This window comes from Streptomyces sp. NPDC048277, assembly GCF_040652235.1.
In the GTDB taxonomy this organism is placed as follows: Bacteria; Actinomycetota; Actinomycetes; order Streptomycetales; family Streptomycetaceae; genus Streptomyces.
This window is the reverse complement of record NZ_JBEZLQ010000001.1, coordinates 685,829-799,451: the sequence shown is the minus strand read 5'-3', so window position 1 is coordinate 799,451 and position 113,623 is coordinate 685,829. Positions and strand designations below refer to the sequence as shown.

The 113,623-nt window shown below is 70.9% G+C and carries 102 protein-coding genes and 2 pseudogenes (2 of these 104 cut by a window edge); 42 read left to right on the top strand and 62 right to left on the bottom strand.

The features are described 5' to 3' along the window. The 3 genes from AB0D85_RS03780 to sigE all read right to left on the bottom strand — a co-directional run. Positions 1–635, bottom strand: partial view of a trypsin-like peptidase domain-containing protein gene (locus tag AB0D85_RS03780; RefSeq protein ID WP_362313008.1) — the start only. 898 nt of this gene lie to the left of the window's left edge; the window shows 635 of its 1,533 coding nt (coding positions 1–635); it begins with the start codon at positions 633–635; its stop codon lies beyond the left edge, outside the window. A 147-nt stretch (positions 636–782) separates the two neighbouring features. Beyond that, positions 783–1,751 (bottom strand): anti-sigma factor, encoded by a 969-nt coding sequence (locus tag AB0D85_RS03775; protein WP_362313006.1) that lies wholly within the window; start codon positions 1,749–1,751, stop codon positions 783–785. Next, positions 1,748–2,464, bottom strand: coding sequence for an RNA polymerase sigma factor SigE (gene sigE, locus AB0D85_RS03770; RefSeq protein ID WP_362313004.1), 717 nt, complete (start codon positions 2,462–2,464; stop codon positions 1,748–1,750). The genes AB0D85_RS03775 and sigE overlap by 4 nt, the downstream gene beginning before the upstream one ends. Positions 2,465–2,714: 250 nt before the next feature. On the opposite strand from sigE, the gene AB0D85_RS03765 reads away from it, so the two are divergent. Next, complete coding sequence (locus AB0D85_RS03765; RefSeq protein WP_362313002.1) at positions 2,715–3,398, top strand: O-methyltransferase; 684 nt, start codon at positions 2,715–2,717, stop codon at positions 3,396–3,398. A 101-nt stretch (positions 3,399–3,499) separates the two neighbouring features. Here the strand turns inward: AB0D85_RS03765 and AB0D85_RS03760 are convergent, their stop codons facing one another. Then, entirely contained in the window at positions 3,500–3,667 is a 168-nt protein-coding gene (locus tag AB0D85_RS03760) for a DUF3117 domain-containing protein (RefSeq protein WP_004950282.1), read from the bottom strand. A gap of 378 nt (positions 3,668–4,045) precedes the next feature. On the opposite strand from AB0D85_RS03760, the gene AB0D85_RS03755 reads away from it, so the two are divergent. Then, positions 4,046–4,849, top strand: coding sequence for an enoyl-CoA hydratase-related protein (locus AB0D85_RS03755; protein WP_362313001.1), 804 nt, complete (start codon positions 4,046–4,048; stop codon positions 4,847–4,849). A gap of 80 nt (positions 4,850–4,929) precedes the next feature. Here the strand turns inward: AB0D85_RS03755 and AB0D85_RS03750 are convergent, their stop codons facing one another. Together AB0D85_RS03750 and AB0D85_RS03745 are read right to left on the bottom strand one after the other, a co-directional pair. Next, positions 4,930–5,517, bottom strand: a complete 588-nt coding sequence (locus AB0D85_RS03750; RefSeq protein WP_362312999.1) for a DNA-3-methyladenine glycosylase I — start codon at positions 5,515–5,517, stop codon at positions 4,930–4,932. Continuing rightward, complete coding sequence (locus tag AB0D85_RS03745; protein ID WP_362312997.1) at positions 5,514–5,873, bottom strand: DivIVA domain-containing protein; 360 nt, start codon at positions 5,871–5,873, stop codon at positions 5,514–5,516. Before AB0D85_RS03745 ends, AB0D85_RS03750 begins: the two co-directional genes overlap by 4 nt. A gap of 166 nt (positions 5,874–6,039) precedes the next feature. Here AB0D85_RS03745 and folP point away from each other — a divergent pair, with 166 nt between their 5' ends. Beyond that, a complete protein-coding gene (gene folP, locus AB0D85_RS03740; protein WP_362312995.1) occupies positions 6,040–6,900 on the top strand; it encodes a dihydropteroate synthase in 861 nt (286 codons plus the stop codon). A 99-nt stretch (positions 6,901–6,999) separates the two neighbouring features. Here folP and AB0D85_RS03735 read toward each other — a convergent pair whose 3' ends face one another. Next, positions 7,000–7,758 carry a TIGR00730 family Rossman fold protein gene (locus AB0D85_RS03735; RefSeq protein ID WP_362312993.1) on the bottom strand — a complete coding sequence of 253 codons (759 nt, stop codon included), beginning with the start codon at positions 7,756–7,758 and terminating at the stop codon, positions 7,000–7,002. A gap of 104 nt (positions 7,759–7,862) precedes the next feature. Beyond that, positions 7,863–8,942 carry a succinyl-diaminopimelate desuccinylase gene (gene dapE / locus AB0D85_RS03730; protein ID WP_362312992.1) on the bottom strand — a complete coding sequence of 360 codons (1,080 nt, stop codon included), beginning with the start codon at positions 8,940–8,942 and terminating at the stop codon, positions 7,863–7,865. 333 nt (positions 8,943–9,275) lie between these two features. Here dapE and AB0D85_RS03725 point away from each other — a divergent pair, with 333 nt between their 5' ends. Further along, positions 9,276–10,274: a heavy metal transporter gene (locus AB0D85_RS03725; RefSeq protein WP_362312991.1), complete on the top strand. Its 999-nt coding sequence runs from the start codon at positions 9,276–9,278 to the stop codon at positions 10,272–10,274. Positions 10,275–10,545: 271 nt separating this feature from the next. Further along, the gene (locus tag AB0D85_RS03720) at positions 10,546–10,980 is read left to right on the top strand and encodes an ATP-binding protein (protein ID WP_362312990.1); all 435 of its coding nucleotides are present in this window, start codon (positions 10,546–10,548) and stop codon (positions 10,978–10,980) included. Between the two features lie 110 nt (positions 10,981–11,090). Here AB0D85_RS03720 and AB0D85_RS03715 read toward each other — a convergent pair whose 3' ends face one another. Continuing rightward, positions 11,091–12,185 (bottom strand): bifunctional succinyldiaminopimelate transaminase/glutamate-prephenate aminotransferase, encoded by a 1,095-nt coding sequence (locus AB0D85_RS03715; protein WP_362312989.1) that lies wholly within the window; start codon positions 12,183–12,185, stop codon positions 11,091–11,093. A gap of 128 nt (positions 12,186–12,313) precedes the next feature. Beyond that, positions 12,314–12,634 (bottom strand): ferredoxin, encoded by a 321-nt coding sequence (fdxA, locus tag AB0D85_RS03710; RefSeq protein ID WP_089098949.1) that lies wholly within the window; start codon positions 12,632–12,634, stop codon positions 12,314–12,316. A gap of 140 nt (positions 12,635–12,774) precedes the next feature. Here fdxA and AB0D85_RS03705 point away from each other — a divergent pair, with 140 nt between their 5' ends. Together AB0D85_RS03705 and AB0D85_RS03700 are read left to right on the top strand one after the other, a co-directional pair. Beyond that, complete coding sequence (locus AB0D85_RS03705) at positions 12,775–13,803, top strand: GNAT family N-acetyltransferase (RefSeq protein ID WP_362312987.1); 1,029 nt, start codon at positions 12,775–12,777, stop codon at positions 13,801–13,803. A 44-nt stretch (positions 13,804–13,847) separates the two neighbouring features. Next, positions 13,848–14,714, top strand: coding sequence for a transglutaminase-like domain-containing protein (locus AB0D85_RS03700; RefSeq protein ID WP_362312986.1), 867 nt, complete (start codon positions 13,848–13,850; stop codon positions 14,712–14,714). A 220-nt stretch (positions 14,715–14,934) separates the two neighbouring features. On the opposite strand, the gene AB0D85_RS03695 is transcribed toward AB0D85_RS03700, so the two are convergent. The 8 genes from AB0D85_RS03695 to AB0D85_RS03660 form a co-directional block, all read right to left on the bottom strand. Then, entirely contained in the window at positions 14,935–15,549 is a 615-nt protein-coding gene (locus AB0D85_RS03695; protein WP_361292164.1) for a response regulator transcription factor, read from the bottom strand. Continuing rightward, the gene (locus AB0D85_RS03690; RefSeq protein ID WP_362313500.1) at positions 15,546–16,745 is read right to left on the bottom strand and encodes a histidine kinase; all 1,200 of its coding nucleotides are present in this window, start codon (positions 16,743–16,745) and stop codon (positions 15,546–15,548) included. The genes AB0D85_RS03695 and AB0D85_RS03690 overlap by 4 nt, the downstream gene beginning before the upstream one ends. A 5-nt stretch (positions 16,746–16,750) precedes the next feature. After that, positions 16,751–17,491 carry an ABC transporter permease gene (locus AB0D85_RS03685; protein WP_362312984.1) on the bottom strand — a complete coding sequence of 247 codons (741 nt, stop codon included), beginning with the start codon at positions 17,489–17,491 and terminating at the stop codon, positions 16,751–16,753. Beyond that, the gene (locus AB0D85_RS03680; RefSeq protein ID WP_362312982.1) at positions 17,488–18,420 is read right to left on the bottom strand and encodes an ABC transporter ATP-binding protein; all 933 of its coding nucleotides are present in this window, start codon (positions 18,418–18,420) and stop codon (positions 17,488–17,490) included. Before AB0D85_RS03680 ends, AB0D85_RS03685 begins: the two co-directional genes overlap by 4 nt. Before the next feature lie 141 nt (positions 18,421–18,561). After that, a complete protein-coding gene (locus tag AB0D85_RS03675) occupies positions 18,562–20,835 on the bottom strand; it encodes a hypothetical protein (RefSeq protein ID WP_362312980.1) in 2,274 nt (757 codons plus the stop codon). A gap of 156 nt (positions 20,836–20,991) precedes the next feature. Then, positions 20,992–21,408 (bottom strand): DUF6113 family protein, encoded by a 417-nt coding sequence (locus tag AB0D85_RS03670; protein WP_362312978.1) that lies wholly within the window; start codon positions 21,406–21,408, stop codon positions 20,992–20,994. Continuing rightward, the gene (gene mshB, locus AB0D85_RS03665) at positions 21,405–22,271 is read right to left on the bottom strand and encodes an N-acetyl-1-D-myo-inositol-2-amino-2-deoxy-alpha-D-glucopyranoside deacetylase (protein WP_362312976.1); all 867 of its coding nucleotides are present in this window, start codon (positions 22,269–22,271) and stop codon (positions 21,405–21,407) included. The genes AB0D85_RS03670 and mshB overlap by 4 nt, the downstream gene beginning before the upstream one ends. Positions 22,272–22,333: 62 nt before the next feature. Then, positions 22,334–22,528 (bottom strand): hypothetical protein, encoded by a 195-nt coding sequence (locus AB0D85_RS03660; protein WP_089098958.1) that lies wholly within the window; start codon positions 22,526–22,528, stop codon positions 22,334–22,336. 191 nt (positions 22,529–22,719) lie between these two features. Here AB0D85_RS03660 and AB0D85_RS03655 point away from each other — a divergent pair, with 191 nt between their 5' ends. Further along, positions 22,720–24,843, top strand: coding sequence for a prolyl oligopeptidase family serine peptidase (locus tag AB0D85_RS03655; protein WP_362312974.1), 2,124 nt, complete (start codon positions 22,720–22,722; stop codon positions 24,841–24,843). Between the two features lie 152 nt (positions 24,844–24,995). Here the strand turns inward: AB0D85_RS03655 and AB0D85_RS03650 are convergent, their stop codons facing one another. From AB0D85_RS03650 to AB0D85_RS03630, 5 genes are read right to left on the bottom strand one after another with little or no spacing between them, the layout of a single operon-like run. Further along, a complete protein-coding gene (locus tag AB0D85_RS03650) occupies positions 24,996–26,069 on the bottom strand; it encodes a dipeptide ABC transporter ATP-binding protein (protein WP_362312973.1) in 1,074 nt (357 codons plus the stop codon). Next, positions 26,062–27,036, bottom strand: coding sequence for an ABC transporter ATP-binding protein (locus tag AB0D85_RS03645; RefSeq protein WP_362313497.1), 975 nt, complete (start codon positions 27,034–27,036; stop codon positions 26,062–26,064). The genes AB0D85_RS03650 and AB0D85_RS03645 overlap by 8 nt, the downstream gene beginning before the upstream one ends. Before the next feature lie 8 nt (positions 27,037–27,044). Continuing rightward, positions 27,045–28,025 carry an ABC transporter permease gene (locus tag AB0D85_RS03640; RefSeq protein ID WP_362312971.1) on the bottom strand — a complete coding sequence of 327 codons (981 nt, stop codon included), beginning with the start codon at positions 28,023–28,025 and terminating at the stop codon, positions 27,045–27,047. Next, positions 28,018–28,941 (bottom strand): ABC transporter permease, encoded by a 924-nt coding sequence (locus tag AB0D85_RS03635; protein ID WP_362312970.1) that lies wholly within the window; start codon positions 28,939–28,941, stop codon positions 28,018–28,020. Before AB0D85_RS03635 ends, AB0D85_RS03640 begins: the two co-directional genes overlap by 8 nt. Before the next feature lie 6 nt (positions 28,942–28,947). After that, on the bottom strand, positions 28,948–30,579 hold the full coding sequence (locus AB0D85_RS03630; protein ID WP_362312968.1) for an ABC transporter substrate-binding protein: 1,632 nt from the start codon (positions 30,577–30,579) through the stop codon (positions 28,948–28,950). A gap of 559 nt (positions 30,580–31,138) precedes the next feature. Between AB0D85_RS03630 and AB0D85_RS03625 the strand changes: the two genes are divergently transcribed. From AB0D85_RS03625 to AB0D85_RS03605, 5 genes are all read left to right on the top strand, one after another. Further along, a complete protein-coding gene (locus AB0D85_RS03625) occupies positions 31,139–32,128 on the top strand; it encodes an ABC transporter permease (RefSeq protein ID WP_362312966.1) in 990 nt (329 codons plus the stop codon). Positions 32,129–32,209: 81 nt separating this feature from the next. Next, positions 32,210–33,967: an ABC transporter substrate-binding protein gene (locus AB0D85_RS03620; RefSeq protein ID WP_362312964.1), complete on the top strand. Its 1,758-nt coding sequence runs from the start codon at positions 32,210–32,212 to the stop codon at positions 33,965–33,967. Between the two features lie 101 nt (positions 33,968–34,068). Further along, complete coding sequence (locus tag AB0D85_RS03615; RefSeq protein ID WP_362312962.1) at positions 34,069–35,049, top strand: ABC transporter permease; 981 nt, start codon at positions 34,069–34,071, stop codon at positions 35,047–35,049. 47 nt (positions 35,050–35,096) lie between these two features. Beyond that, the gene (locus tag AB0D85_RS03610; RefSeq protein ID WP_362312960.1) at positions 35,097–36,134 is read left to right on the top strand and encodes an ABC transporter ATP-binding protein; all 1,038 of its coding nucleotides are present in this window, start codon (positions 35,097–35,099) and stop codon (positions 36,132–36,134) included. A gap of 24 nt (positions 36,135–36,158) precedes the next feature. Beyond that, positions 36,159–37,202: a dipeptide ABC transporter ATP-binding protein gene (locus AB0D85_RS03605; RefSeq protein WP_362312958.1), complete on the top strand. Its 1,044-nt coding sequence runs from the start codon at positions 36,159–36,161 to the stop codon at positions 37,200–37,202. A gap of 118 nt (positions 37,203–37,320) precedes the next feature. Here the strand turns inward: AB0D85_RS03605 and AB0D85_RS03600 are convergent, their stop codons facing one another. The 3 genes from AB0D85_RS03600 to AB0D85_RS03590 all read right to left on the bottom strand — a co-directional run bounded on the left by AB0D85_RS03600 (position 37,321) and on the right by AB0D85_RS03590 (position 39,131). Continuing rightward, entirely contained in the window at positions 37,321–37,614 is a 294-nt protein-coding gene (locus AB0D85_RS03600) for a hypothetical protein (RefSeq protein ID WP_362312957.1), read from the bottom strand. Between the two features lie 240 nt (positions 37,615–37,854). Beyond that, on the bottom strand, positions 37,855–38,727 hold the full coding sequence (locus tag AB0D85_RS03595; RefSeq protein ID WP_362312955.1) for a hypothetical protein: 873 nt from the start codon (positions 38,725–38,727) through the stop codon (positions 37,855–37,857). Then, on the bottom strand, positions 38,727–39,131 hold the full coding sequence (locus AB0D85_RS03590) for an ATP-binding protein (RefSeq protein WP_362312953.1): 405 nt from the start codon (positions 39,129–39,131) through the stop codon (positions 38,727–38,729). Before AB0D85_RS03590 ends, AB0D85_RS03595 begins: the two co-directional genes overlap by 1 nt. Before the next feature lie 195 nt (positions 39,132–39,326). Here AB0D85_RS03590 and AB0D85_RS03585 point away from each other — a divergent pair, with 195 nt between their 5' ends. Beyond that, positions 39,327–40,178, top strand: coding sequence for a helix-turn-helix transcriptional regulator (locus AB0D85_RS03585; protein ID WP_362312951.1), 852 nt, complete (start codon positions 39,327–39,329; stop codon positions 40,176–40,178). Further along, entirely contained in the window at positions 40,175–40,378 is a 204-nt protein-coding gene (locus AB0D85_RS03580; protein ID WP_362312949.1) for a DUF397 domain-containing protein, read from the top strand. Before AB0D85_RS03585 ends, AB0D85_RS03580 begins: the two co-directional genes overlap by 4 nt. Here AB0D85_RS03580 and AB0D85_RS03575 read toward each other — a convergent pair. Then, the gene (locus AB0D85_RS03575) at positions 40,366–40,755 is read right to left on the bottom strand and encodes a VOC family protein (RefSeq protein ID WP_362312947.1); all 390 of its coding nucleotides are present in this window, start codon (positions 40,753–40,755) and stop codon (positions 40,366–40,368) included. The two genes, AB0D85_RS03580 and AB0D85_RS03575, sit on opposite strands and share 13 nt — an antisense overlap. 84 nt (positions 40,756–40,839) lie before the next feature. Here AB0D85_RS03575 and AB0D85_RS03570 point away from each other — a divergent pair, with 84 nt between their 5' ends. Next, positions 40,840–41,625 carry a methyltransferase domain-containing protein gene (locus AB0D85_RS03570; RefSeq protein WP_362312945.1) on the top strand — a complete coding sequence of 262 codons (786 nt, stop codon included), beginning with the start codon at positions 40,840–40,842 and terminating at the stop codon, positions 41,623–41,625. Here AB0D85_RS03570 and AB0D85_RS03565 read toward each other — a convergent pair. After that, positions 41,597–42,553 (bottom strand): WYL domain-containing protein, encoded by a 957-nt coding sequence (locus AB0D85_RS03565; protein WP_362312944.1) that lies wholly within the window; start codon positions 42,551–42,553, stop codon positions 41,597–41,599. The genes AB0D85_RS03570 and AB0D85_RS03565 overlap by 29 nt on opposite strands. A gap of 120 nt (positions 42,554–42,673) precedes the next feature. Between AB0D85_RS03565 and AB0D85_RS03560 the strand changes: the two genes are divergently transcribed. Continuing rightward, positions 42,674–43,360, top strand: a complete 687-nt coding sequence (locus AB0D85_RS03560; protein ID WP_362313495.1) for an alpha/beta hydrolase — start codon at positions 42,674–42,676, stop codon at positions 43,358–43,360. Here AB0D85_RS03560 and AB0D85_RS03555 read toward each other — a convergent pair. From AB0D85_RS03555 to AB0D85_RS03520, 8 genes are all read right to left on the bottom strand, one after another. Continuing rightward, the gene (locus AB0D85_RS03555) at positions 43,305–43,691 is read right to left on the bottom strand and encodes a hypothetical protein (protein ID WP_362312942.1); all 387 of its coding nucleotides are present in this window, start codon (positions 43,689–43,691) and stop codon (positions 43,305–43,307) included. The genes AB0D85_RS03560 and AB0D85_RS03555 overlap by 56 nt on opposite strands. A 199-nt stretch (positions 43,692–43,890) precedes the next feature. Then, positions 43,891–45,015, bottom strand: a complete 1,125-nt coding sequence (locus tag AB0D85_RS03550) for a dipeptide ABC transporter ATP-binding protein (RefSeq protein ID WP_362312940.1) — start codon at positions 45,013–45,015, stop codon at positions 43,891–43,893. Between the two features lie 17 nt (positions 45,016–45,032). Beyond that, positions 45,033–46,097, bottom strand: coding sequence for an ABC transporter ATP-binding protein (locus AB0D85_RS03545; protein ID WP_362312938.1), 1,065 nt, complete (start codon positions 46,095–46,097; stop codon positions 45,033–45,035). A gap of 20 nt (positions 46,098–46,117) precedes the next feature. Further along, positions 46,118–47,095 (bottom strand): ABC transporter permease, encoded by a 978-nt coding sequence (locus AB0D85_RS03540; RefSeq protein WP_362312936.1) that lies wholly within the window; start codon positions 47,093–47,095, stop codon positions 46,118–46,120. Positions 47,096–47,201: 106 nt separating this feature from the next. Beyond that, complete coding sequence (locus tag AB0D85_RS03535) at positions 47,202–49,004, bottom strand: ABC transporter substrate-binding protein (protein ID WP_362312934.1); 1,803 nt, start codon at positions 49,002–49,004, stop codon at positions 47,202–47,204. A 101-nt stretch (positions 49,005–49,105) separates the two neighbouring features. Further along, positions 49,106–50,146, bottom strand: a complete 1,041-nt coding sequence (locus AB0D85_RS03530; RefSeq protein ID WP_362312932.1) for an ABC transporter permease — start codon at positions 50,144–50,146, stop codon at positions 49,106–49,108. Between the two features lie 632 nt (positions 50,147–50,778). Beyond that, the gene (typA, locus tag AB0D85_RS03525) at positions 50,779–52,686 is read right to left on the bottom strand and encodes a translational GTPase TypA (RefSeq protein ID WP_362312930.1); all 1,908 of its coding nucleotides are present in this window, start codon (positions 52,684–52,686) and stop codon (positions 50,779–50,781) included. 226 nt (positions 52,687–52,912) lie between these two features. After that, positions 52,913–55,144: an ABC transporter family substrate-binding protein gene (locus AB0D85_RS03520; protein ID WP_362312929.1), complete on the bottom strand. Its 2,232-nt coding sequence runs from the start codon at positions 55,142–55,144 to the stop codon at positions 52,913–52,915. A gap of 344 nt (positions 55,145–55,488) precedes the next feature. Between AB0D85_RS03520 and AB0D85_RS03515 the strand changes: the two genes are divergently transcribed. The 4 genes from AB0D85_RS03515 to AB0D85_RS03500 are packed head-to-tail and all read left to right on the top strand — an operon-like array spanning position 55,489 to position 59,371. Next, positions 55,489–55,779: a hypothetical protein gene (locus AB0D85_RS03515; protein WP_362312927.1), complete on the top strand. Its 291-nt coding sequence runs from the start codon at positions 55,489–55,491 to the stop codon at positions 55,777–55,779. Positions 55,780–55,828: 49 nt separating this feature from the next. Then, positions 55,829–56,650: a hypothetical protein gene (locus AB0D85_RS03510; protein WP_362312926.1), complete on the top strand. Its 822-nt coding sequence runs from the start codon at positions 55,829–55,831 to the stop codon at positions 56,648–56,650. Between the two features lie 16 nt (positions 56,651–56,666). Then, positions 56,667–58,598 carry a fumarate reductase/succinate dehydrogenase flavoprotein subunit gene (locus AB0D85_RS03505; RefSeq protein ID WP_362312924.1) on the top strand — a complete coding sequence of 644 codons (1,932 nt, stop codon included), beginning with the start codon at positions 56,667–56,669 and terminating at the stop codon, positions 58,596–58,598. After that, the gene (locus tag AB0D85_RS03500; RefSeq protein ID WP_362312922.1) at positions 58,595–59,371 is read left to right on the top strand and encodes a succinate dehydrogenase/fumarate reductase iron-sulfur subunit; all 777 of its coding nucleotides are present in this window, start codon (positions 58,595–58,597) and stop codon (positions 59,369–59,371) included. Before AB0D85_RS03505 ends, AB0D85_RS03500 begins: the two co-directional genes overlap by 4 nt. Here AB0D85_RS03500 and AB0D85_RS03495 read toward each other — a convergent pair. Continuing rightward, a complete protein-coding gene (locus AB0D85_RS03495; RefSeq protein ID WP_362312920.1) occupies positions 59,346–60,335 on the bottom strand; it encodes an aminoglycoside phosphotransferase family protein in 990 nt (329 codons plus the stop codon). The two genes, AB0D85_RS03500 and AB0D85_RS03495, sit on opposite strands and share 26 nt — an antisense overlap. Continuing rightward, a pseudogene (locus AB0D85_RS03490) lies at positions 60,332–61,336 on the bottom strand (glycoside hydrolase family 18 protein); the annotation flags it as partial. The gene AB0D85_RS03495 and the pseudogene AB0D85_RS03490, both read right to left, overlap by 4 nt. A 664-nt stretch (positions 61,337–62,000) precedes the next feature. Between AB0D85_RS03490 and AB0D85_RS03485 the strand changes: the two are divergent. Further along, complete coding sequence (locus AB0D85_RS03485) at positions 62,001–63,428, top strand: hypothetical protein (RefSeq protein WP_362312918.1); 1,428 nt, start codon at positions 62,001–62,003, stop codon at positions 63,426–63,428. Positions 63,429–63,508: 80 nt separating this feature from the next. Here AB0D85_RS03485 and AB0D85_RS03480 read toward each other — a convergent pair whose 3' ends face one another. The 6 genes from AB0D85_RS03480 to AB0D85_RS03455 all read right to left on the bottom strand — a co-directional run bounded on the left by AB0D85_RS03480 (position 63,509) and on the right by AB0D85_RS03455 (position 70,041). Beyond that, positions 63,509–66,097 (bottom strand): SpoIIE family protein phosphatase, encoded by a 2,589-nt coding sequence (locus AB0D85_RS03480; RefSeq protein ID WP_362312916.1) that lies wholly within the window; start codon positions 66,095–66,097, stop codon positions 63,509–63,511. 259 nt (positions 66,098–66,356) lie between these two features. Further along, positions 66,357–66,800 carry an ATP-binding protein gene (locus AB0D85_RS03475; RefSeq protein ID WP_362312914.1) on the bottom strand — a complete coding sequence of 148 codons (444 nt, stop codon included), beginning with the start codon at positions 66,798–66,800 and terminating at the stop codon, positions 66,357–66,359. A 167-nt stretch (positions 66,801–66,967) separates the two neighbouring features. Next, on the bottom strand, positions 66,968–67,372 hold the full coding sequence (locus AB0D85_RS03470) for a (deoxy)nucleoside triphosphate pyrophosphohydrolase (RefSeq protein WP_362312912.1): 405 nt from the start codon (positions 67,370–67,372) through the stop codon (positions 66,968–66,970). Positions 67,373–67,402: 30 nt separating this feature from the next. Then, the gene (locus tag AB0D85_RS03465; RefSeq protein WP_089098990.1) at positions 67,403–67,600 is read right to left on the bottom strand and encodes an SPOR domain-containing protein; all 198 of its coding nucleotides are present in this window, start codon (positions 67,598–67,600) and stop codon (positions 67,403–67,405) included. A 302-nt stretch (positions 67,601–67,902) separates the two neighbouring features. Next, positions 67,903–68,655: a GntR family transcriptional regulator gene (locus AB0D85_RS03460; RefSeq protein ID WP_362312910.1), complete on the bottom strand. Its 753-nt coding sequence runs from the start codon at positions 68,653–68,655 to the stop codon at positions 67,903–67,905. 147 nt (positions 68,656–68,802) lie between these two features. Then, entirely contained in the window at positions 68,803–70,041 is a 1,239-nt protein-coding gene (locus tag AB0D85_RS03455) for a DUF4190 domain-containing protein (protein WP_362312908.1), read from the bottom strand. Between the two features lie 100 nt (positions 70,042–70,141). Here AB0D85_RS03455 and AB0D85_RS03450 point away from each other — a divergent pair, with 100 nt between their 5' ends. Together AB0D85_RS03450 and AB0D85_RS03445 are read left to right on the top strand one after the other, a co-directional pair. After that, complete coding sequence (locus AB0D85_RS03450) at positions 70,142–71,344, top strand: serpin family protein (protein WP_362312906.1); 1,203 nt, start codon at positions 70,142–70,144, stop codon at positions 71,342–71,344. Continuing rightward, positions 71,341–72,513, top strand: coding sequence for a serpin family protein (locus AB0D85_RS03445; RefSeq protein WP_362312904.1), 1,173 nt, complete (start codon positions 71,341–71,343; stop codon positions 72,511–72,513). The genes AB0D85_RS03450 and AB0D85_RS03445 overlap by 4 nt, the downstream gene beginning before the upstream one ends. A 115-nt stretch (positions 72,514–72,628) precedes the next feature. Here the strand turns inward: AB0D85_RS03445 and AB0D85_RS03440 are convergent, their stop codons facing one another. The 3 genes from AB0D85_RS03440 to AB0D85_RS03430 form a co-directional block, all read right to left on the bottom strand. After that, a complete protein-coding gene (locus tag AB0D85_RS03440) occupies positions 72,629–74,176 on the bottom strand; it encodes an ATP-binding protein (protein WP_362312903.1) in 1,548 nt (515 codons plus the stop codon). Positions 74,177–74,181: 5 nt separating this feature from the next. Then, positions 74,182–74,889, bottom strand: coding sequence for a response regulator transcription factor (locus AB0D85_RS03435; protein WP_362312901.1), 708 nt, complete (start codon positions 74,887–74,889; stop codon positions 74,182–74,184). A 74-nt stretch (positions 74,890–74,963) separates the two neighbouring features. After that, the gene (locus AB0D85_RS03430) at positions 74,964–77,942 is read right to left on the bottom strand and encodes a glycoside hydrolase family 2 TIM barrel-domain containing protein (protein ID WP_362313492.1); all 2,979 of its coding nucleotides are present in this window, start codon (positions 77,940–77,942) and stop codon (positions 74,964–74,966) included. Positions 77,943–78,126: 184 nt separating this feature from the next. On the opposite strand from AB0D85_RS03430, the gene AB0D85_RS03425 reads away from it, so the two are divergent. Continuing rightward, positions 78,127–79,128, top strand: coding sequence for a LacI family DNA-binding transcriptional regulator (locus tag AB0D85_RS03425; RefSeq protein ID WP_362312900.1), 1,002 nt, complete (start codon positions 78,127–78,129; stop codon positions 79,126–79,128). A gap of 85 nt (positions 79,129–79,213) precedes the next feature. Here AB0D85_RS03425 and AB0D85_RS03420 read toward each other — a convergent pair whose 3' ends face one another. Continuing rightward, on the bottom strand, positions 79,214–79,903 hold the full coding sequence (locus tag AB0D85_RS03420; protein WP_362312898.1) for an IMP cyclohydrolase: 690 nt from the start codon (positions 79,901–79,903) through the stop codon (positions 79,214–79,216). A 169-nt stretch (positions 79,904–80,072) separates the two neighbouring features. Between AB0D85_RS03420 and AB0D85_RS03415 the strand changes: the two genes are divergently transcribed. Then, positions 80,073–81,548 (top strand): glycosyltransferase family 39 protein, encoded by a 1,476-nt coding sequence (locus tag AB0D85_RS03415; RefSeq protein WP_362312897.1) that lies wholly within the window; start codon positions 80,073–80,075, stop codon positions 81,546–81,548. Positions 81,549–81,567: 19 nt separating this feature from the next. On the opposite strand, the gene AB0D85_RS03410 is transcribed toward AB0D85_RS03415, so the two are convergent. From AB0D85_RS03410 to AB0D85_RS03400, 3 genes are all read right to left on the bottom strand, one after another. After that, positions 81,568–82,062, bottom strand: a complete 495-nt coding sequence (locus tag AB0D85_RS03410; RefSeq protein ID WP_362312895.1) for a PH domain-containing protein — start codon at positions 82,060–82,062, stop codon at positions 81,568–81,570. A 98-nt stretch (positions 82,063–82,160) separates the two neighbouring features. Further along, positions 82,161–83,393 carry a hypothetical protein gene (locus AB0D85_RS03405; RefSeq protein ID WP_362312893.1) on the bottom strand — a complete coding sequence of 411 codons (1,233 nt, stop codon included), beginning with the start codon at positions 83,391–83,393 and terminating at the stop codon, positions 82,161–82,163. Beyond that, a complete protein-coding gene (locus AB0D85_RS03400) occupies positions 83,393–84,640 on the bottom strand; it encodes a ThiF family adenylyltransferase (RefSeq protein WP_362312891.1) in 1,248 nt (415 codons plus the stop codon). The genes AB0D85_RS03405 and AB0D85_RS03400 overlap by 1 nt, the downstream gene beginning before the upstream one ends. Positions 84,641–84,862: 222 nt before the next feature. On the opposite strand from AB0D85_RS03400, the gene AB0D85_RS03395 reads away from it, so the two are divergent. After that, positions 84,863–86,218 carry a M14 family zinc carboxypeptidase gene (locus AB0D85_RS03395; protein ID WP_362312889.1) on the top strand — a complete coding sequence of 452 codons (1,356 nt, stop codon included), beginning with the start codon at positions 84,863–84,865 and terminating at the stop codon, positions 86,216–86,218. A gap of 356 nt (positions 86,219–86,574) precedes the next feature. Continuing rightward, on the top strand, positions 86,575–89,892 hold the full coding sequence (locus AB0D85_RS03390; protein WP_362312887.1) for a choice-of-anchor D domain-containing protein: 3,318 nt from the start codon (positions 86,575–86,577) through the stop codon (positions 89,890–89,892). A gap of 94 nt (positions 89,893–89,986) precedes the next feature. Here AB0D85_RS03390 and ychF read toward each other — a convergent pair whose 3' ends face one another. After that, entirely contained in the window at positions 89,987–91,075 is a 1,089-nt protein-coding gene (gene ychF / locus AB0D85_RS03385; RefSeq protein ID WP_362312885.1) for a redox-regulated ATPase YchF, read from the bottom strand. Between the two features lie 196 nt (positions 91,076–91,271). Here ychF and AB0D85_RS03380 point away from each other — a divergent pair, with 196 nt between their 5' ends. Continuing rightward, on the top strand, positions 91,272–91,805 hold the full coding sequence (locus tag AB0D85_RS03380; protein WP_362312883.1) for a DUF6542 domain-containing protein: 534 nt from the start codon (positions 91,272–91,274) through the stop codon (positions 91,803–91,805). Positions 91,806–91,966: 161 nt separating this feature from the next. Here AB0D85_RS03380 and ppgK read toward each other — a convergent pair whose 3' ends face one another. Both ppgK and AB0D85_RS03370 read right to left on the bottom strand, forming a co-directional pair. After that, positions 91,967–92,716, bottom strand: coding sequence for a polyphosphate--glucose phosphotransferase (ppgK, locus tag AB0D85_RS03375; protein ID WP_362312882.1), 750 nt, complete (start codon positions 92,714–92,716; stop codon positions 91,967–91,969). A 75-nt stretch (positions 92,717–92,791) separates the two neighbouring features. After that, positions 92,792–93,805, bottom strand: a complete 1,014-nt coding sequence (locus AB0D85_RS03370) for a 4-hydroxy-3-methylbut-2-enyl diphosphate reductase (RefSeq protein WP_362312880.1) — start codon at positions 93,803–93,805, stop codon at positions 92,792–92,794. Between the two features lie 118 nt (positions 93,806–93,923). Between AB0D85_RS03370 and xseA the strand changes: the two genes are divergently transcribed. From xseA to AB0D85_RS03355, 3 genes are all read left to right on the top strand, one after another. After that, positions 93,924–95,132, top strand: a complete 1,209-nt coding sequence (xseA, locus tag AB0D85_RS03365; protein WP_362312879.1) for an exodeoxyribonuclease VII large subunit — start codon at positions 93,924–93,926, stop codon at positions 95,130–95,132. A 36-nt stretch (positions 95,133–95,168) separates the two neighbouring features. Beyond that, positions 95,169–95,408, top strand: coding sequence for an exodeoxyribonuclease VII small subunit (locus tag AB0D85_RS03360; RefSeq protein WP_362312878.1), 240 nt, complete (start codon positions 95,169–95,171; stop codon positions 95,406–95,408). Positions 95,409–95,561: 153 nt separating this feature from the next. Further along, complete coding sequence (locus AB0D85_RS03355) at positions 95,562–96,152, top strand: malonic semialdehyde reductase (RefSeq protein WP_362312876.1); 591 nt, start codon at positions 95,562–95,564, stop codon at positions 96,150–96,152. Positions 96,153–96,242: 90 nt separating this feature from the next. Here the strand turns inward: AB0D85_RS03355 and AB0D85_RS03350 are convergent, their stop codons facing one another. After that, positions 96,243–96,767 carry a DUF4245 domain-containing protein gene (locus AB0D85_RS03350; protein ID WP_362312874.1) on the bottom strand — a complete coding sequence of 175 codons (525 nt, stop codon included), beginning with the start codon at positions 96,765–96,767 and terminating at the stop codon, positions 96,243–96,245. Between the two features lie 126 nt (positions 96,768–96,893). Between AB0D85_RS03350 and glpX the strand changes: the two genes are divergently transcribed. Continuing rightward, entirely contained in the window at positions 96,894–97,931 is a 1,038-nt protein-coding gene (glpX, locus tag AB0D85_RS03345) for a class II fructose-bisphosphatase (RefSeq protein ID WP_362312872.1), read from the top strand. Between the two features lie 173 nt (positions 97,932–98,104). On the opposite strand, the gene AB0D85_RS03340 is transcribed toward glpX, so the two are convergent. Both AB0D85_RS03340 and AB0D85_RS03335 read right to left on the bottom strand, forming a co-directional pair. Next, the gene (locus AB0D85_RS03340; RefSeq protein ID WP_362312870.1) at positions 98,105–98,482 is read right to left on the bottom strand and encodes a WhiB family transcriptional regulator; all 378 of its coding nucleotides are present in this window, start codon (positions 98,480–98,482) and stop codon (positions 98,105–98,107) included. 153 nt (positions 98,483–98,635) lie between these two features. Then, positions 98,636–99,337: a DUF1707 domain-containing protein gene (locus tag AB0D85_RS03335; protein WP_362312868.1), complete on the bottom strand. Its 702-nt coding sequence runs from the start codon at positions 99,335–99,337 to the stop codon at positions 98,636–98,638. Positions 99,338–99,518: 181 nt separating this feature from the next. Between AB0D85_RS03335 and AB0D85_RS03330 the strand changes: the two genes are divergently transcribed. Beyond that, positions 99,519–101,192, top strand: a complete 1,674-nt coding sequence (locus AB0D85_RS03330) for a fumarate hydratase (protein ID WP_362312866.1) — start codon at positions 99,519–99,521, stop codon at positions 101,190–101,192. A 78-nt stretch (positions 101,193–101,270) separates the two neighbouring features. On the opposite strand, the gene AB0D85_RS03325 is transcribed toward AB0D85_RS03330, so the two are convergent. Next, positions 101,271–101,783, bottom strand: coding sequence for a hypothetical protein (locus AB0D85_RS03325; RefSeq protein ID WP_362312865.1), 513 nt, complete (start codon positions 101,781–101,783; stop codon positions 101,271–101,273). Then, positions 101,780–102,304 (bottom strand): SigE family RNA polymerase sigma factor, encoded by a 525-nt coding sequence (locus AB0D85_RS03320; protein ID WP_362312863.1) that lies wholly within the window; start codon positions 102,302–102,304, stop codon positions 101,780–101,782. Before AB0D85_RS03320 ends, AB0D85_RS03325 begins: the two co-directional genes overlap by 4 nt. Before the next feature lie 137 nt (positions 102,305–102,441). On the opposite strand from AB0D85_RS03320, the gene AB0D85_RS03315 reads away from it, so the two are divergent. From AB0D85_RS03315 to AB0D85_RS03305, 3 genes are all read left to right on the top strand, one after another. Next, positions 102,442–103,827, top strand: coding sequence for a class II fumarate hydratase (locus AB0D85_RS03315; RefSeq protein WP_362312861.1), 1,386 nt, complete (start codon positions 102,442–102,444; stop codon positions 103,825–103,827). Between the two features lie 84 nt (positions 103,828–103,911). Next, on the top strand, positions 103,912–104,625 hold the full coding sequence (locus AB0D85_RS03310) for a DUF402 domain-containing protein (RefSeq protein ID WP_362312859.1): 714 nt from the start codon (positions 103,912–103,914) through the stop codon (positions 104,623–104,625). A 307-nt stretch (positions 104,626–104,932) separates the two neighbouring features. Then, a complete protein-coding gene (locus AB0D85_RS03305) occupies positions 104,933–107,038 on the top strand; it encodes a SpoIIE family protein phosphatase (protein WP_362312857.1) in 2,106 nt (701 codons plus the stop codon). Between the two features lie 51 nt (positions 107,039–107,089). On the opposite strand, the gene AB0D85_RS03300 is transcribed toward AB0D85_RS03305, so the two are convergent. After that, on the bottom strand, positions 107,090–109,525 hold the full coding sequence (locus tag AB0D85_RS03300) for a transglycosylase domain-containing protein (RefSeq protein WP_362312855.1): 2,436 nt from the start codon (positions 109,523–109,525) through the stop codon (positions 107,090–107,092). A gap of 258 nt (positions 109,526–109,783) precedes the next feature. On the opposite strand from AB0D85_RS03300, the gene AB0D85_RS03295 reads away from it, so the two are divergent. Beyond that, a complete protein-coding gene (locus AB0D85_RS03295) occupies positions 109,784–110,704 on the top strand; it encodes an SPFH domain-containing protein (protein ID WP_362312853.1) in 921 nt (306 codons plus the stop codon). Then, positions 110,701–110,949, top strand: a complete 249-nt coding sequence (locus AB0D85_RS03290; protein WP_362312851.1) for a hypothetical protein — start codon at positions 110,701–110,703, stop codon at positions 110,947–110,949. Before AB0D85_RS03295 ends, AB0D85_RS03290 begins: the two co-directional genes overlap by 4 nt. Positions 110,950–111,089: 140 nt before the next feature. Here AB0D85_RS03290 and AB0D85_RS03285 read toward each other — a convergent pair. Together AB0D85_RS03285 and AB0D85_RS03280 are read right to left on the bottom strand one after the other, a co-directional pair. Beyond that, positions 111,090–111,227, bottom strand: a pseudogene (locus AB0D85_RS03285) (sigma factor); the annotation flags it as partial. Continuing rightward, complete coding sequence (locus AB0D85_RS03280) at positions 111,224–112,162, bottom strand: NAD(P)-dependent oxidoreductase (RefSeq protein WP_362312849.1); 939 nt, start codon at positions 112,160–112,162, stop codon at positions 111,224–111,226. The pseudogene AB0D85_RS03285 and the gene AB0D85_RS03280, both read right to left, overlap by 4 nt. Before the next feature lie 181 nt (positions 112,163–112,343). On the opposite strand from AB0D85_RS03280, the gene AB0D85_RS03275 reads away from it, so the two are divergent. The 3 genes from AB0D85_RS03275 to AB0D85_RS03265 all read left to right on the top strand — a co-directional run. After that, entirely contained in the window at positions 112,344–112,868 is a 525-nt protein-coding gene (locus tag AB0D85_RS03275) for a PadR family transcriptional regulator (RefSeq protein WP_362312847.1), read from the top strand. Further along, the gene (locus AB0D85_RS03270; RefSeq protein ID WP_362312845.1) at positions 112,865–113,554 is read left to right on the top strand and encodes an ABC transporter ATP-binding protein; all 690 of its coding nucleotides are present in this window, start codon (positions 112,865–112,867) and stop codon (positions 113,552–113,554) included. The genes AB0D85_RS03275 and AB0D85_RS03270 overlap by 4 nt, the downstream gene beginning before the upstream one ends. A 65-nt stretch (positions 113,555–113,619) precedes the next feature. Next, a protein-coding gene (locus AB0D85_RS03265; RefSeq protein ID WP_362312843.1) for an FtsX-like permease family protein crosses the window boundary here: on the top strand, positions 113,620–113,623 show its 5' end (the start). 2,315 nt of this gene lie beyond the right edge of the window; only the first 4 of its 2,319 coding nucleotides appear in the window; the start codon lies at positions 113,620–113,622; the stop codon falls past the right edge of the window.

Sequence of the window (113,623 nt, the reverse complement as noted above, 5' to 3'; positions counted from 1 at the left end):
GTGGCCTGCTCGTCGGTGCCGGAGACATGCAGGGTGACGACGCTGGGCAGGGCCCGCGCGGCGATCGCGGCGACGCTGCCCGGCGGCCTCCCGGGAGGCGGAGGACCCGGCTGGGGCAGCTGTACGGCCTCCAGGCCGCCGGTGCGCTCCAGATAGGCGCCGATCATCCCGCCGACGGCACCGGAGACCACCGCGAGCAGCAGCGCGCCCGCGGCGAACGTCCGCCGGCTCCGGGTACGCCGGCGCTCCGCCGACGGCAGGGCCGCACCGGTCTGCGGGAGGGGCGCCTGCGCGGCCCACGCGTCGTCGGACGGCGGGGCCTGCCGGGCGGTGAGCGTGGCCGGGTGCTGTACGGGCGGTGCGGGGGCCCAGGGGCCGGGACTGCCGTGGGGCGGGGTGCTGCAGGGGTCGGGGGCGTGGCGGGGCCGCTGAGGGCGGTCAGCGGCCGCGGCGGCCTCGGAGGTCTCCTGGACGTTCCCGGCGGGGGCCGCCGCCGGTCCTGTGGGGTCGAAGTCGCCGTCGGTGTCCGCGGCCGCACCGCTCGGCGCGGCCGTTGTCACCTCCTTGGCCCGCTCCCCCGCAGCAGGCACCGCATCCCCGGGTGTCTCCGGTGACGTCGGTATCGCCTCGTCCATGGTCTCCTCGCGGGCTGACCGCGGCCCCGGGTACGGGCGGGCTCGCGGAAGGTCGAATCCGTGCCCGGAGCAGCGTCACGGACATGGCTGGCTCACAGGATTCAACCAGGTTCGCGGGTCGTCGCGCAGGAACCGTTCAGCAGGTGGTCAGCGGGCCGCGCGGGAGGAGTGCGAGGGGGACGGGGAGGGAGCGGAGGTCGTGTCGGGGACGGGTGCGGCGAGCAGGCTGGTGCCGGTCGCCTCGGGGGCGCTGGTCCACGAGGTGAGGGCGAAGGGCACGTCGGCGGTCAGCGGCCGTATCAGCGGGGAGACCGCGGCCGCGCCGGCCATCACCGGTGCGGTCAGCTCCCGCAGCGCGTCCTGTCCGGCGGCCGGGGAGGGCACCCCGGGCAGCAGCGGCGCGGACACCGAGGTGGGCACCGCGGTCGTGCCGCCGAGAAGCGCGCCGGATGCCAGCAACGGGGAGAGCGAGCGGCGGCGCTGCGAGTCGGCCGTACCGGAGGTGCCCGCGCCCGCCGTGCCTGCCGGGGCGACACTGCCTCCGCCGGCGCCGCTGCGGGCGTCGGCGGCCGGAGTGCCGGGCATGCCGGCGGTGACCCCGCCCAGGGCGACGGCGGCCAGCGAGACCGCTCCCGCGGCGACGAACGCGAACCGCATGCTGCGCGAGGCCGAGCGGTCGGTGTCCGGGCGGCCGACGGGGTGGATCCGGAAGCCCCGGCCGGCGGCCGCGGTGACGTCGTGCGGGTGGGCGGGGACGTAGCCGAACTCGAAGCGGTCCTCCCGGCTCATGCCGAAGACCCCGCCGTCGGATCCGCGTCCCGAGGGGCCCGGCCCGCCGAACGGCGAGCCGCCGTCCGTGTCGCCTCCCCCGGGCAGCCCCTGGAGGCGGGCCAGGAAGCTCTCGGAGGGCGGGGGCGGGGCGGCCTCCGCGAAGACGTTCTTCAGTGCGCGCTGGGCGTCCGCCTCCGCCTTGCACCGGGCGCAGGTCGCCAGGTGGGCCAGGACGCGCTCACGCGACTCATGTCCGAGCTCTCCGTCCACCAGGGCGGAGAGTCGGTCTCCCAGGTGCTGCTCGGTGAGCTGTCGCTCTACGGGTTTCGGTCGTGATCCACTCACGCGGTCGCGCCCCCTCCTCCCAGTGCGGGAACGCGGGGCACGAAGGAGCGGCGCTCGGCCTTGCGGGCCTCCGGGGAGCGGTGCGCGAGGGCCTTGCGCAGCTGGGAGCGGCCACGGTGGATCCGCGAGCGGACCGTGCCGAGCTTGACGCCGAGGGTCGCGGCGATCTCCTCGTACGACAGCCCCTCGATGTCGCACAGGACGACGGCGGCGCGGAACTCGGGCGCGAGGGTGTCCAGGGCCTGCTGGACGTCCGCGTCGAAGTGCGCGTCGTTGAAGGCCTGCGAGGGGGTGGGCTCGCGGCTGGGCAGGCGCTCGGCCGCGTCCTCGCCCAGGGCGTCGAAGCGGATGCGCTGCTTGCGGCGGACCATGTCGAGGAACAGGTTGGTCGTGATGCGGTGCAGCCAGCCCTCGAAGGTGCCCGGCGAGTAGGTCGACAGAGAGCGGAACACGCGGACGAAGACCTCCTGGGTGAGGTCCTCGGCGTCGTGCTGGTTACCGGTGAGGCGGTAGGCCAGGCGGTAGACGCGGCCGCTGTGCGTGCTGACGATCTCCTCCCACGTGGGCGGAGTCCATGCCTGCCCGTCCACGTCGGTGGAGAAGGTCGCGGTCTGGGCTTCGCCCATGGCGAGAGCGTCGGCGTGGCGTGGGTCAGCAGCGGTGTCGTTCACGGATTTCGGCCTGCCTGCCGATCCGAGGAAGCGCCGCAGCACTCCTCCGCGATCCGCGGGCGCAGCCGCACCTCCCCTGTCGGCTCTGGTGGTGTCCAGTGGAGCCCCTACCATAGCCACCTCGCCCGTTAGCTCCGGATAAGCGGTTTTACGAGAATTTGATCTGTGCTGATACGGCTCATCCAGCTGCATCAGCAGCTGACCGACCGCTTCCTCGCCGTCGTGATCCATTCGTGTCCCCCCGCGTCGTCTTCCACCCCTCTAAACGCCTGGTCCCATCTGCGGGTTCCCGGTGCCAACGGATACAGTCACGCCCAGGCAACCACGGGGACAGGAGAGGGTCATTACCGGCAACCGGCAGACGAGCTGGGCGTTCGCCGACGCCTACGTCGCCGAGGACGAAGCACTGCGGTGGGCCCGTGACCGGGCGCGCGAGGCGGGGCTGCGCTCGGTGTCGCCCGGCACGGGTGCCGCGCTGCGCATGCTCGCCGCCTCCGTGGACGCCAAGGCGGTCGCCGAGATCGGCACGGGGTGCGGGGTGTCCGGCATGTATCTGCTGCACGGCATGCGCCCGGACGGTGTGCTGACCACCGTGGACCCCGAGCCGGAGCACCAGCAGTTCGCCCGGCAGGCCTTCCGCGCGTGCGGCTTCGCCAGCAACCGGGCCCGCTTCATCCCGGGCCGCGCCCTCGACGTGCTCCCCCGCCTCGCGGACGCCGGCTACGACCTGGTCTTCTGCGACGGCGACCGCCAGGAGTACTCCGACTACCTCGCTGAATCGTTGCGCCTGCTACGCCCGGGCGGACTGGTGGTCTTCGAGGGCGTCTTCGCCAACGGACGTACGGTCGACTCCGGACCGCAGCCGACCGAGGTGCTGCGGCTGCGCGAACTTCTGCGCACGGTCCGCGAGACGCAGGAGCTGGTGCCGTCGCTGCTGCCGGTCGGCGACGGGCTGCTCTGCGCCGTCAAGCGATGACCCCCGCGGGACGCGACCGCGGGTAACGACCCCGGGCACGGCAACGCCCCGGCACCGCATACGGTTGCCGGGGCGGCCGAAAGGGTGTGGTCGCTGACGCCTCAGACGACGACGTTCTTGAGGGCGTCGGCAAGCGCCGCGGCCTCGTCAGGGGTCAGCTCGACGACGAGCCGACCGCCGCCTTCGAGCGGAACGCGCATGACGATGCCCCGCCCCTCCTTGGTCACCTCGAGCGGGCCATCACCCGTCCGCGGCTTCATGGCCGCCATGCTCGTTCCCCTTCCTGACAACAGCTCATCGTCTGCCGACGGCCCTGGAGGGCACGCGCGATCCTGGCGGGACGCGCGACACCGGCATCGAACACATTGCTTCCAAGCCATTATCCCGCATCTCAGGACCCGATGACCAACATCAGTCGGCATCGCTTGGGCAACGCGCGCGAGCAAAACCACCCAATTCGGCGATGTGACTGCGATACTGCGCCACCCCACGTCCTTACGCCGACCGAGTCGGCTCCGGATTTCTTTGACGCAGGTCACACGTCGGGTCCGGTCCCCGGGCGGCGATCTCCGCCATGCTGTCCTTCGGACATCGACGTACTGAGCGGTACGTCAGCCGTGACGGCAAGGACGACGGAGGGGACGACCATGACCGACACCGTGCTCTACGAAGTGAGCGACGGGCTCGCGACGATCACGCTGAACCGCCCCGAGGCGATGAACGCGCTCAACATCGCGACGAAGGCAGCCCTTCGGGAGGCCGCGCAGGAGGCGGCGGCCGACGCGGCCGTCCGGGCGATCCTGCTGACCGCGGCCGGGGACCGGGCGTTCTGTGTGGGCCAGGACCTCAAGGAGCACATCACGCTGCTGGCGTCCGACCGGGAGACCGGGGCGGGGCAGACGATGACGACGGTCCGGGAGCACTACAACCCCATCGTGCGGGCGCTGGTGGGGGCGCCGAAGCCGGTCGTCGCCGCGGTGAACGGCGTCGCCGCCGGTGCCGGGTTCGGGTTCGCGCTGGCCGCGGACTACCGGGTGGTCGCCGATACGGCCGCGTTCAACACGTCGTTCGCGGGGGTCGCGCTGACCGCGGACTCCGGGGTGTCCTGGACGCTGCCTCGGATTGTGGGGCCGGGGCGCGCCGCCGACCTGCTGCTCTTTCCTCGGAGCATCAGCGCGCAGGACGCGTACGAGCTGGGCATCGCGAACAAGGTCGTGCCGTCCGCCGACCTGCGGGCGGAGGCCGAGAAGGTCGCGCGGAAGCTGGCCGAGGGGCCGACCGTGGCATACGCGGCGTTGAAGGAAGCGGTGGCCTACGGGCTCACGCACTCCATGGACGAGACGCTGGACAAGGAGGACGAGCTGCAGACGCGGGCCGGGGCCTCCGAGGACCACGGGATCGCCGTGCAGGCGTTCGTGAACAAGGAGAAGCCGAAGTATTTGGGGCGGTGACCGTCGCGGGGAACTGCGGGTGCGCGGTGGCTGGACGCGCCCACGCGGCGGTAGCCGCAAGTCGATACAGCCCCGCGCCCCTACGGGGCGCTCCTCGCCACGCACGTTTCCAGGTGGTCGTTCACCAGGCCACACGCCTGCATCAAGGCGTACGCCGTCGTCGGGCCGATGAAGCGCAGGCCCCGCTTCTTCAGGGCCTTGGACAGGGCCGTCGACTCCGGAGTGACCGCCTGGACGTCGGACAGCGTCTTCGGCACGGGATACGTCCCCGGCTTCGGAGCGTGCGACCAGATCAGGGCGTCCAGCTCGCCCTGCTCCCACTCCGCCAGGACCCTCGCGTTGGCCAGGGTCGCGTCGATCTTCAGTCTGTTGCGGATGATGCCGGGGTCGGCCAGGAGCCGCTCCCGGTCCTCGTCCGTGTACGTGGCGACCTTCTCGATGCGGAAGTCGGCGAAGGCGGTGCGGAAGGTCGGGCGGCGGCGGAGGATCGTGATCCAGGAGAGGCCCGACTGGAAGGCCTCCAGGCTGAGGCGTTCGTAGAGGGCGTCGTCGCCGTGGACCGGGCGGCCCCACTCCTCGTCGTGGTACGCCACGTAGTCCTCGGTGGACAGGGCCCAGGGGCAGCGCAGCCTGCCGTCCGGTCCGGCCACGGCCGCGCCGTCGGTCACGGCCGGTCCTCCGGCTCGGGCTTGTCCAGCGAGGTGTGCGGGGTGTGCGGCCCGGCCTGCACGCCGGCCAGCGCGGACTCCAGGTCGGCGATCCGGGCGTCGCGTTCCGCGAGCTCGGCGCCGAGGCGGCTGAGCGCGTCGTCGACGTCCGCCATGCGGTAGCCGCGCGGGGCGAGCGGGAAGCGGAGGCTGTCCACGTCCGCGCGGTTCACCGGGCGGTCCGGGGGCAGCGGGTCCTGGAACCGCTCCGGCGCCACCTCCGGCAGCGGGCCGCTCTCGCCGCCGCTCACCACGGAGAGCGTGACCGCGGCGACCACGACCGCGAGCGCGACGACCAGGAACAGGAACATAACCATCGCGGTGGCCCCCAGGCTCGATGAAGCTCGGTACAGCACTCATTGTGCACAGCGCACTCAGTGTGCTCGGTGTCGAATGTGTCTGGGTCCGATCGTGCCATGCGAGTCTGACAGTTAGGGTCGCAGGCGGCCGTACCGAGGGACTTACTACGAGAGGTCACAGGGGATGCTCAGGCTGGGCAGGTGGGAATTCGCGCCGCAGGAACCGGTGATCATGGCCATCGTGAACCGGACGCCGGACTCCTTCTACGACCAGGGCGCGACGTTCCGTGACGAGCCGGCCCTCGCGCGCGTGGAGCAGGCGGTCGCCGAAGGGGCCGCGATCGTCGACATCGGTGGGGTGAAGGCCGGGCCCGGCGAGGAGGTCACCGCCGAGGAGGAGGCGCGGCGGACCGTCGGCTTCGTCGCGGAGGTGCGCCGGCGGTTCCCCGATGTCGTGATCAGCGTGGACACCTGGCGGGCGTCGGTCGCGGAGGCCGTCTGCGAGGCCGGGGCGGATCTGCTGAACGACGCGTGGGGCGGGGTCGATCCGGGCCTCGCGGAGGTCGCGGCGCGGTACCGGGTGGGACTGGTGTGCACCCACGCGGGCGGGGCCGAGCCCCGGACGCGGCCGCACCGGGTGACGTACGACGACGTCATGGCCGACATTCTGCGGGTGACCCTGGGGCTGGCCGAGCGGGCCGTCGCGCTGGGGGTGCCCCGGGAGTCGGTGATGATCGATCCCGGGCACGACTTCGGCAAGAACACGCGGCACAGCCTGGAGGCGACGCGGCGGCTGGGCGAGATGGTGGAGACGGGGTGGCCGGTGCTGGTCTCGCTGTCCAACAAGGACTTCGTGGGCGAGACCCTGGACCGGCCGGTGAAGGAACGGGTGATCGGCACGCTGGCGACCACGGCCGTGTCGGCGTGGCTGGGGGCGCAGGTGTACCGGGTGCACGAGGTGGCGGAGACGCGGCAGGTGCTGGACATGGTGGCGTCGATCGCGGGCCACCGGCCTCCGGCGGTGGCCCGGCGGGGGCTGGCGTAGGCCGACGGCCCGGGGGCCCCGGCCCCCAGGCCCCCCGGGCCTTCGCCCGCCCACCACCCGACTCGGCTTCTCGAGGAGCGGGCCTCGAACGGCATTCCTCTAGCGGGCCGCTTCCTTCGAGACCAGGGCCACCGCCTCCGCCACGTCGTCCGTGACGTGGAACAGGAGGAGGTCCTTCTCGGACGCCTTGCCCTGGGCGATCAGCGTGTTGGTCAGCCAGTCGACCAGGCCGCCCCAGTACGCGCTGCCGAACAGGACGATCGGGAAGCGGGTGACCTTCTGGGTCTGGACGAGGGTGAGGGCCTCGAAGAGTTCGTCGAGGGTGCCGAGGCCGCCCGGGAGGACGACGAAGCCCTGCGCGTACTTCACGAACATCATCTTCCGTACGAAGAAGTAGCGGAAGTTGAGGCCGATGTCGACGTAGGGGTTGAGCCCCTGCTCGAAGGGGAGCTCGATGCCGAGGCCGACCGAGACGCCGCCCGCTTCGAGGGCGCCCTTGTTGGCCGCCTCCATCGCGCCCGGGCCGCCGCCCGTGATCACGGCCCAGCCCGCCTCGACCAGGCCCCGGCCCAGCTTCACGCCCGCGTCGTACTCCGACGAGTCCACCGGCGTACGCGCGGATCCGAACACGCTGATCGCGGGCGGGAGTTCGGCGAGCGTGCCGAAGCCCTCGATGAACTCCGACTGGATGCGCAGCACCCGCCAGGGGTCCGTGTGGACCCAGTCGGAGGGGCCGCCCGCGTCCAGGAGACGTTGGTCCGTCGTGCTCGCGGTCACCTGGCCGCGCCGTCGGAGGACCGGTCCCAGGCGCTGCTCGTCCGGCGGCACCTTCTTCCCCTCGGGGTTCCCGGTAGGCATATATGCGCTCCCTCCGCTTGCAGGTATATCTGCCTCAGCGTAGATCCGTGCGGGTTACGTGCGCGGGACGTCGGCATGTCGGGTGTGAAGCGCCGCTGTGCCCGTCAGCTCGTCAGCCAGGTGCGGAGGCGTTCCTCGCCCGCGAGGATCTTGGCGGTTTCGACCCTTTCATCCCTTTTGTGCGCCAAGTGCGGGTTGCCGGGGCCGTAGTTGACCGCGGGGACGCCGAGCGACGAGAAGCGGGAGACGTCGGTCCAGCCGTACTTGGGCATCGGGGTGCCGCCGACCGCCTCGATGAAGGCGGCCGCGGCCGGGTGGGAGAGGCCGGGCAGCGCGCCGGGGCTGTGGTCGTCGACCACGAACTCCGTCACCCCGCAGTCGGCGAAGACCTCGCGGACGTGTGCGACGGCCTCGGCCTCCGACCGGTCCGGGGCGTACCGGAAGTTGACGGTGACCACGCACTCGTCGGGGATCACGTTGCCGGCCACCCCGCCCGAGATGCCGACCGCGTTGAGGCCCTCGCGGTACTCCAGGCCGTCGATGACCGGGTAGCGCGGCTCATAGGCGGCGAGGCGGGCCAGGATCGGGGCGGCCGCGTGGATCGCGTTGGAGCCCATCCAGGAGCGCGCCGAGTGCGCGCGCTCCCCCTGCGTCCTCAGCAGCACGCGCAGGGTGCCCTGGCAGCCGCCCTCGACCTCGCCGTCCGACGGCTCCAGCAGGACCGCGAAGTCGCCCGCCAGCCACTCCGGGTGGGCCTCGGCGACGTGCTTGAGGCCGTTGAGGTGGGCGGCGACCTCCTCGTTGTCGTAGAAGACGAAGGTCAGGTCGCGGTTCGGGGCCGGGACGGTGGCCGCGATGCGCAGCTGGACCGCGACGCCCGACTTCATGTCGCAGGTGCCGCAGCCCCACAGCACGCCGTCCTCGTCCAGCCGGGACGGTACGTTGTCGGCGATCGGGACGGTGTCGATGTGGCCGGCCAGGATCACCCGCTCCGAGCGGCCCAGGCCGGTCCGGGCGATCACGTTGTTGCCGTACCGGTCGACCGTCAGATGCGGCAGGGCGCGCAGCGCGCCCTCGATCGCGTCCGCGAGCGGCTTCTCCGTGCCGCTCTCCGAGGGGAAGTCGACGAGTTGCGCGGTGAGCGCGGCGGCGTCCAGCGTGAGATCAAGCGAGGTGTCGGCCATGGCCCCGACCTTAGGGCCTGTCCGGCGGATCCTGTCACAGACGCAGGGCTTGGCCCGCGCATCTGCGGCGTTGTCGTCACTCGCCGACGTCCCCCAGCCTTCGGCCGGGAGGTGCCCCCACCGCGTCGCCCGCCGCGGCAGCGGCTGACGGGCTACGCCTCCGCCGCCTTGCAGCCGCACGCACCAAGCCCCGCTCACCGGCATCCACAAGTCGCCGCCGATTTCCTGTGACCTGATCCGCCGGACAGGCCCTGCGCGCTCCACCTCGACGGCTGGTTCACAGGCTTCCGGACCCGGGGGTGCTCTCCTCGTACTCTCCAGTATGTTGTACGGGTGCCAGAGCCGTCCCCCACCCGCCCCAAGCGTTTCCGCCGCCTCCTGCGCTTCATGTCGGGTTTGCTGATCCTGTGCGGTGTCGCGGCCTATCTGGTCGTCCAGTACGTCACCGGAGGCGGGGGTGCCGAGGGCTGCAAGGTCGTCTCGGGCCGGAGCGACGACAAGTCGTACCAGTTCACGCCCGAGCAGGCGGTGAACGCGGCGACGATCGCCGCCGTCGGTACCGGGCGCGGGATGCCGGAGCGGGCGGTGGCCATCGCCCTGGCGACCTCGATCCAGGAGTCGGGGCTGCTCAACATCAAGCACGGCGACCGCGATTCACTGGGCCTGTTCCAGCAGCGGCCCTCGCAGGGCTGGGGCACGAAGCAGCAGATCCTCGATCCGGCGTACGCGGCGGGCATCTTCTACGCGCACCTGGAGAAGGTGCCCGACTACCAGTCCCTGCCGCTGACGGTGGCCGCGCAGCGGGTGCAGCGCAGCGGCTACCCGGAGGCGTACGCCAAGCACGAGGAGGACGCCACGCTGCTCGCGGCGGCACTGACGGGGCGGGCGGCGGCCACGCTGACCTGTGACGGGCGCCCGGCGGCCGCGGCCGTGGCGGCGGCGACCGGCCCGGCCGCGGTGCGCACCGCGCTCGTACGGGACTTCGGGCGGGACGCGCTCGAGGAGGCCGGCGCCGAGGTGGGCGGCGTGCCGGTGAAGTCACCGTCGCCGACGCCGAGCGTGACCGCCACCGCGCACGGGCGGACCGTGACCGTGCCGGTGCCGGAGGGGAAGAAGACCGACAAGGCGGGGCGCACCGAGAGCGAGCGCGGCTGGCAGCTCGCGCACTGGGCGGTGGCCAACTCCTCGGCGCTCCACATCCAGCGGGTCTCGTACGCGGGGCGGGAGTGGGCCGCCGGGAGCACGGACAGCCAGTGGCAGGCGGCCGCGTCGCAGGGCACGGGCGGTGCGGAGAAGTCCGCGGGGTCGGTGCGGATCGTGACCGGGCAGTAGTTCGGGAGTTCACTCCGGCGGGTCAGCCGGGACGGGACACGTACGTGGTGCGCGCAGGTTTTCGCACGGTCACTCGCGCATACACGAAATCCCTTGGGAGCACAGGGGCGTAAGGATTCCGCGGGGCCTCACCACCGAGGCCCTTTGCCCGTTTTTATCCACACCCGATAATGCGATGCGTTATCAATTCTTTACCTTTGCTCTCCGCAACCTTCGCGGGCTTCGAGCGGTAGTCACGGCGATCACGTTCCCTCCCGTCGAATGGAGCATCATGTCCCTCCCTCTGACCCGTCGGATCGCCCGTGCCGCGCTGCTCGTCGCAGCGGGAGCGGCTGCCGGGGTCGGTGCGGCCGGCTCCGCCAGTGCGGCCCCGAGTCTGCCGGCCACCCCGAACCTGAGCGGTCTGACCGCCCTGGACGGGGCGAACGTCGGCAACACCGCCGACGGTGCGGCGCAGCATGTCACCGGGGTCGTCGGCCACACCGGCGGCAAGGCGGTCGAGTCGGCGGTGCCGGCCGCGGGCAAGACCGGCGGCAAGACCGTCAGGACGGCGGCGCCGGTGGTGCAGCACACCGCGGGCCAAGCGGCCGGCTCCGCCGGTGGGCTGCTGGGTGACACGGCGTCCACGGCGACGAAGGGCGGGCTGCCGACGGACGGGCTCACGAAGGGCGGGCTGCCGGTGCACGGCCTGCCGCTGGGCGGCTGACGCCGGGGCGCCGGTGAGTCGAGAAGGGACCCGGGGTTTTCCCCGGGTCCCTTCTCGTTGTTCGTCGGCTGCCGGCCGGTGGGGGTTGTTCGCGCAGTTCCCCGCGCCCCTTAGGCGAGTCGTGCGACCGCTGCTCGAATGCGTTCGTCCGTCGCCGTCAGGGCCACGCGTACGAACTTCTCGCCCGCCTCGCCGTAGAAGTCGCCCGGTGCGACGAGGATGCCCCGGTCGGCCAGGTGGGCCACCGTCTCCCAGCAGGACTCGTCCCTCGTCGCCCACAGGTAGAGGCTCGCCTCGCTGTGCTCGATGCGGAAGCCGTGGGCGAGCAGGGCCGCACGCAGGGCCGTACGGCGGGACGCGTACCGCTGCCGCTGTTCCTGGACGTGGGTGTCGTCGGAGAGCGCCGCCACCACCGCGGCCTGGGTCGGGGCCGAGGTCATCATGCCGCCGTGCTTGCGGATCTCCAGCAGGGGGCCGAGGACCGCCGGGTCGCCGGCCAGGAAGGCGGCGCGGTAGCCCGCGAGGTTGGAGCGCTTGGAGAGGGAGTGGACGGCCACGATGCCGTCGTACGAGCCGCCGTTGACGTCCGGGTGCAGGACGGAGACGGGGTCGGCCTCCCAGCCCAGTTCGAGGTAGCACTCGTCGGAGAAGACCAGGATGCCGTGGGCGCGGGCCCAGGCGACGATCTCCGTGAGCTCCTGCTTCGGGAGGACCTTGCCCGTCGGGTTGGACGGGGAGTTCAGCCAGAGGAGCTTCAGGTTCGCCGGGTCCAGGTCGCGCGGGTCGTCGTAGACCTCGTAGTCGGCGCGGGCGAGGCGGGCGCCGACCTCGTAGGTGGGGTACGCGAGGCGCGGGTAGGCCACCTTGTCGCCGGGGCCGAGGCCCAGCTGGGTGGGGAGCCAGGCGACGAGTTCCTTGGAGCCGACGATCGGGAGGACGTGGCGGTGGGTGACCTCGCGGGCGCCCAGGCGGCGCTCGACCCAGCCGGTGATCGCGTCGCGCAGCGCCGGGGTGCCCCAGACCGTGGGGTAGCCGGGCGAGTCGGCCGCGTCGATCAGGGCCTTCTGGATCAGGTCGGGGACCGGGTCCACGGGGGTGCCGACCGACAGGTCGACGATGCCGTCCGGGTGTGCCGCTGCCGTCTTTTTGTACGGTTCCAGCTTGTCCCAGGGGAAGGTGGGCAGACGGTCGGAGACTGCGGACACGGTTACTTGCTCACTTTCTTCGGTACGACCGGTACGGCAAACGCCTCGGCCCCGCAGGCGCTGATCGGGCGGGATCAGGCCGTACGGGACCGAGGCGGCACGATGGTGCGGCGGGCCGCCGGTGCGGACTACTCGGCCTGCGGGGGCAGCGCGGCGATGAAGGGGTGATCGCGCTCGATCAGACCCAGCTTGCTGGCGCCGCCCGGGGAGCCGAGGTCGTCGAAGAACTCGACGTTGGCCTTGTAGTAGTCCTTCCACTCCTCGGGAGTGTCGTCCTCGTAGAAGATCGCCTCGACCGGGCAGACCGGCTCACAGGCACCACAGTCGACACATTCGTCCGGGTGGATGTACAAGGACCGCTGGCCCTCGTAGATGCAGTCGACCGGGCACTCCTCGATGCACGCCTTGTCCTTCACGTCGACACAAGGCTGCGCGATGACGTAGGTCACGCTGTCGTTCCTCCTCGAATGGGCGCCGGCGGGCCTCCGTAGGCTCCGCCGCCTGGCGCGCGGGAGCGCGGCGTCGTCGATGCCCGCCCCTAGTATCTCCGTTCCTGGGCATGATCCGAACAGGAGGGGTGAACTGACCAGTGGAAATCTCTGCCGCGGGACGCTTCGAGGTCCGCATCACCGCTGCTGACGTGGGCAAACGGGTCTCTGTGCGACGTTTGACCGGAAATGACGTCACCGTGGAGAAGTTCACCGACACGGTGGGTGTTCTCACATCATGGGACGACGACGGCGTGCTGACGATCACACGCCGGGACGGGCAGACCGTCCGGATACCGGAGTCCTCGCTGGTGGCGGGGAAGGTGGTGCCGGCCGCTCCGGCGCGCCGCCGGGGACCGGCCGCGACGTATCAGGAGCTCGCGCGTGTCGCCTCGCGCGGCTGGCGGCCGGTGGAGAGCGAGCGGCTCGGTGAGTGGGAGCTGCGGGCGGCCGGGGGGTTTACCCGGCGGGCGAACAGTGTGCTGCCGCTCGGTGAGCCGGGGCTGCCGCTCGACGCGGCGCTGGACGCCGTACGGCGCTGGTACGGCGCGCGGGAGCTGCCGGCGTACGTCCAGACCGCGACCGGCGCCGAGGGCACGCAGGAGCTGCTGTGCGCGGAGCTGGAGCGGCGGGGGTGGGTGCGCGAGGTGAGCGCCGAGCTGTGGATCGGGGGGCTCGCGCCGGTGGCGGACCGGGCGGAGGGGGCCGGTGTGGTGCTCTCCCGGGAGGCCGACGAGGCCTGGCTGGCCCGGTACCAGCGCAAGGGCGTGAGCGAGGTCGCGCTGAAGGTTCTGGGGGGAGGTCCGTCGGTGTGGTTCGCGACCGTGCCGGGGGCGGCGGGGGGTGCCCCGGCTGCCATCGGGCGGTTGGTGGTGGACGGCCGATGGGCCGGGTTCGCCGCCGTCGAGGTGGATCCGGGGCTACGACGGCGGGGGCTGGCCACCGAGGTCATGGCCGCGCTCGCCCGGCGCGCGCTGGCGGAGGGCGCCTCGGCCGCCTGGCTCCAGGTGGAGACGGAGAACGCGGGGGCGCGGGCGGTGTACGCGCGGCTGGGCTTCGCGGCGCATCACGCGTACCACCACTACCGGGAGCCGGGGACATGCCGGGAACCGGGTGCGCGCGGTTTCTGAGGCCGGTGGCGGTACGGATCGTTCCGAAAGGGCACGAGACAGCTATGCATCCCCCTTCTCCCCCCTATCCCCGTCCGCCGTCGCCGGAGCGGGCCGCCGAGGTACGGCGGCGGTTCGCCGAGGAGGCGCGGTCCGAGCGGCCCGATCTGGCGATGCTGTGTCTGCTGCTGGGCGCGGTGGCCGACGGTTCGCTGGACGAGGCGGGGATCGACGCGGCGCAGATGGAACTGGACCGGCTGGCCGGGCAGCTGCCGTACCGTCCGGGCGGGCCGCACGCGTGGGCCGCGGCGGCGCGACGGGTGCTGGGCGAACGGTTCGGCTTCCACGGCGCCGCCGCGGACTACCGCCGGCTGGAGTCCTCGCTGCTGCACGAGGTGCTGCGGCGGCGGCGCGGGCTGCCGATCCTGCTGTCCGTGGTGTGGCTGGAGGTCACCCGTCGGGCGGGGGCGCCGGTGTACGGCGTCGCGCTGCCGGGGCACTTCGTGGTCGGCTTCGGGGCGGCGGAGGAACAGGTGCTCGCCGATCCGTTCGACGGAGGGCGGGTGCTGACCGGGGCGGACGCGGAGATGCTGGTGGTGGGGGCGGCGGGGGTGCCCCTGGAGCCGGCGATGCTGCAGCCGGCCGATCCGCTGGACGTCGTACGCCGCATCCTCAACAACGTACGGGCGTGGGCGACGGCCCGCCCCGAGCGGTCGGACGTGGGGCTGTGGTCGGTGGACCTGTCACTGCTGCTGCCGTCGCATCCGGCGCGACTGCGGTACGAGCGGGCGCGGTTGCTGGTCCAGCGGGGTGACTTCGTCGACGGGGCCGAGGAGTTGGAGGAGTACGCGGGGTTGATCGACGTGGTCGACGAGGGGGCGGCGGAGAAGGTGCGGGGGGAGGCTCGGGCGGCACGGGCGCGTCTCAACTGAGGGGAGTGGGGGGCGTGTTCGCCGTGGGGGTGCGTGTGGTGTGGCGCGTGCGGGTGCGTGGGGGCTGGTCGCGCAGTTCCTCCCCCAGCCTTCGGCCGGGGGTACCCCCAGCGCCCCTTGGTTGGCTGCGCCACCCGGCGCCGACACGTCACCGCTCCCTGCGATCCGCCGATCACCTCGACTCGGCGGTGCCCAAACGGCCGCAGCGCTTGGTGACCGGCTACAGCCAGCCCTTCTCCCTCGCGATACGTACTGCCTCGGCCCTGTTCCGTACCGCCAGTTTCTGGATCGCGGTCGACAGATAGTTCCGTACCGTGCCCTGGGAGAGGTGCAGCGCCGCTGCCAGTTCCGCGTTCGTCGAGCCGTCGGCCGCCGCGCGGAGGACCTCTCGTTCGCGGTCGGTCAGCGGGTTGGCGCCTTCTGCCAGGGCCGCCGCGGCCAGCGTGGGGTCGATGACGCGTTCGCCGGCGAGGACCTTGCGGACGGCTTCGGCGAGTTGGGCGGCGGGGGCGTCCTTGACCAGGAACGCGTCGGCGCCCGCCTCCATCGCGCTGCGAAGGTAGCCGGGGCGGCCGAAGGTGGTGAGGACGACCAGCTTGACCGCGGGCAGCGCCTTGTGGAGCCGGGCCGCCGCCTCGATGCCCGTGCAGCCGGGCATCTCGATGTCGAGCAGGGCGACGTCGATGTCGTTCGCCTGTGCCGCCGCCAACACCTCGTCGCCGCGTGCCACTTGGGCCACGACCTCGATGTCGTCCTCAAGCCCCAGCAGGGCCGCCAGCGCCTCGCGGACCATCGACTGGTCCTCGGCGAGGAGGACCTTGATCGTGCTGCTCATGCACCGGATCCTACGACCATGCCGGAGGTGAGCGGGACCCGGGCGACCAGCCGGAAACCGTGCTTCACACGGCTCGCCTCCAGCGTGCCGCCGGCCTTCTCCAGGCGTTCGGTGAGACCGGTGAGCCCGTTGCCGGGGCCCTTGCCGGAGCCGCCCGATCCGTTGTCCTCGACGGCGAGTTCGAGGACCCGGCCGTCCAGGGTCTGGCGGCGCAGCAGCTCGACCGTGCAGGCGGACGCGCCACTGTGCCGTACGACGTTGGTGATCGCCTCGCGCAGCGCCCACGCGAGGGCCGCCTCGCCGTCCTCGGGTACGTCGGCGAGGTCGGGCTCGGCCGGGATCTCGGCGGTGACCGCGGCGGCGGTCAGCGCGACCTGGGCGCCCGCGAGTTCGGCGGCGAGCCGGGGCCGCCGGTAGCCGGTGACCGCCTCGCGGACGTCCACCAGGGCCTGGCGGCTGACCTGTTCGATGTCGGAGACCTGCTGGGCCGCCTTTCCGGGGTGGTCGGGGAGCATCCGGCCGGCCAGCTCGCTCTTCAGGGTGATCAGGGAGAGCGAGTGGCCCAGCAGGTCGTGCAGGTCGCGGGCCAGCCGCAACCGCTCCTCGTTGGCGGCGAGTTGGGCGACGGTGGCGCGGGCCTTGCGCAACTCGATGGTGGTGGCGACGAGTTGCCGTACGCCGGTCATGGAGTAGCCGACCAGGAGCACCACCAGGAACAGGCCCCAGGCGTCGTCCGTGTCGTGGGCGTGCCAGCCGGCCAGCATCATGGCGGCGGTGGTGAGCGGGATCGTCCAGTACGCGACGCGGAGCGGGAAGGTCACTCCGCACATGACGGAGACGTACACGAACAGGCCCAGCCAGTGGCTGCCGAGGCTGAAGGCCAGGACGACCGCGAGCGTCCACTCCACGGCGATCGCGGCGGCGACGAGCCCGCCGCGGAAGGGCCGGCCCATCTGGCGGAAGACGACGGTCAGGTAGATGCCGACGAAGGCCGTCAGCCCCACCCAGCCGGCCACCGTGGCGCCGGTGCCGTGGTGACCGGAGGACAGGTCGTCCACCGGGGAGGCCAGGAAGACCAGCCACGGCAGGACCCACACCAGCTTGCGCAGCGCCTCGGGCCGGTTGCGCGGCGGCAGGCCGATCCGCACCAGCCGGTCCGCCCGGGCTTCGTCTCCGGAACGCAGGTCTTCCGTCATCGTGCTCACGCCTTCAGCGTGTCCTTCCGGTACAGCCAGGCCGCGCCGCCGACGAACAGGGCGAAGAAGACGACGAGGATGGCGATGTCCTGGGCTTTCGGGGCCTGGCTCTGTTCGATGGCCCGCCCCAGTGCAGCGTACGCGTGCGTGGGCAGCCACTTCGCGATGTCCTGGAGCCAGGTCGGGAAGGAGGAGGACGGCCACCACAGGCCGCCGAGGATCGACAGGCCGAAGTAGGTGATCATCGTGATCGGGCGGACCGCGTCGCCGCTCGCCAGGTACCCGATGGCGACGCCGAGCGCGGCGAAGACCAGGCTGCCGGCCCAGATCGCGCCGGTGAGGGCGAACCACTGCCAGGCGTCGAGCCGTACGTGCTTGACCGAGGCGGCGACCAGGAAGACGACCACGATGGACGGGAGGCTGACCACGGCCGCGCTCGCCGTCTTCGCCAGGACGTAGCCGCGGCCGGGCAGGGTGGTCAGCCGCAGCTGCCGTACCCAGCCGCTCTCGCGCTCCTTGGCGATGCGCTCGCTGTTGCCCATGAGGACCGCGGTGAGGGCGCCGAAGGAGGCCATGGAGACCATGACGTAGGCGGCGACGGACAGGCCGGAGTTGTCGACGGTCTGGTTGCTGCCGCCCTGGCTGGCGACCAGCAGGAAGATCAGGGACGGGTAGATCACCGAGAAGAACAGGAACTTGCGGTTGCGCAGGGCCCGGGCGAGCTCCAGCTTGATCAGGGCGTTCATGACTGCTTGGCCTCCTCGGCCTCCGTGATGGCGACGAACGCCTGCTCCAGACCGAGCCCGGCGACTTCGAGGTTGCGGGGGTAGACGCCGAGGCCGTACAACGCGTGGACGGTCGCGTCGGCGTCGGACGACTGCATGCGGACGGTCTGCGCGGAGACGTCTATGCCGGTGAGGAAGGGCAACGCCCGCAGCGGCGCCTCGTCGATCTCGCCCTCCAGGTCGAAGGAGATCCGGCGGGCGCCCGCCTTGGCCTTGATCTCGACGGCGGTGCCGTCGGCGAGCAGCCGCCCGCGGTGCAGCACGAGCACCCGGTCGGCGATGGCGTCGGCCTCTTCGAGGTAGTGGGTGGCGAACAGGACCGTACGTCCCTGGTCGGCCTGTTCGCGCATGGTGGCCCAGAAGGCCTGGCGGGCGGAGACGTCCATGCCGGTGGTCGGCTCGTCCAGGACGATCAGGTCGCTGTCGCCGGCGGTGGCGAGGGCGAAGCGGACGCGCTGGGCCTGGCCGCCGGAGAGCTTGTTGACCTTGCGGTCGGCGATCCCTGAGATGCCCGCGCGGGCGAGGACGTCGGAGACCTTGTAGGGCTTGGGGTGCAGATCGCAGGCCAGCTTGACCAGTTCGCGGACGGTGACCTCGTCCATCAGTCCGCCGCTCTGCAGCATGGCGCCGACCCGCCCGGCGACGATCGCCTCGCGCGGGCTCATGCCGAAGACGCTGACCGTGCCGGCGTCGGCGTGCTTGAGGCCGAGCAGCAGGTCGAGCGTGGTCGACTTGCCCGCCCCGTTGGGCCCGAGCAGGGCCACGGTCTCCCCCGGGTGCAGCCGCAGCGAGAGTCCGTCGACGGCCCGCACGTTCCCGTAGGTCTTGCTCACTTGGTCGAACCCGACGACCGGGGTACCGGTGGCCGTCGTCGCCGCTGTCGTTGTCATGTCTCCATGCTGGCGGCGGGCCCCTGCCCGGGGGCAGTGCCGACCGTCCGGAGAGCCGCATGACAGATGTCATGGCCAGCCCGTGACACGACGAGAGGGGGCGCCCGGCCGGTACCGGGCGCCCCCTCTCGTCGTGTGCGACTAGCTGGGGTTCGTCTCGATGACCCCGATCCGCGCCGCCGTCGTCTTGCCGACCAGCGCCTTGCGCAGGGCGGAGACAACGTCCTGCGGGAGGACGCCGCGCTTTCCGGTCGCGGTCGTGATCTGGATGCCGTCGAAGGTGCTGCCGTACGCCGCCTTGAGGGCTTCCAGGTTGTAGGTGTCCACGAGCTTGCCGTCGATGGCCTTGACGCCGAGGATCTTCGGCAGGGACAGCGGGCCGAACTTGATGAAGTGCGCCGCGTCGGTCTGGACGGTCACCAGATTCGACATCGCCGGCTCCGCGAACGCCTTCATCTCTCGGTCGACCTCCGCGTTGGAGACCGTCGGCTGCACGGTGGTCGTGGGGACGGTGATCGCGGAGGCGTTGTTCGTCTCCACCATCGTCTCGTACGCCTGCTCGACCGCCTTCATCGAGCCGGCCGCGTCGATGCCCTTGCCCGCCTTGCCGTAGACCGCGACGGCCTTGCCGGAGGTGAACTTGATCGTGCCCTCGGTGGCCGAGCCGGAGCCGCTGCCGAGGCCGGTGAGGGCGGCCTGGAGCTTCTCCTCGTCGACCGGCATGGCAGGGGCGACGACCCGCTGCCGGCCGAACAGGGAGCCGATCACGGAGACGGGGTTGTAGTCGCTCTTGGCGGCCGCGTCGACCGTCGACTGGATGTCGAACTGCAGGCCCGCCTGGTCCGGCGGCAGCGAGACCGTCTTGCCGCCGACCGACAGCTTCAGCGGCTTGTTCACCCGGCTGCCGAACGCGTCGTCGAGCTTCTTGACGGCGTCGTCGCGGGTGCCGCCGCCGATGTCGACGCCGAGCACGGTGGTGCCCTTGGGGACGTCGGAGTGGTTCATGAGGAGCCCGGCGCCGTAGACGCCGAGGCCGGCGACGACCACGACCCCGCCGAGCAGCGGCAGCTTCCCGCGCTTCTTCTTGGCCTTGGCCTTGGACTTGCCCTTGGACTCGGCCGGAGGCGGCGAGACCGGCTCGGGCAGCTTCGGCGGCGTGTGCGGCCCCGGTCCGGTGCCGGGGGCGCCGGGCGCGAACGGGGAATTACTGCCCGGCGGTACGACCGGGATACCGCTGGTGACGGTGTGTCCGGAGACGTTGTCCGCCGGGGAGCCGTAGCCGGGCGTGCCCGGTTCGGGCGCGGGCTTCTGCGGGGTGAGGATCGCGGTGTCGTCGCTCAGACCGCCACCGGGGCCGAGACCGGCGCCGGCGGGGGCGGTGCGCGCGCCGGGTCCGGCCTGCGCGGTACGGCGGACGGGGCCGCCCTGGCCGCCGCCGGGACCCGCGGGACCGCGGGACGCGCCGAAGGGCTCGCCGCCGTTGAAGGACTCGCCGCCGCCCGCCGGCGGGGCGAACGGGCCGTCGCCGGTGACCGGGCCGCCGGTGGGGCCCGCCGGGCCCTGCGGGCCGCCGGGACCGCCGGGGACACCGGGGCCGCTGAAGCCGCTGGGGCCGCCGGGACCGGCCGGACCGCCGCCGGGCGCGCCAGGACCGGCCTGGGCGCCGTTCTGGCCGCCGTTCTCGCTGAAGTAGGGCAGATCGTCGCGGCGGGGCTCACCGGCGCCCTTCGCGCCGCCCCGGGAGCCGCCGAGCGGGCCCGCGGCGAGCGCCTCGGTGACGTCGAAGGAGCCGGTGCCGCCGCCGTGGCCCGGGGCGACCGGGCCGCCGGTCGCGCCTGTGGGCAGCCCCGCGCCGTTGGTGGGACCGGGCCGCACGCTCATGGAGCCGACCACACCGCCGGGACGGCCGCCGTTCGGACGCGCACCGCCCTGGGCCGCCGGGCCACTCGGCGCCGTGGCACCGGAACCGCCGGGCGTTCCGGCACCGTTGGTGGCGCCGTTGCGCTGCGGGCCCTTGGCCGGGCCGGACTTGCGCGGCGCGAACCAGTCGCTGCGCTTCTCCTCGGCAGCGGGCGCGGGCGCCGGCTCGGCGGGCGGCTCGACGGTGCCGGCGGACATGGCGGCGCCCGTCGGCAGCGCGTGCGTGCCCGTCTCCTCGCTCGGGACACTCTCGGCGTCCGCGACGGGGGTGCGCACGACCACGGGCGGAATCGGCCGGGAACCGGGGATGTTGATCCGGATCCGGGTCGTCAGCGTGGTCTCGGTCTTGCGTTCCTCCGGCCGGGCGGGCGAACGGCCCGCGTCCGCAGCGTCGTCGGAAGCCATGGGGGTCCCGTACGGCGGCGTGCCCGAGGGGTATGCGGCTCCGCCGTGCCCGTTGGGCCCGGAGGACGGAGTGTCAGTTTCACGACTCAAGGCAGGTTCTCCCGGTTGGCTCCGCCGCCCGTCACGACCTTGCTCGGGCGGCTCGGCGGCGCGCACCACCATACTGGCCACATCTGGCGCTTATCCCATGACCGCTGGGGAAACCCACACCGGACTCGCACGCGCGCCCCACGGCGAAGTGGTACGTCACTTAGCAAGTCGGGCGTCGTCCGCGTCGGGTTGCCGACCCAAACCTATTGTGGCGCAGATCACAGCCAGCGCCATGCCGCCGAGCAGGAAGAGATACGAGCCCGCTCCCGCGCCGAACAGGAAGTCGCCCTCGGGTCTGCTGGTGGTGAGGAAGATGACGGCGACGACCCAGCCGAAGGCGGGCGCGACGGCCCCGCCGCGGCTGCCCGTGACCCGCGATCCGCCGAGGAAGACCCCGGCGGCACCGGCCAGGGCGAGCAGCAGCCCGCCCGGGAACCAGCCTGCCTGGACGAGGGCCCCGGCGATGCCGACCACGGCGCCGAGCACGGCCAGCCCGGCGAGGGCGGCCACCCGCCCCGCGGAGGGCGGCTGCAACGGTTGCGCGAGCATCGAACCGCGTCCGGCTGAACTCATGACGCCTCCCGGTGGCCTGCGAAGAGATCGGTCTCGCGCGCCGCACCCGGCTCGCCGACCGCCAACTCGTAGTACTCGGTGGTGAATACGGGCTGCGCCAACTCGTTGCTCAGCGCGAAGTAGGGAACCGCCCGGGCCGCCACCTCGATCTGGGTGGCGTGGGCGGCCATCGCCGCGGTCTTCGCAGCGGCATACGCGGTGCCGTCGATCTCGGCGGTGACACGGCGGTCGTCGACCACGCCCGGTACGTCGTCGACGGCGGCCGACGCGTCGAAGGGCAGCCCCGGCAGCTCGTCCTGGAGCCGGGCGAAGGCGGCTTCGGCGACCGTGCGCGGGACGCGGTTCCAGTACACCTTGGCGATGCGGTGGCCGGCCTCGGCGGCGAGCCGCACGGCGCGCATGGCGACGCGGTGGGCCTGGATGTGGTCCGGGTGGCCGTACCCGCCGTTGTCGTCGTAGGTGACGAGGACCTGGGGACGGACCTCCAGGATGACCTCGACCAGATGCCCGGCGGCCTCGTCGACGTCGGCCTGCCAGAAGCAGTCGGGTGCCTCGTTGTCGGGCAGGCCCATCATTCCGGAGTCGCGGTAGCGGCCGGGGCCGCCGAGCAGCCGGAAGTCGGCCACCCCGAGTGCGCGCATGGCGGCGGTGAGCTCGCCCAGCCGGTACTCGCCCAGCGCGGGACCGGTGAGATGCCGCAGCTCGGGCGGGATGACCTCGCCGCCCTCGCCGAGGGTGCAGGTGACCAGCGTCACATGGGCGCCCTGGTCCGCGTAGCGGGCCATGGTGGCGCCGTTGTTGATCGACTCGTCGTCGGGGTGCGCATGCACGAGCAGCAGACGCCGGGCAGGGACTTCCGTCATGCCCCCACCCTACGAAACGGCACCGACAGTGCCGCGCAGCCCCGGGGCCTGTCCGGACGGGGTCAGAACTTGATGCTGCCGATCATGCTGGCGACGTTGGTCGTCAGATCGCTGATCGTCGGTGCGATGGTCGAGGAGGCGAGGTAGAAACCGAGCAGCATGCAGACGACCGCATGACCGCCCTTCAGACCCGACTTCTTGATCAGCAAGAAGACGATGATCGCCAGCAGCACCACCGCCGAAATCGAGAGTGCCACGGCGGCTCACCTCCAAAGATCCCAGGGATGCGGGGGGGTTCGGACTATGGGGGTTGTAGATCGGTACAGCAATTCCGTGCGGAAGCCAGCAGGTTCATACCCACTCAGCGGTAGTGATCATAACTATGCGTGCTCGCGCATCGCTCGGCGCACGGCCGCACAAGGGGGCGCATGGCCAATATGGTCGACGCATGACGACCGAGGCTGTCTCATTCCCCCGCCGGCACGCCCGCACCCAGCGTTTCACGCTCGGCGCGCCGCGCGCGTTCACCGTGGCCCCCGACGGCTCCCGCGTGGCGTTTCTGCGCTCCGGTTCCGGTACGGACCGGGCCAACTCCCTGTGGATTCTCGATGTACCGAGCGGCGAGGAGCGCCTCGCGGCGGACCCGCGCACCCTGCTCGGCGGTGCCGAGGAGCACCTCTCGCCACAGGAGCGGGCCCGTCGCGAACGCAGCCGTGAGGGCGGTGCCGGCATCGTCGGCTACGCCACCGACGCGGCCCTGGAGTTGGCGTCTTTCGCCTTGTCAGGGCGGCTTTTCACGGCGGAGCTCAGGGCCGGCACGGCACGCGAACTCACCGTCCCCGGGCCGGTGATCGACCCCCGCCCCTCCCCCGACGGCCGCCATGTCGCGTACGTCGCGGAGGGCGCCCTGCGGGTCGTGGGCACCGAGAACGAGGGCGACCGGGCGCTGGCGGAGCCGGAGTCGGAACAGGTCACCTATGGATTGGCCGAGTTCATCGCGGCCGAGGAGATGGGGCGTTCGCGCGGCTTCTGGTGGTCGCCGGAGTCCGACCGGCTGCTCGTCGCGCGCGTGGACGACACGCCGGTGCAGCGGTGGTGGATCGCCGACCCCGCCCACCCCGGGCGTGAGCCACATCATGTCGCCTACCCGGCGGCGGGCACCGAGAACGCGGATGTACGGCTGTTCGTCCACGACCTCGACGGGGAGCGCACGGAGGTCTCCTGGGACCGGGCACGCTATCCGTACGTGGCGCATGTGCACTGGTCAGAGGCGGGTGCACCACTGCTGCTCGTACAGGCGCGCGACCAGCGCAGCCAGCTGTTCCTCGCCGTGGACCCGGGGTCGGGGGCGACCCGGATGGTGCACGCCGACGAAGATCCAACATGGCTTGAATTGTTCGGTGGAGTGCCCTGCTGGAGCCCCTCCGGACAGCTCGTACGGATCGCCGACGAGGGCGGCGCACGGGTGCTCGCGGTGGGTGAACGACCGCTCACGGGAGCCCAGTTGCACATCCGTGCGGTTCTCGACGTGACCGCCGATGACGTGCTGGTTTCCGCCTCCGCCGGCGAGGAGGCCGAGTCTCCCGAGATCGGCGAGGTGCACGTCTACCGGGTCAACGAACTCGGCGTGGAGCGCGTGTCGCAGGAGCCCGGCGTGCACTCGGCGGTGCGCGCCGGGGGCGTGACCGTATTGGTGTCCGCCACCCTCGACAGTCCGGGCACCCGGGTCCAGGTGCTGCGCGACGGAAAGCACCTGGCAACTGTCACGTCGTACGCCGAAGATCCTGGTTTGTCCCCGCGCGTGACGCTCACCGAGGGGGGCGCACGTCGAATTCCGTGCGCCGTGCTTATGCCACAGGACTACGACGGGAACACTCCCCTTCCGGTTTTGCTCGACCCCTACGGGGGTCCGCACGGCCAGCGCGTGGTCGCCGCGCACAACGCCCACCTCACCTCGCAGTGGTTCGCCGACCAGGGCTTCGCGGTGATCGTGGCCGACGGGCGGGGCACCCCGGGCCGCTCCCCCGCCTGGGAGAAGTCCATCAAGGACGACGTCGCGGCGGTCGTCCTCCAGGACCAGGTCGACGCACTCCAGGCACTCGCGGCCGACTTCCCCCTCGACCTCACCAAGGTGGCCATCCGCGGCTGGTCCTTCGGCGGCTACCTCGCCGCCCTCGCGGCCCTGCGCCGCCCGGACGTCTTCCACGCGGCGGTGGTCGGCGCCCCGGTGACCGACCTGCGCCTGTACGACACCCACTACCAGGAGCGCTACCTCGGCAACCCGGTCGAGCAGCCGGAGGTCTACCGCCGCAACTCGGTGATCGACGACGAGGGCCTGGTCGACGCGGCCGAACCGCACCGCCGGATGATGATCATCCACGGCCTGGCCGACGACAACGTGGTGGTGGCCCACTCACTGCGCCTGTCCTCCGCCCTCCTGGCGGCGGGCCGCCCGCACGAGGTGCTGCCGCTGTCCGGCGTCACGCACATGACCCCGCAGGAACAGGTGGCGGAGAACCTGCTGCTGCTCCAGCTGGACTTCCTGAGGAGGTCACTGGGGCTCGTCGAGTAGGGGTACGGCAACGGGCCGGGGCGACATGGCGCGCCCCGGCCCGTTTACGGCACCCGCACGGCCGTACGCTGATAAGCCTGGCGCGTCCGTATATCGGGACCGGGTCGGAGAAGTTGCCTGCGTGTTAACGCGATTCGCCCCCAAATGCCCCGCTATACACCCCCGTCACCAAGATCGTCCGGCGCTTTCCCGGCCGGCTCCTCCGGCGGCACCACCCGCTTCTCCTCCGCGAAGTGGCACGCGGAATCATGCGCCGCCGGCCCCGACGTGAGCCGGAACTCGGCGGGCACCGCGAGCAACGGCACCTCCAGGGCGCAGCGCTCCCGCGCCTTCCAGCACCTCGTGCGGAACCGGCACCCCGACGGAATGTTCGTCGGCGACGGCACGTCCCCGCTCAGAATGATCCGCTCCCGGTGCTCCCGGGCCTCCGGGTCCGGTACCGGCACCGCGGAGAGCAGGGCCTGGGTGTAGGGGTGGGTCGGGTGGTCGTAGATCTCCTCGTCCCTGCCGATCTCCACGATCCGCCCGAGGTACATCACCCCGACCCGGTTCGAGATGTGCCGCACGATGGACAGGTCGTGGGCGATGAAGACGTACGACAGGTCGAAGTCGTTCTGGAGCCGGTCGAGGAGGTTGATCACCTGGGCCTGGACGGAGACGTCGAGCGCGGAGACGGGCTCGTCGGCCACGATCACCTCGGGGCGCAGCGCCAACCCGCGCGCGATGCCGATGCGTTGCCGCTGGCCGCCGGAGAACTGGTGCGGATAGCGGTTGATGTACTCGGGGTTGAGACCGACCACGTCCAGCAGGTCCTGGACCCGCCTGCGCCGGTCGCCCTTGGGGGCCGCCTCGGGGTGGATCTCGTAGGGCTCCCCGATGATGTCCCCGACGGTCATCCGGGGGTTGAGCGAGGTGTACGGATCCTGGAAGACCATCTGGATGTTGCGGCGGACCGCCTTCAGGGCCCGCCCGCTCAACTTGGTGATGTCCTCACCCTTGTACTTGATCAACCCTGCCGTCGGCCGCTCAAGATTGACGAGCATCTTGGCAACTGTTGACTTTCCGCAGCCGGACTCCCCGACGATGCCGAGGGTCTCTCCTTTGTTGAGCACGAAGTCAACGCCGTCAACGGCCTTGACAGCACCGACCTGCTTCTTGATCAAGATGCCCTGGGTCAACGGGTAGTACTTGACCAGTCCACTCACTTCCAGGATCGGCTCAACCATCGATGCACTCCCGCCAGAAGTGACAGGCGCTGCCCCGGTCCCGGTCCACCTCGTACAGCGGTGGTTCGTCGGTGCGGCACACGTCCTGGGCCATCGGGCAGCGCGGGTTGAAGGCGCACCCCGGAGGGATGTCCATGAGGTTGGGCGGCAGCCCCTTGATGGCGTAGAGCTCCTGGCCCTTCTGGTCGAGGCGCGGGATGGAGTCGAGGAGCCCGCGCGTATAGGGGTGGGCGGGCGCCTTGTAGATGCCGTGCACGGGTGCCGACTCCACGATCCGCCCCGCGTACATGACGGCGATCCGGTCGGCGACATCCGCGACCACGCCCAGGTCGTGGGTGATCAGGATCAGCCCCATGTGGTACTCGCGCTGCAACTCCGCGAGCAGGTCCATGACCTGGGCCTGCACGGTCACGTCCAACGCCGTCGTCGGCTCGTCGGCGATGATGAGCGCCGGTTCCAGGGCCAGCGCCATGGCGATCATGATGCGCTGGCGCATACCGCCGGAGAACTGGTGGGGATAGTCCCGCACCCGCTGGGCGGCGCCCGGGATCCGCACCCGGTCCATCAGCTCGACCGCCCTGGCCCGCGCGTCCTTCCTGGACATCCCTCGGTGCACGACGAACATCTCGCCGAGTTGGTCGCCCACGCTGAGCACCGGGTTCAGCGCCGACAACGCGTCCTGGAAGATCATCGCCATCTCGGCGCCCCTGATCTTCCGTCTCTCCTCTTCCTTCAGCTTCAGCAGGTCCCGCCCCTGGAAGAGGATCTCGCCGCCGCCGATCCGCCCCGGTGGCGTGTCGAGGATCCCCATCACGGCCTGGGCGGTCACCGACTTGCCGGACCCCGACTCCCCCAGCACCGCGAGCGTCTCGCCCGCGTCCACGGCGTAGGAGACGCCGTTGACGGCGTGGGCGACCCCGTCCCGCATACGGAACTCCACGTGCAGATCGCGCACTTCGAGCAGCACGGCGGCGCTCACCTCAGCTTCGGGTCGAGGGCGTCGCGCACCGCGTCGCCGAGCATGATGAAGGCCAGGACGGTGAGCGCGAGGGCGCCGGAGGGCCACAGCAGCGCGTGCGGGGCATTGCGGATGTAGGGGGAGGCGGCGGAGATGTCGATGCCCCAGGAGACGCTGGGCGGCTTCAGGCCGACGCCGAGGTACGACAGGGTCGCCTCCAGTGCGATGTAGGTGCCGAGCGCGATGGTCGCCACGACGATCACGGGGGCCACGGCGTTGGGCGCGATGTGCCGCAGCAGGATCCGCGCGTTGGAGGCGCCGAGGGCGCGGGCGGCCTGCACGTAGTCGTTCTGTTTGGCGGTGATCACCGAGCCGCGGGCGATCCGGCAGATCTGCGGCCAGCCGAGCAGCACCATGAAGCCGATGACCGGCCAGACCGTGTTGCTGGTCACCACGGAGAGGAGGACGAGACCGCCGAGGACGACCGGGATCGCGAAGAAGACGTCGGTGATCCGGGACAGGACCGCGTCCCAGCCCCCGCCGAAGAACCCGGCGAGCCCGCCGAGGACCGACCCGAGCAGTGCGACCCCGAGCGTGGCGCAGACGCCCACCGTGACGGACGTACGGGCCCCGTAGACGGTCCGCGTGTAGACGTTGCAGCCCTGTCCGTCGTACCCGAAGGGGGCGCCCGGCTGGGAGCCCTCCTGGGCCTTGGCGAGGTCGCACTTGAGGGGGCTGCCGGAGGCGATCAGGGACGGCCAGAGGGAGATGACGACGAGGAAGAGGATGACGAGCGCGGAGACGATGAAGACCGGGTTGCGGCGCAGGTCCCGCCAGGCGTCGGACCAGAGGGAGCGGGGCTTGCCGGCCGGGCCGGTGCCGAGCGGTCCCCCCGGCGTCCTCTCCAGCGTCTCGGCCTCGGTCGTCGCGAGGTCCATCGCCCCGCCGGCCCCGGTCCCCGCGATCGCCCGGCCGGGCTCGAACGGCTGCTCAGGCATAGCGGATCCTCGGGTCGAGTACGGCGTAGAGAAGGTCGACGAGGAGGTTGGCGACGAGGAAGACGAGAACGAGGACGGTCACGAAGCCCACGACCGTCTGCGTGTTCTGCCGCAGGATCCCCTGGTAGAGCTGGTAGCCGACGCCGTGGATGTTGAAGATCCGCTCGGTGACGATGGCGCCGCCCATCAGCGCGCCGATGTCGGTGCCGATGAAGGTGACGACGGGGATGAGGGAGTTGCGCAGCAGATGCCGGGTGATGACCCGGTGGCGGGGCAGGCCCTTGGCGACTGCCGTACGGACGTAGTCGCTCCGTTTGTTCTCGGCGATGGAGGTCCGGGTCAGCCGGGTGACATAGGCGAGCGAGACGGAGGCGAGGACGAGCCCCGGCACGATCAGCTCGCCGAAGGCGGCGTCCGGGGAGACGGAGGGTCTGATCCAGCCCCATTGCACGCCGAGCAGGAGCTGGAGCAGCAGACCGGTGACGAAGGTGGGCACGGAGATGACGACCAGGGTGGCGAGCAGCACGCCGGTGTCGACGGGCCGTCCGCGGCGCAGTCCGGTGAGCACGCCGAGCGTGATGCCGATGACGATCTCGAAGAGGATCGCCACGATCGTCAGCCGGATGGTGACGGGGAACGCGGTGCCCATCAGCTCGGTGACCGGCTGCCCGTTGAACGCCGTACCGAAGTCCCCGGTGAAGACGTTCTCCATATAAGTGAGGTATTGCTGCCACACCGGCTTGTCGAGTCCGAACTCCTTCTTCAACTGGGCGGCGGTCGCCGGATCGCAGGCGCGCTCGCCGCACAGCCCGGCGATCGGGTCGCCCATGACATTGACCATCAGGAAGATCAGCAGCGTGGCCCCGACGAACACCGGGATCATCTGGAGCAGCCGCCGGACGACATAGCGTCCCATGCCGGTTCAGCTGACCTTGATCTCGTTGTAGACGGGGACGCTGAACGGATTGAGCGCCACGTTCGACAGCCGCTCGGAGTATCCGGCGCTGCCGTTCTGGTACCAGAGGGGAATGGCGGCCATGTTGTCGCGGACTACTCCCTCGGCCTGTTGGAAGGTCGAGACGGCCTTGGCGGTGTCGGTCTCGGCGTTGGCCTGGTCGACGAGTTTGTCGAAGTCCTTGTCGGACCACTTGCCGTCGTTGGAGGAGGCGTCGGTGTAGTAGAGCGGCTGGAGGAAGTTCTGGATGAGCGGGTAGTCCATCTGCCAGCCCGCGCGGAACGGCCCGGTCATCTTGTGCTGGCCGATCTGGTTGCGGAAGTCGGCGAAAGTGCCGATCGGATTCCCGACGCACGCCTTGTCGTTGCCCAGTGCGTTGTTGATGGAGTTGCACACGGCGTCCACCCACATCCTGTGCGAGCCGGTGTCGGCGTTGTACGTGATCTTGAGCTGGCCGCCGGGCAGGCCGCCGCCCTCCTGGATCAGCTTCTTGGCCTGGGCCGGGTCGTAGTCACAGGCGCTCCCGCACAGCCCCTCCTTGAAGCCGCCCTCCGCGCCGAGCACCGGCGAGGTCCAGTCGGTGGCCGGGGTGCGGGTGTTCTGGAAGATGGTGTCGGTGATCTGCTTCCGGTTGATGGCCATGGAAATGCCGGTGCGGACCTTGTCCGATCCGCTCTTGTTCCAGGCGCTGTCGTAGTAGGGGAAGGCGAGGGTCTGGATGATGCCGGCCGGGGTGTTGATGTAACGGTCACCGAGGTCGTTCTTGACGTTCTTCAGCTGCGAGGCGGGAACGTCGTCGACGAGATCGAGGTTGCCGGCGATGAGGTCGGTGTAGGCGGTGTCGCTGTCCGTGTACACCTTGAGGGTCACCCCGGCGTTCTGCGCCTTGTCGGCACCCGGGTAGCCGTCCCACTTCTTCAGGGCCATCTGCGAGCCCTTGGTGTACGACTCGATGGCGTACGGGCCGTTGCCGACCGGTTGCTTCAGCCAGCCGGCGTGGTCGGTGAAGAAGGACCGCGGCAGCGGGACGAAGGCCGCGTAGCCGAGGGTGTCGGGGAAGCTGGAGAACTTCTGGTTCAGCCGCACGGTGAAGGTCTTGTCGTCGACGACCTTCAGTCCGCTCAGTTTGTCGGCGGTCTGGGAGCCGCCGGCCGGGTGGACCTTGTCGTAGCCCTGGATGTAGCCGAAGAAGTAGGCGTTCTTCTGGTTGTTCCTGAGGCTCGCTCCGTAGTTCCAGGCGTCGACGAAGGACTTCGCGGTCACCTTCTCGCCGTTGGAGAAGGTCCAGCCGTCCTTGAGGGTGATCGTGAAGTTCTGCGAGTCGCTCGTGTCGATCTTCTCGGCGAGCATGTTCTGGGCCTTGCCGGTCTTCGGGTCGTACTTCTTCAGACCCCGGAAGATCATGTCGAGGACCTTGCCGCCCTGGACCTCGTTCGTGTTGGACGGCTCCAGGGGGTTCTGCGGGTCGCCCCAGGAGGAGCTGAGCACGCCGCTGCCGCCTCCGCCGCCACCGCTGCCGCCGCCGCCCCCGCAGGCCGTGGCCGCGAGCGCCACCACCACCGCGCAGGCCGCCCCTCGGGCGTGCGTGGCTGAACGCATGGCGTGCCTCCTCCGTGAAGGGTGATCCATGAAGGGTGATCCATGAATGCTCCGCTATCGGTCAATATCGACCCAATCGGCAGATATCGCTCACCCAGTGCCCCGAACGGAGGCCTCCCGAGGACCCCATGACGACCTTTAGAGGGACACGTCACCCGATTGCAGACGACCCTCCGGGAGGGCTTGAGGATCTTCGGGCGGCGACGCAATGGATCTCCGCGTAACGATGCCGAAACGTTGGATTGCGACCCGCCGATGTACGCATTTCGGCACCCACGCGTCCGCATAACGAACTCCTTGCCCGTTTCGCGCAGTTCGCCCGAACTAAAGCACGGCGCGATTACGAGGCGCTACCCGCGTAGCTACGGAACGGTCAAGACCAGGCAAAGAAGGTAAATAGAAAGCCAAGCCGCCCGAGAATTTATTGACCTTGAATGAATTGCGTTGAAAAAGTCCGGCGTAGCCCGTAGGGGAGTGTGCCCTGCGGAGTCATCAGACCCTCCCTTGGGCCAGGAGCACCATGACCCCCCCAACTCCATCCGCGGCTGCCCCGCTTGAGGTGACCGACGAGACCGCGACGAAGTCGACCACTTCCGAGGGCTCGAAGGGCGGCGAGAGCAGGTCGCCGGGCCGACTGGCCTGGCGCCGCTTCAAGCGCGACCGCACGGGCGTTATATCCGCATACGTCGTGATCTTCTTCTTCGTGATCGCGATCGCGGCTCCGCTGATAGCGAAGCTGTACGGGAAGGACCCGTACACGACGTACGCCAGCGCCCGCCCAGACCTCCTCGACGCCTTCTCGTACCCTTCGGGGCCCAACGGCGGAATGAGCTCGGAGTTCTGGTTCGGCATCGAGCCGCAGCTGGGACGGGACGTCTTCACGTTCCTGCTCTACGGCATCAGGACCTCGCTGGGCATCGCGACGGCGGCCACCGTGCTCACCACCCTGGCCGGTGTCATCATCGGTGTCACCGCGGGCTACCTGGGCGGCCGGACCGACTATTTCGTCAGCCGGATCATCGACATCGTGCTGTCGTTCCCGTCGACGCTGTTCTTCATCGCGTTCATGCCCGTCGTCTACGGCATCTTCGTCGCCCCCGACGACAACATCCCGACATGGCTGCGGGCCGTCGCCCTGATCCTGGTGCTGTCCGCGTTCGGCTGGGCCTCCATCGCACGTCTGCTGCGCGGACAGGTCCTCGGTCTGCGCGAGCGCGAGTTCGTCGAGGCGGCCAAGGTCACGGGCGCGTCCCCGATGCGCATCGTATTCAAGGAACTTCTGCCGAACCTGTGGACGCCGATCATCATCCAGTCCACGCTGCTGCTCCCGGCCTTCGTGACCACCGAGGCGGGCCTGGCGTTCCTCGGCGTCGGCATCATCGACCCGACCCCCGACTGGGGCGTGATGATCCAGCGCGGCGCCCAGTTCTACTCCCAGGACATCACCTTCATGCTCTTCCCGGGCGTCTCGATGGTGCTGTTCGTGGTGGCCTTCAACCTGCTCGGTGACTCCGTGCGCGACGCGCTCGACCCGAAGTCCAAGCGGTAGCTCTCCCGTTCCACCCGGCCCGGTTCGATGACGTCCGGCTGGTTCCGCCCGTCCGAATTGACCTCTACAGGCAGGCTCAGCATGTCCTTTTCTCGTAGAAACTTCCTGATCGCCACCGGTGTGGCAGCGGCGTCCACGACCGTGCTGAGCGCCTGCAGCAGCGGCAGCGACAGCAAGAGCTCGTCCAAGGTCCCCTCCGTCACCGGCGCGAAGACCATGAGCATCCCGGTCGGCACCAAGGCCGACTCCACGGGTCCGGCCGCCGAGGTCGCGGGCGCGGTCAAGGGCGGCACGATCTACGGCCTCGACCAGTTCGACATGGACCACCTGGACCCGGCCCAGATCTACGTCGCGACCGAAGGTGCCATCACCCGCCCGATCATGCGTGGTCTGACCGGTTACAAGGTCGACGACAAGGGTGGTGCCACCCTCGTCGGCGACGTCGCCACGGACGCCGGCACGATGAAGAACGGCGGCAAGACCTGGTCGTTCACCATCAAGGACGGCATCAAGTGGGAGGACGGCAGCGACCTCTCCATGGACGACGTCCGCCACACCTTCGAGCGTCTCTTCGCCTCCTTCGTCACCGAGGGTCCGCGCTACGTCCAGCAGTGGCTGGTCGGCGGCGACAAGTACAAGGGCCCCTACGACGGCAAGAGCCTCGCCTCGATCGAGGTCTCCGGCAAGACGATCACGTTCAACCTCACCGAGGCCCGCGGTGACTTCAACTTCACGCTGGCCATGCCCGGCTACAGCCTGGTGAACAAGAAGAACGACACCAAGGAGAAGTACGACAAGCGTCCGTACTCCCTCGGCCCCTACAAGATCGGTGACCGCCAGATCGGCAAGTCGCTGACCTACGTCCGCAACACCCACTGGGACGCGGCCACCGACTCGATCCGCAACGCGTACCCGGACCAGTACGTCTTCCAGTTCGGCTTCGAGCTGGTCGCCTCGACCGACCGCTACATCGCGGACAAGGGCAACGACCAGTTCGCGATGTCGATCTTCAACGAGGTCGCCCCGGAGCGCATGCAGCAGGTGCTCACCAACGCCACGCTGAAGAAGCGCGTCCTCACCCAGGTCGACACGGTCACCTACTACTGGCCGATCAACATGACCCGGGTCAAGGACCTGAAGGTCCGCCAGGCCATCAACTACGCCTGGCCGCACCAGCAGCTGCAGACCATCGCCGGCGGCCGGGCCAGCACCGAGATCGCCACCACGATCCTCAGCCCGGTCACCCCCGGCTACACCAAGTTCGACCTGTACGGCACGGACAAGACGCCGGGCGGCAACCCGACCAAGGCCAAGGCCCTGCTGAAGGAAGCCGGCCAGGAGGGCTACAAGCTGGTCATCGCGTACCAGCAGTCCGACACCGCGGTGAAGAGCGCCGTCGCCATCAAGAACGCCCTCGAGGCGGCCGGCTTCCAGGTGGTCAACAAGCAGGTCGACAAGTCGACCTTCTACACCCAGATCGGCAAGCTCGACAACGGCTTCGACCTGATGGCGGCCGGCTGGAGCCCGGACTGGCCGAACGGCTACTCGGTCTTCTACCCCTGCTGGAGCGGCAAGAACATCGGCGAGGGCCGCAGCAACTACGCCCAGCTGAACGACCCGAGCGTCAACAAGGCCATCGACGCGGCCGCCGTGATCACGGACACCGCCGCGGCCAACAAGGCCTGGGGTGCCATCGACAAGCAGATCATGGAGCTCGCGGCGGTCGTCCCGGACTACCACAAGATCCGCAACTGGATGTACGGATCCAAGGTCGGCAACGTGGTCTACGACGCCGGCAACACCTGCGTCGCGCTCACCAAGCTGTACGTCAAGAAGTAAGCGTCCGACCCTCCGGGGGGTGGCCATGACCTGGCCACCCCCCTGCGGCCCACCCCCCTCTTACCCCCGGCGACGGCGCCCCGTCCGGAAAGTCACGCCCCATGTTCCGCTTCCTTGTCCGCCGAACCCTCGGCGCGCTGGTCATCCTGTTGATCATCAGCGCCGTCACCTTCTGGCTCTTCTACGCCATCCCGCGTGACCCCGCCATGATGTCCTGCGGCAAGAACTGCACGCCCGACATGCTCAAGCAGGTCAGGCACAACCTGGGCATCGACCACCCGGTCCCGGTCCAGTACTGGTACTGGCTGAAGGGCATCTTCGTCGGGCGGAGCTACGGCGACTTCGGCGACTGCAGCGCGCCCTGCCTCGGCTACTCGTTCGCCAACCGCGAGCCGGTCCTCGGCACGATCCTGGACCGCCTGCCGCTGACCCTCTCGCTCGCCTTCGGCTCGGCGGTCGTCTTCCTGATCATCGGCATCGGCTCCGGCATGATCGCCGCCGTCCGGCAGGGCAAGTGGCAGGACAAGGTGGCCAGCTCCGCCTCGCTGGTGGCCTCCTCGCTGCAGATCTACTTCATCGGCTACGTCGCGATGTACTTCCTCGTCGCGAAGCTCGGCATCCTCGACAACCCGTCGTACACCCCGCTCACCCAGAACCCCATCGAGTGGGCCTCCGGGCTGCTGCTGCCGTGGCTGGTGCTGGCCCTGATCTGGACCGCCAACTACACCCGTATGACGCGCTCCCAGCTGGTCGAGACGCTCAGCGAGGACTACGTGCGCACGGCGCGCGCCAAGGGCATGTCCTCGCGCAGCGTCTTCTTCCGGTTCGCCTGGCGCGGCGCGATGGGCCCGATCGTCACGATCTTCGGCATCGACCTCGCCACGCTCATCGGCGGCGCGATCATCACCGAGTCCGTCTTCAGCCTCCAGGGCGTCGGCCGGCTCGCGGTGCAGTCCGTGAACCAGAGCGACCTGCCCATGGTCCTCGGCGTCACCCTGCTGTCCGCCGGCGCGATCGTGGTCTTCAACATCATCGTGGACGCCGTCTACGCCCTCATCGACCCGCGGATCCGGCTCGCCTGACCTCCGCCCCACCCCCGACCCTCGCATCACCCCCCAGGAGCGTCACCGTGACGAGCACCGATCAGCAGCCGTTCCTCTCCGTCAAGGACCTCAAAGTCCACTTCTCCACCGAGGACGGCATCGTCAAGGCCGTCGACGGGCTCAGCTTCGACATCGCCAAGGGCCAGACACTCGGCATCGTGGGCGAGTCCGGCTCCGGCAAGTCCGTGACCAACCTGACGATCCTGGGCCTGCACGACGCCGCCCGCACCCAGATCGACGGCGAGATCCTGCTCGACGGCAAGGAGCTGCTCACGGCCTCCGAGCGGGAGCTGGAGAAGCTGCGCGGCAACAAGATGGCGATGATCTTCCAGGACGCGCTGGCCTCGCTGTCGCCGTACCACACCATCGGCACGCAGATCGCCGAGGTGTACCGCAAGCACACCGGCGCCTCCAAGAAGGAGTCCCGGGCACGGGCGATCGAGATGCTGAAGCGGGTCGGGATCCCGCAGCCGGACGTCCGGGTGGACGACTACCCGCACCAGTTCTCCGGCGGTATGCGCCAGCGCGCGATGATCGCCATGGCGCTGGTCTGCGACCCCGAGCTGCTGATCGCCGACGAGCCGACCACCGCGCTCGACGTGACGGTCCAGGCCCAGATCATGGACCTGCTCAAGGACCTCCAGCAGGAGTTCGGCACCGCGATCATCTTCATCACCCACGACCTCGGTGTCATCGCCGACATCGCGGACGACGTGCTGGTGATGTACGGCGGCCGGTGCGTGGAGCGGGGCACCAAGAAGGAGGTGCTGGGCTCGCCGCAGCACCCGTACACGCTGGGCCTGCTCAACTCCATGCCGACCCTGGACGGACCGGTCGACGTCCCGCTGTCGCCGATCCCCGGCTCGCCGCCGTCGCTGCTCAACCCGCCCACCGGCTGCCGCTTCCACCCGCGCTGCGCGTTCGCGGAGAAGGTCCCGGGTGGCAAGTGCTCCGCCGAGCAGCCGCCGCTCGAGCTGATCGAGGGCCGCGGGTCGGCCTGCCACCTGGAACTGAGCCGACGCGACGAACTCTTCGCCGACTACGCCGCGACCAGCCACAACTGACGGACAAGACGGGACTTCACGATCATGAGCAACACGAACCCCCTCCTGGACGTCTCCGGGCTGACCAAACACTTCCCGATCAGGGGCGGCTTCCCGATCAAGCGGACCGTCGGCGCGGTGCAGGCGGTGGACGGCCTGGACTTCCAGGTCGCCGAGGGCGAGAGCCTGGGCCTGGTCGGCGAGTCCGGCTGCGGCAAGTCGACCACGGGCCGCCTGATCACCCGCCTCCTGGAGCCGACGGGCGGCAAGGTCATCTATGGCGGCCAGGACATCACGCACGCCAACCGCAGGCAGCTGGCGCCGATCCGGTCCGAGATCCAGATGATCTTCCAGGACCCGTACGCCTCGCTGAACCCGCGCCAGACGGTCGGCAAGATCATCGCGGGTCCGATGGAGATCAACGACATCAACCCGGCGGGCGGCCGCGAGAACCGCGTCCGTGAGCTGCTGGAGATCGTCGGCCTCAACCCGGAGCACTTCAACCGCTTCCCGCACGAGTTCTCCGGCGGCCAGCGCCAGCGCATCGGCGTGGCCCGCGCCCTGGCCCTGCAGCCGAAGCTGATCGTCGCCGACGAGCCGGTCTCGGCCCTGGACGTCTCCATCCAGGCCCAGGTGGTGAACCTGCTCCAGAAGGTCCAGCGGGAACTGGGCATCGCGTTCGTCTTCATCGCCCACGACCTCGCGATCGTGCGGCACTTCTCACAGCGCGTCGCGGTCATGTACCTCGGTAAGATCGTGGAGATCGCCGACCGCGAGGACCTGTACGACAACCCGCGCCACCCCTACACGCGGGCCCTGCTGTCCGCCGTGCCCGAGGCAACGGTCGAAACGGAACCCCGCGAGCGCATCCGGCTCGTCGGTGACGTTCCGTCCCCGATCAACCCGCCGTCCGGCTGCCGCTTCCGCACCCGCTGCTGGAAGGCGACGGAGAAGTGCGCGACGGAGGCCCCGCCGCTGGTGCAGGCCGACGGCAACAAGCCCGGCCACCTCACCGCATGCCACTACCCTGAGGCCCAGGACGCGATTCCCGCCCCGCGCCTCGCCAAGGACCCCGAGGCCGCGGCCTGACACACCCCTTTCCGTCAGCCGCCGCCTGCGGAACGGACTTCACCGGCCCATTGACCCGAGCCCTGAACGTCCGCTCCAGGGGAGCAAGGGCCCGCACCTCCCCGGGTGCGGGCCCTTCTCATACGTCGAGGAAGATCTCCGCGGCATCCTCTACGTGCAGGGCGCGCCGCAGCCAGACCTGAAGCAGGTCCAGCTCCCCGCAGTCCGCCACCCGTGCACAAACTCCGGCGCCAACCGAGATGCCACGCCACTCCAAGACCTTCAGAACCATCTCGGCCCGTGCCTCAATACGCCCCTGCTGCCAACCTTCTTTCCAGCCCTCTTCCCATGCTTGCCTGTAGGCCTCATCCCGCCCCTCCTCACGCATCTGCTCCGCCAACGGATGACGCCAGAAGTACTGAATCCCCGTCACCTGACTCCTCAGCATTCGCTTCGCCAGGCCACCAACCGTCCACCGGCTGCCGAACCCGGTCGGCGTACATGTGAGACGCGCCCGCGCCCGCCAGCCGGCGGCGAGCACGCAGCACGCATCGCCCCGCAGACCCCGGCCAAGACCCCGCTCTTCCGGGGCGCCCGCTCGCTTCTTACCGTGGTAGCGCCCTTACGGCTCGCAGAAGCACGACACTGCCCGGGAAGCGAGCGGCCCCAACCGTCACTCCTCAACGAACAGCTCCGCAGCGTCCGTGACGTGCATCGCACGCTGGGACCAGCCCTGCAGTCGGCCCAGGTCCGTACAGGCATTCACTCGCTCACGCACGACGTCCGACACAGCGATGCCACGCCATTGCAAAATGTGCAGGACCACCTCCCGGCGATCCTCCACACGCCCCTCCTCGCGCACCTGCTCCGCCAGCGGATGCCGCCAGAAGTACTGGATGTCCGTCATCAGGTCCCTCCACATCTGCTTCGCCCGGGAGTCAGCCAGGCACGAGTCGACGAACTGCGCGAAGGCCGCGGCACTGTCACCGTCAAGGGTCTTCAGGGCTGCTGCCACCGATTCCAGTATGGCCGCCGCGTTCCGCCCCTTGCCGTGCGTCATGGCCGACAGAACCGCGAGGGATGGATCCGCCACCGCCTCCCGTTCGTCCGCGATCACCGGCACGTTGTCCGGCCCCAACACCAACGGACGCACGATCAGCGACTCCCACCCCGGGAAGCCCAGCTGGATGGGGCGCGACGCCCACTCCGCCGTCGCACTGTTCTGCGTGATCACGATCAGCACCGGCTCACACCGGTATTTCTCATGCAAATACGACAGGTAGTATGGCCAGCTCCCCCGCTTCCTGTCGTCCATCTTTCCCTGCGACTCGACGACCAGCAGATACGTCTTTGCCTCCGTCTCCGCCCGCAGCAACGTGTCCACCCGACGCTCGACCGGCTCGATCTCCGTCAAGTCCACGTTCATCGCCGCGATCTCCCGAGGCTCGGGAAACTCGACGCCCAGCACTTTCTGCAAGGCGTTGGTCAACAGCGTCGGATCCTTCTGGAAGATCCGATGCAACGCCTCGTGCGCCGACCCCACCATCACGCCACCCCCAATTCACACCACACGTACTTGCCCCGGTCCCCGAACCGGGACGACGGCTGCCAGCCCCAGCAGTCCGCACACGCCACCACCAACCCCAACCCCCGCCCGGCCTCCAGATCCGTCACCCGCTCCAACGACCCAGGGGGCTCCGGAGGCACGGGGTCCGTATCCCACGCACCGATCCACACGACACCCTCCGGGGAGCGCCGGACCCTCAGCGCGGCCGGCCCCTTCGTATGCCGTACGGCGTTGGACACCAGCTCTGCGGCGAGCAGTTCTGCCGTGTCGGCGAGACCGATCAGGCCGTGCATCGTCAGGATCAGCCGGAGGGTGCGGCGGCAGATCGTCACGGCTCTGAGGTCGTTGGGGATGGAGAGCGTGTAGTCCCAGGTTTCGGGCATGGGTCGTCAACTCCGGTGATGGTGGGGGGATTTCAGGAGCGGTGGCATCGCCGCATGACGATGCGGTGCACTTCCGCAGCGTATTCGTTACGTCACCGACAGTAGAGACACAATTTGGGACGACGCAAGTCGCTGCCGTAATCTTCCCCTCGAACGAGGTTCTGCTCCGCGGCAGTTCGCGGCGAGGGGGAAGACGTGACACGCAGGAAACAGCCCACGGCACGTCAGGCGCGCCTGGGTTCCGAGCTGCGTAAACTTCGCGAGGCCGCAGGGCTCAAGGGGCTTGAGGCCGCCGCATTGCTCGGGACGGACTCGGCGCAGATCAGCCAGATCGAGTTCGGTACTGCGGGCGTGAGCGAGGAGCGTGTACGGCGACTCGCCGCCCATTACTCCTGTACGGATGCCGGGTTGATCGAGGCGTTGGTGGCGATGGCGACCGAGCGGACCCGCGGCTGGTGGGAGGAGTACCGGGGACTGCTGCCGACGTCGTTCCTGGATCTCGCCGATCTGGAGTACCACTCCTCGTATCGGCTCGACGTGGAGTTCCTGCACGTCCCCGGCCTGTTCCAGACGGAGGACTACGCCCGCGCCATTTTCTCGTACCGTGTCCCCGAACTCCCCGAGAACGACCTTGAGCTACGTGTCCGTCACCGCATGGAACGGAAGGTCGTCATCGAGGAACCGGCCTGTGTCCCCTACGAGGCCGTAATCCACGAGGCGGCCCTACGCATCAGGGTCTGTGACCGCGCAGCCGCGCGCGCTCAGCTCGACCGCATCCTGGAGCTCTCCGAGGCGCCCCATATCACCGTGCGGGTCATTCCGTTCGACCTGGACGGCTTCGCCGGAGCCACGAACGCCATGATGTACGCGGGTGGCACCGTCTCCCAGTTGGACACAGCGGTGCGCGACGCGCCGCATGGTGCGGGGTTCATCGATTCCGAAGCTCAACTCGGTGCGTTTCGAACGCTCTTCCGTAAGGTGGAGTCTGCGTCTCTCGGCCCCGAGCGGTCGTATGACTTCATCCACAACCTGGCGAAAGAGCTGTGAGGCACATCGTGACTCCTGGCAACTGGCGGAGGTCGTCCTACTCCGGAAGCGGCGACGGCAACAACTGCGTCGAGGTCGCCCACCGCCCCACCCGCATATCCATCCGCGACTCCAAAGCCCCAGCCGCCGGCGTCCTCACGTTCCCCGCCACCGCCTTTGCCCCCTTCCTCCAGGCACTCAGAACCGCTCATCCCTCCTGAGCCACCAGTTCCACCTCGAAGCCGTCCTCGTTCTCCAGGTAGGCCGCGTAGTGGTCCGGTCCGCCGGCGTGCGGATGGCGGGCCGGGAAGAGGAGAGTCCAGCCGTGCGCCGGGGCGTCCTTCGTCAGCGCGTCGACCGTCGCACGGTCCGGGACGTGGAACGCCAGGTGGTTCAGGCCCGGCCGCATACGGTCGTGCCGCACCCCGCTCCGCATCGCCGCCGACTCCTCGACGACGACGTACGTCTCCCCGCGCCGCCAGCTCCTCCCCTCCGGCCAGTTCTGGTACGGCTCGCAGCCGAGGGCGGTCAGCAGCCAGCCCCAGGACTCCGTCGCCCGGGCGAGATCCGGCACCCAGAGCTCTATGTGGTGAAGCACTGCCACTCCAAAGGAAGTTGATGGGAGTTCAAGAAGAAAGCCGTTCCTGACCCCTCGTTCAACATCATGTGCCACACTGCCGCGGTGGTCGATCATTCGTTCGCGGATCTCTCGCTCGCCGCGCTCTACGACAGCCTCAACCCGTGGGGGCCGGGTGACGACTTCTACCTGGACCTGGTGATGTCCGCCGGGTCCGTACTCGATGTCGGCTGCGGGACCGGGCAGTTGCTGCGCCGGGCGCGCCGCGAAGGGCACCGCGGGCGGCTCACGGGGCTCGATCCGGCCGCCGCGATGCTCGTACAGGGCCGGCGGACCGATCCGACCGTCGAATGGATCCTCGGCGACCTCCGCGCCCGGCTCTGGGACGGCGCCGGCTTCGAGCTCGTCGTGATGACCGGTCACGCCTTCCAAGTGCTGCTCGGTGACGAGGAGTTGCGGGAGGCGCTGACCGCCGTACGGACAGCTCTCTCCCCCACCGGCCGCTTCGTCTTCGAGACCCGCAACCCGGCCGTTCGCGCCTGGGAGAGCTGGACCCCCGACCGCGCGCACGAGGTGACCGCCGACGACGGCTCGACCGTGAGCGTCCGGCATGAAGTGCTCGGCCCTCCGGTCGGCGACCGGGTCACCTTCACGGAGACCTTCGAGGGCGGCCCCTGGGACGGCCCCCGGGTCAGCCGGGCCACCTTGCGCTTCCTCGCACCCGAGGCCCTTTCCGGCTTCCTCGCCGCAGCCGGACTGAAGGCCACCGAGCAGTACGGCGATTGGGCGCGCGGGCCGGTCACCTCCGGCAGCCCCGAGATCATCACCGTCGCGCGGCACGCCCAGGGTCCGAAGGGCCCGGTCACGGCCGGTCCGCCGCCGCGGCGGTGAAGCGCGCCCCCAGCGCCGCGACCGCGGCACGCAGTTCCTCCCCGCCCTCGACGCCGAAGGCGAACGGCACCCTCGCCAGCCATTCCTGCGCGTACATGTCGGGGTTGCGGGTGCTGCCGACCAGCACGCACCGTTCCCCGAGGGGCTCCAGCCGCCCCATGGGCGGCCGGATCCACGGGGCCACCTCGGTCAGGGGGGCGTCGAAGAGCACGCGAGTGGGGAACTCCCAGCCGAGGCCCAGGTTCTCCTCCAGCGCCGCGACCGGGTCCAGGTCCTTGGGCGGATCGAACCCGTGTCCGGTCTGTCGGACCGCGCGGACCCGGTCGACCCGATAGGTGCGGATCGCGTCCGCGCGATGGGAATGGCACAGCAGGTACCAGCGCCCGTAACGGACGACGAGGGACCAGGGGTCCACCTCCGCCTCCCACTCGTCGCCGGCCTCGCTGCGGTAGCTGACCGACACCCGGCGCCGAGCCGCGACGGCGTCGACGAGTTCGCTGGTGACGGCCGGATCGGGGAGCGTCGAGTACGGGTCGGGCGCGGCCGACGCGTACTCGCGCAGCATGGCCGCCTGGCGGCCGACGTTCTCCGGCAGCGCCTTGACGACCTTGCCCAGGGCGGTGGAGACCAGGTCGTCGGCGTCGGCCGGCCGGCGGCCGAGCACCGCCATCACCAGGCCGAGCGCCTCGGCCTGCGTGAAATGGACCGGGGGCAGTCGGGTGCCGCGCCCCAGCCGGTACCCCCCGTGCGGTCCGCGGGCCGACTCCACGGGGATACCGGCCTCGCGCAGGATCCCGACGTACCGGCGTGCGGCCCGCTCCGTGACGCCCAGCCGCACGGCGAGTTCGCCGGCCGTCGTACCGGGGCGGGCCTGGAGGATCTCCAGGGTGCGTAGCGCTCGCGCGGTGGGGCTGAGATCGTTCGGCACGGCAGCAGGCTAATCCGCTCCGCCGGGTTGCCGTGGACGGCCGCCGGACAATCCGGCAGTGGATCGTCCGGATCTCCTCCTACGGTGAGGCCCGTTGAAGCCGGAGAAGGGGAAGTGACCATGGACATCCTGCTCATCGGCGGCCTGTGGCTGGACGGATCCGTGTGGGGCGACGTCGCGTCCGCGCTGGAGCCGCTCGGGCACCGCCCCGTGCCGCTCACTCTTCCGGGCCAGGGGGACGGCTCCGTGTCCGCCACGCTCGACGACCAGGTGGCGGCGGTGCTCGCCGCGGTGGACGCGGCGCCCGGCCGGCCTCTGGTGGTGGGGCACTCCGCGGCCTGTGCACTGGCCTGGCTGGCCGCCGACCGGCGGCCGGAACGGCTGGCCAAGGTCGTCCTCATCGGCGGCTTCCCGACGGGCGACGGGCAGCCGTACGCCGACTTCTTCGAGGTGAGCGACGGGGTGATGCCCTTCCCCGGCTGGGAGCCGTTCGAGGGGCCCGACTCCGTGGACCTCGACGACACAGCCAGGCGGGAGCTGGCAGCCGCCGCGATCCCGGTGCCCGCGGGCGTGGCCAAGGGCGTGGTGCGGCTGACCGACGAACGGCGGTTCGACGTCCCGGTCGTGGTCGTGTGTCCCGAGTTCACCGCCGCGCAGGCTCAGGAGTGGATCAGCGCCGGTGACGTCCCTGAGCTCGCCCGTGCCAAGCACGTCGACTTCGCCGACATCGACTCGGGCCACTGGCCCATGGTCACCCGGCCCGCCGATCTGGCCCGGATCCTGGATACGGCAGCGGGCCCGGCCTGACGACCCCGTCCCCCGGCCCGGCGTCCTCGTTCCGGCACCTCCGGAGTGCCCGTAGCGCCGCTCCGAACAGGGCGACCTGGACGATGCCTGCGACGGCGTGGACCGACGGCGCGTACGTGTCCGGGCCGGAGCTGAAGTCGTCGTAGCCGAAGCTCACCGCACCGAACAGGAACAGGACCGTCGTCAGGACGCCTGAGGGGAAGGTGATGACCGTGAGGACGACGGTCGCGGCGTCCAGGCCGCGTTCGACGCCCAGATAGTCGAGGCCGAACACCACTGCCAGGTAGGCCAGGGCGAGAATCACGCCCCTCGTCCGGGACGGGAGTTTCATGTCTTTCTTCTCCGGGCCCGTCACGCGGCTCGTCACGCGTCGCCCATGGTGTTGTAGGTCGGATGCCGTTGTAGAGCAGGGCGGGGTACGCGCGGCGAGCAGCTGTGCGTACCCCTACCAGGGCTGATCCTATGCAAAGGCGCCAAGAGGCCGGAAACGGCCGTTGCCGAACCGCCTGCCCCGCCTCTGCCGGCTCCGTCTACTCCGCCCCCGTCCCCTCCTCCAGCGCCGCCAGTGCCGGGTCCAGGACGATGTCCTCGTCCCGGGCCTCCGTCGTCGGCTCCTCCGGGAAGTGGCAGGCCGTCAGGTGGCCCTCGCGGTTGCCCGAGATCTGGACCAGCGGGGGTTCCTCCGCCGCGCACTTGTCCTGGGCCTTCCAGCAGCGCGTGCGGAAACGGCAGCCGGAGGGCGGGGAGATCGGGGACGGGACGTCACCGGCCAGGCGGATGCGCTCGCGGCCGGGTGATTCGGCGTCGTCGTCCGTGAGGTTGACCTCGGGTACGGCCGAGAGGAGGGCGTGGGTGTAGGGGTGGCGGGGGCGGGTGTAGATCGCCTCCCGGTCGCCGACCTCGATGATCTTTCCGAGGTACATCACCGCGACGCGCTGCGAGAAGTGCCGTACCACCGCCAGGTCGTGGGCGATGAAGAGGAAGGCGATGCCGAGTTCCCTCTGGACCTGCTGGAGCAGGTTCACCACCTGCGCCTGGATGGAGACGTCCAGGGCGGAGACCGGCTCGTCCGCGACGATCAGCTTCGGTTCCAGGGCCAACGCCCGTGCCACGCCGATGCGTTGGCGCTGGCCGCCGGAGAACTCGTGCGGGAAGCGGTTGTAGTGCTCGGGGTTGAGGCCGACGATCTCCAGGAGTTCGCGGACACGTTTCTCCCTGCCGCCCGCCGGGTTGATGTCGTTGATCTCCATCGGACCCGAGATGATCTTTCCGACCGTCTGGCGCGGGTTGAGGGACGAGTAGGGGTCCTGGAAGATCATCTGGATCTCGGAGCGGATCGGGGCGATCTGCCTGCGCGACGCGTGGCTGATGTCCTGGCCCCGGTACGCGATCGAGCCGCTCGTCGGCTCCAGGAGCCGGGTGATCAGGCGGCCGGTCGTGGACTTGCCGCAGCCGGACTCGCCGACCAGGCCGAAGCTCTCCCCCACCCGTACGGTCAGGTCGACGCCGTCCACGGCCTGGACGTGTCCGACGGTCCGCTTGATCGGGAAACCGCCCTTGACCGGGAAGTACTTGGTGAGTCCGGAGACCTCGAGGAGCGGTTCCCCGACGGTGGCCTGCTCGCGCGGAGCCGGGAGGACCGTGTCCTCTGTCATGACGTGTCCTCCAAGGCCTAGGCCAGTCGGGGTTTGATCTCTTCGAGGAAGATGGTGCGCTTCTGGTCCGCCGTCAGATGGCAGGCGGAGGCGCGGTCGGGGCCCAGCAGCGGGCGTTCGTTCACACAGCGGCCGGCGCCCGCCACCCGGTCCTGGAAGGTGCAGCGCGGGTGGAAGCGGCAGCCGGAGGGCGGGTGCAGCAGGGAGGGCGGGCTGCCCGGGATGGGGCTCAGCGGGGTGGACAGGTCGGAGTCCAGGCGCGGCATCGAGTTCAACAGGCCCCAGGTGTACGGGTGCTGGGGTGCGCGGAGGACCTGGTCCACCGTGCCCCGCTCCACCGCGTTCCCCGCGTACATCACCATGATGTCGTCGGCCATGTCGGCGATCACCCCCAGGTCGTGGGTGATGAAGATGATGCCCGATCCGAACTCCTGCTGCAGGTCCTTCAGCAGGTCCAGGATCTGCGCCTGGACCGTCACGTCCAGGGCCGTGGTCGGTTCGTCGGCGATGAGGAGGTCGGGGTCGCAGACCAGGGCCATCGCGATCATCGCGCGCTGGCGCATACCGCCGGAGAACTGGTGGGGGTAGTCCCTCGCCCGTTCCCGGGGGTTGGGGATGCCCACCTTGGCGAGCATCTCCACGGCACGCTCCCAGGCGGCCTTCTTGGAGACCCGCCGGTGCTTCATGTAGGGCTCGGCGATCTGCCGGCCCACCGTGTAGAACGGCGACAGCGCGGTGAGCGGGTCCTGGAAGATCATCGCGGCGCGGTTGCCGCGCAGCTGCTCCATCTCCCGCTCGGTGGCGGTGATCAGCTCCTTGCCGTCGAGCACGATCTCGCCGTCGGTCTTCGTGAACAGCGGGTTGTGCAGGCCGAGGATCGTCAGGTTGGTGACGGACTTGCCGGAGCCGGACTCGCCGACGATGCCGAGGGTCCTGCCGCGCGCCAGGTCGAAGGAGAGCCCGTCGACCGCCTTCACGGGACCGTCCTCCGTGGAGAACGTCACCTGGAGATCGCGGACCGAGAGGAAGCCGTCCGGCGCGTTCGCCGCCGGGGCGCCCTCGGGTTTGGTCACTGTGGTCACGGTGTCGCTTCCTAAGGGTCCTAAGAGAGGCGGATGCGCGGGTCGATCCACGCGTACGTGATGTCGGTGAAGATGTTGATGACCAGGATGAAGAAGGCACCGAAGAGCATCACGCCCATCGTCAGCGGCAGGTCCTTGTTGACCGCGCCGTCCACCGCGAGTCGGCCGATCCCCTGGAGGGAGAAGGTCAGTTCGGTGACGACCGCACCGCCGAGCATCGCGCTGACGTCGATGCCGAGCACGGTGACGATCGGGATGAGCGAGCCGCGCCAGGCGTAGCGGAAGAAGACGTACTTGCGGGACATGCCCTTGGCCTTGGCGGTGCGGACATGGTCCTCGGCGAGCTGCTCGATCATCGAGGAGCGGGCCATACGGGTGTACTGGGCGGTGAAGATGGTCGCCATCACGCAGACCGGGATCGACATCCCGACGAACCAGCCGACCGGGTCCTGCGTGATCGGCACGTACTTGGGGTCCTCCATCCAGCCGGTGCTGTAGACGAGGACGGTCAGGACGATCGGGCCGAGGAAGTAGATCTGGAAGGAGCTGAGCACCATCGAGGCGCCGGTGGCGAACTTGTCGATGTACGTGCCCCGGCGATAGGCGGCGATCATGCCCGCGCCGACGCCCACGATCAGGAAGACGACCGCTCCGCCGACGGTCAGCGTCAGGGTGAGCGGGAAGCGGTCCATGATGGTGCTCCAGACCATGTCGCCCGAGTAGAACGACACGCCCAGGCACGGGGCCGGGCAGTGGCCGGTCGGGAAGTCACGGCCCATCACGATCCCGGACATGAAGTCCCAGAACTGCTGGGCCAGCGGCAGGTTGAGTCCCAGTGCCTCCCGGATGTCCGCCAGGCGGGCCGGGGTGCAGTCCTTGCCGCAGGCGAGGGAGGCGTAGTCGGAGGGGGCGGCCACGAAGAGGAAGAACGTGGCGGCGCCGATGAGGAACAGGGTGACGGCGGCGCCCACCGTGCGCCGGACGATGAACTGGATCATGACGGCCTGGCTGCTCTCTGCAAGGACGGCAAGGACGGTTGGGGGGTTCGCGCAGGGCCGCGGAGGCGCACCGGGGGGTACGCCTCCGCGGCACCGGAGCCGTTGCCTACGACTTCAGGTAGAGCCGGGTGACGTCGATGTAGCTGGAGACGCTGCTGTAGCGGGCACCGCCGATGTTGGAGCCGAACAGCTGGAGCTGCTTGGTGTACCAGAGCGGGGCCGCCGGGTTGACCTTCTCCAGGATGTAGTGGTGCGCCTCGCGCCAGGTCTTCGCGGCCTCGGTCGGCTGCTGGGTGAGGGCCTTCTTGATCAGTTCCTGGACCTTGGGGTCGTTGATGTGCGAGTAGTTCGCGGAGCCGTCGGCGACCTGGTCACCGTCGTAGATCGGCGTGACGACCGTGCCCGGCGACGGCCAGTCCTGGCCCCAGCCGGTGATGTACAGGTCGTACGGGTTGTCGAGCTTGCCGATCTGCTCGTAGTAGCTGGCCCCGTCGACCTCCTTGGAGACCACGTTGAAGCCGACCTTGGTGAGGGCGTCCTCGATGGCGACCTTGCGGCGCTGGCCCGCCTCGGTGTTGGCGTAGGCGAAGACGACCTTCTTCTCGGCCGCCGGGACGCTCTTGAGGATCTCCTCGGCCTTGGCGATGTTGCCCTGCGGGGTCTTCAGCCGGCCGTAGGGGTCGTACGTCGCCTCGTAGCCCGGCAGGGTCGGCGCGAACAGGTTGGGGGCGACGTCACCGCCGTACGCACCGCCCTCGCCGGCGATCAGGGACTTGGAGTTGACCGCGTAGGTGATGGCGTCGCGGACCTTCTTGTCCTTGACCCGGTCCAGGTTGAAGGTGAGGGTCATGACGTACGGCTGGTAGCCCTTGACGGTCCGCTTGTACGTCTCGGTGTTCTTGACGACGTCCTGGATCTGGGTGGCGTCGACGCTGCCGGTGAACTGGATGGCGTCCTTGGAGTCGCCCTGGTCGGCGATGAGCCGCTTGGTCTGGGTGGACTCGGTGATGCCGAAGGCGAAGTTGAAGCCGTCCACGTACTGGTGGCGCACGGAGTCGGTCTTCGGGTCCCAGTCGCTGTTCTTGACCAGGACGAGGGACTTGCCGGACTTCGACGAGGCGATCTTGTACGGGCCGGTGGCGACCGGGGCCTTGTCGTAGTTGGCCTTGGTGTCGGTCTTGGCCGGCACGATGGCGTAGCCCGCCATGGCGAGGGTCTGCGGGAGGTCCGGGCGCGGGGTGTCGAAGTGGAAGACCACCGTCTTGTCGTCCGGGGTGTCCAGCACCGAGGCCGGCAGGTGCTTGGAGCCGAAGCCGCCGTCGGGCAGCGCCTTGCGGTAGTCGGCGCCGCTCAGCCAGGTCTGCAGATAGGTCGGACCGTCGAAGATGAACTTCGCGTACAGCCGCTCGACGCTGTGCCGGACGTCGGCGGAGGTGATCACGTTGCCGTTCTGGTCCTTGACCCCGTCCTTCAGGGTGAAGGTCCAGGTCTTGCCGCCGTCGGAGGACTTCCCGGAGTCGGTGGCGAGGTCGCCGACGACCGAGACGTTGCCCTTGTCGTCCTCCTGGAACTGGGTCAGCCGGCGGAAGAGCAGGTTGGCGATCTGGCCGGCGTCGGAGACGTAGATCTGGCCGGGGTCCAGGTGGGTCAGCGGCGTCTCCTGGTAGATCTGGATCGTGCCGCCGCTCTTGGCACCGGCCACGTCCTTGGCGGGGCCGGTGGAGTCGGCCGCGCCGAGGTAGGTGACCGCCTTGGACTGGACGGAGGCCTCCTTCTGGTCCTTCTTGGAGTCGGTGCCGGAGTTCCCGCCGGTGTTCTTGGAGCAGGCGGTGAGCGCGAGGGAGCCGGCCGCGACGGCGACCACCAGGGTGCGCGCTCTTCGGGACAGCAGTGAGCGATGAGACATCATGTGGCGAATCCACCTATTAGTCGGTTGTGATCCCTGAGTGCTGCCGGGCGCCGGCCGTGAGACCGACGGGGGGCGGCAGCCACCCCCACCCAAGGGACGTCCTATCGCCCGGACTTGGGGTCGAACGCATCCCGAACGGAGTCTCCGAGGAGGTTGAAGCTCAGCACGAAGATCACCAGTGCGACGCCCGGGAAGAACATGAACGCGGGGTCCTGCTCGGCGTATTGGGCGCCGGCCGCGAAGAGGCGTCCCCAGTCCGGGGTGGGCTCGACGAACCCGACACCGGCGAACGAGAGGAAGGCGATGCTGAGGATGGTGCTGGGAAGCTGGTACGTGAATTGCACCAGGATCGGCGTCACGACGTTCGGCAGGATCTCCTTGCGGACGATCCGCCAGGGCGAGGCTCCCGAGACCCGGGCCGCCTCGACGAACTCCCTTTCCCGCAGGGACAGTACGGTGGAGCGGACGATGCGCGCCATGCCCATCCAGCCCAGCAGCCACAGCACGATCAGGATGGCCAGGGCCCGGAAGTAGGTGGGCGTCTCCTCGCGGGGATCGACGAAGAACGAGGTCACCACGGGCATGAAGGCGATGAAGAACAGCTGCTGCGGGAAGGACAGGAAGAAGTCCGTGACGCGGCCGAGCCAGTAGTCGGTACGGCCGCCGAAGTAGCCGCCGATCAGGCCGATGACGATGCCCGTGGCCATGACCAGCACGGTGATGCCGAGCGCCATGTAGAGCGAGGTCCGCATGCCGTACAGCAGCATGGCGTACAGGTCACGGCCGTACTGCGGCTCGACGCCGAACCAGTGGTCGCCCGAGACGCCGCCCAAGTAGCCGAGCGGCAGCCCGAATTCGTCCAGGATCGGCTTGTCCGCGTAGGTCGGGTCCTGGCCGTACAGCGTGTACGGGTTGGTGCCGGAGAGCTTGGTCAGGAGCGGGGCCGCCAGGGAGATCACGAAGTAGGCGATCACGATGATCGCGCAGACGACGCCGGTACGGTCGCGTTTGAAGCGGATCCACATCAGCCGGCCGGGGGACCGGCCTTCGAGTGTCTCCGCTCCCGGCTTCGCCGGGGGCGCTGGTTCGCCCTCGGCGACGACCGAGGTTCCGCCGTCCTCGATGTCGATAGGACTGGTCACTGTTCGTCCGTTTCACAGGTGTGGATGTGGGGGGCTTCCGGGTAGCCCGAGGAACGCACGGCGAAGCGGCGGGAAACCGCAGTCGGACGCGCGTAGTCGAACGGCCGCGCTACACGGCCTGACGGATCCTCAGAAACGGTCGCCGGACGAACAGTCGGAACAGGACTGACCTGATGGCGCGAGTGCGACCCACCTGGTGTTCGTGACACCACGCATGGGAGTTCCTCCTCATGACTTCACGTGTTCACCAACAGGAGGTTTCCGTCCATACCCTCCGACACCCCTGACGGAGGGTCAGACACCCCCTGATGCTCGTGAGTCGGGCGCTGTCCCCACAGCGCGAGACCCATTGACCCGAGCGCTACGCGGCTAACTATCTGCCATGAGCCAGACTGCCGACCACCGTCTTTAAATCTCAATTCAGTCACAGCTGACGCGAAGTTCTTCCAAAAACTGGACAAACTGTTCGACGCGAGAAGGCCACGAAACGGACTTGTTACATGGCTATCGGGCGGGGATCTCCGCATTTCGGACACTGACCGAAGGTCGCTCACACCCGGTTACCCGAAAATGGGTTGCAAAAAGCCCGGGCACCCCCATCATGGGGGTGCCCGGGCTCAGGTGTCCTGCGATCAGCCGTGCTTGGCGCGGCTGGCGGCGCGGGCCCGCTCGCGGGCGTCCAGGTTCACCTTGCGGATGCGAACGGCCTCCGGGGTCACCTCGACGCACTCGTCGTCACGGCAGAACTCCAGCGACTGCTCCAGGGAGAGCTTGCGCGGCGGGACGATCGCCTCGAACGAGTCGGCCGAGGACGACCGCATGTTCGTGAGCTTCTTCTCCTTGGTGATGTTCACGTCCATGTCGTCGGAGCGCGAGTTCTCGCCGACGATCATGCCCTCGTACACCTCGGTGCCGGGGTCGGTGAACAGCACACCGCGCTCCTGGAGGTTCGTCATCGCGAACGCGGTGACGGCACCGGAGCGGTCGGCGACCAGGGAGCCGTTGTTACGGGTCTGCAGGGCACCGAACCAGGGCTCGTGGCCCTCGTGGATGGAGTGCCCGATACCCGTGCCGCGGGTCTGCGTCAGGAACTCGGTACGGAAGCCGATGAGACCGCGGGACGGGACCACGAACTCCATGCGGACCCAGCCCGAGCCGTGGTTGGACATGTTGTCCATCCGGCCCTTGCGGACGCCCATGAGCTGCGTGACCGCGCCCATGTGCTCCTCGGGCACGTCGATCGTCATGCGCTCGACCGGCTCGTACGTCTTGCCGTCGACCTGCTTCGTGACGACCTGCGGCTTGCCGATGGTCAGCTCGAAGCCCTCGCGGCGCATCTGCTCGACCAGGATGGCGAGCGCCAGCTCACCACGGCCCTGGACCTCCCAGGCGTCCGGACGCTCGGTGTCCAGCACACGGAGGGAGACGTTACCGATCAGCTCGCGGTCCAGGCGGTCCTTGACCTGGCGGGCGGTGACCTTGCGGTCCTTGACCGCGGCCTTGTTGTCGGCGCCCTTGCCGGTGCCGCCCCGGCCGACCAGCGGCGAGGTGTTCGTGCCGATGGTCATCGAGATGGCCGGCTCGTCGACCGTGATCAGCGGCAGCGGGATCGGGTTCTCGGTGTCGGCGAGGGTCTCGCCGATCATGATGTCCGAGATACCGGCGACCGCGCAGATGTCACCCGGGCCCGCCACCTCGGCGGGCTTGCGGGTGAGCGCCTCGGTCATCAGCAGCTCGGTGATGCGCACGTTGGACATCGTGCCGTCACGCTTGATCCACGTGACGGTCTGGCCCTTGCGCAGCTCGCCCTGCTCGACGCGGAGCAGCGCGATACGGCCGAGGAAGTTGTCGGCGTCCAGGTTGGTGACGTGCGCCTGGAGCGGGGCCGCCTCGTCGTACTCGGGAGCCGGGACGTGGGAGAGGATCGTGGAGAAGAACGGCTCCAGGCTGTCGCTGTCGGCCGGGACGGTGCCGTCCTCCGGCTTGGTCAGCGAGGCCACGCCGTCACGCGCACACGCGTAGACGATCGGGAACTCGATCTGGTCCTCGTCGGCGTCGAGGTCGAGGAAGAGGTCGTAGGTCTCGTTGACGACCTCGTCGATGCGCGAGTCCGGCCGGTCCGTCTTGTTGATGCACAGGATGACGGGCAGGCGCTGCTGCAGCGCCTTGCGCAGCACGAAGCGGGTCTGCGGCAGCGGGCCCTCGGAGGCGTCGACCAGCAGGACCACCGCGTCCACCATCGACAGACCGCGCTCGACCTCGCCACCGAAGTCGGCGTGGCCCGGGGTGTCGATGATGTTGATGGTGATGACGTCGCCGCCATCCTTCGGGTGGTACTTCACGGCCGTGTTCTTGGCCAGGATCGTGATGCCCTTCTCACGTTCCAGGTCGTTCGAGTCCATCATTCGGTCGTCGAGCGACTCGGCGGCGTGCGCGGCGAAGGCACCGGCCTGCTTCAGCATGGCGTCGACGAGGGTCGTCTTGCCGTGGTCGACGTGGGCGACGATGGCGACGTTGCGGATGTCGTGGCGCGTGGCCATAGTGCGGCGTACTCCCGGAGTGGTGAGAAGGCCCTGCTGCGTACGTCCGTGTGACGCGGGCCTGCCGGGCTTGACACGCCACGGCCTCACCCCATGTTACGTGCCCTTTGTAACTGAGGCTCGCTGGGCCAACCCGAAGGGGCGCGGGCGGTATCAACATGCGGCTCCGCCGCGTGGGCGCGACCAGCCACAATCCACCCGCACCCGGCCGCGAAACCCAGCCGCCCTACCCCTTCGTCGGGCTCGCCGACACCCTCGCCCCCTTCTTCAGGAACCCCATGTCCTGGTAGACAGGCGTCTGGAACCCGAACGCCCCCACGTTCACCAGCCCCTTCCGCACCCCCACGATCTGCGGCCTCTGGTACAGCGGCAGCGACCCGGCCGAGGCCCAGATCCGCGAGTCCGCCTTCCGCAGCAGCCCGTCCGCCTCGCCCTCGTCCAGCGACCCCAGCGCCTGGTCGAAGAGCTGGTCCACCTGGTCGGTGCCGACCCTCGTGTAGTTCTGCTCGACGTTCAGCGACCCGTCCGCGGCCACCACCGGCTTCGCGTAGATCGGCCGCGCGTCCGTCGCCGGGAACGCGGACGCCGGCCACGAGTACAGCGCGAGGTCGTACTGTCCGGACGCGATGTGGTCCTTGAAGTAGCTCTCGTCGGAGACGTTGGTGATCTCGGTCTGGATCCCGACCGCCGCCAGCATCTGCGTGATGTGCGCGCCGACGTTCTGCAGCGTCTCGGACCCCGGCCCCGACGGCAGCACGAACCGCAGGGTCAGCGCCTTGCCGTCCTTGGCCAGCGGACCGGCCGGGGCCCCCGCGCCCCTGGGTGCGGCCGTGCCCTTCGGCGCGTACGCCCCCGGCGCACCGTGCGCGTGGTCCTTCTGGTGGTCGCGGGTGTCCTTGCCGTCGGGCCCCTTGTCGTCCTCCCCCACGATGTACTGCCCGTCCTGCCCGCCCTGGGACTCCTCGCCCTTGTCCCCCTTGTCTCCCGTGTTGCCTTTCTCACCTTTCTCGCCCTCCGCGCCGGCCACCTTGCCGGCGTTCTTGATCGGGCCTCCGGCCACCCACCCGGCGTCGGCGAGCAGCGCCTGCGACTCGTGGGTGTCGAGGCCGCCGATCGACCCGCTGCTGTCCGTGTAGGCGGGCTGTCCGGAGAGGGCGACGTGGCTGCCGACCGGCACGGCGGGCAGCCCCAGCGGGGTGAGCACCAGCTTGGCGAGCGCCGCGCGGTCGAGCGCGCGGGCGACGGCCCGCCGTACCCGCTCGTCGGCGAGGGGGCCCTCGGAGCCGTTCAGGGCGAGCTGGGTGTAGGCGGGCTCCAGTGACTTGCGGACGTCGAAGTCGCGCAGCTCGTGCTGCTGCTCCAGCCACTTCGCGATGGTCCTGCCGAGCTTCTTGGGCCCGTCGGGCAGCTGCTCCTCGTCCATGCCGAGGTCGATCGCCCAGGAGCGCAGCTTCTTGGCGGAGGTCTTCCCGGCTCCCTGCAGCGGCAGGCCGGTGCCCTTCTCGCGGCCGGCGATGATGATCCGCTCGGCCTCGGAGGCGTCGATGTCGGCGACGTCGACCGTGCCGTCGGCGAGCGCGGAGGCCCGCTTGTCGCGGGACACGGCGTGCAGATCGATCTCGTCGAGCTTGGCCGGGCGGCCCCACCAGCGCGGGTTGCGGGTGAGGACCACGTCCTTCTTCGCGGTGTCGACCTTGTCGACCCGGAAGGGGCCCGCGGTGACCGTGAGCTTGCGGCGGGCGCCGTCGTTGAAGGCGTCCGGGGTGCCCATGACGTCCTTCGGGTACAGCGGGGAGAACAGCGACTTCCAGTCGGCGTAGGGCCGGTCGAAGGTGACCCGGACCTCCAGGTCGTTGGCGCCGCGCTCGATCTTGGCGATGCGGTCGTAGCCGGCGTTGCGGGCGGTCCAGTAGGCGGAGTCCTTGCCGGACAGGGCGCGCCACTGGGCGGCGAAGTCGGCGGCGCCGATCTCCCGGCCGTCGCTCCAGACGGCCCGCTGGTCGAGCTTGTAGAGGACGACCTGGCGCGGCTCGGTCTCGATGACCTTCGCGGACTCCAGGTAGTCGGGATTGCGGACCGGTGTGCCGGCGCGGTCGATGGTGAACATCGACGGCAGGACGGCCTGGGCGACCCGGGTGGTGCCCGCGTCGGCGTCGGCCTGGAAGGTGTTGAAGGTCTCCGGTACGGCGTCCACGGCCATCTTCAGCGTGCCGCCCTCGGCGACCGCGTCCCGGGCGACCGCCGCGATGTCCTGTGCGGCGAGCGGCTTGCTGCCCTCGTCGTCGCCGCCACCGCAGCCGGCGAGGAGGGGCACGGCGAGTGCGCCCGCGGCGAGCAGGGCGAGGGCGCTCCGCTGGTGGCGCCGGGATGGGCCGTCGTTCTTCTGCGGCGCCGTCGTGGCTGGTCGCGCAGTTCCCCGCGCCCCTTCGGGGCGCGATTCGACGCCGTGGTGAGACATCTCTGCTTACCTCCGTGTGGCCCGGTGACACGGGTGGGGTCTGTTCACGTTTGGGGGTATTTTGGAGTTGATCACATGTACGTCAGAAGTACGGACCCCACTGAAATGGACGGGGTCCGTCGGCTGGGGACGACACGGCGGCGGGGGCTGCCAAAGGCCACCCGTGCGGCGCAACGCCGACGTCCTCCCCGGCGCAAACAGAGCGCGTGCGGGCGTGCGTCGGAGGTGTGCAATCCGCCAATCGCTGCACATGCCTTCACATCAGTAGGTGTGACGCGCAACACTCGCAGGCGCATGAACGTTGCCGCCTTGGACCAAGAAGTCCGTGGAAGTGAGGTCACGTCATGTCCGTGCACGACGACCTGACGTCAGTCCAGCGCTGCCTGGAGGACCTGAACCGGTCCGTCGGCCGCCTGGAGCAGCAGCTCGGGAGCGGCGGACTGGAGATGCGCCGCGTCCGCGCCGACGCCGATCACCTGCGCGAGAGCGTGGCACTGCTGAGGGAGACGGCCGACACCGGCGCCCCCGGCAAACGCCCCGAACTCGTCACCATCTCCGACGATCCGTACGACATCAACCTGTGGACGGACACGGACGACGAGGGTCTCGGCGCCCGCGACCGGCGCGCACCGTAGGAGCGCCGCCCGCAGGCCACCCGACCCCCGACCCGACCGGAGTCATCCGTTGGCCACTGGTACGGAACCACATCCGAACAGCGGCGGCGTACGAGCCCGTACGCGCGCCGCGATCTCCGCCCCGCACCTGCGGACCGACCGCTGGTGGCTGGCACCCGCCGTCACCGCGGCCGGTCTGTTCGCGTTCGTCGTCTACTCGACGTGGCGGGCCTTCTCGAACGCGCACTACTACTCGGCGCCGTACGTCTCGCCGTTCTACTCGCCGTGTCTGGCCGAGAACTGCAAGAACATGCCGTCCGGCCCGAACGCCGACCTGTTCGGCAGCTGGTGGGCGATCTCCCCGGCGATCATCATCCTGATCTTCCCGCTGGGCTTCCGCCTGACCTGCTACTACTACCGCAAGGCGTACTACCGCAGCTTCTGGGCGTCCCCGCCCGCCTGCGCGGTGGCCGAGCCGCACGCGAAGTACACCGGTGAGACCCGCTTCCCGCTGATCCTGCAGAACGTCCACCGGTACTTCTTCTACTTCGCCCTCCTGGTCGCCTGCGTGCTGACCTACGACACGGTCCTCTCCTTCCGGGACACCCACGAGAACTGGGGCCACATGGGCCTCGGCACCCTGGTCTTCCTGGTCAACATCGTGCTGATCTGGGCGTACACGCTCTCCTGCCACTCCTGCCGGCACATCGTCGGCGGCAAGCTCAAGCACTTCTCCAAACACCCCGTGCGCTACAAGGCGTGGCAGTTCGTCGGCCGGCTCAACAACCGGCACATGCAGCTCGCCTGGGCGTCGTTGGTGAGCGTGGCGCTCGCCGACTTCTACGTCTATCTGCTCGCGTCCGGTGTCTTCGACGATCCGCGATTCTTCTAATGAGTGGGGCCTACTGATGACCGTGGTCGACCGCCAGGAGTGGGACGTGGTCGTGGTCGGGGCCGGCGGCGCCGGTCTGCGCGCCGCGATCGAGGCGCGCGAGCGGGGCGCCCGTACGGCGGTGATCTGCAAGTCGCTGTTCGGCAAGGCGCACACGGTGATGGCCGAGGGCGGCATCGCCGCGGCCATGGCCAACGTCAACGAGCACGACAACTGGCAGGTCCACTTCCGGGACACCATGCGCGGCGGCAAGTTCCTCAACCAGTGGCGGATGGCCGAGCTGCACGCCAAGGAGGCCCCGGACCGGGTCTGGGAGCTGGAGACCTGGGGCGCCCTGTTCGACCGCACGAAGGACGGGAAGATCTCCCAGCGCAACTTCGGCGGCCACGAGTACCCGCGCCTCGCGCACGTCGGCGACCGCACCGGCCTCGAACTGATCCGGACCCTGCAGCAGAAGATCGTCTCCCTCCAGCAGGAGGACCACCGCGAGACCGGTGACTACGAGTCCCGGCTCAAGGTGTTCCAGGAGTGCACGGTCACCCGGATCCTCAAGGACGGCTCCCGGGTCAGCGGCGTCTTCGCGTACGAGCGCGAGAGCGGCCGTTTCTTCGTGCTCGAAGCCCCCGCCGTCGTGATCGCGACCGGTGGCATCGGCAAGTCCTTCAAGGTGACGTCGAACTCGTGGGAGTACACCGGCGACGGGCACGCGCTCGCCCTGCTGGCCGGGGCGCCCCTGCTCAACATGGAGTTCGTGCAGTTCCACCCGACGGGCATGGTCTGGCCGCCCTCCGTGAAGGGCATCCTGGTCACCGAGTCGGTGCGCGGCGACGGCGGGGTGCTCAGGAACTCCGAGGGCAAGCGGTTCATGTTCGACTACATCCCGGACGTCTTCAAGGAGAAGTACGCCGAGTCCGAGGAGGAGGGCGACCGCTGGTACGAGGACCCGGACCACAACCGGCGTCCCCCGGAGCTGCTCCCCCGCGACGAGGTCGCCCGCGCGATCAACTCCGAGGTGAAGGCGGGCCGCGGCTCCCCGCATGGCGGGGTCTTCCTGGACGTGTCGACGCGGATGCCGGCCGAGGTGATCCGGCGCCGGCTGCCCTCCATGTACCACCAGTTCAAGGAGCTGGCGGACGTCGACATCACGGCGGAGGCGATGGAGGTCGGGCCGACCTGTCACTACGTGATGGGCGGGGTCGCGGTGGACTCCGACACCGCCGCCGCGCGCGGTGTACCGGGGCTGTTCGCGGCCGGTGAGGTGGCCGGCGGAATGCACGGCTCCAACCGGCTCGGCGGCAACTCCCTGTCCGACCTGCTGGTGTTCGGGCGCCGGGCGGGCTGGCACGCGGCCGAGTACGCGGACGGCCTCGACGCCCGGCCGGAGGTGGACGACGACCAGGTCGACTCGGCGGCGGCCGAGGCGCTGCGGCCGTTCTCGGCGGAGGGCCAGGAACCCGAGTCCGGCCCGCCGGAGAACCCGTACACCCTCCACCAGGAGCTCCAGCGGTCCATGAACGACCTGGTCGGCATCATCCGCCGGGAGGGCGAGATGGAGCAGGCCCTGGAACGGCTCGCCGGGCTGCGGGTCCGGGCGCGCCGGGCCGGCGTGGAGGGGCACCGCCAGTTCAACCCCGGCTGGCATCTCGCCCTGGACCTGCGGAACATGCTGCTGGTCAGCGAGTGCGTGGCCCGCGCCGCCCTGGAGCGCACCGAGTCGCGCGGCGGGCACACCCGCGAGGACCACCCGACGATGGACCGCCGCTGGCGCCCCGTCAACCTGCTCTGCCGGCTGGCCGACCCCACCGGCGGACTGGCCGCCACCGATCCGGAGCGCGGCCAGATCGACCTCACCCGCGAGACGACCGACCCCATCCGAGCCGACCTGCTCGCCCTCTTCGAGAAGGAAGAGCTGGTCAAGTACCTCGCCGAAGAGGAGCTGTACGAATGAGCGGCTACACGGCCCACTTCCGGGTGTGGCGGGGCGACGTCGAGGGCGGCGGCCTGGAGGACTTCAAGGTCGAGGTGAACGACGGCGAGGTGGTCCTCGACATCATCCACCGCATCCAGGCCACCCAGGCCGCCGACCTGGCCGTCCGCTGGAACTGCAAGGCGGGCAAGTGCGGTTCGTGCTCGGCGGAGATCAACGGCCGCCCGCGTCTGATGTGCATGACCCGGATGTCCGTCTTCGAGCAGGACGAGACCATCACGGTCACCCCGCTGCGCGCCTTCCCGGTCATCCGCGACCTGGTCACGGACGTCGGCTTCAACTACCAGAAGGCCAGGGAGGTACCGGCGTTCGTGCCGCCCGCCGGGGTCGCCCCCGGCGAGTACCGGATGTTCCAGGAGGACGTGGACCGCTCGCAGGAGTTCCGCAAGTGCATCGAGTGCTTCCTGTGCCAGGACACCTGCCATGTCGTGCGTGACCACGAGGAGAACAAGACGGCCTTCGCGGGCCCGCGTTTCCTCATGCGCGTCGCCGAACTGGACATGCACCCGCTGGACGCGGCGGACGCCTCCGGCCTGGACCGCAAGCGCACGGCCCAGGACGAACACGGCCTCGGCTACTGCAACATCACCAAGTGCTGCACGGAGGTGTGCCCCGAGGGCATCCACATCACCGACAACGCGCTGATCCCCCTGAAGGAGCGGGCCGTGGACCGCAAGTACGACCCGCTGGTATGGCTCGGCTCGAAGATCAGGAGGCGCCCGGCAGGAGGCTGAGCACCCGCCGGAGGTTGAACTCGGCGATCTCCCGCATCGGTTCGCGCTCCGGGAAGTCGCCGTCCAGCAGCCGCAGCGGCCCGGCGACGAGGTTCAGGTGCATCGCGAGCCGGTACAGCTCCATGCGGTCCTCGTCGAGGTCCGCGACGCGCAGCAGGTCGTAGGCGGGCCCGAAGCGGAGCTGGAGGAAGACGTGCTCCCATTCGGCGTCGAAGTACATCAGGCCCTCGATGTCGATGAGCGCGGGATCGCCCTCCGCGGTCACCAGGACGTGGTCCGGGCCGAGTTCGCCGTGCACGAGTGAGGCGTGGTCGCGCGGCTCGACCGCGTCGTAGAGCTCGTGCACCCGCTCCGCCAGCGCCTTGCGGACCCGGCGCACCCGGGGGTCCCGCTCGGCGACCTCCGCGATGTCGTGCACCGCGCGGTCGGCGACGACCTGCTCGCAGGAGTTGCCCCGCGGCTTGCCGCCCTCCGCCACGAGGGCGGCCTTGCCGTATCCGGAGGACACGCACTCCCGGAGCACGCCGAGCGTCCCCGCCAGCCGTGCCAGCGGCACCCGCGCCGCGCCCGGGTCGCTGCGCAGCATCATCTCCAGGCTGCCGCCCCGGACGTCCTCGACGACCGCCGCGTACGCGGGCAGGTGCTCGGCGTCCTCGTCCGCGAAGAGCAGGGCGGGGGTGCGCACGCCGAGTTCGGTCAGCAGGTCGTGGGCCGACAGGAAGAGGCCGAGACCGGAGGCGTGCGAGAACGGGTCGCGGATGTCGGCGTCGGCGGGGCCCCAGTAGTCCTCCTCCGGGGACCAGACGTACGCGATCGCGGTCCTGCCGTTGTCCAGAGCGAGCCGGTAGACACCTTTCTTGGAGCCGCCCCGTAACCGGGTCACGGTGGCGGGGGTACGGCCGAGGGCCTCGCGGGCGAGCGGGGCGAGGTCGTCACGGGTGAGGTGGGCACGAGCGGTTGTCATGACGTACGGACCCAGTCCTTCCGATAAGAGGTCCAGTCATCCTCGGTGGCGGCGAAGTCGACGTACAGCGCGACGCCGAAGTTAGCGCGATCCGCGTCCGTCCGGGACAGTCCCAGCCGAACTCCGCGCACGGCCGCCGGCACGGTCTCGGCGTGCGCCCAGTGGCCGAAGCGGTTCTCGCGGTAGAAGGGCAGGCCCATGAGGAGATCGGTCCCGGGCGGGGTGACCTCGATCGCGAGGCTGGTCTGCTGGGCGACGTACCCGCCGTACAGGCTCTGCAGCGGCTGCATGGTGTCGTACGACATCACCGCGATCTGATCCACCCTGCGGGCGACTTGCCCGAAATACTCCTGCGACCACCACTTGGGGTGACCGGTGACGGTACCCCAGAAGGAGTGAAAGGCCGGGAGCGGGTCGATCTGGTGTGCGGCGACGGAGAGGAGCGGGGTGACCGGGCGCAGGGCGTCGAGAAGGGCGAGGTAGTTCCGGTCGCCGGAGTGCAGGGGCTCCAGATCGAAGTGGACCCCGTCGAACCCCTCTCCGACGACCTGCCGGGCGGACGCGACCACGGCGGCGCGGGTCTCGCTCCGCTCCAGATGCATGGCGTACGGCTTCTCGGGCGCGAGCTCGTCGCCGAGCCAGGCCTGGACGCGGACGCCGGGGAGTTTTCGATGCACGGCTGTTATCAGCCAACGGGCCTTGAGATAGGCCGATTTGGGCAGCGTGCCGTTGTGTTCCAGTGGTCCGGCATGGACGTAGAGGTCGCGTATGCCGGTGTCCGCGAGCCGGGTGGCGAGGGCGGTGACGTCGGCGTCGGTCCTACGACCGTCGACCCAGGCGTGACCGAGCCAGAGGGCGTCCTTGTTCCGGGTGTGGGTGCCGGGTTTCGGGTCGCCGGTGTAGTTGATGCGGAGGGCGGTCTCGGCGATGAGGAGGGGAAGCAGCAGAAGCAGGACGACGCCGAGACCAACACGCCGCACCCACCGACTCCGGGCCGTCCTCCCACCCGCACCACCCGTACCACTCTCGTCGCCGGGTGCGGGTGGCCCCGGCGGGGGCTCCGACGCGTCGGCGGCCGCGGGTGGCGCCGGGGCGGGCTCCGGCTCGTCGGCGGCCGCGGGTGATGCCTGGGCGGGGGCCGGCCCGTCGGCGGGCTCGGGTGACGGCCGGGCCGACGCCGGCCTGGCGGGGGCTGCGGGCGACGGCCGCGCGGGGGCCGGTTCGTCGGCGGCTGCGGGTGACGGCCGAGTGGGCTCCGGCCCGTCGGTGGCCTCCGGTGACGGCCGGGCCGACGCCGGCCGGGCGGGGGCTGCGGGCGACGGCCCGGCGGGGGCCGGTTCGTCGGTGGGCTCGGGTGACGGCCGCGCGGGGGCCAGCTCATCGCCGGGCGCGGGCTCCGGTCGGGCCGGGGCCGGTGATGGCCGGGTGGGGGGCGGTTTGTCGGCGGCTGTGGGTGATGGTCGGCCTGGCTCCGGTTCGTTGGTGGGGTTCGGGTTTTGCTGGTCTTTCGGGCTCCGTTCCATTCTCTGGTCCCCTGTTCTTGTCGTCCCTCGTCCGTCCCCGCCCCGGTCGCGAAGCCGACTAGCTGCCCATACGCTCCGAAATGTGACGTCATCCTTGATCCGGGGTCGGCCGAGGCATGCGACCGGGCGCATAGGTGTGCGGGTGGGGCATGCGGTGCTGGGCGGGGTGACCGGGGTGGTCTGGCTGGTGTTGCCGGTGATGACGAGCCCCGCTCAAGATCCGGTTCCCGTGACGGGGGGCCGGACGGTCGCCGCGGCCCGGGCGGACGAGGCGGACGGGGCGTCGGCCGCCGACTACGTGCTGCCCCTCGTCGTCGTGGCGGCGGCCGGTGCGCTGGGCGGCTACGGGTACGTACGGCGGATACGGCGGTCCCGCTCGCGCACCACACCGGGGCTCGTCTCCCCCGCCCCGCCCGCGCCGGCGCCCGCCGACTTCGAACGGCAGGCCCGTGCCTCCCTGATTCTCGCCGACGACTGCGTCCGCACCAGCCGCGAGGCGCTCGGCCTCGTCGAAGCGGGCGAGCCCGTCGCCCGGGCCCTGCACGCGGCCGGGACCGAGCTGTCGGCCGCGTTCGCGATATGGCGGCGGTACGAGGAGGGGACACCGGCGGACGACGCCGGCCGCCGGCAGGCACTGGTGGGGGTGGTCGGGCGGTGCGCGGAGGCGGGGCGCCGGCTCGACGCGGAGGCGGAGGGGTACGACGCCGAGTGGGACACGGGGGATGCGCTGGCGCCGGCCGAGAGACGGTTCCGGGAACTGGCCGCGCGGACGGGCCGGGTGGAGAGCGCGCTGACGGAGGCCGGGGAACGCTACGGCGCGTCCGCCGTCGCTCCCGTCGTCGGATACGTCGAACAGGCCAAGGACCGGCTCGTGTTCGCGACCTCACGGATCAACCAGGCCCGCCAGGACGCCGATTCGGGCGACGGCGACGGGTACCGCCGTGAACTGCGCGCCGCCGAGGGCGCGGTGGCGCAGGCCGGGGTGCTGCTGGGCGGGGTGGAACGGCTGGCCGAGGAGCTGCGGACGGCCGCGGGGACGGTCCCGGCGGCCCTCACGGGCGCGGAGGCGGAACTGGCGGGGCTGCGGGCGACCGCGTTCCCGCCGCGGCTGGCGCATGCCGACGCCGTGCTGGCCGCGGTACGGGAGGAGCTGACGGGTGGCCCGTACGACCCGCTGGACGCCCTGCGCCGGGTCGTACGGGCGGTGGAGGGGACGGGGGGCGGGCGGACCGGGGTGATCTCGGCGGGGGCGGAGCTGGTGGCGCGGAGCGCGCTGGGGGCGGCCGACGACTTGGTCGGTACGCATCGGGGAGCGGTGGGGGTGGAGGCACGGGCGCTGCTGGCGGAGGCGCGGGGCGCTGCGCCGGCGGACGCCGACAGGCTGGCGCGGAGGGCGCGGGAGCTGGCGGAGCGGGATGTACGGGCGCACGGGAACCCGCTCGCGGGGGCGGCGGCGCATGAGAGCGGGGTGGCGGGGGCGGTGCTCGGGGGTGTGCTGCGGGGGGAGGAGGCCGACGGGGGGCCGGTGTTGGCGTTCGGGGGGCCGGAGACCCGGGGGCGGTTGGGGTAGGCGTCAGGGGGTGCCACGGCAGGTGGTGCGGCGGCTGCGGGTGCGTGCCGCACGGGACATCCGGCCTGAACCAGCCCTCCTCAGAACAGACTGAGCAGAGCCTCCGCAGGATCGGTCAGGCCCGTCTCCCCGTCCGGCAGCGGCAGTTCGAACCACACCGTCTTCCCCCGCGGCGTCCGGCGGGAGCCCCACGCCGCGCTCAGCAGCCCGACCAGCTGCAGCCCACGGCCGCCCTCGTCCGTGTCGCGGGCGCGCCGGCGCCTCGGCTGGACCAGGCCGGAGTCCCAGACCTCGCAGACCAGGGTCCGGTCCAACAGCAGCCGTAGCCTTATCTCGCCCTCGCCGTAGCGCAGCGCGTTCGTGACCAGCTCGCTGACCAGCAGCTCCGCCGTGTCGACCAGGGGCTCCAGGTCCCAGGTGAGGAGCTGGCCGCGCGCGTACTCACGGGCGCGGCCCACACTGCGCGGCTCGCGCGGCAGCGTCCAGTCGCCGACCGACTCGGCCGGCAGCCCCTGGACCCGCGCCATCAGCAGGGCGATGTCGTCCTCGCCGTGGTGCGTGTCGAGGGTGTTGAGGACGTGGTCGCACACGTCCTCCAGGGGCTGGGAGGGGTCCGTGAGGGCGCCTACGAACGCCTGGAGGCCCTCGTCCAGGGGGTGGTCGCGGGATTCGACCAGGCCGTCGGTGTAGAGGGCGAGGAGGGAGCCCTCGGGAAGGTCCACCTCGACCTCCTCGAAGGGCTCGCCGCCGACGCCGAGCGGCATGCCGGGCGGGACGTCGAGCATCAGGGCGGCCTCGCCGGGTTCCACCAGCACGGGCGGCAGGTGGCCGGCGTTGGCGAACGTACAGCGTCTGGTGACGGAGTCGTAGACGGCGTACACGCACGTCGCGAGGTAGACCTCGGAGAGGTCCGCGTCGCGGGGCTGGCGGGCCGTGCGGGTGGCCTGCTGGACGCCTCCGGGGGTGCCGAGGCCGCGGGCGATCTCGTCCAACGCCGAGAGGACCTCGGCCGGTTCCAGGTCCAGCAGGGCCAGGGTGCGGACCGCCGTACGGAGTTCGCCCATCGCGACCGCCGCGCGCAGGCCGCGACCCATCACGTCGCCGACCACCAGCGCCGTGCGGTGGCCGGGGAGTTCGATGACGTCGAACCAGTCGCCGCCGACCTCGGTCGCCGCGTTGCCGGGCAGGTAGCGGCAGGCGATGTCCAGGCCCGAGGCCTCGGGGTCGCCGGGCGGGAGCAGGGACCGTTGCAGTATCAACGCGCGTTCGTGTTCGCGGCGGTACAGGCGCGCGTTGTCGATACAGACGGCCGCGCGGGCCGCCAGTTCGACGGCCAGGTCCCGGTCGCGGTCGCCGAAGGGCTCGCTGCCCTTGGCGCGGGCGAACTGGGCGAGGCCGACGACGGTGTCGTGGGCGACCATCGGGACCGCGAGGGTGGACTGGACGAGGCCCCCCTCCTCCGCGGGCACGTGCTGCGGGCGGGCGGTGCGCAGGGCGTCCGCGCACGGGGAGTTGAAGGGGTAGTGGTGGACCGCGCCGACGGCGACGGCGGTACCGCCGCCCACGAAGGGCGCGTCGGAGACCGCGCTGGCGAAGGCCACCCGGCGCAGCTCCGCGCTGCCGTCGGCGAGTCCGGGCGGGGTCTCGTCGCCGGCCAGCAGGCCCTGGTAGAGGTCGACCGTGGCGAGGTCGCAGAAGCCGGGCACGACCACGTCGAGGAGTTCGCGGGCGGTGGTCTCCAGGTCCAGGGAGTTGCCTATACGGGCACCGGCCTCGTTGAGGAGGGCGAGATTCCGCCGGGCCGCGGCGGCCTCGCGGGCGGCGGCGCGGCGGGCGGTGATGTCCAGGCCGAGCCAGGCGATGCCGATCGGACGGCCGCTGCCGCTGTGCACCCGGTAGAGGTTGATGGACCAGTGCCGGCGCTCCTCGGAGCCCGGCACGAACCCGGTGACGTGCATGTCGGTGATGGAGTTGCCGGTGTCCAGGACCCGGCGCATGGTGGCCGCGACCCGCTCGGCCTCGGCCCGTGGCAGATAGTCGTGGACGCCCTTGCCGCGGTGGTCGTCGGGGGTGCCGCCGAAGATGGAGGAGAACCGCAGGTTGGCGCGGCGGATCCGCAGGTCGGGGTCGATCAGCAGGAAGCCGAAGGGAGATTGACCGAATATCGACTGCGAGGCCGCGAGGTCGGTCTCGATGCTGCGCAGGGTGCGGACGTCGACCACGATGCAGACGGCGGCGTGCTCGCCCTCGGCGGTGCGGGTCGGCATGACGTAGACCTCGGCGATGCCGTCCTCGCCGCGCTCGCCGTCCGCGGTGTCGGGCATCCGGAACGGGACCACGCCGGTCCACTCCCGTCCGTCCAGGATCTCGGCCATCTTCCGCTGGCCGCGCTCACGCAGGTCGGGGTCGATGAACGCCTCGATGGGGTCCATGCCGACGGCACGCTCGGCGGGGATGCCGAAGATCTGCTCGGCGCGCAGGCTCCACTGGTCGACGAGGCCGCCGGCGCCGATGGAGAACGAGGCGACCTTGATGTAGTCGTAGATCGAGCCGGGTGGGCTGCTCTGCCACATGGCGTCGCCAGGGGCCGCGGCTGCCTCCGCGGTCCCCGCCCTCACGCCGTCCGACGGGTCCTCGGACTCCGTGGCCTCAGCTGGTATCTCGCTCACGCGAACCGTCCCCTCCAGCTCACCGCGCCCGGCACCGGTCACCGGATGCGGCTGCCCGCAGTATCCAGCACTACGGTGCCGCCTGACACGGTGTTCACGATCACAGCACGGTCCAGACGATTTCCGGACCGGACCGTGACAACACTCCCAGTCTTCTAACCAGGGAACACGCCGTCGAATCACGCACTCCGGGACCCATTCCGAGGCCACTCTCGCGAGTGGACGGCGCAACGGTGCGTGTACACCCCGTTCATCCCGTTCAGCCGGGTACGGCCAGCTCGAACCAGACCGTCTTGCCGGCGTTTCCGGGCCGGGTGCCCCAGCTTCGCGAGGAGCCGGCGACCAGCTGGAGACCGCGGCCGCTCTCGTCGTCGGGACTGGCCGCGCGCTCGCGCGGCGGGTCCGGGAGCGGGTCGGAGACCTCGACGCGGAGGGTGCCGGCGAGGTCGGCGGGGCGGACGAGGCGGACGCCGATGGGGCCGGTGGCGTGCCGCAGCGAGTTGGTGACCAGCTCGCTGACCAGCAGTGCGGCGAGGTCGGCGAGGCCGTCGAGGCCCCAGCCGGTCAGTTGGTCACGGACCGCGGTACGGGCGGTGCGCACGGCACCGGGTTCCGCGGGAAAGGTCCACTCGACGGTGTCACCTTCGGTGTCGATCACACCGATCACTTCCCGTGCAGCATGCCCGCCCATGTCCGGTTTCATGGGGTTAATGGGCACATACCCGATATCCCGGGAGCAGTACCGCATTGCGGGGCGCACTGTGGTGCGAACGGCTTACGCCGGGGGGCCGTGCGCCTAGGAGCTCGGGTTGTGCGGGTGCCGGGCGACTGCGGGCTCGTGGGGGCTGGTCGCGCAGTTCCCCGCGCCCCTTACAGGGCACTCCAATTCGCGGCGATCTCGCGTACCGCCGGAACATCCTGGTCCAGCCAGTCGACGTCCCAGGTCTCCTCCGGGGTCAGCCAGCGCAGTTCGTCGTGGTCCTGGAGGGGCTTGGGGTCGGGGGAGCCGGGGCGGAGCCTGGCCGTCCACACCTGGAGGACGTACGGCGCCCTCAGGGGCCACTCCCCCGGGACGCGTGCCACGGTCTCCGTCTCCACGCCCAACTCCTCGCGGAGTTCGCGCACCAGGGCGTGCTCCGGTGTCTCGCCCGGCTCGACCTTGCCGCCGGGCAGCTCCCAGCGGCCGGCCAGGTCCGGGGGCGCGCTGCGGCGGGCCGCGAGCAGGCGGCCGGCGTCGAGCAGGGCGGCTCCGACCACCACGATCCGTTCGCTCATGGCCCGGAGCCTACGGGAGGCGGGCCGGGCCTAGTTGCGTGAGGCCCCGTCCCCGTTGCTGTGGCCGATGCGCTCGACCCAGTAGAGCTGTTTGTGTCCGCGGTCGTCGAGACTGTCGGCGATCTTCTGCGCCTCGGCCCGGGTCGCGTACCGGCCGACGCGGTAGCGATTGCCGTTGTCGTCCTGCCGTATGACGAGCCAGGGGAGAGAGACCGTGCCTTCCGTCATCGCGCCCCTCCGTTTCTCCCGGCTCCCGCCCATCCCCGCCCCGCTAAGGAAACCGCACTCCGCATATGCCCGAGCGTACGCCTAACCTTTACGCAGCGAATACGGCTTTTCACAAAGAGGTACGCAACCAGCCAGAACGGCGGGGGCGCACGATGACGAATGCGCCGTTCGGAAGCCTCCCGTTTCGGGTCGCGGGCATGGCGGGGACAGCCGGGACCACCTGGGAAAACGGCCGGATCGCAGCGGCCGGTGCCAGGTCCGGACCGGACTGGTGAAGGTGTCAACTATCGCAAGGGTGTGCGCTACTTCACGGGCAGGTGGTACGCGGCGCGGTAGCGGTCGGCCGGGATGACCACGTCCGCGGTCTCCACCGGGCGGCCCGAGGCGTAGTACGTCCGCTGGATCACCAGGACCACATGGCCGGGGACCCCGCCCAGCGTGAGCAGTTCCTCGGCGAGGCCGGGGCGGGCGCCGACCTCCTCGGTGACGTTGTCCACGACGACGTCGATGGCGCGCATCCGCTCGACCACGCCCATGCCGCCGAGCGGGCCCTCCTCGGGCAGCATCACGGGGGTGCGGCCGGTGACGGCGAGGGGTTCCCAGGAGGTGGAGAGCATCATCGGCTCGCCCGCGTCCCGGAACAGGTACCGGGTGCGCATCACACGGTCGCCGACCTGGATGCCGAGCCGGTCGGCGATCACCGCGCCGGCCTCGGACTGCTCGCTGCTGGACTCCCAGGTGCCGCGCGCGGTCCCCTCGGACTGCTCCTGCCGGAACGGGGTGGCGCCCCCGGCCGGGCGGAACCCGGAGCGGGCCACCCGGCGGGGCACGGGCCGCTCGCGGACGTACGTCCCGGAGCCGGAGCGGCCCTCGACCAGCCCCTCGGCCATCAGCACCTTGCGGGCCTCCAGGGCGACCGTGTCGGAGACGCCGTACTCCTCGCGGATGCGGGCCTGGGAGGGGAGTCGGGTGTGAGGGGGCAGCGAACCGTCGACGATCTTCTTACGGAGATCACCCGCGACACGCAGATACGCCGGCTGCTCACCGAAAGTCACTGGCCGCTCCCATCAGGTTGTACAGACAGCTACAGCCTGGCAACCGTGGGTTCTGCCCCGCAAGCAAAGGCCAGAGAATCACTCGATGTGATGACATCGGACCCGGGGAGGCTTTACGCAGGCACTTTCTCCCCGTTATGGCCGCGATCACACCTCCATGCCGGAGCCACTTCCTCCACTGCCGGAGCCCGAGCCTCCGCCGTCGTACGAGGGCGGGGTCGTGGCGAGGCCCAGAGCCTTGCGCGCGGTGACCGACCTCTTGGGGTCGAGGAGCGCCGAGCCCTTGTCGTAGTGGGTGTAGTACGTGTCGGCGTCGGTGGCCTTCGCCGCCTTCGCCCACTCCGCGCGGGCCTTGTCCAGGTCCGCGACCAGGTCGTTCACCGACCGCTTCGCGCCCGCGTCGTCCCAGGTGTGGGCGCGCAGCATGCCGGTCTGCTCGGTGAGCGCCCCGGTGACCCGGTTCGCCCAGTCCCGGTAGCCGGGCAGGTCGTCCTCGACGTGTTCGGCCTCGGGGACGGCGTCGAGGGCGTCGTTGAGGACGTGTGCGGCCTTGAGGTAGAGGAGCTGGTCGCCGTCCAGGACGGACTCGTCGTTGCGCAGCGAACCCGACAGCGTCCTGCCCTCGGTCGTGTTGCCGAAGACGCAGGCGACCTGCCGGTCGCCGTACTCCCAACTGTCCTTGCTGGGCGTGAAGTAGTACACGTCGACATCGCCGGGGATCGCCCAGCCGTCCATCGCGTAGCCGTCCTCCAGGGCGTAGCAGCGCTGGTCGGCGGAGTGGGCGACGCCGTCGTCGCCCGGGTAGGCCGAGCCCTTGAGGTCGTAGGTGGCGAAGACCTCGCCGTCGTGCGCCTGCTCGCAGTCGACGACGGTGACATCGGAGACCAGGTCGCCGGTGAGCGCGCCGTCCGGGGTGTCGAAGCAGTCCCCGGTGGACAGCGAGAGGCTGGAGGTGTCGTTGACGCCCTCCTTGACCCCCTGCCAGAAGTCGGCCGCGCCGCCGGTGGCCAGCAGCAGCACCAGCAGGGCGAGCCCGATGCCGGAGAACACCGACCCGGTGACCGCCATCGCCGTGCCGCGCTCCCCCCGCCTGCGGATCTGGCTCAGCGCGACCAGCCCGAGCACCAGCCCCACGCCCGGCAGACAGCACAGCAGCCCCAGCACGAGTGAGGCGATGGCGAGGCCGTTGACGGGCGCCGGCACGGCGTAGGGGCTGTAGCCCTGCCCCCAGGGCTGGTAGGGCCCCGGGTACGGCGGCTGCTGCCCGTGGGGAGGCTGCTGCCCGTACGCCGCCTGCGGGTACTGCGGGTACTGCGGCAGGCCCGACTGAGGCGGCTGATACGGCCCTTGTGGCTGGTGGGGGCCGGGGGGCGGAGGTATGGACACCGGTACCGTGCTCCTGAGGGGGCGTTTGGCCGCGTGGAAACGGACGGCTGAACTGACGTACGACTGCGCGCATCGTAAGCGCGCCGTGAACGGGGGCGGAATGCGGGTCGGGAAGGCGGCCGTGCGCGCGGTGAACACGCTGACCGCGCGCTGGGCGGCCGTACAGGAGAGCGGCACGGTGTTCTCGGCGGCCGGGGTGTGGCCGCTGCTGGGCTTCCTGGCGGACGGGGCGGAGGGCGCGGCGCGGGCTGAACTCGCGGAGGCCGTGGGCCTGCCGGCGGACGAAGCGGCCGGTGCGGCCCGGGAGTTGCTCGGCACGATGGCCGGGATCGGCGGCCTGGACACCGCCCTGGGCGTGTGGACCAAGCGGACCCTGGAGCTGCGTGAGGAGTGGGCGGCCGGGCTGCCCGCCGACGCGCACGGGGTGCTGACCGGGGACGAGCCGGTGGACCGCCGGGCGCTGGACTCCTGGGCCATGCGGCGCACGGGCGGGCTCATCGAACGGATGCCGGTCCGGCTCACCGAGGACACCGAGTTCGTCCTGGCGAGCGCGCTCGCGATGCGCACCCGCTGGCTGGCGCCCTTCGAGGAGTCACCGCTGGAGACCGCGTACGAGCCCTGGGCGGCCGTCGAGCGGCTCGGCCTGACGCGCTCCAGCGTCCTGCTGGAGCGGATCGGCGTGGCGGACACCCCGGACGGCTTCGTCACCGAGCTCAAGGTGCTGGGCGGCAACGCCCTGGACGTCCATCTGCTGCTCGGCGAGGAGCGGATGACGCCGGGTCAGGTGCTGGGGGCGGGCGTCGGCATCCTGGGCGGCGCGCACCGGGTGGTCCCGGGCGGCCGGCTCCCCTACGGCGAGCCGGGACCGGGCGTGCGGGTGGAGAAGGTCCGGTGCGCGAGCCCGCGACCGCCGCGGCTCGACGTGACGACGGTGGCGTACGACTTGACGGCGAGCCACGATCTGCTGGAGCTGCACCGGCTGTTCGGGCTCACGACGGCGATGGACACCAGCCGGGGGCACTTCCCCGGGATCAGCGCGTACCCGCTGGGCGTCGGGTCGGCCGAGCAGGCCACGACGGCGAAGTTCGGCGCGCTGGGCTTCGAGGCGGCGGCGGTGACGGCGTTCGGGATGGTCGGCGCCGGGATACCCCAGCGCCGTCACGTCACCACCCGCATCGACGCCCGCTTCGACCGCCCCTTCGGCTTCCTGGCCCTGCACCGGCACTCCCGGCTCGTCCTCGCGGCGGGCTGGGTCACGGATCCCCTGCCCTTTCCCGAACACCCCTGGGAGGACGACGAATGAACGACACCGTCAGCGCCGTCAACGCGCTCACCGCACGCTGGGCGCGGCAGACCAGACAGGGCACGGTCTTCTCGGCCGCGGGTGTCTGGCCGCTGCTGGCCCTCCTCGCCGACGGCGCCGCGGGCCCCGCCCGGGACGAGCTGACCCGTGCCGTGGGGATGCAGGCGGATCAAGCCGCCGCCGGGGCGCGGGAGTTACTCACCGGGCTCGACTCGATGGCCGGCGTCGGCTCCGCCCTGGGGCTGTGGACCGACCGTGCCCTGGAGGTGCGCGAGCAGTGGGCGGCCGGGCTGCCCGCCGACACGCACGGGGTGCTCGGCGCCGATCTCGCGGCCTCCCAGGAGGAGTTGGACGCGTGGGCGGCCAAGCGCACCGGGGGGCTGGTCGAGCGGATACCGGTCAGGCTGGGCGAGGGCGCGCGGATGGTGCTGGCGACCGCGCTGGCCCTGCACACGGACTGGCAGCATCCGTTCCGGGAGACGGTGCTGCAACCCGGCTCCGGGCCCTGGCAGGGCCGGGTGCTGGCCGGACTGCACCGCAGCAGCGTGCGGCCGGACCGGATCGGGGTGGCCGCAGGACCGGACGGACACGTCACCACGCTGAAGGTCCTGGGCGGCAACGGCATCGACGTCCACCTGCTGCTCGGCGCGGAGGGGATGGCCCCGGGGCAGGTGCTGCACACGGGCATCGGCGTCCTGGAGCGCGCCCTGCCGGTGACGACCGGCGGACAGCTGCCCTACGGGCCCGCGGGACCGGGCGTGGTCGTGGAACGGCAGCCGTCCGTCGCCCCGGATCCGGTCCGGCTCGATGTGACGACCCCGGGCTTCGTGGTCCGCGCGGACCACGATCTGCTGCAGTTGCACGGTCTGTTCGGGCTCTCCACGGCCGCGGACGCCCGTGAGGGGCACTTCCCCGGGATCAGCGCCGCGCCGCTCGCCATCGGCGCGGCCGGGCAGTCCGCGGTCGCGGAGTTCGGCCCGCTGGGCTTCCGGGCCGCCGCGGTGACGGCCGTGGCGGCGGCGCCGGGCAGCGGTCCGCCGCGGTACACGCACGAGTCCACCGTCGTCCGGGCCACCCTCGACCGGCCGTTCGGCTTTCTCGCCGTGCACCGCGGGACGCGGCTGGTGCTGGCGGCGGGCTGGGTGACGGACCCGTCGGTGGCCGGCTAGCCGGGGCCGGTGCAGCACCCCGCACGGGGCGCGGGGCTGTGCCCGCTATGCGGCTCCGCCGCGTGGGCGCGACCGGCCACGCCGGGCCCGCAGCCGCTCGACGGCCCAACCACCCTCACCCCGACGGGAGTTCGAGTCCGACGGGTTTCCGGAGCGGGTTCAGCTCACCGGCGTAGGCCGGGCAGAGCGGCAGTCGTACGGTGAACACCGTGCGGCCGGGCTCGCTGCTGGCCTCCGCCCGGCCCCCGTGGGCCGCGGACACGGCGGCGACGATGGCGAGGCCGAGGCCGCTGCTGCCGGTGGCACGGGAGCGCGAGGCGTCGCCGCGGGCGAAGCGTTCGAAGACGCGGGGCAGCAGGTCGGCCGGGATGCCGGGACCGTCGTCGGCGACGCGGATCACCGCCTGCCCGGCGTCGGTCCGGACGGTCACGGTGACCTTGGTGCCGGGCGGGGTGTGGGTGCGGGCGTTGGCGAGGAGGTTGGCGACGATCTGGTGGAGGCGGTCCTGGTCGCCCTCGACCAGCACCAGGTTCCCCGGCATCAGGAACTCCCAGCGGTGGTCGGGGCCGGCCGCACGGGCGTCGGCCACCGCCTCGGCGAGCAGCGGGCCGAGGCCCACCTCCTCGCGGGCCAGCGGGCGGCCGGTGTCCAGGCGGGCGAGCAGCAGCAGGTCCTCGACGAGGGTGCGCATCCGGCCGATGCCGGACTCCATGCGGCCGAGCGCGTACTCGGCCTGCGGGGCCGCCGACTTCGGGGCGCGGCGCACCAGTTGGAGGTGGCCGGCGACGGAGGCGAGCGGGGTGCGCAGTTCGTGGCCGGCGTCGGCCAGGAAGTCGCGCATCCGCAGTTCGGTGGCGTAGCGGTCGGCGAGGGCGCTCTCGACGTGGCCGAGCAGCCGGTTGACGGCTTCGGCGAGCCGGCCGGTCTCGGTGCCGCAGTCGGTCTCCGGCACGCGTTCCAGGGAGCGGACCTCGCCGTGTCCGAGGGGTTCGCGGGAGATCCGGGTGGCGGTGGCGGCGACGCGTTGCAGGGGCCGTAGCTGACGGCCGATCACGGTGGCCCCGATCAGGGCGGCGACGGCGAGGGCGGCGGCCGCGGCCGCCGACTCGATGGCCAGCAGCCGGCCGAGCATCTGGTCCACCGGGCGCACCGACAGGGCGGTGACGATGGTGACCTCGGCCTCCCGGGTGTCGGCGCGCACGGCCTTGACCCGGTAGGTGCCGAGTCCGGGCAGGTCCCGGGTGTGGTGGTGGCCGTCGGGTTCGACCAGGGCCAGGATCCGCTGCTGCCGGACGGTCGGGGTGGTCAGCGCGCCGGAGTCGTCGACGACCGCCGCGCGGCGGACCTCGCCCCGCCTGCCGGTGACGTAGACGCCGACGGTGCCCGCCGGGACCCCGAATGCCCTCAGGTACGGCAGCAGGCTGGGCGGCGCGCCGATCTGGCCGCTCGCGGCCGAGGAGTGCTCGGCCAGGGCGTCGAGGCGCTGGTCCAGGCCGGTCATCAGGTAGGTGCGCATGGCCAGCCCGGTGATGGTGATGATCACGACGGAGAGCGCGGCCAGCAGCAGGCTGCCGGTGAGGATCATCCGGGCGCGCAGGCTGCCCGGCCGGCGCGTGGCACGTCTCGGCGGTCTCGGCGCCGGCGGTGTTCTCGTGGTGCCCATCGCGCTCACCGCTGCACGCCGGCGGGCTTCATCAGATAGCCGACGCCGCGCACGGTGTGGATGAGGACGGGGTGCTCGCGTTCGATCTTGCGCCGCAGGTAGCTGACGTAGCTCTCGACGATCGACAGGTGCCGGTCGGTCTCGTCCGCCCAGACGTTGTCGAGGATCTCCTCCCGGCGGAGGGCCCGGCCGGTGTGCTGCATGAAGTAGCGCAGCAGCTCGAACTCCCGGCCGGTGAGCCGGATCGCGGCGCCGGCCCGGTGCACCTGCCGGGTCTCCTCGTCGAGGGTGAGATCGCCGACGACGAGCCGCGGGCCGCCCGGCCGGCCCGCGTCGCAGCGGCGCAGCAGGACGCGCAGCCGCAGCACCACCTCGTCCAGGTCGAAGGGTTTCGGCACATAGTCGTCGGCGCCCGCGCGCAGCCCCTCGACCCGGTCCTCCACGCTCTCCCGGGCGGTCAGGAACAGCACCGGCAGGTCCGGCCGGTAGGCCCGCAGCCGCCGCATCACCTCCAGTCCCTCCAGGTCGGGCAGCCCGCGGTCCAGGACCACCGCGTCGGGTCTGAAACCGCGGGCCGCCCGGACCGCCGCCGTGCCGTCCAGCGCCCGGTCGGTCCGCCAGCCCTCGGCCCGCAGCACCGTCACCAGCAGGTCGGTCAGGTCTTCCTCGTCGTCCACGACCAGGATGCGTGGGGTACCGGTGGATAACGTCATGGCCGGAGACCGTTCACCTCCGGGCCGTGAGACGCGTGGGTGCGGACTGTGAAAGAGCTGTCGGCTTCTGTTGCTCAGGCGCCGGGTGTGATGCGCAGCCTGATCGTGCGTGCTTCGGGGCGCAGCGCGAACTCGGGCCACACGTCCGGCCCGCAGGCCCGGGAGCCGAGGCCGTGCTGGGCCGCGTCGATGATCAGGTGGCTGGTGGCCGACTCCGGGAGTTCGAAGGGGTGTGCGGCGCGGGCGATCTGCTGGGGGGTGTGGCGGCCGAGGGTGAAGCCGGGGCGGCGCCCGCGGGTGTCGGGGAGGGCGTCGATGTGCAGGACCTCGGTGGCGCCGCTGGTCAGCGTGAGGCGGCGCAGCCGGGAGCGGTGGCCGGTCTCCTGGGGGCGGGCGTAGGCGACGGAGAGGTCCCGGATCCCGGCGGAGAAGCGGCCGGTGCGGGCGGCGCGGAGGCTGTCGGGGTAGGACTCCAGCGGGCCGAGGCCGAACCACTCCGCGCCGTCCACGGGTGCCGTCCCGTCGGGCAGTTCGAAGCGGACCCCGATCCGCGGCCACACCGTCCGCCAGCCGCGCGAGGGCTCGATCTCCACCCGCAGCTCCAGTGCGCCGTCCTCGACCGACCAGAGGGTCTCCACCGTCACCGAGAGGGCGGAGTGCGCGGCGGAGACCCGGTCGACGGTGCGCAGGGCGTCGGTGGTGTGTTCCACGCCGATCCGCCGTGCGGTCAGCCGGTCGAGGCCGTCGCGGCGCCACAGCTCGGCGCTGGACACCCCGGCGACGCTGTCGTCGCTGCCCTCGATCCGGTCGGCCGGGCTCGCGTCGTTGTCGGTGGGCGCGCGGAACAGTTCCAGCCGGGGGCCGGTCACGGCGCGTCCGGCGAGGCGGGTGAGGGAGCCGTCGGTGAACTCGGCGATGCCGAGCGCCAGGGTGCCCCCGCCGGGCCGCCAGTCGGTCCGGGGCCGGGCGGCGGGCACCGGCCGCCGTACCGAGCGGTCCAGTTGGGCGGTGGCGACCTCGTGTCCCTCGGGGGCCCAGGCGGTCTCCGCCGCCAGTACGGCCTCGACGGTCAGCCAGGTCTCGGCGTCCGGCGCCACCGTGACGGGCGGCAGCGCCACCCGCTCCGACGCGCCGGCCGCCACGGCGGGGACCGCCAGCTCCCCCGAGTCCACGACGGTTCCGTCGTGCTCGACACGCCAGCGGAACCGCAGGTCGGAGGTGTCGGCGGAGTGCCGCAGGTTGGTGATCGCGAGCTCGCCGCCGGCGAAGGCGAAGCGGATGGGCTGTACGACCGCCTTGAACTCGTGGAGGCCGGGCGTCGGCACGTCGTCGCTCAGCACCATGCCGTCCATCACGAAGTTCCCGTCGTGCACGACCTCCCCGAAGTCGCCGCCGTAGGCGTGGTACGGCGTCCCGTCCGGGGCGGTGGCCAGGATGCCGTGGTCGCGCCACTCCCAGACGAACCCGCCGTGCAGCCGCGGGAAGCGGTGCAGCAGTTCCTCGTACTGGTCGAGGGCGCCGGGGCCGTTGCCCATCGCGTGGGCGTACTCGCAGAGCAGGAACGGCTTGGTGCGCTGCCGGGCGCCCTGGGCGGGGGTGCAGCCGAGCAGCGGCGCGCGGGAGCCGTCCGTGCCGATCTGCTCGGTCTCCAGCACGTTCGAGTACATGCGCGAGTAGACGTCGGTGTACTCGCCGGTGTAGTCGCCCTCGTAGTGCACGGGACGCTCGGGGTCGCGGGCGTGCACCCAGGCCGACATGGCGGCCAGGTTGGATCCGGTGCCGGCCTCGTTGCCGAGCGACCAGAGCACGACGCAGGGGTGGTTCTTGTCCCGTTCGACGGTGCGCTCGATGCGGTCCAGGCAGGCCGCGCGCCAGGCCGGGTCGTCGGTCGGGTTGCCGGTCCAGCCGGCCTTGTCGAAGCCGTGGGTCTCCAGGTCGCATTCGAGGACGACCCAGAAGCCGAGCTCGTCGGCGAGGTCCAGCAGCCGGGGGTGGGGCGGGTAGTGGCTGGTGCGGATGGCGTTCACGTTGAACCGCTTCATCCGGGCCAGGTCCGCGCGGGCGTGCGCCTCGTCGAAGACCCGGCCGCGCTCGGGGTGGGCCTCGTGCCGGTTCATCCCGTGGAAGACGACCCGGCGGCCGTTGACCAGGAAGCGGTCACCGCGGATCTCGACCGTGCGGAACCCCGCCCGCAGGGCGATGCTCTCGGCGGCCGAGGACACGGTGACGTCGTAGAGCCGGGGCTGCTCGGCCGACCAGGGCTCCACCCGGTCCACCTCGACGGGCGCCACGTCGGCCGCCGTCCGCCACACCTGCTCGACGCCCAGTTCGGGGATGCGCAGGGTGACGGGGAACGCGGCCGGATCGGCGGTGATCTCCGCCTCGACGCGCCCGCGCCCGTCGTCGTACCCCGTGCGCAGCCAGACGTCCTCGATGCCCCCGGCCGGCCGGGCGAGCAGGGTGACGTCCCGGAAGATGCCCGGCAGCCACCACTGGTCCTGGTCCTCCAGGTAGCTGGCCGCCGACCACTGGTGGACCCGTACGGCGACGACGTTGTCACCGGGGCGGACGGCGGAGGTCACGTCGAACTCGTGGGCCAGCCGGCTGCCGCCGGCGCTGCCGATCTCGGTGCCGTTCACCCACACCTTGAACAGCGACTCGACCCCGTCGAACCGCAGCACGATCCGTTCGGCGTCCGACCAGCCGTCGGGGAGGTCGAAGTGGCGGCGGTAGTCACCGGTCGGGTTCTCGTCGGGGACGTGGGGCGGGTCGATCGGGAACGGGAACTGGATGTTCGTGTAGATCGGCCGGCCGTAGGCGCCGTCGCCCTCCAGCACCCAGTGCGCGGGCACCGGGATGCTGTCCCAGCCGTGGTCGTCGAAGTCCTCGGACGGGAAGTCCGCCGCCACCGAGGCCGTGGGCGACAGCCGGAAGCGCCAGAGCCCGTTCAGCGAACGGACGGGGGCGTCGGAGTGCAGCCACGAGCGGGCCGGGCGCAGGGCGCCGTGCCAGGGGGCGGTGTCCGATACGTACGCGGAGAGCTCGGAGGACAAGGTGCTCAACTTTCCTGGTGACGGGGGCCGAGAGCGGTAACGTGAGCGCTCACGGGAGCGTTAACGGGAAGCGCTTGGGAGTCTGGGCTCCGGTCCGGCGGAGTGTCAAGGCTCCGCGCCCGGGACCGGGCATACTCGGTGTCCCTGGGACGCGGGCGCGTCGGCAACTACGCGGAGGTGGGAGATGGCGTCGTCGGGGACGGGACCCCGCAGGGTGACCATCGACGATGTGGCCGAGGCCGCGGGCGTGTCCCGGCAGACCGTGTCACGGGCGCTCAACGACAAGGGCGAGATCGGCGTCTCCACGAAGCAGCGCGTCCTCGACGCGGCCCTCGCACTGGGGTACCGGCCGAGCCGGTTCGCCAGGGGGCTGGTCCGGCAGGACACGTTCAGCGTCGGACTGGTGATCCCCGATCTGCTCAACCCGTTCTTCACCGAGGTCGCGGCGGCCGCGCTGGACGCGGCGCGGGCGCGCGGCTGGCACGTGGTGGTGTACGACACCGGTGACCGCGTCGAGGAGGAGCGGGGCACGCTGGAGGTGATCGCCTCGCAGGTGGACGCGGTGGTGGGCTATCTGAGCCTGCCGGAGGACGAGATCGCGAGGCTCACCCGGGGGCTGCCCGTCGTCCTCGTCGACCGCAAGCACCGCACCGAGCGGTTCAGCTCGATCCGGATCGACGGCGAGGCGGGCGTCCGCGCGGCGATCCGGCATCTGGCCGAGGCGGGGCACCGGCACATCGGCATGCTGGAGCACGCGGAACGGCCCGGGCCGAGCATCAAGCACGAGTGGTTCGTCGGCGCGATGTCCACGTGCGGGCTGGACGCCGGTGCGGTGGCCCGCGCCGACCAGAGCGTCGAGGGCGGGGAACGCGCGCTGCAGGAACTCCTCGCGCTGCACCCGGAGCTGACCGCGGTGTTCACGTTCAACGACATCATCGCCATCGGGGCGTTGCGCGCCGCGCGCCGGCTCGGCCGGCAGGTCCCCCGGGACCTGGCCGTGATCGGCTTCGACGGCCTGCGGCTGGGCGCGCTCGTCGAACCACCGCTGACCACGGTCGCCCTGGACACCCGCGGCCTCGGCGCCCTGGCCGTCGAACAGGCGGCCCGACTCCTCACCGGAACCGGCCCCCTGCGCCCCGACGAACTGACGGTGGGGGCGGAACTGCGGGTGCGCGAGTCGGGGTAGGTCCCACCCGCCGTTCCGGCATCACCGACGGGGCCGGGGCGTCACCCGAGGGCCGGTTGCGCGGCGGTTCGCCGCCGTTCGGCGGTCATTGCGGCCGGGCGTGGCGGGTCGGCCCCTGAACCCCGGTGACCGGTGCGAACGCGGCCGCGGCGACCCGGAAGCGCGGGTCCAGGGCCGCCCACAGCTCGGCCAGCAGCGCATCCGCGTCCGGGGCGGAGGTGTCCAGGTCGAGGTGGCGCCGGGCGGTCGACACGGAATCCCCGTCGGACCGGTAGGTGCTGAGCAGGACCGCCTGCCCCGGATCGAGATCGCCGAGTGCGACGACCGTGGTGTCCGGGCTCTCACGGTCGCCTTCGGGCCGGCGGGCCGCGCCGAACCAGCACCGCCGGCCGGCCCGATCCACGACCGCGGTGATCCGGGGTGTGTGGATCGGCGGATCCGGCTCGTAGCCGAGCTCCTCCAGCGCGCTGCCCGGCGCCAGTCCCTTCGCCAGCCGCGCGGCGACCTCCGCCACCTGTTCCCCGTTGCCGTAGACGGTCCAGCGCCCGTCCGTGGTCGCGGCGACGTAGTGCCGGAGCGCGTCGTGGCCCGTGACGCCGACGGGTACGACGGCCAGTTCTCCGGACGGGGTGGATTCGATCCGACGGGCCCGGGAGGCTTCGCTCCGCCCGGTGAGCGCGTACCCGGCGGTCAGCTCCCCGTCCAGGGTGCGGGCCAGCAGGATCAGCCGACCCGGGTAGGGGTTGTCCCGCAGGGCTTCGGGGATCGAGGTCATGTGCAGGCGCCTTTCCGGTGGCGGGCTCTCGTACGAGATCATCCCAGCGGATGCCCGTCCCGCGCGGACGGGCCGGGGAGTTCGGCCCCCGGTCCGGAACTGGCCTGGTGTCATCCCACTTACCGCACGCGGCTTTCGAACACATGCCGTGCGCGGTTACCTTCGCGCCGTGACGGACACCGGCCCGCAGTCTCGTGGTTTCGCCTGGCTCCCGGTCTCGGTGGTGGCGCTCGCGGTGATGGCGTTGCTGCTGATGTTCGCTTCGCGGTACGGCTATCACCGGGACGAGTTGTACTTCCGGGTGCTGGGCCGGCATCCCGCGTGGGGATACGTGGACCAGCCGCCCGGTACGCCCCTGCTCACCCGGGCGTCGATCGCCGTGTTCGGGGACACCGTGCGCGGGCTCCGGGTCCCGGCGGTCCTGGCCGCGGGCGCGGTGGCGTACCTGTGCGCGCTGCTCGCCCGGGAGACCGGTGGCGGCCGCGGCGCCCAGACGCTGGCGGCCGCTGCCGCCTCGGGGACCCTCGTGCTGACCTTCGGCCATCTCTTCGTGACCACGTCACTGGACATGGTCGTCTGGCTGGCCGTCGCGCTGTTCGCCTTCCGGGCCCTGCTGCGCGACCGGCCGCGGTGGTGGCTCGCCGTCGGCGCGGTCGTCGGCGTGGGGCTGTACAACAAGCTGCTGGTGCTGCTGCTCCTGGCCGCGCTGGGCGCAGGTCTGGCGGCGGTCGGACCGCGCCGGGTGCTGCGCTCGTGGTGGCCGTGGGCGGGGATGGGGCTGGCCGCGGTGATCGGCGCGCCGAACCTCGTCTACCAGGTCACCCACCACTTCCCGGTGCTCACCATGGCCGGCGCGCTCCGCTCGGACAAGGGCGCCCTGGGCGGCCTGCTGAACATCCCGTTCCTCTTCCTCACGGTCGGGCCGCCCCTGTCGTACATCGCCGTGATGGGCCTGCTCCGGGTGCTGCGCGATGCGGAACTGCGGCCCGTGCGCGGCTTCGGCGTCGGCTACCTCCTGCTGCTGGTGCTGCTCTGCGCCGTCGCCGCACAGCCCTACTACGCCATGGGCCTGGTGCTGGTGCTGCACGCGGTGGGTTCCGTACCGGTGGCGCGGGCGCTGGCCGAACGGCGGCACAGCCGTGCGCTGTTCGCGGTCCTGCTCGGCCTGAACCTCGTGACCTCGGTGGCGTTCGCCCTGCCGGTGCTCTCCCTCCACAGCCAGCAGAGCCTGCACCTCGCCGAGGCCGACCAGGGCCTGGGGGACGAGATCGGCTGGCCGCGCTACGTCTCCCAGATCGCCGCCGTCTACCGCCCCGGCGCGATCGTCATCACCGGCAACTACGGCGAGTACGGCGCCCTCGACCGCTACGGCGCCGCCCACGGCGTTCCCCGGCAGGTCCTCTACAGCGGACAGAACGCCCTGCGCACCCTGGGCACCCCGCCCGACTCCGCCCGGACGGCCGTCGTCGTCGGCTACGACGACCGGGCCTGGCTGTCCGCCCAGTTCGCCGGCTGCCGCGTGGAGGGCCGCCTCGACAGCGGCTACCGCATCGACAGCGAGGAACAGCACCGCGCCGTCTACCTCTGCCACGACCCGGTGCGGCCGTGGCACGTGCTGTGGCCGCGCTTCCTCCACTACGACTGAGCGCGTGGCCCCGGCTCGGCTACTGGGCGCGGTGCTCCTCCACGTCCATGGCCTGGTTGATGACCTCGTTGAGGTGCTCGGGGTCGGGGACGTGCTTGAGGGTGAGCAGGCCGTGCTCGGAGGCGGACTGGATGGAGACGGTGCCCTCGTGCAGGATGCGCTCCCACAGAGTGGCCCTGAAGGACACGTCGTTGATCCGCGACAGCGGAATGCTGTGCTCCGTCTTGGTCAGGAAGCCGCTGCGCCGGTAGATCCGCTTCGAGGTCACCAGGTAGACGGTGCCGCGCCAGGCGAGCAGGGGTATCAGCCAGAACCACAGCGAGGCGATCACCGCGAGACCGGCCACCACGTAGTCGACGACGGCACCGAAGTCCAGCAGCCAGAACAGCACGCCGGCCACCAGCCAGATCAGGACCAGCAGGACGAACTCCGTGAAGAGTTCGGTCCAGTGCTGGCGTGTGGCGTACACCAGCTCCTCGTCGTCGGCGAGGTATCTCTCCGCGTAGCTGCTCATTCCAGTCCTCTCGACCTGCCCGGCGCTGTGCCGCGCAGAGCCTACACAGCGGCGGTGACGCGGATTTCGTGCGTTCGGGCCGCGTGATCGAGGCGTCCTCAGATCGTTGCCGCGGGTCTGCGTGAGCGGCGGTTGCGCCACCGGGTCACCAGCCACAGGACGTTGACCCCGCCGAGGGTGACCAGGACCGCCGCCGAGTCGGCGTTGCCCGCGAGACCGTGGCCCGGTCCCAGACCACGCGCCGCGCGCACCAGCAGGGTGACGTCGGCGGGCAGGGTGACGGCGGCCATGAAGGCCAGGCAGGCCACCGTGCCGGCCACGAGGACGACGCTGTAGAGGCGAACGGCCCGGCGCTCGTGCGCGGGCAGCCCGGTGCTCGGGTCGTCGCCCGCGCCCCGGCGTCCCGGTCGCGTCGTCCGCCGGAACACGTAGCGGGCGTAGGCGAGTCCGTCGCCGTACAGGTTCCGGCAGCCGGTGAGGTCCTGGAGGACGAAGTACAGGTCGGTGCGGGTGAACACCATGAACTGGAAGGGCAACGGAAGCAGGGCCAGCAGCAGGCCCGCGGCCAGCAGCCGGTGGGGCGTGGTCCCGGCGGCCGTCAGGGGCAGGACCAGGACCAGGGCCGACGCGACGGACAGGTTGAGGGCGATACCGGCCAGGTAGGCCGTCAACCGGTGGCGGCGGGGCGCCAGTTCGATGCCGCTGATGTCGGTCTGCATCACGAGGAACTGCAGCCGCGTGCCCAGCCGCATCTTCCCCGGCACCCCCGCGGCGCGGGCGGTGACCAGGTGCGCCAGCTCATGGGCCAGCAGCAGCGCCCACCCGGCCGCCGCCCCGGTGAGCAGGACCAGGCTGCCGTGCGGGCTCCACAGCAGGTCGCGGTAGCACGGAAGCAGGTCGGGACGGCGGATCAGGACTACGACGGCGGCCAGCAGCAGGGCTCCGACGAGGACGGGGAGTACCGGGTGCAGGGCGTACCGGACCTGGCGGGGGCGCAGCCACGGCAGGGACGCGCGCGGCGGTTCGGTGTCCGGCACCGGGCGGTCCCCGATCCGCGCCACGAAGCCCAGCGCGGCCAGGGCCCTGACGAAATCCGCGATGTCGAGTTCCTCACCGGTCTCGTCCCGCAGGATCTCCGCCGTACGGGCCACGCTCCGCCCCTCGCCGAGGAGTTCCACGGCACGGGCCCCGGCCGCCGGCAGGGCGACGAAGGTCCGGGTGGCCATCCGGCCCACGATCCACTCGTCCCGGTCACGCCGTACACCGAGCTCGTGCAGCAGAACGCGCGTCGACGGCTCGATCCGGGGGACGTCCTCCGCGGCGGTGCCCATCACGAGGGGGGCTGCGGGGACGGGTGTGGGGCCGGGGCCGGGGCCAAGTGCGCCGCCGGTTCCGAGCCGCACGCCGGGCAGTCGGGGCGGCGCTCCGTGCGTTGCATGATCGGGTCGCCCGGCATCATGAGGTTGAGGCCGAACCGGTACCCGGGGTCGATCCGGGGGATTCCGCACAGCAGCATCAGCGCGGCATGCGCCAGCAGACTGCCGGACAGGCCCGCGGTCACGGCGTTCACCGGGTTCCACGGCATACGGGGCGAGGCGACCTCCTCGTCCTGGCCGGGCGCGAGCCGCAGATCGCGGCGCTCGGTCTCGGCGGCGCGCAGGCACTCCCAGCAGGCACCCCGGCCGGGCGCGAAGACCCCGACACTCACCAGGGGCCCGCGATAACCGGCCTCGGCCCACGGCGTGCCGGAGGCCAGGCAGACCTGGTTCGCCCAGCGACGGATCACGGCGGGCCGGTCGGCGGCGAGCAGGAGCACGTCGTACCCGGAACGGTCGCCGACGCCGTCGTGAGCGCCGTCGGGTGCGCCGGGACCACCGAAGTCGCCATGACCACCGGTCAGCAGGTCTTCGAGGTCTGCCGGGCCGTGTACCTCGCGGCGCTCGCCGGTGACCGTCGTGTCCGAGTTCAGGGCGCGTAACGCGGTCAGCGCCGCGTCGATCTTGGGCGTACCGAGGTCCCGCTCGCGGAAGAGGGTCTGCCGGTTGAGGTTCGACAGTTCGACGACGTCCGGCTCGACGCAGTGCAGCCGCCCGACCCCGGAGGCCACCAGATCCCGCGCGGCGGTTCCGCCGGTACCGCCGACGCCGATCAGCAGGACCCGGGCGCGGCGCAGCAGCAGTTGCGGCTCCCAGGCGCTCGCCCTGGGCCGGAGGTCCATCCAGCGCAGCAGGGTCATGCCCCTGCCGTACCGCTCGCGTTCCCGCTCGGAGAGCTCCGCCGGCGGCGCGGCCCCGGCGTCCTCCACGTACCCGGCCACGGTCAGGTCCGTCATCGCCTGGACGATGTCCGGGTCCGGCAGCCGTAGTCCCGGATGGTGACGGGACACCTCGGCGACGATGTCGGCCGGGCTCCGCGTACCGTCCATGGCCTCGACGAGCGTCCACACCCAGCCGTCGGGGTCCATGACCTCGGCGCCGATGCCGTGCACGACGCTTCCGATCCGCACATGGCCCTCGACGGTCCGGTAAGCCCGGTGTTCCGGCTTGATCCGAGGCCGCCGCATCGCGGGCACCGTCATCTTCGCGCCAATCTCGTCAGGCCCAACTACCCACACAACAACGGACGTTGACAAGACTTGTCGGCCGAGCCAACTCTGACAAGAGCACCTCGACCACGGCACGTCTCAGCCGGCTACGGGAGGACACGGCATGGCGAACAAGATCGAGATCCGGCCGTTGGACAAGAAGGAGACCACCGGCGAGAGCGGTGGCAACGGCGGCGCCTGAACCAGACGCGGATGATGGACCGTTATCCCACGGTCGCGGAAGTCACCGACTCGGCGCGACGGTTGGTCTCCCGGTTTCCGGGGGCCGGCCGGCTGCGCCGGGTCGGAACGTCCCGCGCGGGCCGCCCGATCGAGATGCTGTCCGTGGGACACGGGCCGCACCACGTCCTGGTGGTCGCCCGGCCGCACCCCGACGAACCGGTCGGCGGCGCGACCGCACTAGCCCTTGCGGAACGGATCGCGCGCGACGAGTCCCCATCGCCGTCCCCATCGCCGTCCCTGTCCCCGTCCCCGTCTCCGTCTCCGTCTCCGTCTCCGTCCCCGGCGACCGATCCCACCGTCGTCACCTGGAACATCATCCTCTGCCTGGACCCGGACGGCGCCGCGCTGAGCCAGGGGATCGAGCGGGCGACGGCCGGCCCCGACCACACCCTGGACGCCTACTACCGTGCCGCCTACCGCCCGGTCGCGGCGGAGCAGCCGGAGTGGGCGCCGATCGAGTCGCGGCAACTCCCGGAGAGCCAGGCGCTGTTCGAGGTGATCGACGAACTGCGGCCGTTTCTCCAGTGCTCCCTGCACGGCGTCGAAGCGGGCGGCGGCTGGGTCCAGTTGACCCGCGACCTCCCCGAACTCACCGTGCCGTTCCAGGCGTCCGCCGCGAAGCTCGGCATCCCGGTCCAGCGCGGCACGTTCGACGCCCTGTACTGGGAGAACCCCGGCCCCGGGATCTACGTCCTGCCTCCGCCGGACGGCGCCGCCCGGCTGGCGGCCGGGTCGGAGAACATCGGCCTGTCCACCTGGTGCGCACCCCAGCGCTACGGCGGTGTCACGGCGATCGTCGAAGTACCCATGTGGGCCAGTGACCTGGCCGACGACCTGTCCCCGCACCCGGCTGCCGCCGCCGCGTTGCGTGACCTGGCCGGGCTGGTACGGGAGGGCGGACGGCAGGTGACCGCCGTCCTGGACAAGGCACGCGCCTTCCTGCCGCCGGCCGCGCACGACCCGCCCCGGCGCGTGCTGGAGTGGATGGCCGACGGTCTGTACGACCTGGTCGCCGACTCCTGGGAACCCCTCGCCCGCCAGGCGGCCGACGACCCCGGGCGCCTGACGACGGCCCAGATCTGCGCCCTGGACATCGTGGCCCGCCGCCAGCCCCTCCGCGCCGCGGGCCTGCTGCTACGACTGCTGAAGGCGACGGACGACCCCGCGGCCCCCGGCCTGCACCGCGACCTCGACGAACTCTTCACCCCATGGTGCACGGACTTCGAGAAGGCCCTGCGACTGCGCTGGGTACCCGTGCACCACCAGGCGGAACTCGAGACCCGCACGGTACTGGCAGCCGCGGAGACCGCCCTGACGGCCCTGCGGTGACCAGGGCGCGGCCCTGATCGAGGCCCACCACCGGCAGTTCCACCGGAGACCAGCCCATCCGAGTCTGTCCGCCCCCCGCCACCCGCCACCCGCCACCCGCCACCCGCCACACAAAGGTGAACCACGGGTGGCTTCGCGAGGTACGTGAGTTGTCCGGACGCGCATCGCAACAGGCCGCGTGAGAGAGAAGGGGCCATAGGGAGGATTGTGTGGTTTGATGCGCGGGCTGCGACCGTGCGCCGCGGCCTTCCACGTGAGGAGGCCGCCCGAGGCGCCGGGCGGCTCGGGGGAAGGCGGTCGCGCGGGGAGCGCGGTCGCGGGGGCTTCATGTGCAGGACGCCGGAGGGGGTTTCGTCGTGGGTGCTGACAGACATAGAGGCATAAGTACGAAAGGGGCCTGGCGGCGCGGGCTGGTGCTCGCGGTGGCGGGCGCGCTGACGGCGGGGCTGATCGGCGTCGGAGTCTCGCAGGCGCAGGCCAGCGAGACCACCGGGTCGGTGGACTCGCTGCGGACCGGCTGGGACCAGGGTGAGGGGGACCTCGGCGCGGCGGACGTACGGTCGTCGTCGTTCGGGCAGTTGTGGAAGGCCCCGGCCCAGCTGGACGGGCAGATCTACGCGCAGCCGCTCGTGGTCGGCGCCACGGTGGTCGCGGTCACCGAGAACAACGTGGCCTACGGCCTGGACCGGACGACCGGCGCCGTGCTGTGGCAGCGGAACTTCGGGCCCGCGTGGCCGGCCGCGACGCTCAGCTGCGGCGACCTGGCGCCGAACGTCGGCAGCACCGGCACCCCGGTATACGACCCGGCGACCGGCGCGGTCTATCTGACGACCAAGGTCGACGACGGCCCGAACGCGCTCGACCCGCACTGGTACATGCACGCGCTCGACCCGGTCACCGGCGCGGAGAAGCAGGGCTTCCCCGTCACGATCCAGGGCTCGGCGTCCAACGACCCGAGCCAGTCGTTCCTGCCCGCGTACGAGATGCAGCGGCCGGGGCTGCTGCTGCTCGACGGGGTCGTGTACGCGGGCTTCGGCGGGCACTGCGACGCCAAGCCGTACCGCGGCTATGTGGTCGGCGTCAGCACCACCTCGCCCTCGGTGACGTCGATGTGGGCGACGGAGACCGGCGCCAGCAACAGCGGCGCCGGCATCTGGCAGTCCGGCGGCGGGCTGGTCTCCGACGGTCCCGGCCGGATCTTCGTGGCCACCGGCAACGGCGTCAGCCCGGCGCCCGGCCCGGGCACCTCGCCGCCCGGCACGCTCGCGGAGTCCGTGGTCCGGCTCCAGGTGCAGTCCGACCAGAGCCTGAAGGCCGCGGACTTCTTCAGCCCGTCCAACGCGCCGACGCTCGACCAGCTCGACACCGACCTGGCCTCCGGCGGCCCGGTCGGCCTGCCGGACAGCTTCGGCACCGCCTCCCACCCGCACCTGCTGGTGCAGCAGGGCAAGGACGGCCGGGTGTTCCTGCTGGACCGCGACAACCTCGGCGGGCGCTCGCAGGGCTCCGGCGGAACGGACGCGGTCGTCGGCATCACCGGGCCGCTGAAGGGCCAGTGGGGCCATCCCGCGGTCTGGGGCGGTGACGGCGGCTACGTGTACGTCGTCGGCAACGGCGGCTCGCTGACGGCGCTGCACCGCGGCGTGACCAGCAAGGGCGACCCGGCGCTGACCGTCGCGGGCGCGAGCCAGGACTCGTTCCCCTACACCAGCGGCTCGGCGGTGGTCACCTCCGACGGAACGCGCTCGGGCAGCGCCCTGGTGTGGGTCGTCTGGTCGGGCGGCCCGACGGGCGTCAACGCCCAACTGCGCGCCTACGACCCGGTGCCGGACGCGAACGGCGTCCTGCAGCTGGTGTGGTCCGCGCCGATCGGCACCGCGGCGAAGTTCGCCGTCCCGGCGACCGACGGCAACCAGGTCTTCGTCGGGACGCGGGACGGCAAGGTCTACGCGTTCGGCAACCCGGTGGGCAGTCCGCTCAAGGGCGGCCCGGTCGATTTCGGGACGGTGCAGGTCGGCGACACCGCCGCCACCGACGTCGTCCTGACGGAGAACCAGAACCCGTCCAAGGCGCTGGCGATCAAGTCGGTGGGCGTCGAGGGCCCGTTCACCGCGGACACCTCGTCGCTGCCGGCCTCGATCCCGGCCGGCGGGCAGCTCACCGTGCCGGTCACGTTCAAACCGACCGCGGTCCTGGGCGCGAGCGGCACGCTCACCGTCGTCACGGACGCGGGCACGTTCGCGCTGAGCCTGCACGGTGTCGGGACCAGGGCCGGGCTGGCCGCGTTCCCTGGCACGGTGTCCTTCGACAACCAGCCGACGGGGACCGCGGCCACCGCGAACGTCCAGGTGACCAACACCGGCACCGAGCCGGAGACCATCACCTCCGTCACCTCGCCCACCGGGCCGTTCAGCGCGGACAACCTGCCGAGCGCCGACCCGGCGGACCCGACGGTCGTCCCGGCCCAGGGCTCGGTCGTGCTCCGCGTCGGCTACGCGCCCACGGCCACCGGACAGCACTCCTCGTCGCTCACGCTGACGAGCACCAGCGGCACGCTGACCATCCCGGTCGAGGGCAACGCGATCAGCGGCCAGGGGCACCTGCTGCTCACTCCCCCGTCGCTGGCGTTCGGCGGGGTCACCCGGGGCACGTCGGTCACCAAGACGTTCACCATCACCAACTCCGGGAACGTTCCGGTCACGATCACCAAGGCGAAGGCGCCGGCCGGCGTGTTCACCAGCGCGGACCCGTTGCCCGAGGGCCTGGTCATCGGTCCGGAGCAGAGCGTGCGGCAGACCGTGACCTTCTCGCCGACCGCGGTCGGCGCCCAGTCGGCGTCCTACGAGATCACCGGTGACGCCGGGCAGGGCGCGATGCTGGAGACGGTCAGCGGCACGGGCACCCCGCCGCCGGCGCAGCTCGGCACGCTGCTGGCGCGGGACACCTCCGGCACGCTGTGGCAGTACCACGGCACGGGCGTGCCGGCGGCGCCACTCGCGAAGCGCCTCAGTGTCGGCCCCGGCTGGAACACGTACAACCTGATCACCAGCGTCTCGCGGGTGATGTCGGACGGCAGTGGCTCGATCGTGGCCCGCGACACCACGGGCACGCTGTGGCTGTACCAGGGGACCGGCAACGCGGCGGCTCCGTTCGCGGCCCGCAGGAAGATCGGGCCGGGCTGGGGCGGCTACACCTCGCTGACCGGCATGGGCGACCTCACCAACGACGGCAGGGCCGACCTGGTCGCCCGCGACACCCAGGGCAACCTCTGGCTCTACCGCAGCACCGGCAGCGCCACCGCGCCCTTCGCCGCCCGCACCAAAATCGGCACAGGCTGGACCACCTACTCCACGCTGACCGCCGCGGGCGACGTGACGGGTGACGGCAGGTCCGACCTGCTGGCCCGCGACACCAAGGGCAACCTGTGGCTCTACCGCGGCACCGGCAAGGCCACCGCCCCCTTCGCCGCCCGCACCCTGATCAGCGGAGGCTGGAACATCTACAACGCGTTCGCCGGACCGCGCGACATCACCGGCGACGGCAAGGCCGACCTGCTGGCGCGCGACACCTCGGGCGCGCTGTGGCTCTACCCGGGAACCGGCAAGGCCGCGGCACCCTACGCGGCCCGCGTCAGCGTCGGTCCCGGCTGGAAGACCTACAACTCCCTCATCTGAGCCCACGGCCCCAGAAAACGACGGGCGGCGCGACACCCGGGAAGGGTGCCGCGCCGCCCGCGCGTGTTCACAGAAGCATTTACTTAAGCTTCAATCAAACGTTGAAGCGGAACTCCACCACGTCCCCGTCCTGCATGACGTAGTCCTTGCCCTCCATGCGGGCCTTGCCCTTGGCGCGGGCCTCGGGGACCGAGCCGGTTTCGACCAGGTCGGCGAAGGAGATGACCTCGGCCTTGATGAAGCCCTTCTGGAAGTCGGTGTGGATCACGCCGGCCGCCTCGGGGGCCGTCGCGCCCTTCTTGATCGTCCAGGCGCGGGATTCCTTGGGGCCGGCCGTCAGGTAGGTCTGCAGGCCGAGGGTGTCGAAGCCGACGCGGGCGAGGGTGGCGAGGCCGGGCTCCTCGGCGCCGACCGACTCCAGCAGCTCCAGGGCGTCCTCCTCGTCGAGCTCGGCGAGGTCCTGCTCCAGCTTGGCGTTGAGGAAGATCGCCTCGGCCGGGGCGACCAGGGTGCGCTGCTCGGCCTTGAACGTGTCGTCGGTCAGCTCGTCCTCGTCGACGTTGAAGACGTAGAGGAACGGCTTGGTGGTGAGCAGGTGCAGGTCGTGGAGGAGCTCGGCGCGGTCCGAGCCCTGGACGATGCCCTGGGAGAAGAGCGTGTCGCCCTTCTCCAGGATCTCCTTGGCCTCCTCGACGGCCTTGACCTTGGGCGCCACGTCCTTCTTGATCCGCGACTCCTTCTGGAGGCGCGGCAGGACCTTCTCGATGGTCTGGAGGTCGGCGAGGATCAGCTCGGTGTTGATCGTCTCGATGTCGTCCTTCGGCGAGACCTTGCCGTCGACGTGCACGACGTTCTCGTCCTTGAAGGCACGGATGACCTGGCAGATCGCGTCGGACTCACGGATGTTCGCGAGGAACTTGTTGCCCAGGCCCTCGCCCTCGGAGGCGCCGCGCACGATGCCCGCGATGTCGACGAAGTCGACCGTGGCCGGGAGGATGCGCTCCGACTTGAAGATCGACGCCAGCTGGGCGAGGCGGGCGTCGGGGACGCCGACCACACCGACGTTGGGCTCGATCGTGGCGAACGGGTAGTTGGCCGCCAGCACGTCGTTCTTGGTCAGGGCGTTGAACAGGGTCGACTTGCCGACATTCGGCAGGCCGACGATTCCGATCGTGAGCGACACGTTGCGACTTCCCGTAGTGAGTGGGTGGGTGAGCCTGAGGCTGCCAGTGCCGGCGGGCCGGCCGATCCACCAGTTTACGGGGTTCCGGGCCCCGGGCCGGCGGCCGCGTCGAACACCTGGACAAGCTCTGCTCTTCGGCTTGGTTTCGGCGTGTCTGGGCCCCGATTGGGCACATTAACCGACCTAAGTTGGTCCAGTGGAGCATCACAGGACCCGACCCCGACAGCACGGCCCGCGCCGTGGCGCCCCCCGTGCGCCGCTGCCGCCGCAGGCCAGACGGGGGCCGGCGACGGCCGAGCGGCGGCCCGCTCCGGGAAGGTCCCGTCCGGTACCGGTGGCGCGGCCCGGCCGGCTCCCGAACCCACGGCTCACCGGACTCGGCGGCGGCCTCTTCTGCGGGGCCGTGATGTTCCTGCTCGGCTTCCTGGACGACCTGCTCTTCGGGGCGTCCCTGACGGTGTACGGCGTGCTGTTCCTGCCGGTGGCCGTGCTGACCGCGCTGTGGGTGCGCGGGGGCGATCTGCTGATCGCGCCCGTCGTCGTCCCGATCGCCTTCGCCGCCGGCCTGCTGACCGTCGCCGACGGCGGCGGAGGCTTTCTCGGCGGCCTGATGGGCCTGGTGACGGCCCTGTCCACCCAGGCCGGCTGGCTCTACGGCGGAACACTGATCGCCGGGGTGATCGTCCTCGTCCGCCGGGCCCGGATCCTCCGACGCCGACGCGGACGCTGACCCGACGCCGACGCGGGCGCGGGCGCGATCCGGCGTCGACACAGACGCCGATCCGACGTCAATGCGGACGCTGCCCCATCGCCGGCGCGGGCGCCGATCCGGCTACGGCACAGAGGCCCGGCAGGGACCGGTGCCGGTCTCTGACGGGCCTCCGCGTCGGTCTACTTGGCGTGGTGCGCCGCGCGCATCGCCGCGCCCACGATCCCCGCGTTGTTCTGCAGCTGTGCCGGGACGATCTCGGCCTTGACGTCCGTGAGGTACGGCAGGAACTTGTCGGCCTTGCGGCTCACCCCGCCGCCGATGATGAACAGGTCCGGGGTGAAGAGCATCTCGACGTGCGTCAGGTACCTGTCGACGCGGCGGCCCCACTGCTCCCAGCTGAGGTCGTGGTCCTCCTTGGCCTTGCTGGAGGCCTTCTTCTCCGCGTCGTGGCCGTCCAGCTCCAGGTGGCCCAGCTCGGTGTTGGGGACCAGCTCGCCGTCGACGAACAGGGCGCTGCCGATACCGGTGCCGAAGGTGAGCAGGATGACGACGCCCTTGTGGCCCCGGCCGGCGCCGAACTCCATCTCGGCCACGCCGGCCGCGTCCGCGTCGTTGACCACGGTCACCGGGAGGCCGCCGAGCCGCTCGCTGAACAGGGTGCGCGCGTCGGTGTCGATCCAGCTCTTGTCGACGTTCGCCGCCGTGCGGATGTGAGTGCCGTCGGTGATCACCCCGGGGAAGGTGAGCCCGACCGGGCCGCTCCACCCGAAGTGTTCGACGACCTGCTTGACCCCGTCGGCGACGCCGTCGGGCGTCGCCGGATGCGGGGTGAGCACCTTGCAGCGCTCCTGGGCCAGGTCGCCCTTGTCCAGGTCCACGGGAGCGCCCTTGATCCCTGAACCACCGATGTCCACGCCGAAGATCTGCATGGCTCCACGTTACGTCGTACGACTGACAGTCACGACGTGAGGCGTACGGCGGTCACACCGCCGTACGCCCGGCTCTCACGCCTCCGCGCCGGTCCCGCCGCGCTGGGCGACCAGGGTGGCCGCCTCCTCGCGCAGGTCACGGCGGAGTTCCTTGGGCAGCGAGAAGGTGATGGACTCCTCGGCCGCCTTGACGATCTCCACATCGCCGTAGCCACGCTCGGCGAGCCACTCCAGGACCTCCTCGACCAGGACCTCCGGCACGGAGGCGCCCGAGGTGACGCCGACCGTGGTGACGCCCTCCAGCCAGGCCTCGTCGATCTCGCTGGCGAAGTCGACCAGGTAGGCCGCGCGCGAGCCGGCCAGCTTGGCGACCTCGACGAGCCGCTTGGAGTTGGAGGAGTTGCGGGAGCCGACCACGATGACCAGTTCGGCCTCGGCGCCCATCTGCTTCACGGCGAGCTGACGGTTCTGCGTGGCGTAGCAGATGTCGTCGCTGGGCGGGGAGATGAGCTGCGGGAACTTCTCCTTGAGGGCGTCGACCGTCTCCATGGTCTCGTCGACGGAGAGCGTGGTCTGGGAGAGCCAGACGACCTTGGACTCGTCGCGGACCTCGACCTTGGCGACGTCGGCGGGGCCGTCGACGAGCTGGATGTGGTCGGGGGCCTCACCGGAGGTGCCGATGACCTCCTCGTGGCCCTCGTGCCCGATCAGGAGGATGTCGTAGTCCTCGTTGGCGAAGCGGACGGCTTCCTTGTGGACCTTGGTGACCAGCGGGCAGGTGGCGTCGATGGTGGCGAGGCGGCCGCGCTCGGCCTCCTGGTGGACGACGGGGGCGACGCCGTGCGCGGAGAACATCACGATGTTCCCCGGCGGGACCTCCTCGGTCCGCTCGACGAAGATCGCGCCCTTCTTCTCCAGGGTCTGCACGACGTACTTGTTGTGGACGATCTCGTGCCGGACATAGATCGGGGCCCCGTACTGCTCCAGGGCCTTCTCGACGGCGATCACGGCGCGGTCCACGCCCGCGCAGTAGCCCCGGGGGGCGGCGAGCAGGACACGGCGGCCAGGCGAAGCAGTCATGGCACCCATCGTAAGGCCGCGTCCGGGGCGCGGAGATCGCGTCCGGGTGACGGTCCCGGGGAGACCGGCCCGGTGCGCGGTACGGCGGGAGGGCGGTGCTGTCGGTCCGCGCCGTTACGCTCGCCGCATGGCTTTGAACACGTCCGCCGAAGCACCCCTGCCCGTCGGTGAGATCTCCCGGCTCATCGGCGGGTGGATCGACCGGCTCGGTGCCGTCTGGGTCGAGGGGCAGATCACCCAGCTCTCGCGGCGGCCCGGGGCCGGGGTCGTGTTCCTGACGCTGCGGGACCCGTCGCACGACATCTCGATCGCCGTCACCTGTTATCGCCAGGTGTTCGACGCCGTGGCCGACGTGGTCACCGAGGGGGCCCGGGTCGTCGTACACGCGAAGCCCGAGTGGTACGCGCCGCGTGGGCAGCTGTCGTTGCGGGCCGCCGAGATACGGCCCGTCGGGGTCGGGGAGTTGCTCGCGCGGCTGGAGATGCTCAAGAAGGCGCTGGCCGCGGAGGGGCTGTTCGCCGCCGCGCGGAAGAAGCCCTTGCCGTTTCTGCCGCAGCTGATCGGGCTGGTGTGCGGGCGGGCCTCGGCCGCCGAGCGGGACGTGCTGGAGAACGCGCGGCACCGGTGGCCGGCCGTCCGGTTCGAGGTGCGGAACGTGCCGGTGCAGGGTGTGCACGCCGTGCCGCAGGTCGTGCAGGCCGTGAAGGAGCTCGACGCGATCGAGGAGGTGGATGTGATCATCGTCGCGCGCGGGGGCGGCAGCGTGGAGGATCTGCTGCCGTTCTCCGACGAGCAGTTGGTGCGGGCGGTCTCCGAGTGCCGTACGCCCGTCGTGTCCGCCATCGGGCACGAGCCCGACACCCCGCTGCTCGACTATGTGGCCGACCTGCGCGCCTCCACCCCCACCGACGCCGCGAAGAAGGTCGTACCCGATGTGGGTGAGGAGCTCGACCGCGTGCGGATGCTGCGGGACCGGGCCCGGCGGTGCGCCGAGGCGCTGGTGGCGCGGGAGGAGCGGGGGCTGGCGCACGCGCTGGCCCGGCCGGCCATGGAGGATCCGCACCGGATGGTCGACGAGCGGGCCGATCACATCGCCTCGCTGGTCGACCGTTCGCGGCGCACCCTCGGGCATCTGCTCGACCGCGCCGACTCCGAGCTGACGCACACGCACGCGCGCGTGGTGGCCCTCTCCCCCGCCGCCACGCTGCGGCGCGGGTACGCCGTGCTGCAGAAGGACGACGGCCAGGTGGTGCGGGACCCGGGGGACGTCGGGCCGGGCGAGGCGCTGCGGGCGCGGGTCGCCGAGGGTGAGTTCACGGTGCGGGTGGACGGCTGACGCCGTGCCGTACGAGTCGATGAGAAAGGTCAGTGCATGAGCAGCAAGGCGGACGAGGCCGTCCTCTCCTACGAGCAGGCGCGGGACGAGTTGATCGAGGTCGTACGGCGGCTGGAGACCGGCGGGACGAGCCTTGAGGAGTCCCTGGCTCTCTGGGAGCGGGGCGAGGAGCTGGCCAAGGTGTGCCGGCGGTGGCTGGAGGGGGCTCGGGCCCGGCTGGACGCGGCGCTGGCCGAGGACGAGGGAGAGGCGGAAGCGGGGGAAGAGGAGGAGTAGGGGAGGGGTGGAGGGCCTGGCGGTTGTGAGGCGAATCACCACGCTCCGGTTTTCGTTGAAGGTTGAACCTTCCTCGCGTACGGTGGTGCCGTCAATCGATCCGGACCGCGGTCCGGTACGGATCCGGCACCGCATCCCGAGGAAGTTCCCGCAATGTCTCTCGTTCTTGACTCCGCCGCCCAGGACCTGCTGTTCCGCGAGGCCCGCACCGCGAACACCTTCACCGACGAGCCGGTGACCGACGAGCAGGTGCAGGCGATCTACGACCTGGTCAAGTACGGCCCGACCTCCATGAACCAGTCGCCGCTGCGCGTGGTCCTGGTCCGCTCCCCCGAGGCCCGTGAGCGCCTGGTGCAGCACATGGCCGAGGGCAACCAGAAGAAGACCGCCACCGCCCCGCTGGTCGCGATCCTGGCCGCGGACAACGAGTTCCACGAGGAGCTGCCGCAGCTCTTCCCGCACTTCCCGCAGGCCAAGGACCTCTTCTTCGGCGAGCGCTCGGCGCGTGAGGGCAGCGCCGCCCTGAACGCCGCGCTGCAGGCCGCCTACTTCATCCTCGGCGTCCGCGCCGCCGGTCTCGCCGCCGGCCCGATGACCGGACTCGACTTCGCGGGCGTCCAGAAGGAGTTCCTGGACGACGACCACACCCCGCTGATGGTCGTCAACATCGGCAAGCCGGGCGAGGACGCCTGGTTCCCGCGCTCCCCGCGCCTGGCGTACGACGACGTCGTCACGACCGTCTGAGCCACCCCGCGGACCAGCCGTCCCGCGGACATGCGAGAGGCCCCCGGCGACGGCGCCGGGGGCCTCTCGCGCTGTCTCGGGGCAGACCCGTCAGGACATCGTCAGCGCCGCCGCCATCTTCGTCAGGTCGGTGAAGGAGGCGGTGCCGGCCACCACCGTCGTGGAGCCGGGGGTGTTGTCCAGCACCAGCGCGTCGTAGCGGCCGCCGGTGTAGTGGGTCCAGGTGCGGTCGCCGATCTTCTCGGTCGTCTTCGTCGCCGTCGCACCCTGGCTGGCGTCGGTGATGAAGTCCGCGCGCTTCTGAGTGGACTGCTCGATCTGGACGTACTGACCGTCGGGGGTCTGGTAGCCGAGGTGCCAGCGGTTCCCCTCCTCGCCCTGGAAGCGGACCGAGGTGGCCTTCCAGGCGCCGGGCAGGCCCTCGGGCGCGGCGACCGGGTAGTTCGCGGCGCGTCGCGCCGTCAGCAACTCGACCCGGTAGTCGACCCTCGGAAGGTCGGGAGCGTGATCGTCGTGCGGGACGAGAAGGTAGATGAAGCCCGCCGCGAGACCGATCAGGGCCAGGGAGAGAATCATGTCCCGGACCGTCTTCTGCTTGCCGTTCGTGCCTGCCACGCCCCCTATCGTCGCAGGTGCCCCCTGCGCTCATCCGTGGGGTCCCCTGCTCATTTTGTCAGCCTGGCGATAGAGTCGACGGGAAACCCTCATCCGGCCGTCGTCGTATCAGAAAGGTGCGCTCCGATGACCGAGAATCATCATCACCTGCCGTCCGAACTCGATGTCCCCTCCGAGGCTCCCGACCGGAACCTCGCCCTGGAGCTCGTCCGCGTGACCGAGGCCGCCGCGATGGCCGCGGGGCGCTGGGTGGGCCGCGGCGACAAGAACGGCGCCGACGGTGCCGCCGTGCGCGCCATGCGGACCCTCGTCTCCACCGTGTCGATGAACGGCGTGGTCGTCATCGGCGAGGGCGAGAAGGACGAAGCGCCGATGCTCTTCAACGGGGAGCACGTCGGTGACGGCACCGGTCCCGAGGTCGACATCGCCGTCGACCCGATCGACGGGACGACGCTCACCGCGAAGGGCATGCCCAACGCGATCGCCGTGCTGGCCGCGGCCGAGCGCGGGGCCATGTTCGACCCGTCCGCCGTGTTCTACATGGACAAGCTGGTCACGGGCCCGGAGGCGGCGGACTTCGTCGACATCAACGCGCCCATCTCCGTCAACATCCGCCGGGTCGCCAAGGCGAAGCGGTCCTCGCCGGAGGGCGTGACCGTGGTCATCCTCGACCGGCCGCGGCACGAAGGGATCATCAAGGAGATCCGGGACGCCGGCGCGCGCATCAAGCTGATCTCCGACGGCGACGTCGCCGGGTCGATCTACGCGCTGCGCGAGGGCACGGGCGTCGACATGCTGCTCGGCATCGGCGGTACGCCCGAGGGCATCATCTCGGCGTGCGCGGTGAAGTGCCTGGGCGGCACGATCCAGGGCAAGCTGTGGCCCAGGGACGACGCGGAGCGGCAGCGGGCGATCGACGCCGGGCACGATCTGGACCGGGTCCTGACGACCGAGGATCTGGTCACCGGGGAGAACGTCTTCTTCGTCGCGACGGGCATCACCGACGGTGAGCTGCTGCGGGGGGTGCGGTACCGGTCGGAGACCGCGCTGACCGAGTCCATCGTGATGCGGTCGAAGTCGGGGACGGTGCGGCGGATCGACTCGGAGCACCGGCTGCGCAAGCTGCGGGCGTACAGCACGATCGATTTCGACAAGGCGAAGTAACGCCTTGGGGGCAGGGGCTGCGGAGCGTTCGCGGCTGCGGGTGCGTCGTGGCTGGTCGCGCCCATGCGGCGGTAGCCGCAAATCGACACAGCCCCGCGCCCCTTTCGGGGCGCCGGCCCCTAGGCAGGTCGAAAGGCGCCCTCTGTGCGGAGAGGGCGCCCCCTGCCAGGGGATCAACCCGCTATACGGTTCGCCGCCGCGGCTCGTGCCGCCTTCTTCAGTTCCATGTCGCGGCGCCTGCGCCTCGCCAGGACCACTCGGCGTTCCGCTGCCGTGAGGCCGCCCCAGACGCCGTAGGGCTCGGGCTGGAGGAGTGCGTGTTCGCGGCACTCGACCATCACCGGACAGCGGGCACAGACCCGCTTGGCCGCCTCCTCCCGGGACAGCCGGGCGGCGGTGGGTTCCTTGGAGGGTGCGAAGAACAGGCCTGCCTCGTCGCGCTGACACACCGCCTCGGTGTGCCAGGGTGCGTCTTGGTCCCTGTCCCGCACTGGCACCCGCTGGGCCGGAACGGCAGCTACCTGCAGGGACGAATGCGGCGGTTGCAGCACGGGTCTACTCCTGACGACGGCTTCGCGAGCGAGAGACGATGCAGCAAGGCCTACCCGCTGTGCGCGGGCCTATGCACAGCGTTCCCAACAGCCGTAGCACGGCGGCTTGTTCACGACCCCCGGGGCCACTGGGAAAGCAGTGATTCGCGACCGTCAACGGTCCAGGTGTTTGCGCAACTTCCTGTCGACCTTGTCCTGAACCCGGTCCAGGATGTCCTCGATCAGCTTCCCGCGCTTCGGCCGCGCCTCCACGTTGCCGAGGACGGCCCAGCCGTCGACGTAGACGACCGGCGCGTCGGGATCGACCGAATCCCGCGTGTCCGCCTCGAAGTTGCCCAGCACACCGCCGCCGGTGCCGCGCAGCGACACGTTCTCCGGGACGCGGATCTGGATGTCGCCGAAGACCGAGATCGCCTTGATGTAGACCTGCTGGTACTCGAAGATCGCCTCGCTGAGGTCGATCTCGACCGAGCCGAAGACCGAGTACGCGTGCAGGCGGCGGCCCGCGCGCCAGCGGCCCCGGCGGACGGCGCTGCTGAACACGGCCACCACGTTGGCGTCCGCCTCGACCGGCAGCGCGCCGGGCTCCGGCCGGGGCGGTACCGGCGTGTAGGGCGGGGCGGCACGGTGGGCGTGGGCCGCGGGCAGGTCCCGTATGAAGACCTCCAGCTCGCCCACCGTCTTGGCGCCCAGCACCCCCTCCACGCGCTCGGCGTGCTCGTCGGCGGTCAGGCGCCCCTCGGCGAGGGCCTCCCGCAGGATGTCGGCGATGCGGTCACGGTCGGCGTCCGAGGCGCGCAGCTCGGCGACCGGCGCTCCGGCGTACTCCTGAGAGGTCTGCTTCTGAAGGTCCACGGCAGCAGCGTACCGAAACGCGATAGATCGCGACTACCCCTCGTCGCGGCCTGTGGAAAACCCATACCGTCCTCGAACTGAGCCTTACCTCACAGGCTCCCCGTCAGCGGCAGGTTCTACGCTGGACAACGCCCGCCAGCGTCGGCGGGCGGCCGTCCGTCAGAGTGAGGAATGGGCTGAGATGCCTGAGTTCGCGTATACCGATCTGCTCCCCCAGGGCGAGGACACCACCCCGTACCGGCTGGTGACCTCGGAGGGTGTGTCCACCGTCGAGGGACCGGACGGGCGGACGTTCCTCAAGGTGGAGCCGGAGGCGCTGCGCAAGCTGGCCGAGGAGGCCATCCACGACATCCAGCACTACCTGCGCCCCGCCCACCTCGCCCAGCTGCGCCGCATCATCGACGACCCCGAGGCGTCGAACAACGACAAGTTCGTCGCGCTCGACCTGCTGAAGAACGCGAACATCGCGGCGGCCGGCGTGCTCCCCATGTGCCAGGACACCGGCACGGCGATCGTCATGGGCAAGCGCGGACAGAACGTGCTGACCGAGGGCGGCGACGAGGCGGCCCTCTCGAAGGGCATCTACGACGCGTACCTCAACCTCAACCTGCGCTACTCGCAGATGGCTCCGCTCACCATGTGGGAGGAGAAGAACACCGGGTCGAACCTGCCGGCCCAGATCGAGCTCTACGCCACCGACGGCGGCGCCTACAAGTTCCTCTTCATGGCGAAGGGCGGCGGCTCCGCCAACAAGTCGTTCCTCTACCAGGAGACGAAGGCCGTCCTGAACGAGGCCTCCATGATGAAGTTCCTGGAGGAGAAGATCCGTTCGCTCGGCACGGCCGCGTGCCCGCCGTACCACCTGGCGATCGTGGTCGGCGGTACGAGCGCCGAGTTCGCCCTCAAGACCGCGAAGTACGCCTCCGCGCACTACCTGGACGAGATCCCGGCCGAGGGCTCGGAGCTGGGCCACGGCTTCCGGGACAAGGACCTGGAGCAGAAGGTCTTCGAGCTGACGCAGAAGATCGGGATCGGCGCGCAGTTCGGCGGCAAGTACTTCTGCCACGACGTGCGCGTGGTGCGGCTGCCCCGGCACGGCGCGTCCTGCCCGGTCGCCATCGCCGTCTCCTGCTCCGCGGACCGGCAGGCCGTCGCGAAGATCACCGCCGAGGGCGTCTTCCTGGAGCAGCTGGAGACGGACCCGGCGCGGTTCCTGCCGGAGACCACGGACGAGCACCTCGACTCGTCCGACGAGGACGTCGTGCGCATCGACCTCAACCAGCCGATGGACGACATCCTCGCCGAGCTGACCAGGTACCCGGTCAAGACCCGGCTCTCCCTCACCGGCCCGCTGGTCGTCGCCCGTGACATCGCGCACGCCAAGATCAAGGAACGCCTCGACGCGGGCGAGGAGATGCCGCAGTACCTGAAGGACCACCCGGTGTACTACGCGGGCCCGGCGAAGACCCCCGAGGGCTACGCCTCCGGTTCCTTCGGCCCGACGACGGCCGGCCGTATGGACTCCTACGTCGAGCAGTTCCAGGCGGCGGGCGGCTCCAAGGTGATGCTCGCCAAGGGCAACCGCAGCAAGCAGGTCACCGCCGCGTGCGACACCCACGGCGGCTTCTACCTCGGCTCCATCGGCGGCCCGGCCGCCCGCCTCGCCCAGGACTGCATCAAGAAGGTCGAGGTCGTCGAGTACGAGGAGCTCGGCATGGAGGCCGTCTGGAAGATCGAGGTCGAGGACTTCCCGGCCTTCATCGTCGTCGACGACAAGGGCAACGACTTCTTCCAGGACCCGGCCCCGCAGCCGACGTTCACGAGCATTCCGGTGCGGGGGCCGGGGCTGGCGTGACCCCGTGACCTGGTGACCCTTTGACGGACGCCCGCCCCTGATTTCGGCAGGGGCGGGCGTCTTCGTGCCACCGGGGGGTCAGCGCGCGCAGAGGACCAGGTTGATCGTGTCGCCGGTGTCGACGGTCGCGGGGGTGTGCGGGTCGATCGCGACGACCGTGCCCGGCTTACAGCCCGTGACCGGCCGCTGGGTGACCGTGCCCAGGTGCGTCTGCGTCTTGTCCAGGTACGCCTTGGCCTCCTTCAGGGTCCAGCCCCAGAAGTCGATCGGGAGGGTTCCGCCGCCGTCGAAGCGGAGCAGCATGGTGGCGGGGTCGTGGTTGACGGTCTCCTTGGTGCTCGCCGGGCGGGCCGTGGAGTGGGTCGTGCTCCCGCCCATGGAGGCCAGCGCCGTGCCGCCGCCCGCCAGGATCAGCGCGGTGGCGACGGCGGCGATGCCCGCGGCCCGGCGGCGACGGGTGCGGCGCACGATGCCCGGTGCGTCGAACACCGGTGCGTCGGTGGAGTCGGCGTAGTTGTTCATGGCTGTCATCAGTTCCTTTTCGAAGTGGGTGCAGCCCGGAGGCCGCGGATCGCCGTCGTACGAGGTCATCGCATTCCTTCCGGGGGCTGCCGTACCGGTGAAGGGCCGGAGAGCGCGGGGAACTGGCTTCTGAGCTTCTCCATCGCCCGGGCCAGCTGAGAGCGGACCGTGCTCGGCGAGATGTCGAGGTCGGCCGCGATCTCGGCGTCGGAGAGGTCGTGGAAGTAGCGCAGCACCACCACCGTCCGCATCCGCATGGGCAGGCACTGGAGCGCCCTGACCAACTGGTCGCGGCTGTCGACCTGTCCGTACGCGTCGCCCGGTGCGATCCGGTCGCCGGCGTCCGGGACGGTACGGCGGAACCGGCGCCAGCGGTCGTTGGCGAGGTTGACCATGATCCGCCGTACGTACGCGTCCGGGGCGTCCGCGGCGGCGATGGTCCGCCACTTGCGGCAGACCCGCTCCAGCGTCTCCTGGACCAGGTCCTCCGCCGCGTCCCGGTTGCCCGTCAGGACCAGCGCGCCCCGGAACAGCGCGGCCGACCGGGCGGCGACGAAGCCGTCGAAGCCGGCCTCGAAGTCGGTCTCCACACGCCCCTCCCTTCCTGTCACCCGTCCTCGACGCGACCCCCGGCCGGTCTGCTGCATGTGTGTGGTGAGAGCTGGGTCACATACCCGGGTGGAGCACGCGGCGGAACAACCCCACCGTGCCGACCGCTGTACCCGGTATGAGCGACTACCGCATCGAGCACGACTCCATGGGCGAGGTCCGTGTCCCCGCCCACGCCAAGTGGCGGGCCCAGACACAGCGGGCCGTCGAGAACTTCCCCGTCTCCGGTCAGCGGATCGAGCGGGCGCACATCGAGGCGCTGGCCCGGATCAAGGGCGCGGCCGCCAAGGTGAACGCCGAGCTGGGGGTGCTCGACAAGGACGTCGCCCGGGCGATCCAGGAGGCGGCCGCTGAGGTCGCCGACGGGACGTGGGACGAGCACTTTCCCGTCGACGTGTTCCAGACGGGGTCGGGGACCTCGTCGAACATGAACACCAACGAGGTCATCGCCACGCTCGCGAGCGAGCGGCTCGGGCGGGACGTCCATCCGAACGACCACGTCAACGCGTCGCAGTCCTCGAACGACGTGTTTCCGTCGTCGATCCACATCGCCGCCACCGCCGCCGTCACCCGGGACCTGATCCCTGCGCTCGAACACCTGGCCGACTCGCTCGCCCGGAAGTCCGAGGAGTTCTCCGACGTCGTGAAGTCCGGGCGGACCCATCTCATGGACGCCACGCCCGTGACGCTCGGGCAGGAGTTCGGCGGGTACGCCGCCCAGGTGAGGTACGGGACCGAGCGGCTGCGGGCCGCCCTGCCCCGGCTGGCCGAGCTGCCGCTCGGCGGGACCGCCGTCGGCACCGGGATCAACACCCCGCCCGGGTTCTCCGCAGCCGTGATCGAGGAGGTCGCCCGTGACACCGGGCTGCCGTTCACCGAAGCGCGCGACCACTTCGAGGCGCAGGGCGCCCGGGACGGGATCGTGGAGACGAGCGGGCAACTGCGCACGATCGCGGTCGGGTTGACGAAGATCGCGAACGACCTGCGGTGGATGGCCTCGGGGCCGCGCACCGGGCTCGCCGAGATCGCGCTGCCCGACCTCCAGCCGGGGTCCTCGATCATGCCGGGCAAGGTCAACCCGGTGATCCCCGAAGCCGTGTTGATGGTGGCCGCCCAGGTCATCGGGAACGACCAGACCATCGCCGTGGCCGGCGCGGCCGGGAACTTCGAGCTCAACGTGATGCTTCCGGTCATCGCCAAGAACGTCCTGGAGTCCGTCCGGCTGCTCGCCAACGTCTCCCGGCTGCTGGCCGACCGGACCGTGGACGGGATCACCGCGAACCGGGAACGGGCGCTGGAGTACGCCGAGTCGTCGCCGTCCGTGGTCACGCCGCTCAACAAGTACATCGGGTACGAGGAGGCCGCCAAGGTGGCCAAGAAGGCGCTCGCGGAACGTAGGACGATCCGCCAGGTCGTCCTCGACGGCGGGTACGTCGAGAAGGGTGATCTGACCGTCGAGCAGCTGGACGAGGCGCTGGATGTCCTGCGGATGACACGGCCGTAACCGGGTGCGAACGTTTCGCGCCGCCCGGCCAGAACCGTGACGTCCGCCGCAGCGTCGTATGCCTACGGCACCTAATATCTGTGCATGGCAGACGGTGGAGCGATGAGACGCGTGATGCGCGGGGAAACGGGCGGCGCGACCGGGAACGGGACCTGCTTCTGGGCCCCGGGCAGCCAGATCCTGTGGCGCTACCGGGAGAACGCCGGGGACGCCTTCCACATCGCGCGCCCCGTCACCGTGGTCCGGGACGACGAGGAGTTCCTGGCGGTCTGGCTGGCACCCGGCACCGAATGCATCAAGCCAGTGCTCGCCGACGGCTCTTCGGTCGGCGAGGAGCCGCTGGAGTCCCGCTACACCAAGCCCCGGTCCGTCACCCACGGCCACTGGCGCGGCACGGGCGTGCTGAAGCTGGCGCAGCCCGGCCGGCCCTGGTCCGTGTGGCTGTTCTGGGAACCTGGCTGGCAGTTCAAGAATTGGTACATCAATCTCGAACAGCCGCTGGTCCGTTGGGACGGCGGGGTGGACTCCGAGGACCACTTCCTGGACATCTCCGTGCACCCGGACCGCAGTTGGCAGTGGCTCGACGAGGACGAGTTCGCCCAGGCCCAGCGGGACGGGCTGATGGCCGCGGAGACGGCCCAGCGGGTGCGGGCGGCGGGGCTGGCCGCGGTGGACGCCGTACGGGCCTGGGAGCGGCCGTTCTCGGACGGCTGGCAGCACTGGCGCCCGGACCCGGCCTGGGCGGTACCGTCGCTGCCGGAGGACTGGGACCGTACCCCCGCGCACGTGTCCTCATGAGACCCTTGATGCGCCCCCGGTGCACAACCGTAGGATCGTCCTCCGCAAGGACGTATCAGCAGCGCAACTCCCGGAGCATGTGCCGGGCTTGATCGAACGTCACCGAGGGGCGGCAGGACGTGAGCGAGGGGTACGAGGGCAGCACCGGTGAGCGGTGCGCGGGCCGCAGATCGTCCGCCGGTGGCACAGGAACAGCCTCCAGCCACGCCGGAATTCCGTTCCTGGGGCACGCAATCCGGGTATCGGGACTTCGGCGGGACCATCTGCGCGCGCGGCGCGCAGCCCCGGACGGACGGATTCGACACGCGTGACGGAGCACCCCACCTCCTACGAACGCCCACAGCCGGGCGTCGACCCCGCGGAGGCCCGCGGGGCGCTCCTGCGTTCCCCCCAGCCACAGGCCCAGCCGCAGGCCACGTCGCAGCCGCAAGCGCAGCCCCGTCCCTCCGGCACCACCGCCTTACCGGCACAGGCCCGCGCGGGCGAGACGCCCTCCGGTCCCGGTACCAGCACGTCCAAGGAGCACTCCGTCAACGGCCCCGAGCACGCCCAGCCCACCAGCGCTGAGCCCGATCCGCACCGGCCGCGCCCCACCCCGGAGGGCATTCCGCCCCAGCCCGGCGCCGAGCAGGAACGGGCGGTGGGCGCGCAGGAGCGCCGTTCCGGACGCGGGCTGCCGCCCGGCCGGCCGATGCCGATGCGGCGGGACGGCGACCGGCTGCGCTTCGTGGGCGCGGCGACCCGGCGGATCGCCCGGGGCATAGACCTCGACGAGATCGTGATGGGGCTGTGCCGGGCGACCGTGCCGACCTTCTCGGACGCGATCCTCGTCTATCTGCGTGACCCGCTGCCGGTCGGCGACGAACGGCCGGTCGGCCCGGTGGTGCTGCGGCTGCGCCGTACCGACCGGATCCCGGAGGAACGGGACACCGAGGGCGGCTTCCTGCCGGTGCCCGTCCCGGAGCCGGACCCGGCCGACATCGGCCTGGCCGCGCTCACCGCCGAGCTGTGCGAGGTACGGCCGGGCGGCGCCCTCAACGAGGTGCTGCGGGGCGTACGGCCGGTGTTCGCCGACTCCCCCGCCGCACGTGCCGCGCTCCCCGAACTCCTCGGCGAGGGCAACGAGTCGCTCGTCCCGGGCGCCCAGCACGCGATCCTCGCCCCGCTGCGCGGCAGGCGCCGGGTGATCGGCGCGGCCCTGTTCATTCGCCGCCCGGAGCGGCTGGCGTTCGAGGCCGACGACCTGCTGGTCGCCGCCCAGCTGGCCACGCACAGCGCGCTGGGCATCGACAAGGCGGTGCTGTACGGCCGGGAGGCCTACATCGCCGACGAGCTGCAGCGCACCATGCTGCCCGAGAACCTGCCGACCGCGACGGGTGTACGGCTCGCGTCGCGCTATCTGCCGGCCGCGGAGACCGCGCGCGTGGGCGGCGACTGGTACGACGCGATTCCGCTGCCGGGGAGCCGGGTGGCGCTGGTCGTGGGCGACGTGATGGGCCACTCGATGACGTCGGCGGCCATCATGGGGCAGCTGCGGACCACCGCGCAGACGCTGGCCGGGCTCGACCTGCCTCCGCAGGAGGTGCTGCACCATCTCGACGAGCAGGCCCAGCGCCTCGGCAGCGACCGGATGGCGACCTGCCTGTACGCCGTCTACGACCCGGTGTCGCACCGCATCACCATCGCCAACGCCGGGCATCCGCCGCCGGTGCTGCTGCACCTGGGCGGCCGCGCCGAGGTGCTGCGGGTGCCGGCCGGCGCGCCGATCGGGGTGGGCGGGGTCGACTTCGAGGCGGTGGAGCTGGACGCGCCGGCCGGGGCGACGCTGCTGCTGTACACCGACGGGCTGGTGGAGTCCCGGCTGCGGGACGTGTGGACCGGTATAGAGCAGCTGCGGGAGAAGCTCGCCGCGACCGCGCAGCTGACCGGGCCGGATCATCCGCCGCCGCTCGAAGCGCTGTGCGACGAGGTGCTCGACATGCTCGGGCCCGGTGACCGCGACGACGACATCGCGCTGCTCGCCGCCCGCTTCGACGGGATCGCGCCGAGCGATGTGGCGTACTGGTTCCTGGAGCCGGAGGACGCGGCGCCGGGGCGGGCGCGGCGGCTGGCGCGCAGGGCCCTGGCGCGCTGGGGACTCGAGGAACTGAGCGATTCGGTCGAGCTGTTGGTCAGCGAGGTCGTCACCAACGCGGTGCGGTACGCGTCGCGGCCGGTGACGTTGCGGTTGCTGCGGACGGATGTGCTGCGGTGCGAGGTCGGGGACGACGTGCCCCAGCTGCCGCGGCTGCGGCAGGCGCGGGCCACGGACGAGGGCGGCCGGGGGCTGTATCTCGTCAACAGACTGGCCAGACGGTGGGGAGCGACCCGGCTCAGCACCGGGAAGGTCGTCTGGTTCGAGTTGAACAGATAGCCGTACGACGACGGAGCCCCGCGCCCCTCAGGGGGGCGCGGGGCTCTCGCGTTATTGACCGTTCCCCGGATCCAGCGGGTTGTCGGTGGTGTCGCCCGTCGGGGTCGACGTGTCCGGTGTCGTCGGTGGGGTGGTCGTCGGCGTCGATGACGTCGGCGGGGCCGAGGTCGGCGACTTCGTCGGGGTCTGGGACGGGGTCGCGGACTTCGTCGGGGTCTGGGACGGCGTCTGCGACGGGGACTGCGACGGGGACGCGCTCTGGGTCGGGGTCTCCGAGGGCTGGACGGCCGCGCCCAGGTCGGTCTCCAGGTCGAACTTCACCTTCTTGGTGACGCCGAAGGTGTAGGCCGCCCAGATCTGCGCCGGGTAACCGCCACCGTTGATACGGCCGGTGCCGGGGATGAGGCCCGTGGCGCCGGTCAGCGAGACCTGGTTGTGGGTCTTGGCGTCCTCGCCGAACAGGCCGACCGAGGTCACCAGGTCGGGCGTGTAGCCGGTGAACCAGGCCGACTTGTTGCCGTCGGACGTACCCGTCTTGCCGGCCACCTGCTGGCCCTTGCGCAGCGGGTTCTGGGCCACCGACACCTTGGCCGTACCGTCGTCGACCACGCCGGTCAGTACCGAGCTCACCTGGTCGGCCGCGGCGCGGCTGATGACCTGTTCGCCGATCGGATCGGGAATGTCGATCTTGCGGCCGCTCTTCTCAGCCGACGCGATGAGCGTCGGGGTGACCTTCTGGCCGTGGTTGTCGAGGGTGGCGTACACCCCGGCCATCTCCAGCGGGCTCGCGCCCATGGTGCCCAGGGTCATCGCGGGCACCGCCTGGAGGCTGCTGGTGTCCAGGCCGAGGTCGTCGGCGGTCTTCAGCACGTTCTTCATGCCGACGTCCACGCCCATCTGCGCGAACACCGAGTTGACGGACTTGTTCATCGCCGTCTGCACGGTGATGTTGCCGTAGTCCGCGTCGTCCTCGTTCGGCGGCGCGAAGGCGATGTCGCTGCCCTTGACCGCACGGCCGCTGGTGCCGTCGTAGACCGTGTTGGCGTTGATCGCCTTGCCGTCCTGCGTCTGCGCGCTCTGGTCGACCGCGGCGGCCAGGATGATCGGCTTGAAGGTGGACGCCGGCTGGTAGTCGGCACGGGTGGCGTTGTCCGTGTAGTGCTTGTAGTAGTCGACGCCGCCGTAGAGGGCGACGATCTTGCCGGTCTTGGGGTCGACCGAGACGGCGCCGGCCTGGACGTTGTTGTCGACCTTGCGCTTCTTGCCGTCGAGCTTGCTGGTGAGCTGGCTCTTGACGGCCGCCTCCAGCTTGGTCTGCTTCTTCGGGTCGATGTTCAGGGTGATCGTCCAGCCCTGGTCGACGACCTTGGCCTCCGCGTCGGACCGGGAGATGCCCTCCGACTTCATCAGCTGGTTCTCCAGCTGGGTGTTGGCCAGTTCGACCAGGTAGCCCTTCTGGCCCTCCAGACCGGAGGCGGCCTTCGGCGCCTTGGGGATCGGGAACGTCATGGCGTCACGCTTGGTCTTGTCCAGCCAGCCCTGGCCGACCATGTTGTTCAGGACGTAGTTCCAGCGTTCCTGCACCAGCTTCTTGCCGATGGGGCCCGCCACCGCCCAGTCGTACTGGCTCGGTGCCTGGAGCAGCGCGGCCAGGTAGGCGCCCTGCTGGACCGTGAGTTTGTCGGCGTCGACGCGGTAGTAGGCCTGGGCGGCGGCCTGGATGCCGTAGGCGCCGCGGCCGTAGTAGCTGGTGTTGATGTAGCCGGCGAGGATGTAGTCCTTGGACTTCTCGCGGTCCACCTTGAGCGAGATGACCAGTTCCTTCAGCTTGCGCGTGGCGGTCTGGTCCTGGTCGAGGTAGTAGTTCTTGACGTACTGCTGGGTGATCGTCGAACCGCCCTGGGTACCGCGGCCCATCGCCGTGTTGTAGAGGCCGCGGGCCATGCCCCTCAGGTCGATGCCGTTGTCGTTGTAGAAGGTCTTGTTCTCCGCCGCGACGAAGGTGTGCTGGACGTCCTTCGGCACCTTGGAGAGGTCCACGATCTCGCGGTTGACGGTGCCCTTGCGGGCCAGGACCGAGCCGTCGCTGTACTTGTAGACGTTGCTCTGCGTCTGGGCGAGGGCGTTGGCCGCCGGGATGCTCACCGACATGTACAGCGCGATGAAGGCGCCGATGCCCAGCAGACAGACGGCGAAGAAGGCGCCGAGCATCTTCTTCCAGGTGAACAGCCTGCGTATCCGGCCCTTGGCGGGCTTCCCGTCCTTGCCGGACTTACCGGCATTGCCGGCATTGCCGGGCTTCCCCTTCGCGGCAGCCTTGCGGCGCTCCGCGCGGGTGGCGCCCTCGGCGGCCGGCGACTCGACCGCCGTCGCGGTCCCGCCCGCCGCCGACGGCGTCTCCGGCGCAGCCTGCTGCGGCGAGCGGTGCCCGGGCGCGGCACGGCGGCCACCGCGCTGTCGAGCTCTTCTCTCGTCCGCTCGTCCCATGAGTCCGTCCGCTCCGCTTCATCTCGGCTGTCACACGTGTGTACGGGTGTCACACAAGTACGTGGCTCAGGTCAGTCCAGAAAGCTAACACCGCTCTCTATGACAAAGGACGCACGATCTGTCCTTTTTCGGACGTGACAATCAGCACCCCGCTCAACGGAACCGACGACTGGGAACGGCGTAGGGTTGCCCGGTGCGATAAAGTGATATCACTTAGATAGAGTCAAGCTAGGTACGAATCAGCTTCAAGGGGGACCCATGTCCGTTCACGACTCCTCGGCGACCGCCGACATACCCGAGATGCCGGCCCCGCGCGTACGGGAGTTCACGGCGCACAGCATCGGCGGCGGACTCGCCCTGCTGCTCGGACTCCTCGGACTCGCGGCCTCCGTCGCGCTGTTCGTGGCGAGCTCCACCGTGAACCCCGCCTTCGCCGTCGGCGGCGTCCTGGTCTTCCTCGCCGCCGTCATCGCGATGCGCGGCCTGAACACGGTCGCCCCGGGCGAGGCCCGGGTCGTCCAGCTCTTCGGGCGCTACCGGGGCACGATCCGCCAGGACGGGCTGCGCTGGGTCAACCCCTTCACCTCGCGGACGAGGATCTCCACCCGGGTCCGCAACCACGAGACCGCCGTCCTCAAGGTCAACGACGCGTACGGCAACCCGATCGAGCTCGCCGCGGTCGTGGTGTGGAAGGTCCGGGACACCGCGCAGGCCGTCTTCGAGGTCGACGACTACACGGAGTTCGTGGCGACCCAGACCGAGACCGCCGTACGGCACATCGCCATCGAGTACCCGTACGACGCCCACGACGAGGCCGGGCTCTCACTGCGCGGCAACGCCGAGGAAATCACCGAGAAGCTGGCCGTCGAGCTCCAGGCGCGGGTCGAGGCGGCCGGAGTGCGGATCATCGAGTCGCGCTTCACGCATCTGGCATACGCTCCGGAGATCGCCTCGGCGATGCTCCAGCGGCAGCAGGCCGGTGCGGTGGTGGCCGCGCGGCGCCAGATCGTCGACGGAGCGGTGGGCATGGTGGAGGCGGCGCTCGCGCGGATCGCCGAGCAGGGCATTGTTGAACTGGACGAGGAGCGCAAGGCGGCGATGGTGTCCAACCTGATGGTGGTGCTGTGCGGGGACCGGGCGCCGCAGCCGGTGCTCAACACCGGGACGCTCTACCAGTGACGGACTCGCCCTCGCCCGAGGAGGCACCACGGCGCCGGCCGCAGCAGCGCAAGCAGGTGCTGCTGCGGCTCGACCCGTCGGTGTACGAGGCGCTGGCGCGGTGGGCCGGGGACGAACTGCGGTCGGCCAACGCGCAGATCGAGTTCCTGCTGCGGCGCGCGCTGGCGGAAGCGGGGCGCCTCCCCGGCGAGGCAGGTCCTCTGCCGCGCCGGGGGCGGCCACCGGGGGGCTCCGCCCCGGGCTGAGAGCGGGGCCCGGAGCGTTGTCAGGTGCGGGCCGGTGGGGGCTGGTCGCGCAGTTCCCCGCGCCCCTGGGGGCCCGAAGCGGTGCCGCCCTCGACAGCTCCCGCACATCCGCCACCCGGCCCACGTGCCGCAGCTTGTCCGGGTTGCGTCGGCGCGGTCGTCCAGCGCAGCCAGGTGTCCTGGACCGCGTCCTCGGCCTCGCTGACGCTGCGCAGGATGCGGTACGAGATCGCGAACAGCAGCGGGCGCAGCTCCTCGAACTCCTCCGCCGGGCTCATGCCAGCTCCTCCTCGAAGCCCTGCCGCCAGGACGGGTACCGCAGCTCCCAGCCGAGCTCCCGCTTGGCCTTGGCGTTGGAGAAGCCACGGCCCTGGGTCATGATCACCACGGCCTGTTCGCCGGCCAGCAGCCGGGCCAGCCAGACCGGCACCCGCAGCGGCCGCCTCGCCCCGGCGCACGCGGCGAGATGGGGCAGCCAGTCGGCGGCCGGCGCCGGTTCGTCGTCGACGATGTTGAACACGCCCCGCGCCTTCTGCTCGACGGCCAGCACGGTGGCGCCCGCCGCGTCGTCGAGGTGGATCCAGCTGCTGTGGCCGGTGGCCCGGCCGACCAGCGGGTACTGGCGTCTGCGGACCAGCTGGACCTGGTCGTCGATGGCTCCCGCGCCGTAGAACGCGCCGTAGCGCAGGGCCGCGCCGCCCGCGGCGAGCACCGCGTCCTCCAGGTGGCGCAGGGCCAGCATGCCGCCGTGTGCGGGCGTGCCCGCCATCAGGTCCAGCGGGTCCTCCTCCGTCTTCACCCAGCCGCCCTCGCGGGCGCCGTTCCAGCTGGCGTGGCTCTGCGCGACGACATGGGGGACGCCGGCCGCCTCGGCGGCGGCCAGCAGATGGTCCGTGCCCTCGGTGCGCAGCCGGTTGGTGAGGGCGAACCAGCGGTCGGGATGCTTGATGTCGGGCTTGCCGGCGTGCGCCGCGGAGATCGCCGTCAGCTGGTGCACGATCACGTCCGGGCGGGCCTCGGCCACCGCGGCGCCGACCGACAGCGCGTCCAGGCCGTCCATGACGACGCCCTCCGCGCCCAGTTGCCTCAGCAGCCCCAGCTTGGCCGCGCTGGTAGTCGTGGCCGTCACCCGGTGCCCCCGCGCCACCAGCCGCGGCACCAGCCGCCGCCCCAGAACCCCACTGCCGCCTGCCACGAACACCCGCACGGCCATCACCTTCCCGGTCCGCGAAACCCGCTTCCGGATCAGAGACGAATCAGGCCCGCGCTCCTGTGACATCGCGCTGTCGCACAACCGTGACAATCGCCTCCCACGTGCGCGTTCACACACCCCGCGATGATCTACACACGCCGCGTATACATACCGCGTATACACCGTGTGTAGAGTGCTCGTCATGTCCATCGGTCACACCCTTTTGGGGCTCCTGGAGTCCGGCCCGCGTCACGGCTACGACCTGAAGCGGGCCTTCGACGAGAAGTTCGGTCACGACCGGCCGCTGCACTACGGCCAGGTCTACTCGACGATGTCCCGCCTGCTGAAGAACGGGCTCGTGGAAGTCGACGGCATCGAGGCGGGCGGCGGGCCGGAGCGGAAGCGGTACGCCATCACCGACGCCGGGATCACCGACGTGGAGCGCTGGCTCGCGACCCCGGAGAAGCCGGAGGAGTACCTCCAGTCGACCCTGTACACCAAGGTCGTGCTCGCGCTGCTGACGCACCGGAACGCCGCCGACATCCTCGACAGCCAGCGCTCCGAGCATCTGCGCAGCATGCGGATCCTCACCGACCGCAAGCGCGGGGGCGATCTCGCGGACCAGCTCGTCTGCGACCACGCGCTGTTCCACCTGGAGGCGGATCTGCGGTGGCTGGAGCTGACCGCGGCCCGGCTCGAGAAGCTCCGGGCGGAGGTGGCCAAGTGAGCGTTCCCGCCGGTTCGTTGCTCGCGGCCGAGGGGCTGCGCAAGGCCTACGGCCCGACCGTCGCCCTGGACGGCGCCGAGTTCTCCATACACCCGGGCGAGGTCGTCGCGGTGATGGGCCCGTCCGGGTCCGGCAAGTCGACCCTGCTGCACTGCCTCGCCGGGATCGTGCCGCCCGACGCCGGCTCGATCATGTACGCCGGGCGGGAGATGGCGACCATGAACGACGCCGAGCGCAGTGCGCTGCGGCGCAGCGAGTTCGGGTTCGTCTTCCAGTTCGGCCAGCTGGTGCCCGAGTTGACCTGTGTGGAGAACGTGGCGCTGCCGCTGCGGCTGAACGGCACCTCCCGCAAGGAGGCCGAGAAGGCCGCCCTGGGGTGGATGCGGCAGCTCGAGGTCGACGGCCTCGCCAAGAAGCGGCCCGGTGAGGTCTCCGGCGGCCAGGGTCAACGCGTCGCGGTGGCACGGGCGTTGGTGACCTCGCCACGGGTGCTGTTCGCGGACGAGCCGACCGGCGCGCTGGACTCGCTCAACGGCGAGCGGGTGATGGAGCTGCTGACGGACGCGGCCCGCTCGACCAACGCGGCCGTCGTGCTGGTCACGCACGAGGCCCGGGTGGCCGCCTACTCCGACCGCGAGATCGTCGTACGGGACGGGAAGTCCCGGGACATGGAGCGGGCGGTATGAACGCCCGGAGGGGGCACCGCCCGCGCGAGCGAAGCCGAGCGTGGGGGAGGTCCAGGGATCTGGCCATGG

Excerpts from the sequence above, each read along its gene's own strand:
- AB0D85_RS03760 (WP_004950282.1), bottom strand. The coding sequence starts at position 3,667 with ATGGCGGCCATGAAGCCGCGGACGGGTGATGGCCCGCTCGAGGTGACC.
- AB0D85_RS03755 (WP_362313001.1), top strand. The coding sequence starts at position 4,046 with ATGACCGACACCGTGCTCTACGAAGTGAGCGACGGGCTCGCGACGATC.
- AB0D85_RS03745 (WP_362312997.1), bottom strand. The coding sequence starts at position 5,873 with ATGGTTATGTTCCTGTTCCTGGTCGTCGCGCTCGCGGTCGTGGTCGCC.
- folP (WP_362312995.1), top strand. The coding sequence starts at position 6,040 with ATGCTCAGGCTGGGCAGGTGGGAATTCGCGCCGCAGGAACCGGTGATC.
- AB0D85_RS03735 (WP_362312993.1), bottom strand. The coding sequence starts at position 7,758 with ATGCCTACCGGGAACCCCGAGGGGAAGAAGGTGCCGCCGGACGAGCAG.
- dapE (WP_362312992.1), bottom strand. The coding sequence starts at position 8,942 with ATGGCCGACACCTCGCTTGATCTCACGCTGGACGCCGCCGCGCTCACC.
- AB0D85_RS03720 (WP_362312990.1), top strand. The coding sequence starts at position 10,546 with ATGTCCCTCCCTCTGACCCGTCGGATCGCCCGTGCCGCGCTGCTCGTC.
- AB0D85_RS03700 (WP_362312986.1), top strand. The coding sequence starts at position 13,848 with ATGCATCCCCCTTCTCCCCCCTATCCCCGTCCGCCGTCGCCGGAGCGG.
- AB0D85_RS03695 (WP_361292164.1), bottom strand. The coding sequence starts at position 15,549 with ATGAGCAGCACGATCAAGGTCCTCCTCGCCGAGGACCAGTCGATGGTC.
- AB0D85_RS03690 (WP_362313500.1), bottom strand. The coding sequence starts at position 16,745 with ATGACGGAAGACCTGCGTTCCGGAGACGAAGCCCGGGCGGACCGGCTG.
- AB0D85_RS03685 (WP_362312984.1), bottom strand. The coding sequence starts at position 17,491 with ATGAACGCCCTGATCAAGCTGGAGCTCGCCCGGGCCCTGCGCAACCGC.
- AB0D85_RS03680 (WP_362312982.1), bottom strand. The coding sequence starts at position 18,420 with ATGACAACGACAGCGGCGACGACGGCCACCGGTACCCCGGTCGTCGGG.
- AB0D85_RS03670 (WP_362312978.1), bottom strand. The coding sequence starts at position 21,408 with ATGAGTTCAGCCGGACGCGGTTCGATGCTCGCGCAACCGTTGCAGCCG.
- mshB (WP_362312976.1), bottom strand. The coding sequence starts at position 22,271 with ATGACGGAAGTCCCTGCCCGGCGTCTGCTGCTCGTGCATGCGCACCCC.
- AB0D85_RS03655 (WP_362312974.1), top strand. The coding sequence starts at position 22,720 with ATGACGACCGAGGCTGTCTCATTCCCCCGCCGGCACGCCCGCACCCAG.
- AB0D85_RS03650 (WP_362312973.1), bottom strand. The coding sequence starts at position 26,069 with ATGGTTGAGCCGATCCTGGAAGTGAGTGGACTGGTCAAGTACTACCCG.
- AB0D85_RS03640 (WP_362312971.1), bottom strand. The coding sequence starts at position 28,025 with ATGCCTGAGCAGCCGTTCGAGCCCGGCCGGGCGATCGCGGGGACCGGG.
- AB0D85_RS03635 (WP_362312970.1), bottom strand. The coding sequence starts at position 28,941 with ATGGGACGCTATGTCGTCCGGCGGCTGCTCCAGATGATCCCGGTGTTC.
- AB0D85_RS03630 (WP_362312968.1), bottom strand. The coding sequence starts at position 30,579 with ATGCGTTCAGCCACGCACGCCCGAGGGGCGGCCTGCGCGGTGGTGGTG.
- AB0D85_RS03620 (WP_362312964.1), top strand. The coding sequence starts at position 32,210 with ATGTCCTTTTCTCGTAGAAACTTCCTGATCGCCACCGGTGTGGCAGCG.
- AB0D85_RS03615 (WP_362312962.1), top strand. The coding sequence starts at position 34,069 with ATGTTCCGCTTCCTTGTCCGCCGAACCCTCGGCGCGCTGGTCATCCTG.
- AB0D85_RS03605 (WP_362312958.1), top strand. The coding sequence starts at position 36,159 with ATGAGCAACACGAACCCCCTCCTGGACGTCTCCGGGCTGACCAAACAC.
- AB0D85_RS03595 (WP_362312955.1), bottom strand. The coding sequence starts at position 38,727 with ATGGTGGGGTCGGCGCACGAGGCGTTGCATCGGATCTTCCAGAAGGAT.
- AB0D85_RS03590 (WP_362312953.1), bottom strand. The coding sequence starts at position 39,131 with ATGCCCGAAACCTGGGACTACACGCTCTCCATCCCCAACGACCTCAGA.
- AB0D85_RS03560 (WP_362313495.1), top strand. The coding sequence starts at position 42,674 with ATGGACATCCTGCTCATCGGCGGCCTGTGGCTGGACGGATCCGTGTGG.
- AB0D85_RS03555 (WP_362312942.1), bottom strand. The coding sequence starts at position 43,691 with ATGAAACTCCCGTCCCGGACGAGGGGCGTGATTCTCGCCCTGGCCTAC.
- AB0D85_RS03550 (WP_362312940.1), bottom strand. The coding sequence starts at position 45,015 with ATGACAGAGGACACGGTCCTCCCGGCTCCGCGCGAGCAGGCCACCGTC.
- AB0D85_RS03540 (WP_362312936.1), bottom strand. The coding sequence starts at position 47,095 with ATGATCCAGTTCATCGTCCGGCGCACGGTGGGCGCCGCCGTCACCCTG.
- AB0D85_RS03535 (WP_362312934.1), bottom strand. The coding sequence starts at position 49,004 with ATGATGTCTCATCGCTCACTGCTGTCCCGAAGAGCGCGCACCCTGGTG.
- typA (WP_362312930.1), bottom strand. The coding sequence starts at position 52,686 with ATGGCCACGCGCCACGACATCCGCAACGTCGCCATCGTCGCCCACGTC.
- AB0D85_RS03520 (WP_362312929.1), bottom strand. The coding sequence starts at position 55,144 with ATGTCTCACCACGGCGTCGAATCGCGCCCCGAAGGGGCGCGGGGAACT.
- AB0D85_RS03515 (WP_362312927.1), top strand. The coding sequence starts at position 55,489 with ATGTCCGTGCACGACGACCTGACGTCAGTCCAGCGCTGCCTGGAGGAC.
- AB0D85_RS03505 (WP_362312924.1), top strand. The coding sequence starts at position 56,667 with ATGACCGTGGTCGACCGCCAGGAGTGGGACGTGGTCGTGGTCGGGGCC.
- AB0D85_RS03500 (WP_362312922.1), top strand. The coding sequence starts at position 58,595 with ATGAGCGGCTACACGGCCCACTTCCGGGTGTGGCGGGGCGACGTCGAG.
- AB0D85_RS03495 (WP_362312920.1), bottom strand. The coding sequence starts at position 60,335 with ATGACAACCGCTCGTGCCCACCTCACCCGTGACGACCTCGCCCCGCTC.
- AB0D85_RS03475 (WP_362312914.1), bottom strand. The coding sequence starts at position 66,800 with ATGAAACCGGACATGGGCGGGCATGCTGCACGGGAAGTGATCGGTGTG.
- AB0D85_RS03470 (WP_362312912.1), bottom strand. The coding sequence starts at position 67,372 with ATGAGCGAACGGATCGTGGTGGTCGGAGCCGCCCTGCTCGACGCCGGC.
- AB0D85_RS03465 (WP_089098990.1), bottom strand. The coding sequence starts at position 67,600 with ATGACGGAAGGCACGGTCTCTCTCCCCTGGCTCGTCATACGGCAGGAC.
- AB0D85_RS03450 (WP_362312906.1), top strand. The coding sequence starts at position 70,142 with ATGCGGGTCGGGAAGGCGGCCGTGCGCGCGGTGAACACGCTGACCGCG.
- AB0D85_RS03445 (WP_362312904.1), top strand. The coding sequence starts at position 71,341 with ATGAACGACACCGTCAGCGCCGTCAACGCGCTCACCGCACGCTGGGCG.
- AB0D85_RS03440 (WP_362312903.1), bottom strand. The coding sequence starts at position 74,176 with ATGGGCACCACGAGAACACCGCCGGCGCCGAGACCGCCGAGACGTGCC.
- AB0D85_RS03435 (WP_362312901.1), bottom strand. The coding sequence starts at position 74,889 with ATGACGTTATCCACCGGTACCCCACGCATCCTGGTCGTGGACGACGAG.
- AB0D85_RS03425 (WP_362312900.1), top strand. The coding sequence starts at position 78,127 with ATGGCGTCGTCGGGGACGGGACCCCGCAGGGTGACCATCGACGATGTG.
- AB0D85_RS03420 (WP_362312898.1), bottom strand. The coding sequence starts at position 79,903 with ATGACCTCGATCCCCGAAGCCCTGCGGGACAACCCCTACCCGGGTCGG.
- AB0D85_RS03410 (WP_362312895.1), bottom strand. The coding sequence starts at position 82,062 with ATGAGCAGCTACGCGGAGAGATACCTCGCCGACGACGAGGAGCTGGTG.
- AB0D85_RS03405 (WP_362312893.1), bottom strand. The coding sequence starts at position 83,393 with ATGGGCACCGCCGCGGAGGACGTCCCCCGGATCGAGCCGTCGACGCGC.
- AB0D85_RS03400 (WP_362312891.1), bottom strand. The coding sequence starts at position 84,640 with ATGACGGTGCCCGCGATGCGGCGGCCTCGGATCAAGCCGGAACACCGG.
- AB0D85_RS03395 (WP_362312889.1), top strand. The coding sequence starts at position 84,863 with ATGGACCGTTATCCCACGGTCGCGGAAGTCACCGACTCGGCGCGACGG.
- ppgK (WP_362312882.1), bottom strand. The coding sequence starts at position 92,716 with ATGCAGATCTTCGGCGTGGACATCGGTGGTTCAGGGATCAAGGGCGCT.
- AB0D85_RS03370 (WP_362312880.1), bottom strand. The coding sequence starts at position 93,805 with ATGGGTGCCATGACTGCTTCGCCTGGCCGCCGTGTCCTGCTCGCCGCC.
- xseA (WP_362312879.1), top strand. The coding sequence starts at position 93,924 with ATGGCTTTGAACACGTCCGCCGAAGCACCCCTGCCCGTCGGTGAGATC.
- AB0D85_RS03360 (WP_362312878.1), top strand. The coding sequence starts at position 95,169 with ATGAGCAGCAAGGCGGACGAGGCCGTCCTCTCCTACGAGCAGGCGCGG.
- AB0D85_RS03355 (WP_362312876.1), top strand. The coding sequence starts at position 95,562 with ATGTCTCTCGTTCTTGACTCCGCCGCCCAGGACCTGCTGTTCCGCGAG.
- glpX (WP_362312872.1), top strand. The coding sequence starts at position 96,894 with ATGACCGAGAATCATCATCACCTGCCGTCCGAACTCGATGTCCCCTCC.
- AB0D85_RS03330 (WP_362312866.1), top strand. The coding sequence starts at position 99,519 with ATGCCTGAGTTCGCGTATACCGATCTGCTCCCCCAGGGCGAGGACACC.
- AB0D85_RS03325 (WP_362312865.1), bottom strand. The coding sequence starts at position 101,783 with ATGACCTCGTACGACGGCGATCCGCGGCCTCCGGGCTGCACCCACTTC.
- AB0D85_RS03315 (WP_362312861.1), top strand. The coding sequence starts at position 102,442 with ATGAGCGACTACCGCATCGAGCACGACTCCATGGGCGAGGTCCGTGTC.
- AB0D85_RS03310 (WP_362312859.1), top strand. The coding sequence starts at position 103,912 with ATGGCAGACGGTGGAGCGATGAGACGCGTGATGCGCGGGGAAACGGGC.
- AB0D85_RS03300 (WP_362312855.1), bottom strand. The coding sequence starts at position 109,525 with ATGGGACGAGCGGACGAGAGAAGAGCTCGACAGCGCGGTGGCCGCCGT.
- AB0D85_RS03295 (WP_362312853.1), top strand. The coding sequence starts at position 109,784 with ATGTCCGTTCACGACTCCTCGGCGACCGCCGACATACCCGAGATGCCG.
- AB0D85_RS03280 (WP_362312849.1), bottom strand. The coding sequence starts at position 112,162 with ATGGCCGTGCGGGTGTTCGTGGCAGGCGGCAGTGGGGTTCTGGGGCGG.
- AB0D85_RS03275 (WP_362312847.1), top strand. The coding sequence starts at position 112,344 with ATGTCCATCGGTCACACCCTTTTGGGGCTCCTGGAGTCCGGCCCGCGT.